At 62.2% G+C, this 115,343-nt stretch carries 81 protein-coding genes and 1 tRNA gene (2 of these 82 running past the window's edge); 49 read left to right on the top strand and 33 right to left on the bottom strand.

Features of this window, described 5'->3' with window-relative positions; all coding sequences use genetic code 11:
• Both PG881_RS08210 and PG881_RS08205 read left to right on the top strand, forming a co-directional pair.
• On the top strand, nucleotides 1-410 hold the 3' portion of the coding sequence (locus tag PG881_RS08210) for a CoA pyrophosphatase (RefSeq protein ID WP_011706269.1). Its footprint begins 157 nt before the window's first position; the window shows 410 of its 567 coding nt (coding positions 158-567); its start codon lies off the left edge, out of view; it ends in the stop codon at nucleotides 408-410.
• A 215-nt stretch (nucleotides 411-625) separates the two neighbouring features.
• Nucleotides 626-1,924 (top strand): serine/threonine transporter, encoded by a 1,299-nt coding sequence (locus tag PG881_RS08205; RefSeq protein ID WP_270799200.1) that lies wholly within the window; start codon nucleotides 626-628, stop codon nucleotides 1,922-1,924.
• A 408-nt stretch (nucleotides 1,925-2,332) separates the two neighbouring features.
• On the opposite strand, the gene sstT is transcribed toward PG881_RS08205, so the two are convergent.
• Nucleotides 2,333-3,583, bottom strand: a complete 1,251-nt coding sequence (sstT, locus tag PG881_RS08200; protein WP_029303148.1) for a serine/threonine transporter SstT — start codon at nucleotides 3,581-3,583, stop codon at nucleotides 2,333-2,335.
• Nucleotides 3,584-3,920: 337 nt separating this feature from the next.
• Between sstT and PG881_RS08195 the strand changes: the two genes are divergently transcribed.
• From PG881_RS08195 to PG881_RS08180, 4 genes are all read left to right on the top strand, one after another.
• Nucleotides 3,921-5,870, top strand: a complete 1,950-nt coding sequence (locus PG881_RS08195) for a RecQ family ATP-dependent DNA helicase (RefSeq protein ID WP_270799197.1) — start codon at nucleotides 3,921-3,923, stop codon at nucleotides 5,868-5,870.
• 545 nt (nucleotides 5,871-6,415) lie between these two features.
• Nucleotides 6,416-8,338, top strand: coding sequence for a PrkA family serine protein kinase (locus PG881_RS08190; RefSeq protein ID WP_011706273.1), 1,923 nt, complete (start codon nucleotides 6,416-6,418; stop codon nucleotides 8,336-8,338).
• Nucleotides 8,339-8,361: 23 nt separating this feature from the next.
• Nucleotides 8,362-9,633: a YeaH/YhbH family protein gene (locus tag PG881_RS08185; RefSeq protein WP_016350566.1), complete on the top strand. Its 1,272-nt coding sequence runs from the start codon at nucleotides 8,362-8,364 to the stop codon at nucleotides 9,631-9,633.
• Nucleotides 9,634-9,643: 10 nt separating this feature from the next.
• Nucleotides 9,644-11,161: a SpoVR family protein gene (locus tag PG881_RS08180; RefSeq protein WP_011706275.1), complete on the top strand. Its 1,518-nt coding sequence runs from the start codon at nucleotides 9,644-9,646 to the stop codon at nucleotides 11,159-11,161.
• A 64-nt stretch (nucleotides 11,162-11,225) separates the two neighbouring features.
• On the opposite strand, the gene fadR is transcribed toward PG881_RS08180, so the two are convergent.
• Nucleotides 11,226-11,939 (bottom strand): fatty acid metabolism transcriptional regulator FadR, encoded by a 714-nt coding sequence (fadR, locus tag PG881_RS08175; protein ID WP_016350565.1) that lies wholly within the window; start codon nucleotides 11,937-11,939, stop codon nucleotides 11,226-11,228.
• A gap of 333 nt (nucleotides 11,940-12,272) precedes the next feature.
• On the opposite strand from fadR, the gene nhaB reads away from it, so the two are divergent.
• A complete protein-coding gene (gene nhaB / locus PG881_RS08170; RefSeq protein WP_270799195.1) occupies nucleotides 12,273-13,853 on the top strand; it encodes a Na(+)/H(+) antiporter NhaB in 1,581 nt (526 codons plus the stop codon).
• Nucleotides 13,854-13,958: 105 nt separating this feature from the next.
• A complete protein-coding gene (gene dsbB / locus PG881_RS08165; RefSeq protein ID WP_016350563.1) occupies nucleotides 13,959-14,480 on the top strand; it encodes a disulfide bond formation protein DsbB in 522 nt (173 codons plus the stop codon).
• 85 nt (nucleotides 14,481-14,565) lie between these two features.
• On the opposite strand, the gene PG881_RS08160 is transcribed toward dsbB, so the two are convergent.
• The 3 genes from PG881_RS08160 to uvrB form a co-directional block, all read right to left on the bottom strand.
• Nucleotides 14,566-15,219: a DedA family protein gene (locus tag PG881_RS08160; RefSeq protein WP_011706279.1), complete on the bottom strand. Its 654-nt coding sequence runs from the start codon at nucleotides 15,217-15,219 to the stop codon at nucleotides 14,566-14,568.
• A gap of 156 nt (nucleotides 15,220-15,375) precedes the next feature.
• Nucleotides 15,376-15,645, bottom strand: coding sequence for a YkvA family protein (locus PG881_RS08155; RefSeq protein WP_011706280.1), 270 nt, complete (start codon nucleotides 15,643-15,645; stop codon nucleotides 15,376-15,378).
• A complete protein-coding gene (gene uvrB, locus PG881_RS08150; RefSeq protein ID WP_270799192.1) occupies nucleotides 15,642-17,654 on the bottom strand; it encodes an excinuclease ABC subunit UvrB in 2,013 nt (670 codons plus the stop codon). Before uvrB ends, PG881_RS08155 begins: the two co-directional genes overlap by 4 nt.
• A 135-nt stretch (nucleotides 17,655-17,789) precedes the next feature.
• On the opposite strand from uvrB, the gene PG881_RS08145 reads away from it, so the two are divergent.
• The 6 genes from PG881_RS08145 to PG881_RS08120 all read left to right on the top strand — a co-directional run bounded on the left by PG881_RS08145 (nucleotide 17,790) and on the right by PG881_RS08120 (nucleotide 25,317).
• Nucleotides 17,790-17,865: transfer RNA gene (locus PG881_RS08145), tRNA-Asn, on the top strand.
• A gap of 775 nt (nucleotides 17,866-18,640) precedes the next feature.
• On the top strand, nucleotides 18,641-20,326 hold the full coding sequence (locus PG881_RS08140; protein ID WP_011706282.1) for an aspartate:alanine antiporter: 1,686 nt from the start codon (nucleotides 18,641-18,643) through the stop codon (nucleotides 20,324-20,326).
• 217 nt (nucleotides 20,327-20,543) lie between these two features.
• A complete protein-coding gene (locus PG881_RS08135; protein WP_270799190.1) occupies nucleotides 20,544-22,076 on the top strand; it encodes a lytic transglycosylase F in 1,533 nt (510 codons plus the stop codon).
• Between the two features lie 229 nt (nucleotides 22,077-22,305).
• Nucleotides 22,306-23,271: a tripartite tricarboxylate transporter substrate binding protein gene (locus tag PG881_RS08130; protein ID WP_270799187.1), complete on the top strand. Its 966-nt coding sequence runs from the start codon at nucleotides 22,306-22,308 to the stop codon at nucleotides 23,269-23,271.
• Nucleotides 23,272-23,313: 42 nt separating this feature from the next.
• Nucleotides 23,314-23,775 carry a tripartite tricarboxylate transporter TctB family protein gene (locus PG881_RS08125; protein ID WP_270799186.1) on the top strand — a complete coding sequence of 154 codons (462 nt, stop codon included), beginning with the start codon at nucleotides 23,314-23,316 and terminating at the stop codon, nucleotides 23,773-23,775.
• Between the two features lie 9 nt (nucleotides 23,776-23,784).
• Nucleotides 23,785-25,317, top strand: a complete 1,533-nt coding sequence (locus PG881_RS08120) for a tripartite tricarboxylate transporter permease (protein WP_042067466.1) — start codon at nucleotides 23,785-23,787, stop codon at nucleotides 25,315-25,317.
• Between the two features lie 78 nt (nucleotides 25,318-25,395).
• Here PG881_RS08120 and PG881_RS08115 read toward each other — a convergent pair whose 3' ends face one another.
• The 4 genes from PG881_RS08115 to PG881_RS08100 all read right to left on the bottom strand — a co-directional run bounded on the left by PG881_RS08115 (nucleotide 25,396) and on the right by PG881_RS08100 (nucleotide 30,652).
• Nucleotides 25,396-26,061, bottom strand: coding sequence for a response regulator (locus tag PG881_RS08115; RefSeq protein WP_270799182.1), 666 nt, complete (start codon nucleotides 26,059-26,061; stop codon nucleotides 25,396-25,398).
• A complete protein-coding gene (locus PG881_RS08110) occupies nucleotides 26,062-27,645 on the bottom strand; it encodes an ATP-binding protein (RefSeq protein ID WP_270799180.1) in 1,584 nt (527 codons plus the stop codon).
• Nucleotides 27,642-28,853, bottom strand: a complete 1,212-nt coding sequence (locus PG881_RS08105; RefSeq protein WP_270799178.1) for an ROK family transcriptional regulator — start codon at nucleotides 28,851-28,853, stop codon at nucleotides 27,642-27,644. Before PG881_RS08105 ends, PG881_RS08110 begins: the two co-directional genes overlap by 4 nt.
• A 131-nt stretch (nucleotides 28,854-28,984) precedes the next feature.
• Nucleotides 28,985-30,652 carry a methyl-accepting chemotaxis protein gene (locus PG881_RS08100; protein ID WP_270799177.1) on the bottom strand — a complete coding sequence of 556 codons (1,668 nt, stop codon included), beginning with the start codon at nucleotides 30,650-30,652 and terminating at the stop codon, nucleotides 28,985-28,987.
• A gap of 119 nt (nucleotides 30,653-30,771) precedes the next feature.
• Between PG881_RS08100 and PG881_RS08095 the strand changes: the two genes are divergently transcribed.
• From PG881_RS08095 to glpC, 4 genes are all read left to right on the top strand, one after another.
• Nucleotides 30,772-31,239, top strand: a complete 468-nt coding sequence (locus PG881_RS08095; protein ID WP_333563421.1) for a YchJ family protein — start codon at nucleotides 30,772-30,774, stop codon at nucleotides 31,237-31,239.
• A gap of 193 nt (nucleotides 31,240-31,432) precedes the next feature.
• A complete protein-coding gene (glpA, locus tag PG881_RS08090) occupies nucleotides 31,433-33,112 on the top strand; it encodes an anaerobic glycerol-3-phosphate dehydrogenase subunit A (RefSeq protein WP_270799175.1) in 1,680 nt (559 codons plus the stop codon).
• Nucleotides 33,102-34,382, top strand: coding sequence for a glycerol-3-phosphate dehydrogenase subunit GlpB (gene glpB / locus PG881_RS08085; protein ID WP_270799174.1), 1,281 nt, complete (start codon nucleotides 33,102-33,104; stop codon nucleotides 34,380-34,382). The genes glpA and glpB overlap by 11 nt, the downstream gene beginning before the upstream one ends.
• A 51-nt stretch (nucleotides 34,383-34,433) precedes the next feature.
• Nucleotides 34,434-35,636 (top strand): anaerobic glycerol-3-phosphate dehydrogenase subunit GlpC, encoded by a 1,203-nt coding sequence (gene glpC, locus PG881_RS08080; RefSeq protein WP_270799172.1) that lies wholly within the window; start codon nucleotides 34,434-34,436, stop codon nucleotides 35,634-35,636.
• Nucleotides 35,637-35,723: 87 nt separating this feature from the next.
• Here glpC and PG881_RS08075 read toward each other — a convergent pair whose 3' ends face one another.
• The gene (locus PG881_RS08075; RefSeq protein ID WP_270799170.1) at nucleotides 35,724-46,400 is read right to left on the bottom strand and encodes a retention module-containing protein; all 10,677 of its coding nucleotides are present in this window, start codon (nucleotides 46,398-46,400) and stop codon (nucleotides 35,724-35,726) included.
• A gap of 716 nt (nucleotides 46,401-47,116) precedes the next feature.
• On the opposite strand from PG881_RS08075, the gene nrfA reads away from it, so the two are divergent.
• The 9 genes from nrfA to pbpG all read left to right on the top strand — a co-directional run bounded on the left by nrfA (nucleotide 47,117) and on the right by pbpG (nucleotide 56,732).
• On the top strand, nucleotides 47,117-48,562 hold the full coding sequence (nrfA, locus tag PG881_RS08070) for an ammonia-forming nitrite reductase cytochrome c552 subunit (RefSeq protein WP_045789973.1): 1,446 nt from the start codon (nucleotides 47,117-47,119) through the stop codon (nucleotides 48,560-48,562).
• Nucleotides 48,563-48,613: 51 nt separating this feature from the next.
• Nucleotides 48,614-49,249, top strand: a complete 636-nt coding sequence (nrfB, locus tag PG881_RS08065) for a cytochrome c nitrite reductase pentaheme subunit (RefSeq protein WP_270799165.1) — start codon at nucleotides 48,614-48,616, stop codon at nucleotides 49,247-49,249.
• Entirely contained in the window at nucleotides 49,246-49,938 is a 693-nt protein-coding gene (gene nrfC, locus PG881_RS08060; protein WP_270799163.1) for a cytochrome c nitrite reductase Fe-S protein, read from the top strand. The genes nrfB and nrfC overlap by 4 nt, the downstream gene beginning before the upstream one ends.
• Before the next feature lie 87 nt (nucleotides 49,939-50,025).
• Nucleotides 50,026-50,979 (top strand): cytochrome c nitrite reductase subunit NrfD, encoded by a 954-nt coding sequence (nrfD, locus tag PG881_RS08055; RefSeq protein WP_270799160.1) that lies wholly within the window; start codon nucleotides 50,026-50,028, stop codon nucleotides 50,977-50,979.
• A gap of 149 nt (nucleotides 50,980-51,128) precedes the next feature.
• Complete coding sequence (nrfE, locus tag PG881_RS08050; RefSeq protein ID WP_270799158.1) at nucleotides 51,129-53,093, top strand: heme lyase NrfEFG subunit NrfE; 1,965 nt, start codon at nucleotides 51,129-51,131, stop codon at nucleotides 53,091-53,093.
• The gene (locus tag PG881_RS08045) at nucleotides 53,090-53,626 is read left to right on the top strand and encodes a DsbE family thiol:disulfide interchange protein (RefSeq protein WP_270799156.1); all 537 of its coding nucleotides are present in this window, start codon (nucleotides 53,090-53,092) and stop codon (nucleotides 53,624-53,626) included. The genes nrfE and PG881_RS08045 overlap by 4 nt, the downstream gene beginning before the upstream one ends.
• The gene (nrfF, locus tag PG881_RS08040) at nucleotides 53,623-54,816 is read left to right on the top strand and encodes a heme lyase NrfEFG subunit NrfF (RefSeq protein ID WP_270799154.1); all 1,194 of its coding nucleotides are present in this window, start codon (nucleotides 53,623-53,625) and stop codon (nucleotides 54,814-54,816) included. Before PG881_RS08045 ends, nrfF begins: the two co-directional genes overlap by 4 nt.
• A gap of 137 nt (nucleotides 54,817-54,953) precedes the next feature.
• Complete coding sequence (locus PG881_RS08035) at nucleotides 54,954-55,409, top strand: NUDIX hydrolase (protein ID WP_270799151.1); 456 nt, start codon at nucleotides 54,954-54,956, stop codon at nucleotides 55,407-55,409.
• A gap of 402 nt (nucleotides 55,410-55,811) precedes the next feature.
• Nucleotides 55,812-56,732, top strand: a complete 921-nt coding sequence (gene pbpG, locus PG881_RS08030) for a D-alanyl-D-alanine endopeptidase (RefSeq protein WP_005300287.1) — start codon at nucleotides 55,812-55,814, stop codon at nucleotides 56,730-56,732.
• A gap of 107 nt (nucleotides 56,733-56,839) precedes the next feature.
• Here the strand turns inward: pbpG and PG881_RS08025 are convergent, their stop codons facing one another.
• Nucleotides 56,840-58,225 (bottom strand): tryptophanase, encoded by a 1,386-nt coding sequence (locus tag PG881_RS08025; protein ID WP_270799149.1) that lies wholly within the window; start codon nucleotides 58,223-58,225, stop codon nucleotides 56,840-56,842.
• A 472-nt stretch (nucleotides 58,226-58,697) separates the two neighbouring features.
• Here PG881_RS08025 and PG881_RS08020 point away from each other — a divergent pair, with 472 nt between their 5' ends.
• The 3 genes from PG881_RS08020 to PG881_RS08010 all read left to right on the top strand — a co-directional run bounded on the left by PG881_RS08020 (nucleotide 58,698) and on the right by PG881_RS08010 (nucleotide 61,787).
• Complete coding sequence (locus PG881_RS08020; RefSeq protein WP_124252454.1) at nucleotides 58,698-58,862, top strand: DUF2256 domain-containing protein; 165 nt, start codon at nucleotides 58,698-58,700, stop codon at nucleotides 58,860-58,862.
• Nucleotides 58,862-60,382 (top strand): cryptochrome/photolyase family protein, encoded by a 1,521-nt coding sequence (locus tag PG881_RS08015; RefSeq protein WP_270799144.1) that lies wholly within the window; start codon nucleotides 58,862-58,864, stop codon nucleotides 60,380-60,382. The genes PG881_RS08020 and PG881_RS08015 overlap by 1 nt, the downstream gene beginning before the upstream one ends.
• A 151-nt stretch (nucleotides 60,383-60,533) precedes the next feature.
• A complete protein-coding gene (locus PG881_RS08010; RefSeq protein WP_011705831.1) occupies nucleotides 60,534-61,787 on the top strand; it encodes a D-amino acid dehydrogenase in 1,254 nt (417 codons plus the stop codon).
• A 159-nt stretch (nucleotides 61,788-61,946) separates the two neighbouring features.
• Here PG881_RS08010 and PG881_RS08005 read toward each other — a convergent pair whose 3' ends face one another.
• Nucleotides 61,947-62,639, bottom strand: coding sequence for a TetR/AcrR family transcriptional regulator (locus PG881_RS08005; protein ID WP_270799141.1), 693 nt, complete (start codon nucleotides 62,637-62,639; stop codon nucleotides 61,947-61,949).
• 166 nt (nucleotides 62,640-62,805) lie between these two features.
• On the opposite strand from PG881_RS08005, the gene PG881_RS08000 reads away from it, so the two are divergent.
• Complete coding sequence (locus PG881_RS08000) at nucleotides 62,806-64,740, top strand: amidohydrolase (protein ID WP_270799139.1); 1,935 nt, start codon at nucleotides 62,806-62,808, stop codon at nucleotides 64,738-64,740.
• Between the two features lie 42 nt (nucleotides 64,741-64,782).
• Here PG881_RS08000 and PG881_RS07995 read toward each other — a convergent pair whose 3' ends face one another.
• Complete coding sequence (locus PG881_RS07995; protein ID WP_270799137.1) at nucleotides 64,783-65,910, bottom strand: HPP family protein; 1,128 nt, start codon at nucleotides 65,908-65,910, stop codon at nucleotides 64,783-64,785.
• Nucleotides 65,911-66,195: 285 nt separating this feature from the next.
• On the opposite strand from PG881_RS07995, the gene PG881_RS07990 reads away from it, so the two are divergent.
• Complete coding sequence (locus tag PG881_RS07990; RefSeq protein ID WP_252411212.1) at nucleotides 66,196-67,317, top strand: glycosyltransferase family 9 protein; 1,122 nt, start codon at nucleotides 66,196-66,198, stop codon at nucleotides 67,315-67,317.
• A gap of 89 nt (nucleotides 67,318-67,406) precedes the next feature.
• Here the strand turns inward: PG881_RS07990 and metE are convergent, their stop codons facing one another.
• The gene (metE, locus tag PG881_RS07985; RefSeq protein WP_270799132.1) at nucleotides 67,407-69,671 is read right to left on the bottom strand and encodes a 5-methyltetrahydropteroyltriglutamate--homocysteine S-methyltransferase; all 2,265 of its coding nucleotides are present in this window, start codon (nucleotides 69,669-69,671) and stop codon (nucleotides 67,407-67,409) included.
• Between the two features lie 182 nt (nucleotides 69,672-69,853).
• On the opposite strand from metE, the gene PG881_RS07980 reads away from it, so the two are divergent.
• Nucleotides 69,854-70,774 (top strand): LysR substrate-binding domain-containing protein, encoded by a 921-nt coding sequence (locus tag PG881_RS07980; protein WP_270799130.1) that lies wholly within the window; start codon nucleotides 69,854-69,856, stop codon nucleotides 70,772-70,774.
• 44 nt (nucleotides 70,775-70,818) lie between these two features.
• On the opposite strand, the gene PG881_RS07975 is transcribed toward PG881_RS07980, so the two are convergent.
• From PG881_RS07975 to PG881_RS07965, 3 genes are all read right to left on the bottom strand, one after another.
• Nucleotides 70,819-71,625, bottom strand: coding sequence for a siderophore ferric iron reductase (locus tag PG881_RS07975; RefSeq protein WP_270799127.1), 807 nt, complete (start codon nucleotides 71,623-71,625; stop codon nucleotides 70,819-70,821).
• A 38-nt stretch (nucleotides 71,626-71,663) separates the two neighbouring features.
• Nucleotides 71,664-73,808: a TonB-dependent siderophore receptor gene (locus PG881_RS07970; RefSeq protein ID WP_270799125.1), complete on the bottom strand. Its 2,145-nt coding sequence runs from the start codon at nucleotides 73,806-73,808 to the stop codon at nucleotides 71,664-71,666.
• 253 nt (nucleotides 73,809-74,061) lie between these two features.
• Nucleotides 74,062-74,961 carry an AraC family transcriptional regulator gene (locus PG881_RS07965; RefSeq protein WP_270799123.1) on the bottom strand — a complete coding sequence of 300 codons (900 nt, stop codon included), beginning with the start codon at nucleotides 74,959-74,961 and terminating at the stop codon, nucleotides 74,062-74,064.
• A 273-nt stretch (nucleotides 74,962-75,234) separates the two neighbouring features.
• Here PG881_RS07965 and PG881_RS07960 point away from each other — a divergent pair, with 273 nt between their 5' ends.
• A complete protein-coding gene (locus tag PG881_RS07960; RefSeq protein ID WP_011705821.1) occupies nucleotides 75,235-75,975 on the top strand; it encodes an SDR family oxidoreductase in 741 nt (246 codons plus the stop codon).
• A 102-nt stretch (nucleotides 75,976-76,077) separates the two neighbouring features.
• On the opposite strand, the gene PG881_RS07955 is transcribed toward PG881_RS07960, so the two are convergent.
• A complete protein-coding gene (locus PG881_RS07955) occupies nucleotides 76,078-76,983 on the bottom strand; it encodes a LysR family transcriptional regulator (RefSeq protein ID WP_252377075.1) in 906 nt (301 codons plus the stop codon).
• A gap of 101 nt (nucleotides 76,984-77,084) precedes the next feature.
• On the opposite strand from PG881_RS07955, the gene PG881_RS07950 reads away from it, so the two are divergent.
• The 3 genes from PG881_RS07950 (at nucleotide 77,085) to PG881_RS07940 (ending at nucleotide 80,519) form a co-directional block, all read left to right on the top strand.
• A complete protein-coding gene (locus PG881_RS07950) occupies nucleotides 77,085-77,723 on the top strand; it encodes an NAD(P)-dependent oxidoreductase (RefSeq protein WP_270799119.1) in 639 nt (212 codons plus the stop codon).
• A 469-nt stretch (nucleotides 77,724-78,192) separates the two neighbouring features.
• The gene (locus tag PG881_RS07945; RefSeq protein WP_270799117.1) at nucleotides 78,193-79,263 is read left to right on the top strand and encodes an isopenicillin N synthase family dioxygenase; all 1,071 of its coding nucleotides are present in this window, start codon (nucleotides 78,193-78,195) and stop codon (nucleotides 79,261-79,263) included.
• 92 nt (nucleotides 79,264-79,355) lie between these two features.
• Nucleotides 79,356-80,519, top strand: coding sequence for a trans-sulfuration enzyme family protein (locus PG881_RS07940; RefSeq protein ID WP_010634163.1), 1,164 nt, complete (start codon nucleotides 79,356-79,358; stop codon nucleotides 80,517-80,519).
• 92 nt (nucleotides 80,520-80,611) lie between these two features.
• On the opposite strand, the gene PG881_RS07935 is transcribed toward PG881_RS07940, so the two are convergent.
• Both PG881_RS07935 and asd read right to left on the bottom strand, forming a co-directional pair.
• Nucleotides 80,612-83,389, bottom strand: a complete 2,778-nt coding sequence (locus PG881_RS07935; protein WP_270799113.1) for a M16 family metallopeptidase — start codon at nucleotides 83,387-83,389, stop codon at nucleotides 80,612-80,614.
• A gap of 593 nt (nucleotides 83,390-83,982) precedes the next feature.
• Nucleotides 83,983-85,098, bottom strand: coding sequence for an aspartate-semialdehyde dehydrogenase (gene asd, locus PG881_RS07930; protein WP_270799111.1), 1,116 nt, complete (start codon nucleotides 85,096-85,098; stop codon nucleotides 83,983-83,985).
• A 339-nt stretch (nucleotides 85,099-85,437) separates the two neighbouring features.
• On the opposite strand from asd, the gene sugE reads away from it, so the two are divergent.
• The 4 genes from sugE to pflB all read left to right on the top strand — a co-directional run bounded on the left by sugE (nucleotide 85,438) and on the right by pflB (nucleotide 91,197).
• Nucleotides 85,438-85,752 carry a quaternary ammonium compound efflux SMR transporter SugE gene (gene sugE / locus PG881_RS07925; protein ID WP_011705814.1) on the top strand — a complete coding sequence of 105 codons (315 nt, stop codon included), beginning with the start codon at nucleotides 85,438-85,440 and terminating at the stop codon, nucleotides 85,750-85,752.
• Nucleotides 85,753-85,879: 127 nt separating this feature from the next.
• On the top strand, nucleotides 85,880-87,640 hold the full coding sequence (gene ycaO / locus PG881_RS07920; RefSeq protein WP_270799109.1) for a 30S ribosomal protein S12 methylthiotransferase accessory factor YcaO: 1,761 nt from the start codon (nucleotides 85,880-85,882) through the stop codon (nucleotides 87,638-87,640).
• 380 nt (nucleotides 87,641-88,020) lie between these two features.
• Nucleotides 88,021-88,869 (top strand): formate transporter FocA, encoded by an 849-nt coding sequence (focA, locus tag PG881_RS07915; RefSeq protein WP_011705812.1) that lies wholly within the window; start codon nucleotides 88,021-88,023, stop codon nucleotides 88,867-88,869.
• Nucleotides 88,870-88,914: 45 nt separating this feature from the next.
• Nucleotides 88,915-91,197, top strand: coding sequence for a formate C-acetyltransferase (gene pflB / locus PG881_RS07910; protein WP_016350517.1), 2,283 nt, complete (start codon nucleotides 88,915-88,917; stop codon nucleotides 91,195-91,197).
• A 123-nt stretch (nucleotides 91,198-91,320) separates the two neighbouring features.
• On the opposite strand, the gene phnX is transcribed toward pflB, so the two are convergent.
• Genes phnX through phnW form a run of 3 tightly spaced genes read right to left on the bottom strand, consistent with a single transcriptional unit; the run spans nucleotide 91,321 to nucleotide 94,731 of the window.
• Nucleotides 91,321-92,160 carry a phosphonoacetaldehyde hydrolase gene (gene phnX, locus PG881_RS07905; RefSeq protein ID WP_270799107.1) on the bottom strand — a complete coding sequence of 280 codons (840 nt, stop codon included), beginning with the start codon at nucleotides 92,158-92,160 and terminating at the stop codon, nucleotides 91,321-91,323.
• Complete coding sequence (locus PG881_RS07900; protein WP_270799105.1) at nucleotides 92,153-93,592, bottom strand: aspartate aminotransferase family protein; 1,440 nt, start codon at nucleotides 93,590-93,592, stop codon at nucleotides 92,153-92,155. The genes phnX and PG881_RS07900 overlap by 8 nt, the downstream gene beginning before the upstream one ends.
• On the bottom strand, nucleotides 93,589-94,731 hold the full coding sequence (gene phnW, locus PG881_RS07895; RefSeq protein WP_270799103.1) for a 2-aminoethylphosphonate--pyruvate transaminase: 1,143 nt from the start codon (nucleotides 94,729-94,731) through the stop codon (nucleotides 93,589-93,591). Before phnW ends, PG881_RS07900 begins: the two co-directional genes overlap by 4 nt.
• A gap of 264 nt (nucleotides 94,732-94,995) precedes the next feature.
• Between phnW and phnR the strand changes: the two genes are divergently transcribed.
• From phnR to PG881_RS07870, 5 genes are all read left to right on the top strand, one after another.
• Nucleotides 94,996-95,703, top strand: coding sequence for a phosphonate utilization transcriptional regulator PhnR (gene phnR, locus PG881_RS07890; RefSeq protein WP_270799101.1), 708 nt, complete (start codon nucleotides 94,996-94,998; stop codon nucleotides 95,701-95,703).
• A 119-nt stretch (nucleotides 95,704-95,822) separates the two neighbouring features.
• Complete coding sequence (locus tag PG881_RS07885; protein ID WP_270799099.1) at nucleotides 95,823-96,842, top strand: putative 2-aminoethylphosphonate ABC transporter substrate-binding protein; 1,020 nt, start codon at nucleotides 95,823-95,825, stop codon at nucleotides 96,840-96,842.
• Between the two features lie 271 nt (nucleotides 96,843-97,113).
• Nucleotides 97,114-98,208: a putative 2-aminoethylphosphonate ABC transporter ATP-binding protein gene (locus PG881_RS07880; protein ID WP_270799097.1), complete on the top strand. Its 1,095-nt coding sequence runs from the start codon at nucleotides 97,114-97,116 to the stop codon at nucleotides 98,206-98,208.
• Nucleotides 98,205-99,890 (top strand): putative 2-aminoethylphosphonate ABC transporter permease subunit, encoded by a 1,686-nt coding sequence (locus tag PG881_RS07875; protein WP_270799095.1) that lies wholly within the window; start codon nucleotides 98,205-98,207, stop codon nucleotides 99,888-99,890. The genes PG881_RS07880 and PG881_RS07875 overlap by 4 nt, the downstream gene beginning before the upstream one ends.
• Before the next feature lie 18 nt (nucleotides 99,891-99,908).
• Nucleotides 99,909-101,315 carry an FAD-dependent oxidoreductase gene (locus PG881_RS07870; protein ID WP_270799093.1) on the top strand — a complete coding sequence of 469 codons (1,407 nt, stop codon included), beginning with the start codon at nucleotides 99,909-99,911 and terminating at the stop codon, nucleotides 101,313-101,315.
• A gap of 116 nt (nucleotides 101,316-101,431) precedes the next feature.
• On the opposite strand, the gene PG881_RS07865 is transcribed toward PG881_RS07870, so the two are convergent.
• Nucleotides 101,432-101,887, bottom strand: a complete 456-nt coding sequence (locus PG881_RS07865; RefSeq protein ID WP_045525058.1) for a YcgN family cysteine cluster protein — start codon at nucleotides 101,885-101,887, stop codon at nucleotides 101,432-101,434.
• Between the two features lie 295 nt (nucleotides 101,888-102,182).
• Here PG881_RS07865 and PG881_RS07860 point away from each other — a divergent pair, with 295 nt between their 5' ends.
• On the top strand, nucleotides 102,183-102,881 hold the full coding sequence (locus PG881_RS07860; RefSeq protein WP_197918148.1) for an SDR family NAD(P)-dependent oxidoreductase: 699 nt from the start codon (nucleotides 102,183-102,185) through the stop codon (nucleotides 102,879-102,881).
• Nucleotides 102,882-103,026: 145 nt separating this feature from the next.
• Here PG881_RS07860 and PG881_RS07855 read toward each other — a convergent pair whose 3' ends face one another.
• The 9 genes from PG881_RS07855 to sdhC all read right to left on the bottom strand — a co-directional run bounded on the left by PG881_RS07855 (nucleotide 103,027) and on the right by sdhC (nucleotide 113,325).
• Complete coding sequence (locus tag PG881_RS07855; protein ID WP_135354320.1) at nucleotides 103,027-103,494, bottom strand: GNAT family N-acetyltransferase; 468 nt, start codon at nucleotides 103,492-103,494, stop codon at nucleotides 103,027-103,029.
• A gap of 128 nt (nucleotides 103,495-103,622) precedes the next feature.
• A complete protein-coding gene (gene sucD / locus PG881_RS07850) occupies nucleotides 103,623-104,495 on the bottom strand; it encodes a succinate--CoA ligase subunit alpha (protein ID WP_005300222.1) in 873 nt (290 codons plus the stop codon).
• A complete protein-coding gene (sucC, locus tag PG881_RS07845) occupies nucleotides 104,495-105,661 on the bottom strand; it encodes an ADP-forming succinate--CoA ligase subunit beta (protein ID WP_016350506.1) in 1,167 nt (388 codons plus the stop codon). The genes sucD and sucC overlap by 1 nt, the downstream gene beginning before the upstream one ends.
• A gap of 222 nt (nucleotides 105,662-105,883) precedes the next feature.
• Nucleotides 105,884-107,071 carry a 2-oxoglutarate dehydrogenase complex dihydrolipoyllysine-residue succinyltransferase gene (odhB, locus tag PG881_RS07840; RefSeq protein ID WP_146061808.1) on the bottom strand — a complete coding sequence of 396 codons (1,188 nt, stop codon included), beginning with the start codon at nucleotides 107,069-107,071 and terminating at the stop codon, nucleotides 105,884-105,886.
• Between the two features lie 92 nt (nucleotides 107,072-107,163).
• Nucleotides 107,164-109,974 (bottom strand): 2-oxoglutarate dehydrogenase E1 component, encoded by a 2,811-nt coding sequence (gene sucA, locus PG881_RS07835; protein WP_270799082.1) that lies wholly within the window; start codon nucleotides 109,972-109,974, stop codon nucleotides 107,164-107,166.
• Between the two features lie 122 nt (nucleotides 109,975-110,096).
• Nucleotides 110,097-110,813, bottom strand: coding sequence for a succinate dehydrogenase iron-sulfur subunit (locus PG881_RS07830; protein WP_011705798.1), 717 nt, complete (start codon nucleotides 110,811-110,813; stop codon nucleotides 110,097-110,099).
• Nucleotides 110,814-110,829: 16 nt separating this feature from the next.
• Nucleotides 110,830-112,596, bottom strand: coding sequence for a succinate dehydrogenase flavoprotein subunit (gene sdhA / locus PG881_RS07825; protein WP_011705797.1), 1,767 nt, complete (start codon nucleotides 112,594-112,596; stop codon nucleotides 110,830-110,832).
• A 1-nt stretch (nucleotide 112,597) separates the two neighbouring features.
• Nucleotides 112,598-112,942 (bottom strand): succinate dehydrogenase, hydrophobic membrane anchor protein, encoded by a 345-nt coding sequence (gene sdhD, locus PG881_RS07820; RefSeq protein WP_011705796.1) that lies wholly within the window; start codon nucleotides 112,940-112,942, stop codon nucleotides 112,598-112,600.
• Nucleotides 112,936-113,325, bottom strand: coding sequence for a succinate dehydrogenase cytochrome b556 subunit (gene sdhC, locus PG881_RS07815; protein WP_011705795.1), 390 nt, complete (start codon nucleotides 113,323-113,325; stop codon nucleotides 112,936-112,938). The genes sdhD and sdhC overlap by 7 nt, the downstream gene beginning before the upstream one ends.
• A 424-nt stretch (nucleotides 113,326-113,749) precedes the next feature.
• Here sdhC and PG881_RS07810 point away from each other — a divergent pair, with 424 nt between their 5' ends.
• Both PG881_RS07810 and PG881_RS07805 read left to right on the top strand, forming a co-directional pair.
• Complete coding sequence (locus PG881_RS07810) at nucleotides 113,750-115,036, top strand: citrate synthase (protein WP_005300205.1); 1,287 nt, start codon at nucleotides 113,750-113,752, stop codon at nucleotides 115,034-115,036.
• A 94-nt stretch (nucleotides 115,037-115,130) separates the two neighbouring features.
• On the top strand, nucleotides 115,131-115,343 hold the 5' portion of the coding sequence (locus tag PG881_RS07805) for a DUF4377 domain-containing protein (protein WP_270799079.1). It continues 114 nt past the right edge of the window; only the first 213 of its 327 coding nucleotides appear in the window; its start codon is at nucleotides 115,131-115,133; its stop codon lies beyond the right edge, outside the window.

The following is a 115,343-nucleotide window of genomic DNA, read 5'->3' as shown; positions in this document are numbered from 1 at the left end:
TGCGCCACCACGCAGGGCAGATAAGCTTCCCCGGCGGCAGGCAGGATCCGGACGACCGGGACTTGATCCACACGGCGCTGCGGGAAACCCAGGAAGAGCTCGGCATAGTCCCTGCCCAGATAGAGGTGCTGGGCACCCTCACGCCCCTCAACACCGTCTCCCAATACGACGTGCTGCCGGTGCTGGGGCTGGTCACGGCCGACTATCAGCTCACCCTGAGCCGGGACGAGGTCGACCAGGCTTTTGAGGTGCCGCTCAACCACCTGCTGGATCCACGCCACCACATCGCGCTCACCATTCCCAGAGCCGATCACCTGCACACCATCTACTGGATCCCTTGGCAGCACCACTTCATCTGGGGTGCCACCGCCAGCATGATCCGCCAACTATCTCGGCAACTTGCCATATAACATTTTGCCTACAAAATATTGTGCAACATTCGCGCATTAACATTAAACTAACGTAGGTTTTTATAAAAAATAATTGATTAATTCTTCTTTCGATCACATTTCCACAAAAGAATGCGGGTTTGAGCCCCATAAAGGTGAATTTGATCAACATTTTTGATTAAAAAAACCGTATCCTTGCGCCGATTCAATAAAAACCACAATTCGGGGTGAGACACATGTCTAATACTGTCACCGGCGCACAGGACGTTGCGACCTCACAGGAGCAAGGAACCCGCTCTATCCAATCGCGTGGTTGGACCAAGCAAGACACCAGCTGGGTGATCAGCCTGTTCGGCACCGCCGTTGGTGCCGGCATTCTGTTTTTGCCCATCAACGCCGGCATGGGTGGCTTCTGGCCACTGGTGGTGATGGCGCTGCTGGTCGGCCCCATGACCTACCTGGCACACCGCGGCCTCGCCCGCTTCGTACTCTCCTCCAGCAGACCCGATGCCGACATCACGGAAGTGGTGGAAGAGCACTTCGGCGTGGGTGCCGGCAAATTGATCACCCTGCTCTACTTCTTCGCCATCTACCCCATCGTGCTGATCTACGGGGTGGGCATCACCAACACGGTTGAGAGCTTCATGGTCAACCAGTTGCAGATGACGGCGCCCCCGCGCTGGATCCTCTCCATCGTGCTGATCATGGGCATGATGTCGGTGATGCTGGCCGGTGAAAAACTGATGCTGAAGGTGACCGAGTTTCTGGTCTACCCGCTCATCGCCATCCTGGTGGGGATCTCCTTCTACCTGATCCCGGACTGGACCGGCGCGGCCCTCTCCCAGATGCCGTCCGGCAAGGACTTTGCCATCACCCTGTGGCTGACCATTCCAGTGCTGGTGTTCTCCTTCAACCACAGCCCGGCCATCTCCAGCTTCTCGCTGGCCCAGCGCCGCGATCACGGCGAGCACGCGGTCGAGAAGTCTGACGCCATTCTCAAGCGCACCGCCACCATCCTGCTCGGCTTCGTGATGTTCTTCGTCTTCTCCTGCGTGATGAGCCTGACCCCGGCACAGCTGGCAGAAGCCAAGTCCCAGAACATCGCCGTGCTCTCCTACCTGGCCAACCAGCACGCGAGCCCCATCATCTCCTACTTCGGCCCGCTGGTGGCATTCGTGGCCATCGTCTCCTCCTTCTTCGGCCACTACCTGGGTGCCCGTGAAGGCCTGAAGGGGATGATCGTCCAGAACCTGCGCAAGTCCGGCAAGGAGCCGAACCACAAGAAGGTCGAGATGTTCATCATCGCCTTCTTCATCCTGACCCTGTGGGGTACTGCGGTGATCAACCCCTCCATCCTCGGCATGATCGAGTCGATGGGTGGCCCCATCATCGCCACCATCCTGTTCATCATGCCGATGTACGCCATCAAGCGCGTGCCGGCCATGGCGAAGTATCAGGGCCATATCAGCAACGGCTTCGTGGCTGTGATGGGGATGACGGCCATCTCCGCCATCCTCTACCAACTGCTCGGCTGACACTCGGCCATGCCAGTAAACATGCCAGCCGGGTAACCGGCTGGCATTTTTTATGATGCCAACAGCAGCGGATGATGGCTCTCCAGCAGGCGAGCATGCACAGGCATGTTGGCCGACGCGCCACTCGCAAAACACCGGCCCTGCTCCCCCTCCCGACGATTCCCCCCTTTTCTCTCGTCATCCCCCTCAAACGGCAACCGACAATGGCTGGCCCATAGCCCATGCAGCCTTATCAAGCCGGTGTCACGCAGCCTGCCTGGCAAGGCGTTCCTCCGGGCTCTTGATGTGCCTGCGGTATCCACTTCAGCCTGCTCCCCTCAGCCCCTGTAGATGCGGGCCGGACCAGCCGCCAGACAATAAAAAACGCCCTCGAATGAGGGCGTTTTCAGTGCGGTGAAGGCGGTACTATCAGGCTTCGCTGTTGGGCACCGGCGAAGCATCCAGCAGGGTTTCATCTTCGGCCATGCAGGCCGCAGCGGTGAACAGCACGTCGGTGGAGCTGTTCAGGGCAGTCTCTGCAGAATCCTGCAGTACCCCGATGATGAAGCCCACGGCGACCACCTGCATGGCGATGTCGTTGCTGATGCCAAACAGGCTGCACGCCAGCGGGATCAGCAGCAGGGAGCCGCCAGCCACGCCGGACGCGCCGCAGGCGCTGATGGTGGCAACCACGGAGAGCAGAATGGCGGTCGCCAGATCCACTTCCATCCCCAGGGTGTGTACCGCCGCCATGGTGAGCACGGTAATGGTGATGGCGGCACCGGCCATGTTGATGGTGGCACCCAGCGGGATGGAGACCGCATAGGTGTCTTCCGGCAGGCGCAGCTTCTCGGCCAGCGCCATGTTGACCGGGATGTTGGCGGCGGAGCTGCGGGTAAAGAAGGCGGTCACCCCACTCTCTTTGAGGCAGGTCAGCACCAGCGGATAGGGGTTGCGCTTGATCTTCCAGAACACGATCAGCGGGTTGACCACGAAGGCGATGAACAGCATGCAGCCGATCAGCACCACCAGCAGCTGGGCATAGCCGAACAGGGCGTCAAAACCGGTTTCCGCCAGGGTGGAGGCAACCAGACCCAGAATGCCGAGCGGCGCGCAGCGGATCACCGCTTTCACGATGGTGGAGACGCCGTGGGACAGGTCGGTGATCACCGCCTTGGTCCCCTCGCTGGCGTGGCGCATGGCGATGCCAAGGCCGATGGCCCAGGCCAGAATGCCGATGTAGTTGGCATCCAGCAGCGCCTTGACCGGGTTGGTCACCACGTTGAACAGCAGGGTCTGCAGTACCTCGGTGATGCCGCCCGGCGGGGTGATCTCGGCACTGTTGGCCACCAGATGCAGGTTGGAGGGGAACAGGAAGCTGGCCACGACGGCGACCGCAGCAGCCAGGAAGGTACCCAGCAGATAGAGCAGCAGGATCGGTTTCATGTTGGTCTTCTGGCCCTGCTTGTGGCCGATGATCGCCGCCATGACCAGTACAAAGACCAGCAGCGGGGCGACCGCCTTCAGGGCGCCAACGAACAGGCTGCCGAGCAGACCCGCCGTTTTGGCCCATTCCGGCATGAACATGGCAAGGAGGATACCGAAGACCAGACCGACCAGGATCTGGCTAACCAGGCTGGTACTGTTGACCAGTCTTACGAGGGGGTGTTGTTGTGTCATCAAATAGTCCCTGAGCACCGAAGTGCGTGAATCATTAGTCCTGTTGGCAACCGCTACGCCAGGCGACACCCATGTCACGGCTGGCGTCATCTGCCCCGGCAAGCCTTCTGTTGAGCCTGTCCGGTAACACACGGGGTTGCGGACAAGGAATATCCCATCTGCAACCGCTTTTTTCCATATAATCACTGAAAAATATCCGGTTTACCTCACAAAAAAACCACAACAATGCGATAACACAATATCAACAGCATTCAAATGGATGCCGTTTTCCCTCGCTTGGCCATCCAGACACTCCACGGCGGTGGTATCATGACGGTTTTTGCGCTGGAGCCCTGCCATGATCTCATCCCTGTTGACCCGTCACTTCGGCTTCGATCGGTTAAGACCGGGACAGGAGGCGGTGATCAGCCGATTACTGGCCGGCCAGAGTGCCGCCGCCATCTTCCCCACCGGCTCCGGCAAGTCCCTCTGTTATCAGTTGCCGGCGCTTGCCCTGCCCCATCTGACCCTGGTGATCTCGCCGCTGATCGCGCTGATGCACGATCAGCTCGCCTTCCTTCGCAGCAAAGGGATCGCCGCCGCCACCCTCGACTCGAGCCTGACACCGGAAGAGAGCCGCCGGGTGATGCAGCAGGCCAGCGATGACCAGCTCAAGATCCTGATGATCTCGGTGGAGCGGCTCAAAAACGAACGCTTTCGCCGTTTCATCCAGCAGGTGCCGCTGTCGATGCTGGTGGTGGACGAGGCCCACTGCATTTCGGAGTGGGGCCACAACTTTCGCCCCGACTACCTCAAGCTGCCGGATTACCGCCGTGAATTGCAGATCCCGCAGGTGTTGCTGTTGACGGCCACCGCCACCCCGGCGGTCATGGCCGACATGCAGGCCAAATTCGAGATCGAGGATGAGGGGCTCATCGTCACCGGCTTTTATCGCGCCAACCTGGACTTGGCCGTGGTACCGCTGCCTGACGAGGCTCGCGATAGCTGGCTGCATGCCGAGCTGGCTCGTGACCCCGCCGCACCGACCATCATCTATGTCACCCTGCAACACACCGCAGAGCAGTGCGCCGCCCGCTTGCAACAAGCCGGGATCAGAGCGCGCGCCTATCACGCAGGGCTCGATGCCACCCTGCGCAGCCAGATCCAGCAAGACTTCATGGCCGGCAAGCTGGACTGCATCGTGGCGACCATCGCCTTCGGCATGGGGATCGACAAGGCCGATATTCGCCGGGTGATCCATTACGATCTGCCCAAATCCATCGAAAACTACAGTCAGGAGATAGGCCGCGCCGGCCGGGATGGTCTGCCTTCCCGCTGCATGGTACTGGCCAATCGCAGCCAGTTGCCGGTGCTGGAAAACTTCGTCTATGGCGACACCCCGGACAGAGCAGCCATCGTCACCTTGCTCGAGATCCTGCAGCAAAGCGGCAGCGAGTGGGAATTTGGCTTGCTGCGCCTCTCCAACGACACCAATATCCGCCAACTGCCGCTCAAGACCCTGCTGGTCTACCTGGAGATGGCGGGCATCATAGCGCCGGCCTACAGCTATTTTGCCGAGTATCGCTTCAAGTTCGTGCTGGACAAGGCCGACATACTGGCCCGTTTCAATCCAGCGCGACGCCAGTTTCTGGAGCAAGTGTTCGCCAGTGCCCCGCAGGCGCGCAGCTGGTGCACCATGGACTTCGAGGCGCTCTGGCAGGGTTATCAGGGGGAGCGGTCGCGGGCCGCTGCCGCGCTGGATTACCTGCAGCAGCAAGGCTGGATCGAGCTGGAGAGCAAGCAGATGACCGAGGTTTATCGGGTGCTGCAACAAGATCTGGACATAGCAACGCTGGCCGATCAGCTGCACGGACTGTTTGAAAAGAAAGAACAAAGCGAGCTGGCGCGTCTGCAGGCATTGCTGGGTTTCTTTACCTCCAGCAGTTGCCTGAGCCAGGAGCTGGCCCGCTACTTTGCCGATCAGGCCGCACCCACCCATTGCGGGCACTGCTCGGTCTGTCGGGGAGAGGTGGCGCAGCTTCCCTCCTTACCCAGCCGGACACTCCCCAATGAACAGGGGCTCAGAGCCTGGTGCGATCCGCTGGTAGTCCTGTGTCACAGTCGGGATCCCCGCATCCTGACGCGTTTCCTGTGCGGCATCACCACCCCGCTCACCACCCGACTCAAGGCCAGAAGCCTGGCTGGATTCGGCCAGCTGGCGTCCCACCCCTTTGCCGATGTGCTGGCGGCTGTATCCAACATTTATGCCGCTCACCAACAGGTGATAAACGACTTAAACATCGGGTAGACCCCAAAAAAATAAGACCCTCGCATCTGCGAGGGTCAAGCCAACGGAAACGTGCTTAAACAGAGCTTTGTATCAGCAACCAGCCACTCTCTTGCTAAAGCGCTGACTGCCTGACACAGGGCCAATCTAGAGCAGTCGCAATGTAGCGTCAATGTAAAAATTAGAGCTAAAACACCAAACAAAACACTTTCCGCTCACGTAAACGTAATGCCAGTTCATCTCGTCTACGCCCTGCCCCTTGCCCCGTCTGTGCTGCAGCCAGTCTCCCAAATAAACGCGATGTCATTTCCATTTTCCGACAAACATTTATTTTTTATGTCTTTGACATTTACCTCACTATCGTGGCAAAAATAATTTAACAGTCAGTAACATAGGTGTGTCACTGATTGCGCCTTCCCGCATTGGGTCGGGAAGTACCCTTGCAAATTTAAACCAATAGTTGGTGATGGATTACTGGGGGCTGTTGACTAGGCTTAATGAGGTAAACAGAACAAAAGTAGTGATCCACTCTTTTCAGGGTAAGCGACTATAACGAGGGCAAAGTTATGGGCATCTTCGAGCATTATCAACAGCGATATGAGAAAGCCAGGGAAGAGGAATACACCATCCAGGAATTTCTGGATATGTGTAAGCAGGACAAATCCTGCTACGCCTCCGCCGCCGAGCGTTTGCTGGTCGCCATCGGCGAACCGGAAATGATCGACACCTCGGTCAACCCCAGACTCAGTCGCCTTTTCTCCAACCGCGTCGTGGCACGCTATCCCGCCTTCAAAGATTTCTACGGCATGGAAGAGGCCATCGAACAGATTGTCTCCTATCTCAAGCACTCGGCTCAGGGCCTGGAAGAGAAGAAGCAGATCCTCTATCTGCTGGGGCCGGTTGGCGGTGGTAAATCCTCGCTGGCAGAGAAACTCAAATCCCTGATGCAAAAGGTGCCTGTCTATCGCATCAAGGGCTCACCGGTCAACGACCACCCCTTCTGCCTCTTTGACATCGAAGAAGATGGTGAGATTCTGGAGAAGGAGTACGGCATTCCGCGCCGTTATCTGCGCCCCATCATGTCCCCCTGGGTCGCCAAACGACTGCACGAGTTTGGTGGCGACATCACCAAGTTCAAGGTGGAGAAGGTCAATCCCTCCATCCTCGACCAGATCGCCATCGCCAAGACCGAACCGGGCGATGACAACAACCAGGACATATCCTCGCTGGTCGGCAAGGTGGATATCCGCATGCTGGAGCACTTTGCCCAGGATGATGCCGACGCTTACTCCTACTCGGGCGCGCTGTGCAAGGCGAACCAGGGGATCATGGAGTTTGTCGAAATGTTCAAAGCGCCCATCAAGGTGCTGCACCCGCTGCTGACCGCCACCCAGGAGGGTAACTACAACGGGACCGAGGGGCTCTCCGCCCTGCCCTTTGACGGCATCCTGCTGGCCCACTCCAACGAATCCGAGTGGCAGCAGTTCCGCAACAACAAGAACAACGAGGCTTTCCTCGACCGGGTCTACATCGTCAAGGTGCCTTACTGCCTGCGCGTGTCGGAAGAGGTGAAGATCTACGAGAAGCTGCTGGTCAACAGCGAGCTGACCGATGCCAAGTGCGCCCCGGGCACCCTTGAACTGCTGGGCCAGTTCTCCGTGCTGTCGCGCCTCAAGGAGCCGGAAAACTCGAGCCTCTACTCCAAGATGCGGGTCTATGATGGTGAAAGCCTCAAAGACACGGATCCCAAGGCGAAGAGCTATCAGGAGTATCGCGACTACGCCGGCGTGGATGAAGGGATGAATGGCCTGTCGACCCGCTTCGCGTTCAAGATCCTCTCCCGGGTGTTCAACTTCGATCACGCGGAAGTGGCAGCCAACCCGGTGCACCTCTTCTATGTGCTGGAGCAGCAGATCGAGCGCGAGCAGTTCCCGCAAGAGCTGCATGATCGCTACCTCGAGTTCATCAAGGGCTATCTGACCCCGCGCTATGTGGAGTTCATCGGCAAAGAGATCCAGACCGCCTACCTTGAGTCCTACTCCGAGTACGGTCAGAACATCTTCGACCGCTACGTCACCTACGCTGATTTCTGGATCCAGGATCAGGAGTACCGTGACCCCGAGACCGGCCAGCTATTTGACCGCGCGTCGCTCAACAGCGAGCTGGAGAAGATTGAGAAACCCGCCGGGATCAGCAACCCGAAAGATTTCCGCAACGAAATCGTCAACTTCGTGCTGCGTGCCCGGGCCAACAATGCAGGCCGTAACCCCAACTGGACCAGTTACGAGAAGCTGCGCACCGTGATCGAGAAGAAGATGTTCTCCAACACGGAAGAGCTGCTGCCAGTTATCTCCTTCAACAGCAAAACCTCAGCCGAGGAGCAGAAGAAGCACGATAACTTTGTCGAACGGATGATGGAGAAAGGCTACACCCGCAAACAGGTGCGACTGCTCTCCGAATGGTATCTCAGGGTACGCAAGTCATCCTGACCCTGACTGTTCAAGGGGGAGTTATGGCGCATTTTATCGACCGCAGGCTCAACGGCAAAAACAAAAGCGCTGTCAATCGGCAGCGCTTCATCCGCCGCTACAAGAAGCAGATCAAACAAGCGGTCTCTGATGCTGTCTCCAAGCGCAGCATCCAGGACGTAGACACAGGCGAGAGCATCAGCATCCCGACCAAGGATATCGGCGAGCCCCATTTCCATCAGGGGCAAGGCGGCAAACGGGAGATGGTGCATCCCGGCAATGACCAGTTCGTCTCCGGCGACAAGATTGACCGCCCCAAGGGAGGAGGTGGCGGTCAAGGCTCTGGCGAAGGGCAGGCTTCCAACCAGGGAGAAGGGGCGGATGACTTCGTTTTCCAGATCTCCAAGGATGAGTACCTCGATCTGCTGTTTGAAGATCTTGAGCTGCCGCGGCTGCAGAAGACCCAGCTCAACCAGCTGATGGAAGTCAAAACCTACCGGGCGGGCTACACCTCCAACGGGGTGCCCGCCAACATCAACGTGGTGCGTTCACTGCAAAATTCGCTGGCCCGTCGGATGGCGCTGCAGGCCGGCAAGAAACGCCAGCTGCATGAGCTGGAAGATAGGCTGGCCCTGCTGGCGGCAGATCCCAACGAACATTTTGCCGAAATAGCCCAGCTCGAGAAGGAGATCAGGGAGCTGAAAAGACGGATCGACGCGGTGCCGTTTATCGACACCTTCGATCTCAAATTCAACAACTTCGTCAAGCGGCCCGTCCCCTCCAGCCAGGCGGTGATGTTCTGCCTGATGGACGTGTCGGGTTCCATGGATCAGGCCACCAAGGAGATGGCCAAGCGCTTCTACATCCTGCTCTATCTATTCCTTAGCCGGACCTACAAAAACGTCGAAGTGGTCTATATCCGCCACCATACCCAGGCCAAGGAGGTGGACGAGCATGAGTTCTTCTACTCCCAGGAAACCGGCGGCACCATCGTCTCCAGCGCCCTCAAGATGATGAACGACATCATCAACGAGCGTTATCCTGCCCACCAGTGGAACATCTATGCGGCGCAAGCCTCGGATGGCGATAACTGGGCCGACGACTCGCCACAGTGCCGGGAAATCCTGGCGCGGGACATCATGCCGCGAGTGCGGTACTACTCCTATATCGAGATCACCACCCGTGCCCACCAGACGTTGTGGCACGAATATGAATCGGTCGCCAGCGAGTTCCCCCACTTCGCGATGGAACACATTCGCAAGGTAGAGGATATCTATCCGGTATTCCGGGAGCTGTTCAAGAAGCAAGCGGCGTGAGGGAGGTCATATGGTAGAAACCGCAAGAAAAGTCGCACCGCTGGACGATGGCCCGGACTGGAACTTCGACCTGCTGGACATTTACCATCAGGAGATAGCCCGGGTCGCCAAGTTCTATCGACTGGATACCTACCCCAACCAGATCGAGGTGATCACGGCAGAGCAGATGATGGATGCCTACTCCAGTGTCGGCATGCCCATCGGTTATCAGCACTGGTCATTCGGCAAGCGCTTCATTCACACCGAGCGAAACTACAAACGTGGCCAGATGGGGCTGGCCTACGAGATCGTCATCAACTCGGATCCCTGCATCGCCTATCTAATGGAGGAGAACACCATGCCGATGCAGGCACTGGTGATGGCCCACGCCTGCTACGGCCACAACTCCTTCTTCAAGAACAACTACCTGTTCAAGACCTGGACCGATGCCTCCTCCATCATCGACTATCTGCTGTTCGCCAAGAACTACATCACCGAATGTGAAGAGAAACACGGCATCGATGCGGTGGAAAAGCTGCTCGACTCCTGCCATGCCTTGATGAACTTCGGGGTGGATCGCTACAAGCGGCCCCAGAAGATCTCGCTGGCCGAAGAGAAGCGGCGCCAGAAGGCACGGGAAGACTATCTGCAGACCCAGGTCAACGAGCTGTGGCGAACCCTGCCCAAGCAGCACAAAGCCTCCGGGGTGGAGGACAGACGCTACCCGGCTGAACCACAGGAGAACATTCTCTACTTCATCGAGAAGAATGCCCCTCTGCTGGAACCCTGGCAGCGCGAGATAGTGCGCATTGTGCGCAAGATCAGCCAGTACTTCTATCCGCAAAAGCAGACTCAGGTGATGAACGAAGGGTGGGCCACCTTCTGGCACTACACCATCCTCAACCACCTGTATGACGAGGGAAAGATCAGCGATCGCTTCATGATTGAGGTGCTGCACAGCCACACCAACGTGGTCTACCAGCCCCCCTACAACAGCCGCTACTACTCGGGGATCAACCCCTACGCCCTCGGCTTTGCCATGTTTACCGACCTGCGCCGCATCTGCGAGAACCCGACCGAGGAGGACAGATACTGGTTCCCCGATTACGCCGGCAGCAACTGGGTCGATACCCTGCATTTCGCCATGCAGAACTTCAAGGATGAGAGCTTCATCAGCCAGTTCCTCAGCCCCAAGGTGATGCGCGACATGAAGCTGTTCGCCATTGATGACGACGATCTGAAGAACTATCTCAAGGTCTCCGCCATCCACAATGACGAGGGTTACCGCCAGGTGCGCAATACCTTGTCGGCCCAATACAACCTGAGCAACCTGGAGCCCAACATCCAGGTATTCAACGTGGCGGTGAAGGGAGATCGCTCGCTGACGCTGCGCTACGTACCGCACAACCGGATCCCGCTGGGGGACTCCCGTCACGAGGTGCTCAAGCATCTGCACCAGTTGTGGGGATTCGATGTGGTGCTGGAACAGGATAATGGTGAACTGCCTGCCGATATCATCGGGCGTTGCCCGGAGAAAAAACCGGCTTGAGCAAGCAGCCATCCACCATAAAAAAACGCGCCATTCGGCGCGTTTTTCTTGCATCAGAATACCATCAGTTGTCGCACAGATTGCTCGGCATGTCCTGACGCAGACGGGTCCACAACTTGCCTGACTCGATGCCGTACTGACGTACCGTCATGAACACGGCTTCGTGATTCTTGGTCTCGGCCAGGTTCAGCAAGGTCTTGTAGTAGGCATCGGCTGCTTCACGGGCCTGCTTGTCGGAGAAGTAGTAACGACCAACCCGGCTGTACAGCCCCTTGAAACCGTTGAGGATCAGGGCATAAATCGGATTGCCGGAGGCAAAGGAGAGCTGATGGTGCAGGCGATAATCAAACTCGGCATACGCTTCCGGGGAGTTCTCTACCGCGTCGGCACCGCGCAGGATCTCGGCGGCTTGCTCCGGATTGTTGCGGATCGCGCCACGAATGAAGATGGTGCAGATGTTGGTGCGCGCCGACAGCAGCTGAGCCACCAGATCCGGCACCTTGTCCTGATCCAGCCTGGCCAGGGTCTCCAGAATGTTGAGGCCCGAGGTTTCCCAGAAGTTGTTCACCTTGGTCGGTTTGCCATGCTGAATGGTGAGCCAGCCATCACGGGCCAGACGCTGCAGCACTTCACGCAAGGTGGTTCGAGTCACGCCAATCAGCTCGGACAGCTCACGCTCGGCCGGCAAGATGGATCCTGGAGGAAAGCGATTGTTCCAGATGGACTCGATGATATATTCCTCGGCAAACCCTGCAGGGCTCTGCGCTTTTATGACCATGTAGTGACTCTGTTGTAGTACGTAAAAAGGCTCACGAATAATAGCAAAGCAGGGAGGGCTGGCAAGCAGAAGGTCGGTCCTCTGCTCACATAAGCAGAGCATTTTGTTAAAAATATGTATTAATTCCTGCTATGGGTGCCAGCCAACCCCATCGATTGGCGATAAAACGGCCAATCTCGTGGGCAAGGCCGACTATGTTATTTATAGTTAATGCTCTTTTTGATTAAAATCATGAGGAATCAATCTGATAAGGGACAACATCCGGATGTTCTGGTCGAGCCTGTCTTGACTGCATAGACGCAGATACCAACCACAACACAGAGACCCACTATTATGCCAATCAGCTTAGGGCAAGCCTTTGCCAGAAACTTTCTGGGCAATGCGCCCCAGTGGTACAAGGCCGCTATTCTTCTATTCCTGCTGATCAACCCGATCGCCTTTTACCTCGATCCCTTCATCGCCGGCTGGCTGCTGGTCGTCGAGTTCATCTTCACGCTGGCCATGGCGCTCAAGTGCTACCCGCTGCAACCCGGCGGTCTGCTGGCCATTGAGGCGGTGCTGATCGGCATGACCTCGGCCGAGCAGGTAAAACATGAGCTGGTGGCCAATATCGAGGTACTGCTGCTGCTGGTCTTCATGGTGGCCGGCATCTATTTCATAAAGCAGCTGCTGCTCTATGTGTTTACCAAGCTGCTGATCCGGATCCACTCCAAGACCCTGCTTTCATTGGCATTTTGTCTAGTCTCCGCCTTCCTGTCAGCCTTCCTCGACGCCCTCACCGTGATCGCCGTGGTGATCAGCGTCGCCACCGGTTTCTACGCCATCTATCACAAGGTCTCTTCCGGCAAGGAGTTCGGCAACCCGCACGATCACACCGATGATGACGCCGTCAATGAACTCAATCGCCAACATCTGGACGACTTTCGCGCCTTCCTGCGCAGCCTGATGATGCATGCCGCCATCGGTACCGCCCTCGGCGGTGTCTGCACCCTGGTAGGAGAACCACAGAACCTGATCATCGGCGAGCAGGCGGGCTGGAACTTCGGCGAGTTTGCCATTCGCATGTCTCCGGTCACGGTGCCGGTGTTCATCTGCGGCCTGCTCACCTGTGTTCTGGTCGAAAAGTGCCGCTGGTTCGGCTACGGCGCCAAGCTGCCGGACGCAGTACGCCGCATCATGGAGGATTACAACCGCTATGAAGAGGCCGGACGTACCGCCCAGGACAAGGCCAAGCTCATAGTGCAAGCAGCGATCGCCCTCTGGCTGATCCTGGGGCTGGCCATGCACCTGGCGGCGGTGGGCCTCATCGGCCTGTCGGTCATCGTGCTGGCCACCTCGCTCACCGGCATCACCGAGGAGCACTCCCTCGGCAAGGCATTCCAAGAGGCGCTGCCCTTTACCGCCCTGCTGGCCGTCTTCTTCAGCGTGGTCGCCGTCATCATCGATCAGCAGCTGTTCAAGCCGGTGATCCAGTGGGTGTTGGCCGCCGAGCCGGACGCCCAGCTCGCGCTCTTCTATCTGGCCAACGGCCTGCTCTCCATGGTCAGTGACAACGTCTTCGTCGGCACCGTCTACATCAACGAGGTGAAGACGGCGCTGCTCAACAATGCCATCAGCCGCGAACAGTTCGAACTGCTGGCCGTGGCCATCAACACCGGGACCAACCTGCCGTCGGTGGCCACTCCCAACGGCCAGGCCGCCTTCCTGTTCATGCTGACCTCGGCGCTGGCACCGCTGCTTCGCCTCTCCTACGGGCGCATGGTGTGGATGGCACTGCCCTATACCCTGGTGCTGGGACTGGTGGGTTTCTTCTCGGTGGAGATACTGCTCGGGCCGCTCACCGACTGGTTCTATCAGGCTGGCTGGCTGGTGCTCGACAATGTCACGCCGGCGGCGCTGCCCGCCCTGCATTGATGCCATAAGGGCCCATGCGGGCCCATGCGGGCCCATGCGGGCCCTTTCCTTTTGGCCCCTGCTCTGCTCTAATTCAGCCACTGTTTTTTCTGTGAGATCAACCAGATGATAGAGTTTCTGCGCCGTATTGCCGCCCATCGCCTGGCCTGGAGTCTGCTTGCAGCCTCTGCCCTGTTCCTCGAGTTGAGCGCCCTCTTCTTCCAGCATGTGCTGGGCCTGCATCCCTGCGTCATGTGCGTCTATGAGCGGATCGCCACGCTGGGAGTCCTCACCGCAGGGCTGCTCGGCATGGTGGCGCCGCAGAAATGGTACGTGCGCTGGAGCGCTCTGCTGTTGTGGGGATCCAGTGCCTTCTGGGGCCTGAAACTGGCGCTCAAGCATGTGGATTATCAGGTCAATCCCTCCCCCTTCAACGTCTGCGAAGGCTTTGTCGACTTCCCGAGCTGGGCGCCGCTGGATCAGTGGATCCCCTGGATGTTCTACCCGGATGGCGATTGCAGCGAGGTCACCTGGCAGTTCCTGAGCTTCTCCATGCCTCAGTGGCTGGTGGCCATCTTCGCCGCCTACCTGCTGGTGTTCGTTGTGGTGGCCATCGGCAATCTGGTCAAGGGTCGCTGCTGCAGCTAAGCCCGATAGCAGTACAAAAAAGAAGGGAGCCAGTGGCTCCCTTCTTTTTTATATCATTCGGCTTCATCAGCCAGGCGCAGGGTGCTCAGGAAGCCGCCTTGCTGGCGTTCATTCTGGCCTTCACCATGCCGATCACCATGGGCAGCAGCGAAATGCCGATGATGCCGAAGATGAGCAGGGTAAAGTTCTGACGCACCACCGGCAGATTGCCAAAGAAGTGGCCCGCATAGACGAATGAAAGGACCCACAACAGACCGCCCACCAGATTGAACGCCAGGAAGCGCGGGTAGGTCATGGCACCCATGCCCGCCACGAAGGGCGCGAAGGTGCGCACGATGGGCAGGAAGCGGGTGATGATGATGGTCTTGCCGCCATGCTTGGCGTAGAAAGCATGGGTCTTGTCCAGATAATCCCGCCGAAAGATCTTGGAGTCCGGATTGCGAAACAGCTGCTCGCCGAAGAAGTGACCTATGGTGTAGTTCACCACGTTGCCGAGTACCGCGGCGATGATCAGCACGGCGGCCAGAGTATGCACATCCAGCACACTGCCCACGGTGAGCGCACCGGCGGCGAACAACAGGGAGTCGCCCGGCAGGAAGGGGGTCACCACCAGTCCGGTCTCGCAGAAGATGATCAGAAACAGGATGGCGTAAACCCAGATCCCATAGTTTTCAAACAGCTCTTTCAAGTGCACGTCGACGTGCAGGATAAAATCAATCGCAAACAGGATCAGATCCATTTTCTCATACCCATAAAGTGAACGGCGTGGAGTCTACGCCAATGCATTGAACGCCACAATCTCCCCCACCATGCTCTTTCTTATCACGCCCAAACACAACCGGCATGACACTTTTCATCAAATAGATGGCGATACACCGAGCACGGCCCAGGCGGCCTACTCCCGCTCGGCGAGCGCCGCCCTCACAGCACCGGGCAGGCATAACTCCCAACCCCACAACAAGAGCAGCAACAGGGTCGCATCGTCGAGCCAGCCAACAAATGGCACCACATCGGGGATGAGATCCAGCGGGCTGATGCCGTAGAGCAGGACCAGGATCACCAGCCCCCTGGCCCACCAGGGGGTATCGGGGTGACGAAAACCCCGATAGAGGCGGCGCAAACGCCGCCAGATCAGCCAGCGTCGGGCGCCCGGCAAGGCACTCAACTCTCGATCAACTCGTTGCGCAGCCGCTGGATCTGGTCCCGCAGCGCTGCCGCCTGCTCGAACTCCAGATCCCGTGCATGCTGGAACATCTGCTCTTCCATCCGCTTGATCTCCTTGCTGATCTCGCTGACGGAACGAGCATGGTACTCCCCTTGCGGCTCGGCGGCCTTGCGACTGCCCCGCCCGCTCTTGCCCGCACTGCGACTGCCTCCCATGTCCATCACATCTCCCACCGACTTGTTGAGCCCCGTCGGGGTGATGCCGTGTTCCTGGTTGTGGGCATGCTGCAGGGCGCGGCGCCGCTCGGTCTCTTCGATCGCCACCTGCATGGAGTTGGTGATGGTATCCCCGTAGAGAATGACCTTGCCGTTGAGGTTGCGCGCCGCCCGGCCGATGGTCTGGATGAGGGAGCGGGTGGAGCGCAGGAAACCCTCTTTATCCGCATCCAGGATCGCCACCAGCGAGACCTCCGGCATATCGAGCCCCTCCCGCAACAGGTTGATCCCCACCAACACGTCGAACTTGCCGAGGCGCAGATCGCGAATGATCTCCACCCGCTCGACGGTGTCGATGTCCGAGTGCAGATAACGCACCCGCACCTCGTGATCCGCCAGGTATTCGGTCAGATCCTCCGCCATCCGCTTGGTGAGGGTGGTGACCAGCACCCGCTCCTCCACCGCCACCCGTTTGCGGATCTCGGAGAGCAGGTCGTCCACCTGGGTGGTGACCGGACGCACCTCGATCTCGGGGTCCAGCAGGCCGGTGGGGCGCACCACCTGCTGCACCACATCGCCGCCGGACTTCTCCAGCTCGTAGGGGCCGGGGGTGGCCGAGACAAACACCGTCTGCGGCATCAGCGCCTCGAACTCGTCGAACTTGAGCGGCCGGTTGTCGAGCGCCGAGGGGAGTCGGAAGCCGTACTCCACCAGGGTCTCCTTGCGGGATCTGTCCCCTTTGAACATGGCGCCGATCTGCGGCACCGTGACGTGCGATTCGTCGATGATGAGCAGGCCATCCCCCGGCAGATAGTCAAACAGGGTGGGCGGCGGCTCGCCGGGCGCGCGACCGGAGAGGTAACGACTGTAGTTTTCGATGCCCGAGCAGTAGCCGAGCTCCTGCATCATCTCGATGTCGAACTGGGTGCGCTGGCTGATGCGTTGTTCCTCCACCAGCTTGCCCAGCGACAACAGCTGCTCACGGCGGCTCTTGAGCTCCTCCTTGATGTGCTCGATGGCCCCCAGGATGGTCTCGCGCGGGGTGGCATAGTGGGTCTTGGGATAGATGGTGTAGCGCACCACCGTCTGCTCGATGGCGCCGGTCAGCGGATCGAACAGGGAGAGGCGCTCCACCTCCTCGTCAAACAGCTCCACCCGCAGGGCCAGCTTGTCCGATTCGGCGGGGTAGATGTCGATCACCTCCCCCCGCACCCGGAAGGTGCCACGCTGGAAGGCCATGTCGTTGCGGGTGTACTGCAGCTCAGCGAGGCGACGCAGGATATCCCGCTGATTGATCAGATCCCCCACTTTCAGGTGCAGCATCATGCTGAGGTAGGCTTGCGGATCCCCCAGACCGTAGATGGCCGACACCGAGGCGACGATCACCACATCGCGGCGCTCCAGCAGTGCCTTGGTGGCCGACAGCCGCATCTGCTCGATGTGATCGTTGATGGAGGCATCCTTCTCGATGAAGGTGTCGGTGGTCGGCACATAGGCTTCCGGCTGGTAGTAGTCGTAGTAGGAGACGAAATACTCCACCGAGTTGTCGGGGAAGAACTCCTTCATCTCGCCATAGAGCTGGGCCGCCAGGGTCTTGTTGGGAGCCAGGATCATGGTAGGGCGATTGAGGGTGGCGATGACGTTGGCCATGGTGAAGGTCTTGCCCGAGCCGGTCACCCCGAGCAGGGTCTGATGGGCAAGGCCGGATTCGATGCCATCGAGCAGCTGGGCGATGGCCCTTGGCTGATCCCCGGCGGGTTGAAACTGGCTGGCCAGCTGGAATAACTTGCTCATGACGACTCCCGGCAAAAAAACGCAAGAGCAGAAGTGTACTCCGAGATGGGGTGGGCTGGGTATCCACTCTGCCGGAAGAAGCGGCTATTGACCTCGAAATACGACCTCTGTATGATGCTCCTCCTTGCCTGATGTTCCCCCGTAGTTCAGTCGGTAGAACGGCGGACTGTTAATCCGTATGTCACTGGTTCAAGTCCAGTCGGGGGAGCCAATCTCCTCACCATCTCGGTGCAAGTTATCCACTTTAGTGCTTTCCTCTGCCAATTTTAATGCACAAGCCGTATCCCGCGGTGACGCCTCCCTTTTGATTCCGCATCCGCCCCGGCAGCGTTTTGTTCTGCTGCACCTAACTATTTGATTTTTATAGAAACAATTTATCTCAGGTATTTTTTGAACAGTCCTTGCAACCCAGTATTGGCGCGGGATACAGCCTGATCACCAAGTTTCATGAACAGGGTTATCCACAGATTCTGTGGGTAAGTAGAGCAAAGCCAATGACGGCCTAGGCTGGCAGGCCATTGCCAGCGACGGGCGATGTTTTTCCCTGACGACCTGATTTTCTGCTGTTTTTGGTCACCCCCCTGAATGGGTTGCCATCGCCGCCGACAGATGCCTTTTGCAGATATCTTTTCGCCATCCCGCACAACATGGGTCACTCCCTTGCGACACCCACCGATCGGCTCCCGGACTCATGCCTACCCCTTCAGTCAGATGTGCTGAAAAACCAGGAAAGCGCCCTGTCAAACAGCAGAGAATAAATTTTCAAGCAGAGCGGAAAGACGAGGATCACAGATAGCAGGAATCACTAATTGACAGCGGGGCTGGCAGAGGGAAATAGAGGTCATCACCAGACCCGCCCCGCAGTTTCCCTCACACAGGCGGGCAGCGTGGCGGGTTAGTGCCGATTAATCCTCCTTTGACGCTTCTTTATTGGTGAGGGATCCGGCACAATATCGGCCCCACTTTTTTCCTCGGTTTTTCCGGGCATGACCATAGATTTTGTGACACTGCTACATCAAAGCGACTCCCTGCTGCTGTTCGTGGTACTGGCCTTCGGCCTGCTGCTCGGTAAAGTCAGGTTCGGCAACTTCCAGATCGGCAACACCATCGGCGTGCTCTTCACCGCCCTGCTGTTCGGCCAGATGGGTTTTGAATTCACCGCCACCACGGAGAACGTCGGCTTCATGCTGTTCATCTTCTGCGTGGGGATCGAAGCGGGGCCGCACTTCTTCAGCGTCTTCCTGCGTGACGGCATCCACTACATCACCCTCACTCTGGTGATCCTGCTGACCGCCCTCTTCCTCACCGTCGGGCTGGCCAAGTTCTTCAACCTGGGGCCGGGCATGGCCGCCGGCATCCTGGCCGGCTCGCTCACCTCGACCCCGGCGCTGGTGGGCGCCCAGGATGCCCTGCGCAGCGGCCTGCTCAACCTGCCCCATCAGACCGACATGCAGTCGGTGCTCGACAACATGGGCATCGGCTATGCACTGACCTATCTGGTGGGGCTGGTCGGCCTGATGCTGGTGGTGCGCTACCTGCCTTCGCTGGCACGGCTCGACCTCAACACCGAGGCGCAGAAGATCGCCCGCGAGCGCGGCCTCTCCGACAACGAGAGCCGCAAGACCTACCTGCCCATCATCCGTGCCTACCGGGTCGGCCCGGAGCTGGCGGCCTGGATCGGTGGCCGTACCCTGCGCGAGACCGGCATCTACCCCCACACCGGCTGCTACGTGGAACGGATCCGCCGCAACGGCATCCTGGCGAGCCCGGATGGCGACGCCGTCATTCAGGAAGGGGACGAGATCGCCCTGGTGGGCTACCCCGAGAGCCACGAGAAGCTCGACGTCAACTACCGCAACGGCAAGGAGGTGTTCGACCGCAACCTGCTTGACCTGCAGATCGTCACCGAAGAGATAGTGGTGAAAAACGATGCGGTGGTGGGTCGCCATCTGGTGGAGCTCAACCTCACCGAGAAGGGCTGCTTCCTCAACCGGGTGGTGCGTTCCCAGATCGAGATGCCGTTCGATCGCAACATCATGCTGCAAAAGGGCGACGTGCTGCAGATCAGCGGCGAGAAGCAGCGGGTCAAGCTGCTGGCCAACAAGATTGGCTTCATCAGCATCCACAGCCAGACCACGGATCTGGTGGCCTTCACCACCTTCTTCGTGCTGGGGCTGCTGATAGGCTCCGTCTCCCTGGTATTCGGCCAGCTCGAATTTGGGCTGGGTAACGCCGTCGGCCTGCTGCTGGCGGGGATCCTGATGGGCTACCTGCGCGCCAACCACCCCACGGTCGGCTATGTGCCACCGGGCGCCCTGCGTCTGGCCAAGGATCTCGGCCTGGCGGTGTTCATGGTGAGCACCGGCCTCAAAGCAGGTGGCGGCATTCTGGATCACCTGAGCCAGGTCGGTGCCGTGGTGCTCTTCTCCGGCATGCTGGTGACCACCCTGCCGGTGCTGGTGGGCTACCTGTTCGGGGTCTGGGTGCTGAAGATGAACCCGGCCCTGCTGCTCGGCGCCATCACGGGGGCCCGCACCTGTGCCCCGGCCATGGACGTGGTGAACGAGGCGGCCAACAGCTCCATCCCGGCGCTCGGCTATGCCGGCACCTATGCAGTGGCCAACGTCATGCTGACCCTGGCGGGCTCCTTCATCATCGGCTTCTGGTTCTAGCGCCGACGGCCTGCACAGCACCAAGTACACCAACTCAAGGGGAGCAGCTATGGCTCCCCTTTTCGTTTATGCCGCTCTCCTTTTTGCCTAAGCCCCACCACCTCGCCCCCGCAGGATAGGGCCTATCGTGCTATGTGCCCCTCACCGACCAAACCCAATGAGCTAAAGCGCCCGCCCCATGCCGCTTACACTCAATGAAACACACGAGGGCATCGTCATGATACGGTTATGGATCCTTCTGGGCTGGCTGCTGTGTGGCCCGTTGCAGGCCGCCACGCCAGCGCAAACTTCCCCCGCAGAGGAAGCCAACCCCGAGCCGGCTGCCCTGGCCTTCAGCAGCGACCAGCTGGCCCAGCCCCTGCTTGGCGATCTGGATGCCATGCTGGCACGGCGCACCATCCGGGTGCTCACCACCTACAACAAGACCGGCTATTTCATCTACAAGGGGGTGCAGCGGGGCGTCACCTACGACGCCTTCATCGAGGTGGAGAAGCGGCTCAACGAGCAGCTGCGCAAGCAAAAGAGCCTCAAGCGCCATCTCAAGCTGCACCTGGCCTTCATCCCGGTCGCGCGCGAGGCCCTGCTGGAAGCCCTCATCGCGGGCAAGGGCGACATCGCCGCCGCCAACCTCACCATCACCGAGCGGCGCAAACTGCAGGGGGTGCTCTTTACCGACCCTCTGCTGGAGAACGTGCGGGAACTGCTCATCTCAGGACCTGCCTCTCCCAAGGTAGAGAGCGCCGCCGATCTCGCCGGCCAACGGGTCTATGTGCGCCCCTCCTCCAGCTACTTCGAGAGCCTCACGGCCTACAACCAGGCGCGCAAGGCGGCGGGAGAGCCGCTTGTCGACATCCAGCCGGCCCCGGAGGCGCTGGAGGATGAAGATCTGGTGGAGATGGTCAATGCCGGCCTGCTGCCCTTCATCGTCATGGATGAGCACAAGGCCCGGTTCTGGCAGAAGATCTTCCCCGCCATCCGCATCCATGAGCAGCCAGTGTTCCGCCAAGGGGGGGTCATCGCCTGGGCGGTGCGCAAGGAGAGTCCGCAGTTGCTGGCCATGCTCAATGAACAGATAGCCGCCCTGCGCGGCAAACACAGCGGTGACGCCATCCTGGCCCGCTATCTCAAGCAGAACAAGTTCGTCAAGAGCGCCGCCGCCGACGCCGAGCGCCAGAAGTTTCTGCAGGTGGTGGATCTGTTTCGCGAATATGGCGAGAAATACGAGGTGGACTGGTTGCTGATGGCGGCCCAGGGCTATCAGGAGTCGGCCCTCAATCACAAGGCGCGCAGCCACGTCGGCGCCATCGGCATCATGCAGATCATGCCCGCCACCGGCAAGGGGCTCAAAGTGGGCGACATCCGCCAGCTCGAGCCCAACATCCACGGCGGCGTCAAATACATGCGCTGGATGATCGACCACTACTATGCAGACGAGCCCATGACGGCCCTCGACAAGGCGCTCTTCTCATTCGCCTCCTACAACGCCGGCCCCGCCAGGGTGGCACGGCTGCGCACCGAGGCCAAGAAACGGGGGCTGGATCCCAACGTCTGGTTTCACAACGTCGAGTACGTGGCGGCGGAGAAGATTGGGCCGGAAACCGTGACCTACGTGGGCAACATCTACAAATACTACATCGCCTACAAGCTGGTGATGGAGCAGTTGCAGCGCAGGCAGCAGGCGACCGAGGCCATCAAGCAGCAGGGCACCGGCGGCGACCAGGTCTCCGCCGCACCCGCATCACAGGGATAAGCCAGATCGTCATCCGCGAGGCTCCCGTCAGATGGGGAGCCGCGCGCCTTTTCAGCCGTCACCGCAGTACCATTCTGACGACCTTCAGCCCCGTCATGACCCTGCCTCACCCTGCCGTGACCAGAATGAACACAATGACCACAACAGCCTTAATAGCCATTACGGTCAGATTGTTTGCCGACCAATCGCGATTAATTAACCTTCCTGCAACAATCACAAGGAGTACACCATGTTGCAAGGAACCCTCAAACGCACGTTGCTCTGCTGCCTGCTGGGCGCCAGCCTCGGCGCCCAGGCCAAGATCGACGAAATCCACTTCCTCATTCCGGGCGGTGCCGGCGGCGGCTGGGACAACACCGCCCGCGGCACCGGCGAGGCGCTGACCAAATCCGGCCTCATCACCACCGCCTCCTACCAGAACATCTCGGCCGGTGGCGGTGCCAAGGCCATCGCTCACCTCATCGAGACCTCGGCCCAGTCCGACAAGACCCTGATGGTCAACTCCACCCCCATCATCGTCAAATCCCTCTCCAAGGAGCTGCCGCAATCGTTCCGGGATCTCACCCCGGTGGCCGCCATCATCGCCGACTACCAGGCGCTGGCCGTGCCGCTGGACTCCCCCTATCAGAGCTGGCCCCAGCTGCTGGCCGCCTATCAGGAGAACCCCGCCAAGGTGAAGATTGCCGGCGGTTCCGCCCGTGGCAGCCTGGATCATCTGGTGGCGGCCATGACCTTCAAGAATGCCGGGGCCGATGCCGGCAAGCTGCGCTACGTGGCCTATGACGCCGGTGGCAGCGCCATGGCGGCGGTGCTGGCAGGAGAAACCCAGGTGCTCTCCACCGGCTTTGGCGAGGCGATGGAGGCGGTCAAGTCGGGCCAGATGCGGATCCTCGGCATGACGGCCCCGACCCGGATGCCGGATGCGAGCGAGGTGCCCACCTTCAGCGAGCAGGGCAACCCCACGGTATTTGCCAACTGGCGCGGCTATTTCGCCTCCCCCGCCGTCAGCGCCGACAAGTCGGCCGAATTCGCCGCCCTGCTCAAGCAGATGTATGACAAACCGGAGTGGGAGACGGTGCGGGCGCGCAACAGCTGGATCAACCAGTATCAATCCGGCCCCGAGTTCACGGCTTTTCTCAACAGCCAGGAGCAACAAATTGGCGGCCTGATGCGCGAGCTCGGCTTCATCAAGTAACCCTCAGCCTGTGGCGGGTTCGCCCCGCCCATCGGAGTCATCATGCGACTGACCAAGGAACGGTTCGGGGGGCTGCTGTTTTTGCTGCTCTCCCTCGCCTACGGCTATCACGCCACCCAGATCCCCGGCTACCCGGGGGACGAATATGAACCCTTTACCGCCAGCACCCTGCCCTATGCCCTGGCCGGAGCCGGGGTCCTGCTCTCCCTGTTGCTGATCTGCTCAGCGGGGGGAGAACCACTGGGCAAGGAGTCCGGCAACTGGCGGCTGGTGTTCGCCCTGTTGCTGCTGATGCTGGCCTACGGCCTGGCCCTTGGCTGGCTCGGCTTTCTGGTCGCCACCACCCTGTTTCTCATCGGCGGGATCCGGCTGATGGGCGAGCAGAGCCTCGCCTTCGCCTGCAAGGTGAGCCTACCGTTCACCCTCATCTTCTGGGCCCTGCTCACCAAGGGGCTCAACGTCTACCTCGAGCCGGGCCGGCTGTTCACCCAGTTGCTGGGATAAGGAGAACCCATGTTAGACGGCATTCTGCAAGGACTGGGCACCGCCATGATGCCCATCAACATCTTCATGGTGATCGTCGGCTGTTTCGTCGGCACCTTCATCGGCATGCTGCCGGGCCTTGGGCCCGTCACCGCCATCGCCCTGATGATCCCCATCACCTACGGGCTGGATCCCGCCTCCGGCATCATTTTGATGGCCGGGGTCTATTACGGCTCCATGTTCGGCGGCTCCACCTCCTCCATCCTGATCAACACCCCGGGCTGCTCCGCCAGCATGATCACCGCCATCGATGGCTATCCGCTGGCCTGCAAGGGGCAGGCGGGCAAGGCGCTGGCCATCGCCGCCTACGCCTCCTTCACCGGCGGCACTCTATCGGCCATCTTCCTGATGGTGGCGGCACCGCTGCTGGCCAAGGTCTCCCTCTCGTTCCAGTCGGCAGACTACTTCGCCCTCATGGTACTGGGGCTCTCAGCGGTGGCGGCCTTTGCCGGCAAGGGCCAGGTGCTCAAGGCGCTGATCATGGCGCTGTTCGGCATCATGCTCTCCACCGTCGGCATCGACCGCAGCGTCGGGGTGGACAGGTTCACCTTCGGTCTACCGGACTTGCGCGACGGCTTCTCCTTCCTGCTGCTGGCCATGGCCACCTTCGCCCTGGCGGAGATCCTGATGACGGTGCTGCGCCCGGGCAAGGACACCAGCAAGGAGGAGGCGCGCAAGATCCAGCAGCTCGGCTCCCTCAAGTTGAGCAGGGACGAGGTCAAAGAGATAGCGCCCCCCATCGCCCGCTCCTCGGTGATGGGTTTCCTCATCGGCGTGCTGCCGGGGGCCGGTGCCACCATCGCCTCCTTCATGGCCTATGGCGCCGAGCGCAACTTCGCCAGCAAGCGCAGGCAGGAGGAGTTCGGCAAGGGCAGCCTGACCGGCATCGCCGCGCCGGAGGCGGCCAACAACGCCGCCTCCAGCGGGGCCTTCGTGCCGCTGCTGACCCTGGGGATCCCGGGCTCCGGCACCACGGCGCTGATGCTGGGGGCCCTCATCGCCTACGGCATCCAGCCGGGCCCGCGCCTGTTCATGGAGCATCCGGATGTGTTCTGGTCGGTGATCATCTCCATGTACCTGGGCAACGTGGTGCTGTTGATCCTCAACCTGCCGCTCATCCCTTATCTGGCCAAGATCCTGCAGGTGCCGCGCCCCGTGCTCATTCCCATGGTGCTGCTGTTCTCGCTGATCGGGGTCTATCTGGTCTCCTTCAACACCATGGACATCTATGTGATGGCGCTGGTGGCGCTGATCGCCATCGGCCTGCGCCTGCTGGACTTCCCCATGGCGCCCATGCTGCTCGGCTTCATTCTGGGGGGCATGCTGGAGGACAACCTGCGCCGGGCCCTGGTGATCAACGACGGCTCCCTGAGCTTCCTGTGGGAGCGCCCCATCACCCTCGCCTTCACGCTGATCACCCTGGTGATGCTGCTGTTGCCGGTGTGGCAGTGGTGGCAGGCGCGCCGCGCACCGGCCGCCACACTGCAATCCGAGCCGAGCTGAGTTGGCGGATCCCACACAGCAAAAGAGCGCCGACAGGCGCTCTTTTTATTGGCAAGACGAGATGGGGGGCTATCTCGCTCAGGGCTGGCGATAACGCCGCTCCGGCCGGCCCACGGTGCCGTACTCCAGCTCCGGGCTCGCCAGCTGCTGCCCCACCAAAAACTCCAGATAGCGGCGCGCCGTGGTGCGGCTCACCCCGACCCGGTTGCCTATCTCCTCGGCGCTGGCCCCCTGCGATCCCAGCGCCGCCAGCACCCGCTGCAGGGTGAGCCCGTCGATCCCCTTGGGCAGGCCGCCCGCCGCCACCTGCTGCAACGGCGTCCCCAGCAGGGCGTCCACCGCCTGCTGATCGATGTCGGCCAGCGCCGCCAGGGCAGCGCGGTTCTGGCAATATTTGTCGAGGGTGTCGCGCAGCCGCTCGAACACCACGGGCTTGAGGATGAAATCCACCACCCCGAGCCGCATTGCCTCCTGCAGGGCGCCGGCCTCCCGCGCCGCGGTGAGCAGTATCACGTCGAGGGAAGCTCCCGCCTGGCGCAGCTCCCGCAGCAGGGCAAAGCCCTCGCCATCGGGCAGCCAGACGTCCAGCAGCACCAGCTCGGGCTTGAGGATCTCTATCTGCTCCCTGGCATCGAACAGAGTGAGCGCCACCCCCAGCACCTCGAAACCCGCCAGCCGCTGCACGAAGCGGCGGTGGATCTCGGCAATGGCCGGGTCATCCTCGACGATCAGGATCTTGATCACTCACACCTCCTTGGGAATGTAACAGACGACGCAACTCCCCTGCGCCGTGGCTTCGATGGTGATCTGCCCCTGCAGGGCATCCAGGGTCTTGCGCACCAGCGCGAGGCCGATGCCATGATCCGGCTCCGCCTTGCTGCTGACGCCCCGCTCGAACAGGCGATCCGCCAGCGCGGGATCGATCCCCCCCGCCCCGTCTTCCACCTCCAGAATGAGATCCTGGCCGAGATCGCTCAGCGCCACCCGCACCGGCCGGTAGGGGGCACCGTGGCGACGGGTCGCCTCGAAGGCATTGTCGATGAGGTTGCCCAGTACCGTCACCAGCTGGGAGCCGCTGACGCGAAGGGGAATGTCGTGCAGGCGCGAATCCGGGTCCACCTCCAACACCAGCCCCAGCTCGTGAGCCCTGTGGTATTTGCCGAGCAGCAGGCCGGCCACCTTGGGCTTGGCGATGGCGCGCAGCAGGAAGCTGAGCAGGCTCTGCTCGGTGGCCGCCTCCCGCCCGATGAAGGCGAGCGCCTCGCGGGTGGCCCCGAGCTCGATGAGCCCGGCGATGGTGCCGAGCTGGTTGTGGTGTTCGTGGGTCTGCACCCGTAGCAGATCGCTGTAGGCCTGCACCTGAGAGAGCTGGGCGCTCAGTTCGGCCAGCTCGTCCTTGCGCCGAAAGCTCGATACCGCGCCGATCAGCTTGCCATCGCGCACCAGCGGCAGCCGGTTGACGATGAGGGACTGGCCGTTGAGCACTATCTCCTCGTCAAACTGGGGGCGCGGATCCTGAATGAGGGAGAGCATACGGCTCTCCGGCAGCAGCCGGGTGACGGGTTGGCCGATGGCGGCCCGGGCCGTCTGCTCGTCAAGGCGCAGCAAGCGGATGCCATTGGGATTGAGGGAGGTGAGCCGGCCCTGCTCGTCGATGGTGAGGATCCCCTCGCGCACGGTGCGCAGGGTGCAGTCGAGTTCAGCATAGAGGCGGCCGATCTGCTCGGGCTCGAAGCCAAGGATGGCACGTTTGTAACGGCGGGCCAGCCAGGCGGCGGCCAGGCTGTTGAGCAGCACGATGAGCAGGGTCATGGCGAGGCCGAAACGCAGGAACCCCTGCAGATCCGCCTCGATATCCCGCACCAGATAACCGACCGAGACCACCCCGATGATCTGACCGAGCTCATCGCGGATGGGGCTCTTGCCGCGCACCGAGACCCCGAGGGACCCTTGCGCACGGGAGATGTAGGCCTCCCCCTGCAGCGCCCGCTTCGGATCATCCCCCATCATGGGTTGGCCGATGCGATCCGCATTGGGGTGCACCAGCCGGCGCGCGTCTTTGTCGCCGATGACGATGTAGCTGGCGCCGACTTCGGTGCGGATCCGCTCCACCAGCACGTTGAGACGGGCGGTGTCGGCCCGCTTCACCCCGGCCAGCACGCCCTGCTCGCGGGCCACCAGCCGCGCCACGTCGAGGGCCTGATCCCCCACCTCGCGGTAGCGCTGCTCGGACACATAGTAGTAACTGGCCCCGCTCAGCAGCACCAGCTGCAGCAGACTGACCAGACAGAGCATGAGGAGGATGCGTCCTTGCAACCCCAACTTCATGCCTCCTTGTCGCCTCGCAACAAGTCGAGCAGCAGGCTGCCGTCGCGCAGAGCCTTGTGCACCTGCACCGAGGTGGGTTTGGTGGGATCTTCGTAGAAGTGGGTGGATTCAATCTGCAGCCGCACCAGGTATTCGGCCGGCAATTGGCTTGCCAGCGACTGGTGCAGCATGGGGAACAGCAGCCGATCGGCGCGGGTGATTTCCCCCCCCAGCAGCAGCTTGCCCGGATTGAGCAGGCAGATGAGGTTGGAGAGCACCCGGGAGAGCCGCCCCGCCGCCTGATGGAGGATGTCCTGGCAGAGGCTGTTGCCCGCCAGCGCCAGCTCGCACAGCTCACGAATGGTAACGCTCTCCGGCAGATCGTACTCCTGCATCCGCTCGCGCAGATCCCGGTACTGGGCTTCGAGCGCCTGATTGGTCACTAGCGTGCAGGCACAGCCAAAGCCGCCGCAATAGCAGCGCTGACCGTAGGGCTCAAGCTGCAGGTGGCTGAGATCGCCGAGCAGGGCCGACTCGCTCTCGATGAGCTGGCCGTTGACCACCATGCCGACCCCGATGTCGTTGTGCACGAACACCAGTACCGCATCGGCGCAGTTCTTGGCGGCCCCCCACTCACGCTCGGCCTGGATCCAGGTGCGCACGTCGCCACTCACCAGCACGGGCACCGCGAAGGCCTCCTGCAGGGTGGGGCCGAGCGGCCAGTTGCGCAGATCGTAGAAGGGGAAGTGTTTGACCATGCCGGAGTGGCGCTCCACCTGGCCCGGCAGGCAGAGGGCGATGCAGGCGAGGCGCAGCGCCTTCTTGGGCAAGAAGCCCTCAATGGCCCGCACCAGGCTGGCCAGCAGGTCGGCGCGCTCCCCTTCGCTGAAGACATGGCGATGACGGGCGAGCGAGCGACCGGCCAGATCGAACAGCGCCATGTCCACATAGCCGCGGCCAAGGCGCATGGAGAGAAACTGGAAGCGGCGCTCATTGATGCGCAGCAGGATCTGGCGGCGACCGCGCCCCACCGAGCTCTCGCCACAGGTGACCACCAGACCGCCGTCGAGCAGCTCGCGGGTGATCTTGGTGATGCTGGCAGGCGAAAGGCCGGTCAAGCGGGAGAGATCGGTACGGGACAGCTCCTTGTGCTCCTCCAGGCTGGCGTAGACCAGGCCATAGTTGAGCTGACGGATCAAATCGATACTGCCTTTCACGATCTCATTCATAGGGTACGGGGCAAGGGCTGACACAGAGGGGGCCAATTTTCACATATTATTGGTCAATCCCCAAATAAAGTGCGGCCTGAACCGGGGTTCAGGCCGCATCTTGTGAGGGACATCCCCCTCTTGTCACCCCATCAGTAGCGGAACTGGGAGACCAGCTTGCGCAGTTTGTCGCCGGTGCTGGCGAGATCGCGGGTGGTGCTGTTGGACTCGACCGCCGCGTCGGTCAGCTCGCTGACGATCTGCTGAATGGCCACCAGGTTCTTGTTGATCTCCTCGGAGACCGCATGCTGCTCCTCGGCGGCAGTGGCTATCTGGATGTTCATGTCGTTGATGGTGCTGACCGCCATCACCATGCTGTCGAGGGAGGTGGCGATGTGGCTCGCCTCCTGCACCGTCTCCTGGCTGCGCTCCTCGCTCGCCTGCATCACGTCCACCGCCTGCTTCACCCCGCCCTGCAGGCGCTGCAGCATCTCGTTGATCTCCTTGGTGCTCTGCTGGGTGCGACCGGCGAGCGATCGGACTTCGTCCGCCACCACCGCAAAGCCGCGCCCCTGCTCGCCGGCCCGGGCCGCCTCGATGGCGGCGTTGAGCGCCAGCAGGTTGGTCTGCTCGGCAATGCCGCGAATGACCTCCACCACGGATCCTATCTTGGCGGTCTCCTGCGCCAGCTGCTCGATGACGCCGGAGGCGGTGTGCACCTCGCCCACCAGCCGGTTGATGCTGTTGATGGCGGTGCCCACCACGCCGCGAGCCGCATCGGATTCACGCGCCGCGTCGCTGGTGGCGGTGGCCGCGTTGGAGGCGCTGGCCGCCACTTCCTGGGCAGTGGAGCTCATCTCGGTCACTGCGGTGACCACCTGATCGGTCTCCCGGCTGTGGCCGTGCATCTGATGGTCATAGTGCTCGCTCAGGTGGTGCAGTTTCTCCACCGCGCTGAACAGATGATTGCTGGTCTCACCCACCTGGCTCACCACCGACTGGATCCGCGTCACGAAGCGGTTGAAGGCGGTGGCCAGCTGACCAATCTCGTCATGGCTCTGCACCTTGAGGCGCTGGGTCAGATCCCCCTCCCCGTCGGCGATGTCGTTGAGGGCCGAGACCGCATCCGCCAGCGGCCGGGTGACCCGGTTGCCGATCACCACGGTGGCGGCCAGGGTCACCCCCAGGATCACCAGGATCAACAGCACGCTACTCTGCAGCGAGTCACGCATGTTGCTCTCGCGCTCGGTGCGCAGCACCGCCAGCTCGTTGTCGATGTCATCGATGTAAAAGCCGGTGCCGATGACCCACTGGTACTTGTCGAGCACCAGGTTGAAGGAGAGCTTGGGCGCATCCCGGCCGATGGAGGGCTTGGCGGTCCAGTATTCGGAGAAGCCATCCCCCTGGCGCGCCGCCTTGACGATCTCCTGGATCAGCAGCTTGCCCTTGGCATCCTTGTCCTGCCAGCGGTTCTTGCCTTCCATCTCGGGGCGGGTGGGCAGCAGTATGGTGTTGCCCTGAAAGTCGTAGACGAAGAAGTAGCCGTCACTGCTGTAGCGCAGCGGCCGCAGCAGCTCGGTCACCTGCTTGCGCACCGCCGGGCTGTCTGGCTGGTTGTAGACGGCATCGATGGCGGTCTTGGCCAGCATCAGGTAGCTGCTGAGCAACGCCTTGCGATCCTTGATGGCATTTTCTCGCGCCACCACCAGATCGGCTTCCAGGTCACTCTTTGAAATCATGTAGTTGCTGAAATTGACCACCAGGGCCATCAGGAGCACGGGGACGGCTCCCAACAACAGAATTTTCTGCTTTAGCGTCATCTTTCACATCCTTGCAGCTATTTTTATGGGCGTTCCGTTCCTACCAGACCAGTATAGGATGCTGGTCGACGGGGACCCGCTTTCGCTACAATCCCCGCCCTCTATATCTATCGACTCTGATGGCCAGACACATGAACAAATGTCCTTGCGGTTCAACTCTTTCTCTCGAATTGTGCTGTGGATCACTGCATCGGGGCGCCGCCGCCCAGACCCCGGAGCAGCTGATGCGCTCGCGCTACAGCGCCTTCGTGCTGGGATTGGGGGAGTACTTGGTGCACAGCTGGCACCCTGACTATCTAGGGGATCTGACTGCGGAGCAGCTCTCCCAGACCGACACTCAATGGGACGGGCTCGAGATCATCGCCAGCCAGGGCGGCCCCGATGACACCCTCGGCATGGTGGAGTTCAAGGCCTGGTTCATGGAAGGTGAAGCGCGCCACTGCCTGCATGAGCGCTCCCGCTTCGTGCGCCATCAGGGACGCTGGGTCTACACGGATGGCGAGCAGGATCCGGCACCGCTGCAGGCGGGGCGCAACGACCCCTGCCCCTGCGGCAGCGGCAAGAAGTTCAAGAAGTGCTGCGGTTGAGTGCCGCGACTCGTGTCGACAGAGGGGGCCCAGCGGCCCCCTCTGCTGTTGCTGGAGTGTGACAACAATCACGATTTGCTCATTAACACCCCTTAACTTGAGCGTTTGCGAACATTAACTTGGCCCATATCAAACATTTTCGCCCAGAGACAGGCCACACTGGCACCATCTGGAAGAGATGAGACGGGCAAGAATGAAAAGAATAACCACACAAGTCGTCATCATAGGGGGTGGCGCCACCGGAGCCGGCATCATGCGCGATTGCGCACTGCGCGGCATCGACTGCATCCTGCTTGAGCGGGACGACATCGCCGCCGGCACCACGGGTCGCAACCACGGCCTGCTCCACTCCGGCGCCCGCTACGCGGTGACGGATCAGGAGTCCGCCCGCGAGTGCATTCAGGAGAACCGCATCCTCAAGCGGATCGCCAGCCACTGTGTCGAGGACACCGGCGGCCTCTTCATTACCCTGCCGGAAGATGACATCAATTTTCAAACTACCTTCATGGACGCCTGCGCCCTGGCGGGCATCGACGCCCGCCAGCTGGATCCCGCCGATGCGCTGCGCCTCGAACCCAACGTCAACCCGGCGCTGATCGGCGCCATCCAGGTGCCGGACGGCACGGTCGATCCCTTCCGCCTGGCCGCCGCCAACGTGCTGGATGCCAAGGAGCACGGCGCCCGCATCTTCACCCACAGCAAGGTGCTGGGGCTTTTGCGCACCCAGGATCGGGTGCACGGGGTCAAGGCCATCAACACCCGCACCGGTGAAGCGTTCGAGGTGGAGTGCCAGGAGGTGATCAACGCCGCCGGCATCTGGGGCCAGCAGATCTGCGAGTACGCCGATCTCGGCATCCGCATGTTCCCGGCCAAGGGTTCCCTGCTCATCATGGATTACCGCATCAACCAGCTGGTGCTCAACCGCGCCCGCAAACCGGCGGACGCGGACATCCTGGTACCGGGCGATACCATCTCCCTCATCGGCACCACCTCGAGCCGCATCGATTACCACAAGATTGACCAGCTCACCGTCGAGCCTGAAGAGGTGGAGGTGCTGCTGCGCGAGGGGATCAAGCTCGCCCCCATCATGGCCCGCACCCGTCTGCTGCGCGCCTATGCCGGGGTGCGCCCACTGGTGGCGGTGGATGGTGACGAGTCCGGCCGCAACATCAGCCGTGGCATAGTGCTGCTGGATCACGCCGAACGTGATGGCCTCAAGGGGTTCAATACCATCACCGGCGGCAAGCTGATGACCTACCGGCTGATGGCCGAATGGGCTACCGATCTGCTGGCCAAGAAGCTGGGCAACAGCAAGCCCTGCCGCACCGCCGAACTGAGCCTGCCCGGCTCGCGGGATCCGGAGAAGGTCTCCGCCCCCGGCCTCTCGGTGCCTGCCGAAGGCTCGGCCCAATACCGCCACGGCGAGCGGGTCATCGCCTTCTTCCGCGACAACCCCAAGGCCAACGCCCTCATCTGCGAGTGCGAAATGGTCACCGCCGGTGAAATCGAATATGCCCTGCGCGAGCTGGATGTGGACAACCTGGTGGATCTGCGCCGCCGCACCCGCCTGGGCATGGGCCCCTGTCAGGGGGAGCTGTGCGCCTATCGCGCCGCCGGCCTGATGCAGGAGTATGGCAAGGCCGATGGCCGTCAGGCTTGCGTCATGCTGCGCCAGTTCCTGGAGGAGCGTTACAAGGGCACCCGCCCCGTGCTGTGGGGCGATGCCCTGCGCGAAGCCGAATTTACCTACTGGATCTACGAGGGGCTGTTCGGCCTTGGCGAGTGGACGGCCCCCCACCTGGTGGCCGAGCAGCCCTTCCCGCAAGACGCCAGCACCGCCAATCCCACCAAGGAGCGCAGCCATGAAATTTGACAGCATCGTTATCGGCGGCGGCATGGCGGGCCTCTCCGCGGCCCTGCGTCTGGCCGAGGCCGGCCAGAAGACCCTGCTGATGGCCTCTGGCCAGAGCGCCCTGCACTTCTCCTCCGGCTCGGTGGATCTACTGGAGAGCGAGGGCGATCCCCGCGCCGCCCTGCCCGCCTTCATGGCCGCCAACCCCGAGCATCCCTACAGCAAGGTAGGGCTGACCCATATCGCGGCGAGCCTCGATGATCTGCAGCGCCACTGCGCCGCGCAGGGATTGCCGCTGTTTCGCCAGGAGCGCAACCACCAGCGGCTGACCCCCATCGGCACCCTCAAAGCCACCTGGCTCTCCCCCGACACCTGCGCCTGTGTGACCGATGCGCCGGCCCCCGACGCCATCCTGCTGGCCACCCTGGAGGGATTTCGCGACTTTCACCCAGAGCTCGCGGCCGCCAACCTGGCGACCCACACGCGCTTCGCCCACTGCCGCATCCTGACCGGTGAGCTCCGCCTGCCCCAGCTGGCCGAGTTCAGCCGCAATCCCCACGAGTTTCGCTCCGCCGACATCGCCCGCCTGTTCGACAAGCAGGGCAATGGCCAGCGTGACCTGCTGACGGATCTGGCCCGCGAGATCAGCCGCCTGGTGCAAGAGAGCGGTGAGCCGCGCTGCCATCACCTGGTGCTGCCCGCCTGCCTGTCACTCGGGCTGGTCGGCCCGCGCCTGGCAGAGCTGGAGCAGCGCACCGGCTGCATCATCAAGGAGGTGGCCACCATGCCGCCGTCACTGATCGGCATGCGGATGCAGGAGGCGCTCAAGCGCCGCTTCATGGCCCTTGGCGGCACCTTCCTCACCAGCGAGCGGGTGCTCGGAGCCCGTTACGAGGGCGATCGGGTGATCGGCGTGCACAGCCAGAATGGCGACGATCAGCTGTTCGAGGCGGACCACTTCGTGCTCGCCTCCGGCAGCTTCTTCAGCCGCGGGCTGGAGTCGCGCCTGCGCGGCATTCGCGAGCCGATCTTCAACGCCGACGTGCTGAGCTTGCCCGAGCGGGACGCCTGGGCCGGTCGCCGCCTGTTCGACCACCACCCCTTCATGGGCTTCGGGGTCAAGACCGACGACAAGCTCAGAGTGCTGCGTGGCGGCAAGCCGCTCACCAACCTCTACGGCGCCGGCAGCGTGCTGGCGCACTACGATCCGATCAAGGAAGGTTCCGGCTCCGGCGTGGCCGTTGCCACCGGCTGGCAGGCTGCCGGTCACATTTTGAGTTCAGCCCAATGATGATTTTGTCCCACATCCCGTGCCTTCACACCCAACGGGAGGAGAACTGACATGTTACTGGATCATGCCAACCAAACTTTCGATCAGTGCATCAAATGCACCGTCTGTACCGCCTACTGCCCGGTGGCCAAGGCCAATCCGGCCTACCCCGGCCCCAAGCAGGCGGGCCCGGATGGGGAGCGGCTGCGCATCAAAAGCCCGGAGCTCTTTGACAGCGCCCTCAAGTACTGCACCAACTGCAAGCGCTGCGAAGTGGCCTGTCCGAGCGGGGTGCGCATTGGCGACATCATCGCCAAGGCCAAGCACCAGTACAGCGGCTTCAAGCCCGGGATCCGCGAATTCGTGCTCTCCCACACCGATCTGATGGGCAGCATGTCCACCCTGATGGCCCCGGTGGTCAACTTCACCACCGGCCTCAAGCCGATGAAGCTGGTACTGGACAAGGCGCTGGGGGTCTCCTCCCACCGCGATCTGCCCAAATACTCCCAGGGCACCTTCCGTGGCTGGTACAAGAAGCAGAAAGCGAGTCAGGCCCGTTTCGAGCGCCAAATCGCCTACTTCCACGGCTGCTACGTCAACTACAACCACCCGCAGCTCGGCAAGGAGCTGATGCAGGTGCTCAACGCCATGAACATCGGCGTCCAGCTGCTGGAGCGGGAGAAGTGCTGCGGCGTGCCGCTGATTGCCAACGGCTTCATGGACAAGGCCAAGCAGCAGGCTGCCTTCAACATCAAGCAGCTAGAAAACACCCTGCTTGGCAACGAGATGCCACTGCTGGCCACCTCCTCCACCTGCGGCTTCACCCTGCGCGACGAATATCCCCACCTGCTGGAGCAGGACAACCACAAGGTGCGCGATCGCATCTCGCTGGTGACCCGCTTCCTGTGGAACGAGTTCTACAAGGGCAACAAGCCGGCGATGAAGCCGCTCAATCTGCACATCGCCTACCACACCCCCTGCCACATGGAGAAGATGGGGGGCGTCATCTATACCCTCGAGCTGCTGCGCGCCATCCCAGGGGTCAAGGTGACGGTACTGGACTCCCAGTGCTGCGGCATCGCCGGCACCTACGGCTTCAAGTCGGAGAACTACCAGACCAGCCAGGCCATCGGCGAGGGGCTGTTTGATCAGATAAACCGGCTCAAGCCCGATATGGTCATCACCGACTGCGAAACCTGCAAATGGCAGATCGAGATGAGCACACCGTTCCCTTGTGAACACCCCATCCACCTGCTGGCCAAAGCCTTGGCGTGAGACGGGCACCGCCATATCCGCTTGCGAGCAAGCATCAGATAGAAAAAGAGCCGGCTATTGCCGGCTCTTTTCATTCACATCCTCCCATCAGGGGTGCTGGATGATCAGGCTGTGCTGATCCAGCATGCTCTGCAGGATGTCGTGGGACGAGGTGCCACCAAGCTGCCAACTGCTCAAGTCCACCCCTTTCAGGGTGATCTGCTGGGTCACCTGGCCATCCCCTGCCGGCGACACCGAGAGGCTCACGTCGCTCAGGCCGTTGCTCACGCTGGTCACCGACGCCTGCAAGTGGCCCAGCAAGCCATCCACGCTGCTGTCGGTCACCCCCTTGAGCAGGTCCGCCAGATCGATCCTGTCCCCCTCTTCCGGGTGGAAGTCGGTGATGGTGTCGATGGCGGGCTGGCCTGTGCTCCCCGCATCCCCCTGCTGCCAGACGAAGAGATCGCTGCCGGCGCCGCCGGTGAGGATGTCGTCACCCTTGCCACCCAGCAGGCGATCATCCCCCGCGCTGCCAAACAGCCAATCTCCCTGATCCGAACCCAGCAGGGTATGACCGGCCTGGGTATGGATGGTCACGGTATCGAGGGGGGAGCTGATGGTGGCCCCCCCTGCGCTCGACTCGGCACTCAGCCCCAGCACATGGTCTCCCGCCGTCAGACCGTCCAGGTAGAGCGGCAGCGAGTGGCCACCCGGAATGAGCCAGTCACCGTTGCCGTCGGCATGGCCGACCGGCAGCCCCTGTTCATCCAGCACCTGGGCCCCCGCCAGGCCGCTGATGCGCAGCGACAGCTCGCCCGGTGCCGGGTTCACCACGCTGGCGGTCAGATTGAGGGGCACCATGGCGCCCTGCAGCGCATGGATCTCGTGCATCCCCACCGTCAGGCTCGGCAGATCCGGTTCAGCCGTCACCGTGATGGTCACCTGGTCGGTGTCACTCAAGGGTCCGCCCACGCCGCTGTTGCCCTGATCCGAGGTGGTGATGGTGAGGTTGTCCTCGCCCCAGAAATCCCTGGCCGGTTCATAGTGCAGGTTGCCGGCCAGCAGCTGGTTTAGGTCGGCCAGCGATCCCACCAGGGTCATCTCGTTGCTGCCCGCCCCCTGTACCGAGACCGCGCCCGCCGCCCCCAGCAGGGTCAGCACCCCGTGCTCGACCCGCAGCACCATGGCCATGGGCGCACTGCCGGCATCCACATCCTTCACGCTGATGCCGGATAGCGACAGAGAGCCATCCTCTTTCACCGTCATGCTGCCGGGCAGCTGATTGACCGGCGCATCGTTGACCGGCAGCACCTCGATGGGCACCACGTCGGTGTCGCTCAAGGGGCCGCCGCTGCCGGTATTGCCGCGATCATTGGTCACCATGGTGAGCTGATCCTGGCCGTTGAAGTCCTGCTCACCCAGATAGGTCACGCCGCCCGCCAGCAATGCATTGATGGCATCGAGCGACCCACTCAGCACCAGCGCGCCCGTACCGTTGCCGGTCAGGGTCACCCCGCTGCCATCCACCAGAGTGAGGGTGCCGTGCGCTACCGAGAGGCGCACCTCGATGGTGCTGTTGCCCGCATCCACATCCTTGACCTGCAGGCCATCAATGCGATAAGGCACATCCTCTTCGGCCACCAGCGGCGCCGTGGGCAGAATGTTCTCGGGCGCGTCGTTGACCGCCGCTATGGTGACATCGATGTAGCCCTTCACCTGTGGCCCCAGCGCGCCGTTGTCCAGGCTCTGGGCGATCACCTCGAGTGTGAGGGTGCCATTGACGTCGTTGGTCACCAGCAGCAGGTTTGCCAGGTTGCCGCCCACCGTGGTCACCTGCCAGTCGCCGCTCGGCAGTCTGATGGCCTCACCGGCCACCCCGTCAGGCAGGGCGATGGAGGCCCCTTCCGGCACGTTGCGGAGGATCACCCGCACCTGCTCGGCGCCATTTTCATGCACGTTGCTCGCGCTCCCGCCGGTGGCGTGGGTATCGCGGGTCTCCAGCCCCAGATTGAGCAGGATCCTGTCCCCCTCCACCCCGCTGGCGGTGGGCAGCAGATCGCTGATGAGCGCATCCCCCACCGGATTGACGGTCACGGTGAAGCTGCCGCTGGTTTCAAGGGGAATGGTGAGTCCCTTATCGAGGGTAAAGGCGCTGAGTGACAGATCCACGCTGCCGCTGAAATCGGCCGGTGGGATCAGGGTCAGCTTGGCAAAATCGGTGCCCACGGGGACCTGCCAGACACCGCCGCCATTGTTGACCGCCGGAGCCGAGAGGGTGAAACCATCCGGTACCCCCTTGATCTGCAGCGCCACTATCTGCTCGGAGCCATCCTTGTCGATGAGGGCGGCACCAAAGCCAGCCAGGCTGATGGCGCCATCCTCGTCGCCCGTCACGTCGTGCAGCGTGAGCACAGCCGGGTCGTTGACCGGTCTCACCTCAAAGCCGACCTGCCCGCTCCAGCTGCCGCTGTCGGTCACCAGCTGGCCGCCGACCAACGCGGTATCGAGGATATCGACCTGGATGTCGAGCGGCACCTGACCGCTGAAGTGCGCCTTGGGCACAAACACCAGATCCTTGAGGGCCGCCATGTCGTTCACGATCAGGGTATTGACCGGCTGGCCGCTGTCATCAAGGAAATACCCATATTTGGCATCCACCGTGATGGTGACCCGCTCCACGGTTTCGAGGCCGCCACCCGCGATGGAGGGGCTGATGTCCGCCAGTTTCACCGAGAGATCGAGGTGGATCTCGCTGTCTTCCAGATTGTCCGGCTGCCCGTCATGGTTGGTGTCCTGCACGGTCAGCGTCAGCTCCGGGTGGCCGTCAGCGCCACCATTCACATCGACCACGGGGGCCACATCGACCCGTACCGTCGTGCTGTCGACCTTGATATCACCACTGGCGGTATCCGTGTTGACCACCTTCACCTCGATATTGAGCGAGCCGGCAAAATCTTGCGGCAAGCCGAGGGTCAGCCCTTCCAGACCAGCCAGTGACGGCGGTACCTTGATCACATACTCACCGGTCGAGATGTTGTACTCGGCCCCGCTGATGGTGACGCCCGCCGGCAACCCCTTGAGGACGATGGTCACCTCGTCGCTGGCCTGATCGGTGGCACCGATATGGATCACACCTTTGAGCTGCTGACCAAAGTCAACCCGGATATCCTCCTTGCCCACCAGCACCGCGTTGTCGTCGATATCGACGGTCGCCGCAGCTTCCTTGTTGGTCGTCGGCGTCGCCTCGAAGGTCGCGTCCGTGTTCAGACTCACCTTGACATGGGCACTGGCATCGCCATCGTCACCCCGGTCGATCACCATGGCATCGATACGGATCGGTTCGACCTTGCCGACAAACCCGTCCGGCGCATGCAGCTTGAAGCTGCCGAGGTTGCCCGCCGGTACGATCCAGCTGCCGTTACCGTTGTTGATGCCGCCAATCACCACGAACTGATCGCCTGCGCCGCCGTTCAGCACCGGCAGGTTAATCACCAGATAGTCGATCTCCTCCACGCTGGAGGGATCGAGGTCGGTAAAGAGGAAACGCCCCGCCAGATCGATATCGGCACCGCCCTGCCCCACGAGTGCGCCGCCGGTCTGGGTCAGCACGCCATCGGGCTCCACCACCGCCTGAATATCGACATGCAGATTGCCGTCGATCACCTTCTCGGCCACCGCGCCCGAATCCACATCATACTGGGTCACGGTGACGTGGCTCTGGAGAGTGGTATCCCGATCGCTGTCCTCCGGCGCCTTCACCAGCAATTGACCCCCTGTGAGCAGGCTGTCGAGCTGGGCGGCGGTCAGGGTGAGCTTGCCATCCAGCACGGTCAGCTGGCTCTCCACGCCGCCGGCACGCAGCCAGATCTGGTAGCCATCCTCCACCCCGGAGAGACTCAGCGCCGTCACCTTTTCGGCGCCATCGGTGAGGGTCGGCTGCCAGTCCAGCACGGTAAACTCATCTTCCAGACCCTGGCTGGTCTTGGCGTAGTCGGTGGCATCGATAGCCGGCTCCACCTTGATGGTGAGCGGCACGTCGAAGCGCTTGCTGTCGCCGTCGTTTTCGGTCACCACCACGTGGCCGATGAGGTGAATATCGGCGGTGCTGTTGGCCGGCGGCTGGATCTGCAGGTTGCCAAGGCTGGACACGTCCACCTGATAGAGGGGGTTGCCCTTGCCGTCGAGCCCGGCAAACGTGAGGGTCAACGCCTTGCCGCTGGCATCAAATACCTGGGCCCCTTCCGGCAACCCTTCCAGCACCAGGTTCAAGGTTTCCGAATGATCCAGCGGGGTGTCGGTCCACTCCCCGGAAGTCAGCTTGAAGTCCAGCGGGGCCCGGCCATCCTCCTGAACCGTGGTGGTGTAGCCATTGCCATCGGCGGTCCAGCCGGAGGTATTGAGGTCGAAGTGGGGCTGGTCCACCACCCCCACCAGATCCACATGCAGGGTCTGGGAGCCGGTCTCCTTCTCGTTCACCACGGTATGGGTCTGGCCATTGGCATCGGTCAGGGTGGCGCTGTCTTTGACCACTCCCTTGATGGTCAGATCGAAATCGACGTTGCTGTTTTTGGGCGGCTGCAGCTTGAGTTCGTTGATGCGCTCAAAGGGCACCTCGTAATAGCCGGCAGCATGCTGGCTGACCGCAATGCCGCCCAACAGCAGCGTCGCCCCGGCGGGCAGGCCGCTGATGCGCACAAAGAGCTGCTCGGAGCCATCGCTGGTGTCACCCAGGTGGGCCAGGCCAATCTTGCTGCCCAGATCCAGCAGGGAGTCCTCTTTGCCCTGAATGTCGCGCACGGTGAGTTTGGCGTCATCCGCCTGCGGGTTGACGTTGATCACCAGCTCAATCTTCTCTCCCTGCGCCGTCCCCTGACCCGGAGCGATCGGGTTCTGCTCCGTGCTGATCGGGGTCACCGACAGCTTGATGTCGCCGCTGAAATCCTTGGCCGGAACCACGCTCACCTTGTTGATGTTGGCGGCCGAGACGCTGTAGAGCCCGCTGCCGTTTGGCTTGAGTTCAGCCCCGTTGAGCATCAGCGTACCCTTGCCCGCCTCCCACTTGATCTGGTAGGTCAAGGTCTCGGAGCCATCCGTATCGGTGAGGCCCGCTTTCACATTGAGCTTGATGCCGCTGCTGTCCTCGCTGGTGTCGTAGTGCTGGCTGGTGTGACCGCCATCCCACACCGGCTTGTCGGCCACGCCGCGTACCGTGATGGCAAGATCGCCGGTGACCGCCGCCGGGGCATCCCCCTCGGTCACCCCCACCTGCAACTGCACCTGGAAGTGCAGCGGCTGGCCCTGGTTGCTCCAGCTAGACCAGTTGGCATCCGGCACAAAAGTCACCCCCTGGGCGGCGTAGTGCACGCTATCGCTGGTGACCATGGCCGCTGGCGGGACGATAAACCAGTTGCCATCCGCGGTGGTGGCAAGGGCAACCCCGTTGTAATAGAAGGTGCCATGGGCATTGGCTGGCGCCTGGACAAGGAGCTGCTCCACATGCTCGCCCCGGTCGAAATCGCCGATATCGAGCTGCATGTTGATGAGGATGCCGGCGGCCGGATCCTGCGCCCCCTGATCTTCATTGCCGGTAGCCGCAGTGACGGTGAAGCTCACCGGCTCATCCCGCAGATGAAGGGTCAGCGTGCTGTCGGCGCGATCACCGTCGCCATCCACCAGATGGGCGGTGATGATCTGACTCAACTCGACATTGTCGTGATCAAAGCCGGGTGCCGGCGTGAAACGGTAGCTGCCATCGGCCGAGATAGTGAGAGAGCCCATCACCTGCTTACCATCCGGGCTCATCACGTCCTGGATGAGGGAACCATTGACGGCATGGGTCTGGCCATTGATGGTGATCGACTCGACCCGGGCACCATCGGCCCCTTCGTTGGCGGCCGGCAACAGATCGCCGCTGACGGTGGCGCTCCCCTCGTTCAGGGTATGCGCCAGCACGGTGCCAATGGGCATGTCATCTTGCACCGTCACGGTCACGCTGACATTGGGGCTGCGATCGCCATCGTGATCGGTGACAAAGAGCGGCACCTCGATGGCAAGATCATCTCTACCCTGCGCACCGTGATCGAGCTGCCCCACCAGATAGACGCTGTAGCTGCCGCTGGCATCGAGGTGGATCCAGAATACTGCCTTGCCACCCTCTGCCGTGGCCAGATACCAGTCCGGGCTGTGGGCGGCCAGCGTCACCGCCTGACCGTTGGAGGTCAGCTGATTGGCCTGATTGAAGGCGGCCACGTCGAGCTCAAGAGAGGCAACCCGATCCGAACCGGCGCTGATGGTCACCTTGCCGCTGGCGGTTTCACCCCGATCGGAGGGCATGGTGCCCGGATGCTGGCCGGCAGAGCCATCGAGGGCAGACTCCTTCACCGCAACCGCGTCGATGGCAGAGATGACGGGATCCACGCCATCCGTCACCCTGATGGTGGTGGCGCCCTGACTCTGGCTGCCGTCGCTGTCGGTGACCTGCACCGGCAGTGTCAGCTCAAGCTGGTCATCGGCGCCGTGATCCAGGTTGGTGTGCACCGTCACCTGATAGTCGATGGTCGCGCTGGTATGAGCGCCTATGGTCGCCGGCACCTGCCCCAGAGTCACCGTCATCACCACCAGGCCGCCGGCCGTGACCGCCTGGAAGCTGTGGCCATCCGTGCCAACTGCTTTCCAGGTCAATGCTTCGCCATTGTGGGTGATGGCCTTGCCATCTGCATCCATCACCTGACCCGCAAAGGCCAGACGCACATCGACCACGGGGTCGGAATCGGCGGTGATGGTGATCGTGCCGGTATCACCACTGCTGCCGACGCCATCGAAGCGCCCTTCGCCGAGGGTCACGCCGGTCAGCGTCAGCGTCGGTTTCTCTCCTTCGCCAATCTGGATAGCGAGGGTGCCGCTGGTGCTGTCGTTGTTGCCGCCCGCCTTGTCGTAGTCGTTGACGATCACCTTGATGGGCAGCTCGGTCACGGCGTTGGCGCCCTGATGGATCCCCTGATAGAGGGCCACCTGATAGTCAAAACCGTTCTTGCCCGCCTGATCCAGCGTGCCGACCAGCCGCACCTCAAACACCTCGACCCGTTGGCCATCCACCATCACAAAGCCCTTGAGCAGCTGGCTGCCCAGGATCTGCGGATCCCCATCCACCAACTGATACTGCAGCGGCTGACCGAGGGCGGTGAGCGCCGGCTGCTGGCTGGCATCGGCAAAGGCCACTTCCACCACCCGATCCGACCCGGCCTGCACGTCGAAGTGACCGGTTTGACTCAGACTGTTGCTGCCGGTGAGGTCACCCTCATCCAGGGTCACGCCAGTGCCCGGGATAAAGCTTGGCGCCTTACCATCCGCGATGGTGAGCGGCAGCGTGGTACCGATGCGATCGCCATCCTTGTCGGCCAGGGTGACCGCCAGTGGCAGGTTGAGGGATTCGCTCCCTTGATGATCCAGCTCGCCCGTCAGGGTCACCCTAGCGCTCACGCTCCAGTTGCCGCTTTGCTCGATCAGGCTCAGCTCGGCGCGCAGGATCTCGCGGCCATCCGCCGTGGTGCCGACCAGCTGGCCGTTGCCATCGAGGGAGAAGCTGAGCAGGCTGCCGTGGCTGGTGAGTCCGGTCAGGGTGCTCTGGATGGTGGCGATGTCAAAACCGAGGGAGGCAGGGTCGAGGGCGTCGCTGCCGTGGGTCACCGCGAAGCTCATGGTGCTGACCGCGGCCACCTCCCCTTGCGCCATCTCGGTGATGGCGGTGCCGGTGACGGCGGAGATGGTCGGGTTGGCGCCATCACCTACCGCCACGGTAATGGTGGAGGAGACCTTGTCGCCATCGCTGTCGAGCAGGGTAAAGCCCGCCTTGAGCAGGCTGTCGGCACTGCCCTGATCCAGCGGTTGATACAGGGTAAAGCCGTACTTGCCATCGTTGCCGAGGGTCAGCTCAAACACCAGCTTGCCATCGGGGGTGCGCCCCTCGATACGATGATCGGCCACCATCACCGTCACGCTCTGCTGGCCCGAGCTGAGCCCCTGCAGGCCCGGCTGGCTGGCATCGAAGGTGATGCTCACCAGCGGGTCGCTGCCTGTTGTGATGGCGAGCTCGCCGCCAAGGGTCTGGCCAAGCTGCCAGTCGCTGTCTTCGGTGAGGGTCAGGGAAACAGGGTCAACCTGCGGCAAGGCGCCGTCGGTGATGGTGATGTTGAGGGTGCCGAGGTTGCTCTGGTCCCTGTCAAAATCGCGGCCCACCACCTGCAGGCCCAGCTTGATGCTGTCGGTGGCCACCGGCTGATCCAGCACGCCGTTGAGCTCAAGATGGTACTTGCCATCGAGAGCCAGGGTGACAGTCAGGATGCCCTTGCCCTCTGCGTCCAGCAGGGTAAGGAGATTGCCGTTCACCTGATAGCTGGTCGGCTTGCCGCCGCTGGTGAGGCCTGCCAGCGCCGGCTGGCTTGCCTCAAAGGTGAGAGAGACCAGACAATCGCTGCCCACCGTGACCGGCAACTGACCATCGATGCTCTGGTTGCCCCCCTCTTGCAGCGAGACCCCCTTGTCCAGACCGAGCGAAGGATCCCTGCCGTCGTCGATGGTCAAAACCAGGTTGGCACTGGTGGCGTCGCCATCAATCTCGTTGGCGCTCACCTGCAACCCCAGCGAGAGGCTGTCGCTGCTCTGATGATCGAGCGGGCCGGTGAGGGTGACTACCACCCGACCGCCCACATCGCCCCCCTGCTGTTCGGCCAGCAGCTGGGCGCGCAACACTTCAACCCGCTGACCATTGTTGTCGAAGTAATAGCCCAGCAGGGTGCGATCATCGGCAAATTCGAAGGCAAGCGGATGGCCATTGCTGGCCAGACCCGAACCATTGAGGGTCGCCAGGGTGTCGCTCTGATTGCTGAACACCAGCGAGTCGGCCAGCAGGGGATCGGCGGTGTGGCCAACCACGAAGCGACTCTCCCCGATCACGGCGGCGCCGTTGGTAAAGGCATCCTCGATGAGGGTAATGGCCGGAATCTCGAAGCTCGGCGGATTGCTGTCCAGCAGATTGATCACCAGCGGCGCTGTCACCAGATCACCGTCGCTGTCGCGGTATTCGAGGTTGAACGGCAGACGCAGGGTATCCTGGCCGTGATCCAAGCTCTGGTGCCAGACGATGCGATAGTTGCCGTCATTGCCAAGGGTCAGGGTGAAGACAGTCGCCCCACCGGCAGTGGCGGTCAGGGTCTGGCCATTCACTGAGTAGCCAAGCGGCGCGCCCTGGCTGGCCAGCCCTAGCCCTGCCAATGCACTCTGGTCAGCGGCGAAGGTAACCTGCAGATTGCCATCGATGCCGGCACCGGTATTGAGGCTGCCAGTCGCCGTGACCGGGCCATCGGCCAGTCCGGCTTCGGACAGCGTGAGCGTCTCGCTCTGGCCGATCAGCGGCGCCCCGTCCAAGGCCGAGTTGCCCGCCAGATCGGTGACGCTGGCGCGCACCTCAAAAGATTGCGTGATGCCAGAGAGATCAAGACCTGATACCTGCCAGCGGCCATCGGCCCCCACCAGGGCGGAGGTAGTGAGCAGCGCCTGCCCGTTGCTGCCAACCAGGGTGATGGTGACGCTCTGACCCGCTTCCACATTGGCGGTGGTGCCGCTCAGGGTGGCATTGCCGTTGCCAAAAAGAGCTGCCGCGTCGAGATCATCGATGTCGATGGCGGCCTGGGTATCGACCTCAATGGTGAGGATGTCGCTGGCCCGGTTGCCGGCGATATCCACCGAATCGACCCGAAAATCATGGGCCCCGTCTGCCAGCGTATCGGGCAGCTGATATTGCCAGTTGCCGTTGCCATCGACGGTGAGAGTGGCGAGCACGCTGCCGGCAAGAGACAGGGTAACGGTGGCGCCGGGCTCCCCTTTGCCCTGCAGCAGCGGGGTATTGTCGCGGGTCAGATCATCGCTCTGGCTGGCACCGGTGTCGCTCTCATCGGCGAGATCGAGGGTGATGGTGGTGATGGTATCGAGCAGGGTCTGACCCAGATCGCTGGCCCGGTTGCCGGCGGCATCTTGGGTATCGGCCTGAATGATGAGGGGGCCGTCCACCAGATTGCCAGTGAGGTCGCCAAAGTTGGCCTCCCAGATCAGGCCAGGCAGCACCACAGTAGTGACGGTAAGCAGGTTGCCATCCTGATCCAGCAGGGTGACGGTGACCGACTGGCCGACTTCCACATCCTCCACGGTACCGCGGATGATGACGCCGGTCGCCTCGTCGGCGTTGATGATGTTGTCGCTGGTCTGCGGCTCGGTGATGGTGATGGCGGCAAACAGATCCCGCTCGCCTTCCAGCAGCGGCTCGTCGCCCCGGGGCATGTCGGCGTGATCCGTATCGAAGCCAGCCTCGGCCAGGGTGGCGTCATTAGTGCGATCGACCACCACGAAGCCCCCCGAGCTGGAACCGGCCACGCCACCGATCGTGCCGCCCGCCGCCGGATTGCCGGCGGCGCTCGCCTCGAACTGGGCAGTGGGGTCGGTGCCTGCGCGGATCGCTGCCTGCAGGGCAGCCAGCTCGCTGTCGCCACCGCTTGTCGGCTCGACTGGCTGCGCGATGGACGACGCCACCTCGACCGCAGCCTCCTCCTGATGAGCGAGCTCGACGGTGTCGGCCAGCTGGTAGCTGCCCCCCTCGCCACTCAGGATCCGGTCGCCCGGTTGCAACAAGACGCCGGCCCTGGCGCGCACTACGGTGCCATCGTCATGAATGACGAAGACGGTTCCCTCCAGTTGAGTCATGACGGTGGTTTTTTCGATACGCAGCTCGGCCATACAACCTCCAGCAAATATTGAGCGGGCCCGGTGCCAAATCGGGTCATTTTGTGAGCGCTTATTTTATCGACATATCACTGGTGGATCCCCCCATAATTTCGACAGAAAATGTGCCATCCAAGCCATTCCATACGCTTTTTTGCACGTAAAACGTTTCTCTTGCGAGACAAGATTCCATATGAAGATGATATGGCAGGATCCCTTCCTGCGCGGACGGATCCAGTATGGCAAAAGGTGACGCAGCCGCCGCAGTCCCCCTGATTGAATCCGGCAATCAGGGGATCATCATGACTCCCTTTCTCGATCTTAATAATGCATATCTATTCACATAAAATTTTCTATCCCTAAATGAATAAAGCTCGCGCCATTTGACGCACATTCCCTTGCGGGACGCGGGCTGGCGGGCCATGGCCGCCAGGGTGCGTGGTGCACCGCGTTAACAATGATGCAATAAGTTGAGTTTCCTCATAATTTAACCGGGATCTCATTTCCGCTTGTTGCCTGCTCCGACAATTGATCTAGCGCAATCCCGCTCCCGATAAATCATCATTCGTTTTACCCATTTGGTAATATCCAGCTCGAGCAATCGCATAAATACATGGGTTTTATTCACTAATAACAATTAATCGGCCTGCCTGCTCCTGCCTAGTGCGGGGGCTGATGCCCACATCCAGGATGGAACGGTCAGGCTTGGCAATGAGATCGATTTGGGAGTGATGATCGTGAGTTCACACAACAGACAGACCAGGCTGGGCCTCGCTGCCCTGCTGCTTACCACCTGCCTTGGCACCAGCGGCTGGGCACAGGCGGCCGACGAGGCTCAGCCCAAGGGCAAGATCGAGGCGCGCAGCGAGCTGTTCGCCAAGGATCACGCCGATCAGTTCACCAGCTGGAAAGGCACCAGCGAGAGCCGCGAGCGCACCGACGCCCTGGCGGAAGATCCGCAGATGGTGGTGCTCTGGGCCGGCTACCCCTTCTCCAAGGATTACAACAAGCCGCGCGGCCACTTCTATGCGCTGACCGACGTGCGGGAAACCCTGCGCACCGGCGCCCCCAAGACCGCCGAAGACGGTCCGCTGCCCATGGCCTGCTGGAGCTGCAAAGGCCCGGACGTGGCCCGCGTCATCGACGAGAAGGGTGAGGATGGCTACTTCAAGGGGATGTGGGCAAAAGGCGGACCCGAGATCGTCAACACCATCGGCTGCGCCGACTGCCACGACACCGCCTCGAAAGAGTTCAAAGAGGGCAAACCCGCCCTGCACCTCTCCCGTCCCTATGCCGACCGGGCCATGACCGCTATCGGCAAGCCGTTCAAGGAGCAGGGGCGCTTCGATCAGCAGTCCCAGGTATGCGGCCAGTGCCACGTGGAGTACTACTTCAGCGGCCCCACCAAGGCGGTGAAATTCCCCTGGGACAAGGGCACCACAGTGGAGCAGATGGAGCAGTATTACGATGAAATAGGCTTTGCCGACTGGACCCATGCCCTCTCCAAGACCCCCATGCTCAAAGCCCAGCACCCCGAGTACGAGACCTGGCGCGCCGGCATTCACGGCCAGAACAATGTCGCCTGCGTCGACTGCCACATGCCCAAGGTGCAGAACGAACAGGGCAAGGTCTACACCGATCACAAGGTAGGCAACCCCTTCGATCGCTTCGACCAGACCTGCCGCAACTGCCACACCCAGAGCAAGGAGATGCTGCAAGGGGTGGTCAAGCAGCGCAAGGATGCCGTCACCGAGATCAAGCTCAAGGTCGAGAAGCAGCTGGTGCACGCCCACTTTGAAGCCAAGGCCGCCTGGGATGCCGGCGCCACCGAGGCCGAGATGAAGGACATTCTGCAGGACATCCGTCACGCCCAATGGCGCTGGGACTTCTCCATCGCCTCCCACGGGGTGCAGATGCACGCCCCGGAAGTGGCGCTGCGCATGCTGGGAACCGCCCTGGACAAGGCCGCCGATGCCCGCACCAAGCTGGCACGCCTGCTGGCCGCCAAGGGGATCAGCCACGAGATCGCCATTCCCGACATCTCCAGCAAGGAGAAGGCCCAGGCCGCTCTTGGCATGGACATGAAGCAGATGAACAGCGACAAGGCCCAGTTCCTCAAGACCACAGTCCCCGCCTGGGATGCCGAGGCCAAAGCGGCCGGACGGCTCGCACAATGACGAGGCATGCGGGCCCGCAGTGTCGGGCCCGCAGCCGGATGGAGGCTTCCTATGGGTGATTTAACAATGGATTTCTTACGACTGATGCTGATGGCAGCCATGCTGCTGACCAGCCTGCAGGGTCAGGCCGCCGATGCGGCGAACGCCCCTGCGGCCCTCTCTGCCACACCTGTCTCTGCTACACATGAGGTGGAGTTTTTGCGCAATCCCGATGCCGCCTGTACCGACTGCCACAAGGAGCAGGCATACGGCATGCACGGCAAGCACGGCCAGGCGACCAACCCCAACAACCTGGCGCCGGTCACCTGCACCAACTGCCACGGTCAGCCCTCCCCCAAACACCGGGAAGGGGTCAAGGATGTGATGCGCTTTAGCGACAGCTTCAATGACAAGCAAAGCGCATTGGAAGACAAGCAGAGCACCGAGAGCTACCCCATCGCCGAACAGAACGGGGTCTGCATGAGCTGTCACGAGCCCAAACCGCTGCGCGAGGCGCTCTGGGCCCACGACGTGCACGCCACCAAGCTCACCTGCACCAGCTGCCACCAGCTGCACCCGGCCAAGGAGCCCATGGTGGCGATTCCGGAGAAGTCCCGCATCAAGCTCTGCGTCGACTGCCACAGCAAGCAGCATGAGGCCGTCAAGGCGGCCAAGACGAACACCACCTCGGGCAAGGAGGCACAATGAGCTGCTCTCGCCGTCACTTCATGGCGGGGATGAGCGCGGGGGCCCTCATCATGATGACGGGGGCTGCTCGTGCCAACACCCTCTCCCTTGCCACCACCCTCGCCCACAGTCAGACCATCGACGGGGTACGCTTTGGCATGCTCCACGACGAGACGGCCTGCATCGGCTGTACCGCCTGCATGGATGCCTGCCGGGAGGTGAATCAGGTGCCAGAGGGAGTCTCGCGCCTCGAGATCATCCGCTCCGGCCCCATCGGCACCTTCCCTGATGCCGAGTACCACTTCTTTCGCAAGTCCTGCCAGCACTGCGACAACGCCCCCTGCGTGCACGTCTGCCCGACCGGCGCCTCCCATATCCGCAAGGAGGATGGCATCGTCGACGTCAACCCGGATCTCTGCGTCGGCTGCATGTACTGTCTGGCCGCCTGCCCCTATCAGGTGCGCTTTATCAACCCTGTGACCAAGGTGGCCGACAAGTGCGACTTTTGCCGCAAGACCAACCTGGCGGCGGGCAAGGAGCCGGCCTGCGTGGAATCCTGCCCCACCAAGGCGCTGGTGTTCGGCAATCTGGATGACCCGGACAGCCCCATCGCCAAACGGCTGGTAAAGGAGACCACCTATCGCTACAAGCAGGCACTCGGCACTTCGCCCAAGATGTACCGCGTGCCTAAAGGGGAGATAAAGTCATGACGATGCAAGAGGCATTTCACTTCCCTTCCCTTGTGTGGGGATTTGTCCGATCGCCATCTACCGCAGTAACAGAAGGAGGAATGGATCATGTTGCATGACGCATTTCACTTCTCCTCGCTGGTGTGGGACTGGCCCATCGCCATCTATCTCTTTCTGCTCGGCATCTCCGCCGGGGCCACCACCCTCTCGGTGCTGCTGCGCCGCAAGGGGGCCGGCAGCGAGAGCGGCATCATCAAGGCGACCGCCATTCTGGCGCCGGTGAGCGTGGTGCTGGGGTTACTGATCCTCATCTTCCACCTGGCCCGCCCCTGGACCTTCTGGAAGCTGATGTTCCACTACCAGTTCGACTCCGTGATGTCGATGGGGGTCATGCTGTTCCAGGTCTACATGGCGGTGCTGTTCGCCTGGCTGGCGGTGGTGTTTCGGACCGAGATCGAGACCTTGCGCCGTCACCTGCTGCAAGAGAAGTTCGCCTTTGTGGATGATCTCATCGCTTGGCTTGCCCGCATCGAGCGGCTGCTGGCGCCGATCTTGCTGCTGCTTGCCGTGCTCTTGGGGGCCTACACCGGCTTTCTGCTGTCGGCGCTCAAGACCTATCCGCTGTTGAACAACCCGGTGCTGCCGGTGCTGTTCCTCATCTCCGGCGTCAGCTCCGGCATCGCTTCCACCATCTTGCTGGCGGTCACCCTGTTCAAGGAGAACCATCACAGCCAGGGAGTGAGCTTCGTCCACCGCTTCGAGCGGCCGGTACTGGCGGTGGAGGTGTTGCTGCTGGTCTGCTTCTTTACCGGCCTCTACTTCGGTGGCGGCCAGAAGGAGGCCGCCATGTGGGCCGCCATCGGCAGCGGCTTCTGGGCTCAGGTGTTCTGGCTCGGGGTGGTGGGCATCGGCATGCTGCTGCCCCAGTTGCTGGCCCTGCTGGCCCCCGCACCGCTGCGGGCCAAAAACGGCTACCTGGTACTGGTCTGCAGCCTGACCCTGGTGGGGATCCTGCTGCTGCGCTACTTCGTGCTCTACGCCGGCCAGATGACGGTAGTTTAAAGGTATGATCACCAGCGCCAGCCACCTTCGGGTGACTGGCGCTTATTTGTTGCGATAAGTTGTTGCCAGAAATGTGGATGTTATCCCCCAGCGCCGGTACGGTGCAGACGCTGCGGCATAACATAGACGAATGATTGACTGGAGGTTGTGTGCTGGCGGAGCTCGGCTATCTCTCACTGTTGCTGGCGACCGGGCTCGCCCTGCTGCAAGGCACCTTGCCCTGGCTGGGGCTGCGGCTCGCCTCACGCCCGCTGCTCGGCTGCGCAACACCGCTGGCCCTCCTGGTCGCGCTCCTGCTGTTGGCCGCCCTGCTGCTGCTCGCCGGCTGTTTTGGCCAGGATGATTTCACCCTAGTCTATGTGGCCCAGCACGCCAACAGCGCCCTGCCCCTTGGCTTCAAGCTGGCGGCCGTGTGGGGCGGCCACGAAGGCTCCATGCTGTTCTTCGTCTTTGCGCTGGGGCTGTGGGGCGCGCTGGTGGCTCTTTGCTCCAGGCGGGTCGATCCGCTGATCACAACCAGGGTATTGGCCATCATGGGGCTGATCGTCGGGCTGTTCGGCCTCTATACCCTGATCTTCTCCAGCCCGTTTGACCGCCAGTTCCCGGGGCCGCTGGAGGGGCGCGATCTCAACCCCATGCTGCAAGACATTGGCCTCATCATCCACCCGCCCCTGCTCTATCTCGGCTATGTCGGTTTTGCAGTCAACTTCGCCTTCGCCATGGCGGCGCTGCACTCGGGCAGGCTCGATGGCGCCGTGGCCCACTGGAGCCGCCCTTGGGCACTCGGCTCCTGGGTCTTTCTCACCGCCGGTATCGTGCTGGGTTCCTGGTGGGCCTATTACGAGCTCGGCTGGGGCGGCTGGTGGTTCTGGGATCCGGTGGAAAACGCCTCCCTGCTGCCCTGGCTGCTGGGCACGGCCCTGCTCCACGCCCTGATCGTCTGCGAGCGGCGCGGCGCCTACGGCCACGGCGTGTTACTGCTCTCCATCTTCACCTTCTCGTTAAGCCTGCTCGGCACCTTTGTGGTGCGCTCCGGCGTGCTCACCTCGGTGCACGCCTTCGCGGTAGATCCCAACCGCGGCCTCACCCTGTTGCTGCTGCTCGGTCTTCTGCTCACCACGGCGCTCACCCTGTTCGCACTGCGGGCCGATACCCGCGCCCCCTACGCCCGCTTCGGCTTACTGTCAAAAGAGGGGCTGCTGGGCGCCGCCATACTGCTGCTGTCGGTAGCCTGCGCCTGCGTGCTGCTCGGCACCTTCTACCCCATGGTGTTCCAGTCGCTGCATCTGGGGTCGCTCTCGGTGGGTGCCCCCTATTTCAATACCATCTTCGTGCCGCTGGCCCTCTGCATGATGGCGCTGATGACCCAGCTGCCGCGCCTGCGCTGGCAACATCTGGCAGCCCAACGCCGCATCAAGGTGCTGCTCCCATGCCTGTTCGGCCTGCTGGGGGGCACCTTGCTAAGCCTCGCCTACCCCGAGCCGCTGCGGGCCGGCTGGCTGGGGCTTGCGGCCAACGTGCTGAGCCTCTGGCTGATTGCCAGCCTGCTGCTCCCTCTCTTGCAACCAACGTCGCTGCGCGAGCTCACCCTTAACCGGCTCGGCAGCCTGCTGGCCCACCTCGGGGTGGCGGTGTGCGCCCTCGGCATCGCCCAGGTGAGCCACCATTCGCTCGAGGGGGGCACAGTGCTCAGTCCGGATACGCCCTACCGGCTCGGCGCCCATGAATTTCGCTATGAGGGGAGCGAGCCGGTGATCGGCCCCAACTATACCGCCGAGCGCATCACGCTTAGCGTGCATAAGGACGGTAAAGAGGTGGCGCGGCTGACGCCGGAGCGGCGCCACTACAGCGTGCGCACCATGAACATGAACGAACCGGGCATCGCGTGGGGGCTGTTGGGCGATCTCTATGTGGTGCTCGGCGAGAAGATGGGGCCAGATGCCTATGCCATGCGGCTGCACTACAAGCCGCTGGTGCGCTGGATCTGGCTCGGCGGCCTGCTGATGATGGCGGGCGGCGCCCTGCGTTTGCTGGGGCGCAAGCCATTGCTGGCAGCCCAACCGCAGACCGCTGCACATCAAGTCGCGGGCTTGCTCCCCAAGGAGGCACCATGAGAGCCCGCCTGCGCCTCTTCATGCCGCTGCTGCTGACCCTGTGCCTCGGCGTCCTGCTCTGGCTGGGGCTTGGCAACAACCCCTACAGTCAGGATGAGGCGACCCTGGGCCGCAGTTTGCCGGCCTGGCAAAGCGAGAGTTTGTTTGGCGGCGACCCCATCCATACCGAGGCGCTCAAGGGGGAGCCCTTCGTGCTCAACGTCTGGGCCAGCTGGTGCCCCAACTGCCGCGCCGAGCACCCGCTGCTCGCCGAGCTGGCCAAGACAGTGCCCCTTTATGGCCTCAACTACAGAGACAAGGGCGATGCTGCCCGCGCCTGGCTTGAGGAGGCAGGCAACCCCTATCGCGCCGTGCTGGCGGATCTGGACGGCAAGTTGGCGCTGGAGCTCGGCGTCTACGGCACGCCCGAAACCTATCTGTTTGCCGCCGATGGCACCCTGCTCACCCGCCATACGGGTCTCTTGAGCACGGATATCTGGCAGCGCCAGTTTGTGCCAAAGCTCAAGGCCGCCCGCCAGGAGGGCAAACTATGAAGGGCTTCATCATCCTCTGCGCCCTGCTGGTACTCGGCGTGCCCCTGAGCCAGGGCGCCCTGGCCAGCGGCGTCGACACCTATCAGTTCCAGCACCCCGAGTTGCAGAGCCACGCCCAGGATCTCGCCCGCGCCCTGCGTTGCCCCCAGTGCCAGAACCAGAACCTGGTGGAGTCCAACTCCCCCATCGCCCGGGATCTGAGGCTCGAGGTCTACCGCTGGGTGGATGAGGGGCAGAGCGACGAACAGGTGATCGCCCGCATGACCAGCCGCTTTGGCGACTTCGTGCGCTACGATCCCCCCTTCAAGGCCAGCACGGCGCTGCTGTGGGGGGGGCCAGCCCTCTTGCTGTTGCTGGCGCTCAATCGCCTGCGCAGGAGCCTGCATCGCCGGCAACCGGCGCGGGTGCCGCTTGTCGGCTACAGAGCCGAGAGGGTGCTCGCCCACGACCCCAGAGCCGAGCTGAACCGGCTGATCATGGCCGAGCAGCAGGCGGGGCTTGCCCCCCACAGCCGCCTCTACCGGGAGCTGGAGCTGGCCCGCCTCGCCAACGCCACCCCACCTGCCGAACAGGCCCTGCGCGAGCGGCTGGTCAGGGACCGCACCGCCCGTCCGCTGCCCTGGCTGCGCTCATGGATACTGCTTGGGGCCCTGCTGCTGGCGCTGATGGCCGGCATTTATGCCGGCACCGGCCGCTATCAGGCGTGGCTGGCTTATCAGTCGCGCCCCGATCCGCTGGCGGGATTGAGCCCGCGGGATCTGCAGGACAAGGAGCTGGGCGCCCTGCACCAGCGTCTGCAAACCAACCCCGCCGATCTCGACGGCTGGGCGGCGCTCGGCCAGCTCTATCTCTATCGGGACGAGTACGCCAACGCCCTGCTCGCCTACCAGCGCCTCGCCCTGCAAGAGGGGGGCGCCAGCGCGGCGACCCAGGCCGCCCAGGCTACCGTGCTCTACTACCAGGCAGGCCAGCAGCTCACCCCGGAGGCGCTACGTCTGCTTGATAGCGCGCTCAAGCAGGACAAGGGCGAGGTGAGCGCCCTGATGCTGCTCGCCTCCGATCACTTCCTGCACGGCCGCTACTCCCAGGCCATCGCCCTCTGGCAGCAGTTGCTGGACGAGGAACGCCCCCGCATCAATCGGGCCGCGCTGATCGAGGCGATCCAGACCGCCCGCATGATGGGAGGCTGACCGGACGTGTGACTGGGGCTGAATGCCCCTGTCACGTTGGGCCCGCACAAGCGCCGCCGGCAGGGAAATCACTTGCCAAGATCCCGTCTGCGGCCGAACAATAGGCGTCTATTGAACCTTTTTATGGAGCCTATCCCATGATCCCCATTCGCTGTCACACCGTCTCCGGCGTTGCGCTCTCCACCATCCGGGGCGAGACCCGGTTGCTGATGATGAAACGGGTCAAGGGCGGCTTCTGGTGTCATGTGGCGGGCACGGTCGAGGCGGGGGAAACCGGTTGGCAGACCATAGTGCGCGAATTTCGCGAGGAGACCGGCATCGCCGTGCACGAACTCTACAACGGCCAGTATCTGGAGCAGTTTTACGACCACGCCACCAACACCGTCGGTCTGGTGCCGGTGTTCGTGGTCTACTGCCCGCCAACGCAGGCGGTGACCCTCAATCACGAGCACACCGAGTACCGCTGGTGCAGCCTGGCCGAGGCCAAGGCACTGGCGGGCTTCCCCGGCCAGCAGGCACTCTATGATCACCTCTGGCACTACTTTGTCGAAAATAGCCCCTCGGCGCTGATGCGGGTGGCCATGACACCATAGCGGGGGCATGCCAAGAGCCCTACCCTTATCCCCTTGATCCTGTGATGATCCACATCCGGCCATGGCGGCCATCAGCACATGTTGCCGCCCCTGATCAGGCCGTTTTCAGCAAAGATGATCACCCAGAATGAGCGAGAGGAAGGAAACAAGCAGCAGAGAGAGGTAAAAAAGTCACTATCTGGCGGCCAGGGGGCGCCGCCAGCCGCGCGCCGCGACCAGGTTCCCCACTCCTGCCCACCCCATCATTACTCGTATGAAGCCACCCATAGCCGCCATTACCGTTACTTCAAGGTGCGCCATCCCATAAAATTGAAATATCGGGCCATTAGACGTTGTGAAGCGTCAATTACCGTCATATAACTTAGCCAAATATCCCTGTCAGCCGTACGGTAGCGTCAAATCATGATTACTCGCCCTTTTCTTACCCTGTTGCTCGGTGCCTTCCTTGTTCCCGTCAGCATGGAGAGCGCCCAGGCCAATCCGTTTTCAGCCCAGTCTCACTCCCCCAACAGCTTTCTGGAGCAGCGCAACGATCTGGCGCTGAGCTCAGCCGCCTTCGTGGTGGCCAACCCGCGCACCGGTGAAGTGCTGTCGGAGCGCAACGCCAACCGGGTGATGCCGATAGCCTCCATCACCAAGTTGATGACGGCGCTGGTGGTGCTCGATGCCAATCAGCGGCTCTCCGAGATGCTGACCGTTACCATGGCCGACGTGGACAGACTCAAGGGCACCGGGTCGCGGCTGGCGGTGGGCTCGCGCCTGAGCCGGGCCGACATGCTGCATATCGCCCTGATGTCGTCGGAAAACCGCGCCGCGTCGGCGCTGGCCAGAAACTACCCCGGTGGCCAGCGTGCCTTCATCGAGGCGATGAACGCCAAGGCCCGCATGCTCGGCATGTGGAGCACCCAGTTCTCCGACAGTACCGGGCTCACCCCTCGCAACGTCTCCAGCGCCCACGATCTCGCCAAGCTGGTGGCGGCGGCATCCACCTATCCGCTTATTCGCCAGTACTCCTCCACCGAGGAGCGCATGGTGCGCAACGGCAAGCGCCAGCTGCACTACCTCAACTCCAACCGGCTGGTGCGCGAAGGGAGCTGGCCCATCTCCCTCTCCAAGACCGGCTATATCCGCGAGGCGGGTCGCTGCCTGGTGATGGCCACCCAGATCAACCGCGAGCCGGTGATCATGGTGCTGCTCAATGCCGACACTCCCAACGCCCGGGTGGCCGATGCCAAACGGATCAAATCCTGGCTGGAGACTTCCGGTCGCATGAGCCTGACCGCCCAGTCCAGCCCCCAGACCAAGCTGTTCAGCAGCCAGTAACGCGCCCGGCGATCATCGTCAAAAAAGCCCCCGCACCTAGGTGCGGGGGCTTTTGTTGTTGAGCCTTGTGAACAAATCCGCTGGCTACGACGCCAAAGTGCTGGCAATCAGACCGGCTTGAGCCGCGCGGTGAAGTGACGCAGCAGCGGCGGCTCGTAGTCAAAGGTGAGCCCGCGAATGTCGCTAGCCCGCGCTTTCACCGCGATCAAGCAGTCGGCCACATAGTCCATGTGATCCCGGGTGTAGACCCGGCGCGGAATGGTGAGACGCAACAGCTCGAAGTCCGCCGCCTCCTGCTTGCCAGTGGCGGGATCGCGCCCCAGCAACAGGGAGCCTATCTCCACTCCGCGCACGCCCCCTTCCAGATAGAGTTCGCAAGCAAGCGCATGGGCGGGGAACTGCTCGGCCGGAATATGGGGCAGCAGCTTCTTGGCATCGACAAACACCGCATGACCGCCGGTGGGGGTCTGGATCGGGATGCCCGCCTCGGCCAGCCGCTCGCCGAGATAGGCCACCTGACTGATGCGGTAGGTCAGATACTCCTCATCCATCCCCTCGCGTAGGCCGATGGCGAGCGCCGCCATGTCCCGCCCGGCAAGGCCGCCATAGGTGACAAACCCCTCCATCGCCACGCAGCGCACCTGCACCGCGCGAAACAGCTCGAGATCCTCTTTAAAGCAACAGAGCCCGCCGATATTGACCAGCCCGTCTTTTTTGGCGGACATGGTGAAGATGTCCCCCAGCGCAAACATCTGGCGCACGATCTCCTTGATGCTGTGCTTGGCATAGGCCGGATCCCGCTCCTTGATAAACCAGGCGTTCTCGGCGAAGCGGGCGGCGTCGATCACCACCGGAATATGGTGGCGACGGGCCAGCTCGGAGACCGCCTCCATATTGGCCATGGAGACCGGCTGACCGCCGGCGCTGTTGCAGGTGACCGTGATGATGATGCCGGCCACGTTGTCGGCCCCCAGGGTCTCGATGGTGTCACTCAGACGAGGAAGATCAAAATCCCCCTTCCAGGCATACGAGGCCGTGGTGTCGAGGGCTTTCGGGGTGAGCAGGTTGATGGCCCGCGCGCCGGCCAACTCCACGTGGGCCTTGGTGGTGTCGAAGTGGTAGTTGGAGATGAAGACCGGCGCCTTGCCCTGGCAGCGCTTGACCAGCTCGGGGAAGAGGATCTGCTCGGCCCCGCGCCCCTGGTGGGTGGGCATCACATGCTGGTAGCCAAAAATCTCGCGCACCGCGCGCTCCAGCTCGACGAAGTTGCGGCTGCCCGCATAGGCTTCGTCCCCCATCATGATGCCGGCCCACTGACGATCGGACATGGCACCGGTGCCACTGTCGGTCAGCAGATCGATATAGACATCCTCGGCCAGCAGCAGGAAGGGGTTCCAGCCAGCGGCCTCGAGGGCGGCGCGGCGCTCGGCGCCCGTGGTCTGTTTGATGGGCTCGACCATCTTGATACGAAACGGCTCGGGTATACGACGCATAAAAGACTCCTCACCGGCGCAAGGCCAGTGTGTTTGAAATTGGAATTGGCAAAGAGGCCGGGGCGATCAGGGTCGTCCGGCTGACAAATTCAAACGGCGGGTGCCGCCAATCAGCGGTGAGGAAAGTCGAGGGTCAGAATGGGATCCCGGGTGTACCAGTGGGCGAGCAGGCAAGCTGCCCGGGGCGTAGCTGTCACGATTGGCATCACTCCCCTCCATGTCGGTTGTAACCAGTCGGTGGCCAATTAAGATCCATTGATGAGTGCTGCCAGCGGGCAGCCTCGTCACGTTAACGGTAGGTTAATTGGCAGACAAGAGGCGCACCGCCGGGCTGTGCGCCTGCTCACAAAGCGTCCATTCATCCGACTCGATACCGGCAACGGTGATCCCACCCGCGCCCCGCTTCGTTAAGCTGTTATCCCGTTGACTTGACCCTGTTCACGCCGCCCTCTTGCCAACCATCGGAAGTCCCATGCATCGCAAAGCCCATCTGCCCGAGAAGATCTGCCCCGTCTGCCAACGCCCCTTCAGCTGGCGGCGCAAGTGGGCAAATTGCTGGGAGGAGGTTCGCTACTGCAGCGAGCGCTGTCGCCGCGCTCGTCACCGCAGTCATCCACATAATGGGGAGCATGCCTGATGGAGCTGCGCCTCGTGCTCGGCGATCAGCTGAACGCCGGTCACAGCTGGTTTCGCACGCCGGATCCGGCGGTCTGCTATCTGATGGCGGAGCTGCGCCAGGAGACCGACTACTGCCGCCACCATCGCCAGAAGGTGCTGGCCTTCTTTGCCGCCATGCGCGCCTTCGCGGCGGCCCTTGGCAAGGCGGGCCACCGCGTCTGTTACCTGACCCTCGATGAGAGCGCCCGCTGGCCCGACTTGCCCACCCTGCTGGCAGCTCAGATCGCGGCGCATCAGGCCGACAGCGTTGCCTGGCAGAGCCCGGACGAGTGGCGCCTCGCCAGCCAGTTGAAAAGCTGGGCGGCGGGCCTCGCCATCCCTGCCACCGAGGTGGATAGCGAACATTTTCTCACCCCCCGCGATGGCTGGCAGCGCTACCCCCACAGCAGAATGGAGTTCTTCTACCGCACCCTGCGAAAGCAATACAGGGTGCTGCTCGATGAGCACGGCCAGCCCCTTGGCGGGCGCTGGAACTTTGATGATGAGAACCGCGCCAAATTGTCGGCAAGCCAACCCATCCCGGCGCCCCTCACCTTTGCCAACGAGGTGAGCGACATCGATGCCATGCTGACCCGCCACGGGGTCAGCACCATCGGCGAGGCGGATGCCAGCAAACTGCCCTGGCCCATCAGCCGGCGCCAGAGTCGCGAGTTGCTGACCCATTTTCTGGCGCACTGCCTGCCGCACTTTGGCCGCTATCAGGATGCCCTGAGCGAGCGGGGCTGGAGCCTGTTTCACAGCCGCCTGTCGTTTTCTCTCAACAGCAAGATGCTCCGCCCCCTCGAGGTGATCCGCGCAGCCGAAGCCCACTGGCAGGCCAATCAGGACACCATCACCCTGGCGCAGGTGGAAGGCTTTATCCGCCAGATCCTCGGCTGGCGCGAATTTGTGCGCGCCCTCTACTGGGAAAAGATGCCCGACTACCAGCAGACCAATTTTCTGGGGGCCAAGCGGCCGCTCCCCGGTTTTGTCTGGAGTGGCGAAACCAGGATGGCCTGCGTGCGTCACGCCATTGGCCAGTCTCTGGAGCACGCCTACGCCCACCATATCCAGCGGCTGATGGTGATCGGCAACTTTGCCTTGCTGGCGGGACTTGATCCTGACGAGGTGGATGCCTGGTATCTCGGCATCTATGTGGATGCCATCGAGTGGGTGGAGCTGCCCAACACCCGTGGCATGAGCCAGTTTGCCGATGGCGGCCTGATGGGCAGCAAGCCCTACGCCAGCAGCGGCGCCTATCTCGAGCGAATGGGCCACTACTGCAAGGGATGCCACTATCAAGTCAAAGCCCGCAGCGGCGACGGGAGTTGCCCGTTCAACAGCCTCTACTGGCACTTTTTATGGCGCAACCGGGAGAAGCTTGGCAACAATCCTCGCCTCGCCCAGCCCTATGCCAACTGGGATGGCCAGGCCGCCGAACAGCAGCACGCCATCCTGGCGACGGCGGAGCAGTACCTGATCCGGCTGGAGCAGTTCTGACTGCCACAGCTAATGCCAACAAGTCCACACTTTTCAACATTGAAAACCAGTTAAATAAATGTAAATAGATATATATCCCAATTATATCTACACCAGTTGAATATCCTGTGGCGGCTGATTAAGGTGAGGGCCCCAGTCAAGGAGAGACAAGATGGACATAGTGGTACTCGGTGGTGGCGTGGTCGGCGTGACCAGCGCCTGGTATCTGGCCAAGGCGGGTCACAAGGTGACGCTGCTGGAACGGCGTGACGGAGTGGCCCTTGAAACCAGCCACGCCAATGCCGGCCAGATCTCCCCCGGTTACGCGGCCCCCTGGGCGGCCCCCGGCATTCCCCTCAAGGCCGCCAAGTGGCTGCTGCAAAAGCATGCCCCCTTCACGGTGCGACCGACCTCGGATCCCTTCCAGCTGCGCTGGATGCTGAAGATGTTTGCCAACTGCACCCCGGCGGCCTATGCGGTCAACAAGGGGCGCATGGTGCGGCTGGCCGAATACAGCCGCGACTGCATGAAGCTGCTGCGCGACGAGCTGAGCATCGATTATGAAGGGCGCCAGCTCGGCACCCTGCAGCTGTTTCGCAGCCAGGCCCAGCTCGATGCCAGCAAGCGCGACATCGAGGTGCTGGAAGAATACGGCGTGCCCTACCAGTCCCTCGATGCCGCTGGCTGTGAAGGGGCAGAGCCGGCGCTGGCCCGGGTACGCGGCAAGATAGTGGGCGGCCTGCGCCTGCCGGGCGATGAGACCGGCGACTGCTTCCGCTTCACCAAGGCCATGGCAGCGGAAGCACAGCGACTGGGAGTCAAGTTCGTGTTCAACTGCGCCATCGACGAGATCGAGCTGGCGCAGGGACGCGCCGTGGCGGTGCGGGCCGGCGAGCAGCGCTTCAAGGCCGACGCCATCGTCTGTGCCCTCGGCAGCTATGCCACCGGGTTCCTGCGCCCGCTCGGGCTCGATCTGCCCGTCTACCCGGTCAAGGGCTACTCCCTCACCCTGCCGATGATCAACGCCGAGGCCTCGCCGCGCAGTACCGTGCTGGACGAAACCTACAAGGTGGCCATCACCCGTTTCGACGAGCGGATCCGGGTCGGCGGCATGGCGGAGCTGTCAGGTTACAACCTGGCCCTCAACCCGAAACGGCACGACACCCTGGCCATGGTGGTCGGCGATCTCTTCCCCGAGGGGGGCGACATCAGCCGCGCCGACTTCTGGACCGGGCTGCGCCCCATGACGCCGGACGGCACCCCGCTGGTGGGCCCAAGCCCCATCCCCGGGCTCTGGCTCAACACCGGCCACGGCACCCTGGGCTGGACCATGGCGGCGGGCTCGGGCCAGCTGCTGTGCGATCTCATCAGCGGCAGCGACACCGCCATCAGCGACGAAGGGCTCACCCTAGCCCGCTACGGCTGAGCCTTCTCCTGCGTCTCTTCCCGTTTTATCCCAAAGAGGGAGTGCCTGGCACTCCCTCTTGTTTTGACCCCAGTTTGTTTTGACCCCAGTTTGTTTTGACCGCAGTTTGTTTTGACCCCAGTTTGTTTTGACCGCAGTTTGTTTTGACCCCAGCGCGGTTTATTCAGCCTCTGCCGCCGCGTCGCCCGGCATCAGGGCGGGCTGCGCCTGCCACACTCTGGCGGGATCCGGCTCGGCGATGGCGCTCGCCACCAGTTGCTGCAGCCAATGGCGATGGAGCAGCCAGATGGGATCCCCCAGGCGTCCCTGCTCCTTGGCGCACTGCTTGACCACATCCGCCGTCCGGTAGAAGTAGCGGATCAGGGTGGTGAGCTCGGGGTCGGGCCAGCGGCAGCCAAAATGGCGCAGCCGTTCGTGCCAGAATGCCAGCTGACCGCGCTCGTGCTCCTGCTCGAGCCCGTGCAGGGCCGGGATGAGATCCATCGCCTGCCACAGGGCCCCGTAGCCGACGAAGCGCTCATCCAATGCATCCAGCGCCTGATCCAGCATGGCCAGGGTCTGCGGCCAGTTGTCGGCCTGCTGGCGGATCGTCGCCTGCGCCTCGCACACCGCCGCCAGCCAGTCCATCGCCAGCCGGCAGATGATCGCCTCCTTGTTGGGATAGAGGTGATAGAGCGACTTGATACCCACCCCGGCGCGGGCGGCAATGGCATTGGTGTTGAGCGCCGCAAACCCCTGCTCCCGCAGCAGCGCCAGGGTGGCCTGCTCGATGCGGGTCGCCACCTCCTGACTGCGCTGCTGCCGCGGCTGACGCCGCATGCTGAGTCCCTCTGGCAATGCGTGTTCCGCCATTGCGTCTCTCCCTCCATGGTCACCGAGTCTCATCACTACATGATGAGACAGACTCAACACAAGTAAAAAAAAGTGCAGCAATAACTGGCATTTTCCGGCACAGCTGCAATAAACAACTGTGCTCATATTTGCAGTAATCACTGCAATCATACAAGGAGAGCACGCAATGGATGGCAAACAACACAACCACCGCCGGGGGCTGGTCGCCCTGCTGATGACGATCCTGCTCGGCGGCTGCCAGCAAGACAACCGCTCGCAGGAACCGACCAGTACCCTCTACTTCAACGGCAAAATTTACACCCAGGATGGCCAGCGCAGCCTGGTCGAGGCCATGGTGGTCGAGGATGGCAAGTTCCGCTACGTCGGCTCGCGCCAGGGGGCCGGATCCTTCATGACCAACGCCACCCGCCAGGTGGATCTGCAGGGGCGCATGGTGCTGCCGGGGCTGCACGACAACCACATCCACCTGCTCGGCACCGTGGCCCTGCCCATGTGCGATCTGGATGGCCAGGCCGTCGATCTCGATCAGCTGGCTGCCAAGGTCAAGGCGTGCCTGCCCCGCTACGCCGGGCAGCCGGGCGAGTGGCTGGTGGTCAATCAGTGGTCCCCTTATGATGGCAATACCCCGACCGCGAGCCATGCCACCCTGCTGGCCGCCCTGGATGCCGTGGCGCCGGACAACCCGGTGGTGCTGCTCGGGGCGGACGGTCACGCCAGTGCCTACAACTCGCAGGCACTGGCCAGCGCCGAAGATCAGGATGGCAATCAGGTGGGCTTCAACCCCGGCACATTGGCGCCGGGCGGGGTGTTCGAGCGGTTCATCCCCTATGTGGACTTGACCAGCGGCGTCATCCGGGAGGGAGCCCGCAGCGCCATCCCGGTGCCGGACAGCGGGGTGCTGAGCGCCAGCGACGAGCGGGCCGCCGCCCAGTACGAGCAGATCCTGCCGGCCATCGCTACCCTGATGGCCTCGCGCGGCATCACCGGCGTGCAGGACGCCTGCGCCACCGACTTCATCCGCCAGCGCCTGCTCAGCATGCAGGCACGAGGGCTGCTGCAGATGCGCATCACCGCCGCCACCTGTTTTCACGAGGATGACTACAGCGGCAAGCTGGACATCGAGGGGCACCTGGCCAAGGCCACTCAGGTCAGAAGCGCCTTTGCCGGCAACCCGCTGATCAAGGCCGATGCGGTCAAGATCTTCCTCGACGGAGTGCTGGAGGGGGATCCCTTCACCGCGCCGCCTTTCCTGCCCAACGCCGGCATGCTGGAAAACTACCAGAACCCCCATCTGGCGCTGGATCCGGACAGCGGCCGGGTCACCATCACCGCCGACAGCGAAGACGCCGGCAGCAACGGCATTGTCAACTACCGGGAGGCGGATCTGAAGCGCTACGTCACCGCGCTGGACGGGGCGGGTTTTGGCATTCACATGCACAGCATCGGTGATCGCAGCACCCGGGTCGGGCTCGATGCGCTGGCTGCCGCCCGCGCCAGCAACGGCGATCGGGGCATCCCCCACACCCTGGCCCACCTGCAGGTGGTGCACCCGGACGATCAGCGCCGCCTTGGCGAGCTCGGGCTCTACCTCACCTTCACCTACGCCTGGACCACGCCCCAGCTTGCCTACGACATGCTGGTCACCCCCTTCATCCAGCCAACCAGGGCCGGCCAGTCCCTGAGCGAGGCGCTCTACGATCAGCTGGGTTATCTGCAGCAGGCCCTCTATCCGGTCGAGAGCAGCCGCAAGGCGGGTGCCATCCTGGTGGCAGGCAGCGACGCGCCGGTCGACAGCCGGGATCCCCGTCCGTTTGAGAACATGGCCGCCGGCATCGTACGGGCGGCCGGCAGCGACGATGCATTTCGCGCCAGCCAGCGCATCTCGCTGACCGAGATGCTGGCCGCCTACACCATCAACGGTGCCAGGGCGGTGCGCCAGGGGGAGATCACCGGCTCCATCGAGGCGGGCAAATCCGCCGACTTCATCGTGCTCGACCGGGATCTATTCGCCCTGGTCGAAGCCGGCACCCCAGAGCAGATTGCCGACACCCGGGTCGAGCAGACCGTGTTTCAGGGCAACACCATCTACCCGGCCCCCTGAGCCAAGACGCAGACAACAAAAAGGCCCCGTGAGGGGCCTTTTTTATGGACTGGCCGGCGCGCCGGTTTCGCCCTGTGCCGGGTGCAGCGCCAGGTTGAACAGCGCCGCCACCATGTCCGACTGGGTCAGGATCCCCACCAGCTGCTCGCCATCCACCACCGGCATGTGGTGCAGGCCGCCATCGGAGAAGGCGCCCACCAGATCGTAGAGCGGCTGATAGCGGCGGGCGGTCGACACGTTGCGGGTCATCAGATCCGCGACCCGCAGCTCGGCCAGCTCCGCGGCGCCTCGCGGCTGTTGCAGCGCCCGGTCGATCATCAGGTCGTGCAGGGTGATGATGCCGGTCAGCCGGCCGGCCTCGTCCACCACCGGCAGCGCCTTGACCTGATGGTGGGAGAGCAGTTGCCAGGCCGCCATGGCCGGCTGCTGCGCCGCTATCAGGATCAGATCCCGCGACATCACGTCCTGCACCCGCACCGTGCCCACCCTGGCCCGCAGGGCGTGCAGCTGGGCCTCCTGCAATAGCGCCTGCAGATCCTGGCGGCTGATGTCGAGCAGCTCGCCGTGCTTTTCCAGCGCAAAGTCGATGTCCGCCGCCTGGGTCGCCACCCGCTCGCTCGGCTGGGGATCGGCGGTCTGGTGGCGATTGGGCTGGGCCTGACCGCTGTTGGGATAACGGCGCCCCAGCAGCCGGTTGTAGCAGAGCGCCAGTAGCAGCAACAGCAGCGAATTGAGCAGCACCGGCAGCAGCACATAGCCCACCCCGAGCTGGCGGATCCCCTCGCCACCGATGACTGCGGTCAAGGCCACGGCGCCGCCGGGCGGATGCAGGCTGCGAGTGAGAAACATGGCGGCGATGGCCAGCATCACGGCAAGGGCCGCAGCCAGCGCCGGATCCGCCACCAGACTGGTACTCAGCACCCCCATCAGCGCCGAGACCCCGTTGCCCACCACGATGGACCAGGGCTGGGCCAGCGGGCTGGCGGGCGCGGCAAACAGCAGCACGGCGGAGGCCCCCATGGGGGCGATCAGCCAATGGACCTCAAGCCCCAGCCCCCAGCGACACAAGAGGGCAGTACCCAACAGCCCGGCGAAGGCGCCCAAGGCGCCGTAACAACTCTCTTTGATACTGGTATTGGTGGATACCGGAAAAAAATCCCTGAACTGCATGGGGCTCCTGCGCGGATAACATTCATTTCAAATGCGCAATTTTAACGGCATCCCCTCGCCCAATACCACCGCCAGATGCAGCCAGGCCCCTCTTATTTGGTGATGACCGGCCTCATGGGAGTCACACCACCATCCCTCGTCTCCTCGCACTCGTCACAAAACTGTGATGCAGCAACAAATTCTTACAAAAAAGCTGCTGACGGCCTCCTTTCCCGCTTCTCTTAACACGCCCTTAAGAATCGCAGTGTCATCTTGAGCTCATCTTCATGCACGGAGCCACTACTTATGAGCACCATCAGAGATGCCCTTCGCCGCTTCGACGGCCAGCGCCGCTGCTGGACCGCCGGGCTGGAGCGGGCCGCCCTCGCCTGGCTCGCGCGTCAAGGCCGACTGCCGGCAAGCAGCCAGCCTCCCCAGCGGATCCTGGTCATTCGCAGTACCTGCCGCATCGGCAACAACCTGTTTCTGCTGCCCTTCTTGCAAAAGGTGCGCAGCGCCCACCCCCATGCCGAGATAGAGCTGGTGTGCAGCGGCGGTCAGCTGCTCCCCTTCCTGGCCGATCTGCAACTGCAGCGCATTCATCCGGTCAAGCTGCAGGGCAAACGGCTGCTGGCCTCCCTGTCGGTGCTGTGGCGGCTGCGCCGTCAGCACTACGATCGGGTCTACGTGCCCTTTGCCTCCAGCACCGATCACCTGATCGCCGGCTGGGTGAAGGCGCGCGAGAAGCTGGGCTTTGACGATGCCAAGGGCGACGCCCTGTTCCCCCAGCCCCTCACTCCCAACCAGCACTGCCATTACGCCCACCAACCGCTGCAACTGCTCGGCATGCACGGTCATCTCGCCGATCAGATTGAGCTCGGCAGCTTGCTGCACAGCGCCAGCCCACGGCTGCTGGCACTCAGGCAGGACTACCCGGCGCGGCCGCTCATCGGCTTTTTCACCGGCGCCCGCAAGGGCAAGGGGCTCTCTCTGCCCCAGTGGCAACGACTGCTCGGGGATCTGCGCCGCCACTACCCCAGTGCCCTGCTGATCCAGCTCGAGGATCCCGCCGATCCCCAGCCCCGGCTCGGGGACGTTCAGGTGTCCCTGTCCAGCCTGAGCGAGCTGGCCCGCTTTGCCGGTGGCCTCTCCCTCTTCGTCAGCGGTGACACCGGGCCGCTGCACCTGGCCGCCGCCAGCGGCGTACCCTGCCTCGGTCTCTTTACCCAGACCGATCCCGCCCGCTACGGCTGCCTCGGCGCCCAGCACCTCAATCTGGTGATCGGTGATCGCAATGCCATCCCCCTCGATCACCATTGGCTGGCCGAAGCACTGGCGAGGGAGCCCCAGCCGCAGCAGCTGCCGAGCGCCCCCTCGCCCGTCCCAAGCCCGGGGCTTGCCAGCGGCGCCTTTGTCGTCACCCTCTGAGGGGCTTCAACCAACAAAAAAAGAGGGAAGGCTTGCGCCTTCCCTCGTTCGTTATGCCCGTACTCTCTTGTTGTTTGCGGATAGCCTTATCAGGCCAGCTCGGCGCGCAGCGCCTTGGTGGCATCGACCATCACCTTGAGGGCGGCTTCGGTCTCTTCCCAGCCGCGGGTCTTGAGGCCGCAATCCGGGTTGACCCACAGCCGCTCGGCCGAGATCTTCTTGGCCGCCTTGCGCAGCAGGCCTTCAATCCAGCTCTGGCTCGGCACGTTCGGCGAGTGGATGTCGTAGACGCCCGGGCCGATTTCGTTGGGGTAGTTGAAGCGCTCGAACGCTTCGAGCAGCTGCATCTGGCTGCGGCTGGTCTCGATGGTGATCACGTCCGCATCCAGGGCCGCCACCGCCTCGATGATGAGGTTGAAGTCGCTGTAACACATGTGGGTGTGGATCTGGGTGCAGTCTGCCACCGGGCTGGCGCTCAGACGGAAGGCCCGCACCGCCCAGTCGAGATAAGCCTGATGATCCTGTTTGCGCAGGGGCAGCCCTTCACGGATCGCCGGCTCGTCGATCTGGATGATCTTGATACCAGCGGCTTCGAGATCTGCCACCTCGTCACGAATGGCCAGGCCAATCTGCAAGGCAGACTGCTCGCGGCTCACGTCTTCGCGCGGGAAGGACCAGCAGAGGATGGTCACCGGGCCGGTCAGCATGCCCTTGACCGGCTTGTCGGTCAGGCTCTGGGCAAACTTCGTCCACTCAAGGGTCATGGGTGTGGGTCGGTCGATGTCACGGGTGATCACCGGCGGCTTGACGCAGCGCGAGCCATAGCTCTGTACCCAGCCGAAGCGGGTGATGGCAAAGCCATCCAGCAGCTCACCGAAATACTCCACCATGTCGTTGCGCTCGGCTTCGCCGTGCACCAGCACGTCCAGCCCGATGGCCTCCTGGCGCAGAATGGCATCCTTGATCTGGGCCTTAATACCCGCCTCATAGGCCTGGTCATCGATGCGACCGGCGCGCCAATCCTGGCGCAGCACCCGAATTTCCGAGGTCTGCGGGAAGGAGCCGATGGTAGTGGTCGGCAACAGCGGCAGCTTGAGATCCGAGCGCTGCGCCTCGGCCCGCACCGGGTAGGCGCTGTGGCGATCAAAATCGCTGTTGGTGAGGCTGGCGAGCCGTGACTGCACCGCCTTCTTGTGCACCCGGCTGTCGGACTCCCGATCCACGATGGGCTGGCTGTAGGCAGTGATCTTGTCCAGCTCCCCGCCATTGAGATGGTCAGCCAGCAGCCCCAGCTCGTAGCATTTTTGCAGGGCGAAGGCGAACCAGCTGCGGGTCTGGGCATCCAGCTCCAATTCGAGAGTCAAGTCCACCGGGCTGTGCAGCAAGGAGCAGGAGGAGCCGACCCAGAGCCGCTCGCCGAGCTTATCCTTCAGCGATTTTAGAGTCGGTACCAGCTTGGCCAGGTTGGCACGCCAGACGTTGCGACCGTTGATGACCCCGGCCGAGATGACCCACTGGGCCGGCAGGTGCGGGACTAGCGTCTCCAGCTGCTCGGGGGCCGCCACCAGATCCAGGTGCAGGCCGTCCACCTTCAGGCTGGTGATGATGTCGCGCTGATGGGCAACAGAGCCGAAATAAGTGGTGAGCAGCAGCTTGCAGGGACCGGCCAGACGCTCGTAAGCGTTGAGATAAGCCAGCCGCCACTCGTCCGGCAGGTCCAGCGCCAGCGCCGGCTCGTCGATCTGCACCCACTCCACCCCCTGGGCGGCCAGTTTCGCCAGGATCTCCTGATAGACGATGAGCAAGCGGTCGAGCAGTTCGAGGCGGGAGAAGCCGCTCTCTTTCTCCTTGCCAAGCCAGAGGTAGGAGACAGGGCCCAGCAGCACCGCCTTAACCGGCAGCCCCAGCGCCTTGGCCTCTTCCACTTCGTCAAACAGCTGGCTCCAGCCCAGTTTGAAGCGCTGGTCGCGGCTGAACTCGGGCACCAGGTAGTGATAGTTGGTGTTGAACCACTTGGTCATCTCGGCGGCGGCAGCGGCCGGGCCGGTCGGCGCACGGCCACGGGCGACCCGGAACAGGGTATCGAGATCGGTGTCGCCATGACGATGGCGGGCGGGGATGGCATCCACCAGCAGGCTGGTGCCGAGCACCTGATCGTACCAGGCGAAGTCACCCACCGGCAGCAGGGTCACACCGGCCTGTTGCTGGGCCTGCCAGTGACGCTCACGCAGGCTCTTGCCGGTGGCGATGAGTTCGGCCTGGCTGGTTTCGCCGCGCCAGTAAGATTCGAGGGCAAATTTCAGCTCGCGCTTGGCGCCGATACGGGGAAAGCCCAGGGTGTGTGCGCAGGTCATAGGTTCCATTCCTTATGCTCATTCATCTGATGGTGAACTGGATGATTTAGCCATCCAGATGTTTACACATCCAAAATGACAAGATAAGGTGGCGTTGGCTATTGAATCCTTTTCAACTGGCTCTCAAGAAATTCTCAAGGCGGGCAACAAGCCGCCGCCCAGGCACAACAAGGAGGGATACCATGGCGGTGTCAAGCAACCCGGGGATCGACATCAAGCACCTGAAGACGGTGAGCGCGCTGGCCGAGCAGGGCTCGCTGGCCGGTGCGGCGCTGACCCTCAACCTCACCCAGTCCGCCCTCTCCCACCAGCTAAAAGAGCTGGAGACCCGCCTCAATCTGGAGCTCTATCTGCGCAAGAGCCGGCCGCTGGTGCTGACCGCGGCCGGCAACCAGCTGCTGGGGCTGGCCCGCCAGGTGCTGCCGGCGCTGGCACAGACCGAGAAACAGCTGCAGGCCCTGCACAGCGGCGATGCCGGTCGCCTTCACCTGGCACTCGATTGCCACAGCTGCATTCAATGGTTGCTGCCGCTGTTGCCCGATTTTCGCCGCCAGTGGCCGGGGGTGGATCTGGAGGTGGAGTCGGTGCCGGGCTTTGATGCCATCAGCGCCCTGCTCGGCGGCCAGCTCGACTTGCTGCTCACCTCGGACGTGCAGGCGCGCGGCGATCTCCACTTCGAGCCGCTGTTCGCCTTCGAGCTGGTGCTGGTGATGGCGCCGGACCACCCCCTCTGTGGGCAGCGGACCATCAAGCCTGAGGATCTGCGCCCCGAGGTGCTGCTGGTCTATCCGGTGGAGCGGGCGCGGATGGACGTGTTCAGCCGCTTCCTGCAACCAGCCGGCATCGAGCCCGCCCGCTGCAAGCCGGTGGACAACACCTCCGTGATGCTGCAAATGGCCGCCGCTGGCCTTGGCGTCGCCGCCCTGCCGCGCTGGGCCTGCGAGGAGTTTGTCCGCCAGGGGCTGCTTGAAGCGCGCCCGCTCGCCGAGGGGGTGCGCCGCCACATGTATGGCGCCGTGCGCGCCGCCGACCGGGATCAAACCTGTCTGCAGAGCCTGTTTGAGCGCATTCGCAGCAAGATGGGCGACGTAAAAGCGCAGTAAAAAGCCGCCTGAGGGCGGCTTGTCATCATGCAGGGCTTCTCTGTTCAAGCCCCCTCTTCACCGCTCGCCGCCCCCTGCCGCCGCGGACAGTTGGCGCAGAGCTCGCCATCGCGGCGCTTATAGTGCAGGCAGCAGCGCTGGCGCACATAACCGACCAAGCCGGCCGCTGGCGGCCAGGGCGCCGGCTGCCAGCCCGTCAGATGTTCGGCCGGCAGGCCGCAGGCGGCAAGCCAGTGCGGCGCATGGGCCGCCACCTCGGCGGGGCTTATCTCGTCAAAGAACGCGGGCACCCGCACCAGCGCCGCCAGCAGATCGTCCGCCAAGAGCGGCCGCACGAAGCCCGGCTGCAGCCGCTGCACCTGCCCCAGCACTGCGAACAGTGCCTGCCAATGGGCCTGCAGCCGCTCACCCGCCGTCTTGATCAAGAGCTCCAGCTCCCCCTTGATCATGGGTTCGGCCGGCAGAGTAAAGCCCGATACCAACCCATCCTGATAGCCCTGGCCCAGCCTCTCCAGTGCCGGCACGGCTCGCAGCCGATAGACGGCCACCATGGCAAGATAGATGGACTGCCAGCAGAGCATGCCCCAGCTGCGGGTGAGCCAGTAGGCGGGACCCGCCTCCGGATGGGCCTGCCGCCAATACTCGTGCAGCGCGGCCGCCACCTCGGCCGGCGTGGCCTGCTTGCTCGCCGTCAACAGCGCCGCGCTCTCGCCGGCAGCCACCAGCCGCCCCTTGAGGGACGGGATAAGCCCGGCGGCGGCCGCGAACAGGGCGCCGTGATCCGCCAGCGCCTGCAGATCCGGCTCGCGCCGTGCGCCCGGAGTGCGGGCACGGCGACCGGCGCCGGTCATGGGGTGAGAGAGTCCCGGGCTCGGCCCGGGACGCAGGGTCAGAATACGTATTTGAGTCGCGCCTCCACGCTGCGCTCTGCCCCGAACCAGCAGTTGTTCTGGTCGTAGCAGGAGTAGTAGGTCTTGTTGAACAGGTTGCTGGCACTCAAAGAGGCCTCCACCCCTTGCAGACGCTGGCTGAGCTGGGCCAGATCGTAGGAGGCAGCCATGTCCATCAGCAGGTAATCCGGCACCGTATCGGTGTTGGCGGCATCAAGCTGGGCCTCCCCCACGTAGCGCAAGCCAGCCCCCAGGCGCACCCCTTCCAGCGGGCCGGCCGGCAGGTAGTTGCTCCACAGCGATGCCATTTGCTTGGGCACCCAGACCGGGGTCTTGCCCTGCAGGCTGGTGGTGTCGCGGGTGATCTCCATCTCTTGGCGGGTATAGCTCAGCGCCAGATCCCAGCGGCTGGTGAGATCGAGTCGCCCCTCCAGCTCGACCCCCTTGGAGACCATCTCGCCGGTCTGCAGCTTGGGTCCGTAGACGTTGTCCGGATCCGTCACCAGGGCATTTTGTTTGGTGATGTGGAACGCCGAGAGAGTGGCCGTCTTGCTCATGTCCTCGGAGAGGAACTTGAGCCCCCCCTCCCACTGCCGGCCGGTGGCCGGTTTGAACGCCTGGCCCTGCTTGTCCGCTCCCGCCACCGGCTCGAAACTCTCGGCATAACTCACATAGGGCGAGAGGCCGTGATCCAGCTCGTAGAGGGCGCCGAGGCGCAACGAGAGGTTGTCCTGATCAATCTGGGCCAGGGTGCGGCTCGCCGCCCCCTGATAGAGGGTCCGACTGTCGGTGTCCATCCGGTAGCGGTCGTAGCGGGCGCCGCCGATGGCCACCAGCCGATCGAGGCGCACCTGATCCTGCAGGTAGAGGCCGCTCTGATACTGGCGGATGGTGCGGTTGTCCTGATAGTTGAAGACCAGGTCTGCCGGTACTATCTGCTGGTGGTTCGGGTTGAAGATGTCGATGGCCGGGGCAGAGTAGTCGAGGGTATCCCGATAGAGAATGCGCGCATCCAGATACTGGTAATCGACCCCCAGCAGCAGGTTGTGCTGGGCCTTGCCGGTCTGCACCTTGCCCGCTAGCTGGTTGTCGATGACAAAGCCGCGAGAGTCTTCATCGGTCAGGTAGGCGTTGCGGGCCAGGGTGCGGTGGTCGGCCGCCAGCGCCGCGTTGTAGGTGTTCTGCTGGTTGGCCGAAGCATCCATGTAGCGGGCGTTTTGCAGCAGCTGCCAGTTGGCGTTGAAGTCGTGGCTCAGCTTGTAGCCGAACAGGGTCACCTCCCGGCTGTAGTGGTTCCAGTTTTCATCGCCAAGGAAGGTATCGCTGCCAAGCTGGCCCAGCGGGTTGGATTTGACCGAGCCGCTGGCCGGCACCGTGGTGTAGATGCCGGCTTGCGGGTCTTTCTGGTAATAGAGGTTGAGGTTTAGCAGGGTGCGATCACTCAACTGCCAGTCGAGAGAGGGCGCCAGCACGTAGCGCTCCTCCTCTGAGGTCACCGCCTGGCCCTCTTTCTGGCGAGCCAGCCCCACCAGCCGATAGGCAAACTGATCGTTGAGGGCACCGGTGCTGTCGAGGGTCAGCTCCTTGAGGGTGCCCGTCCCGCTCGCCACGCTGACGCTGTGCCTGCTCTCCCGCTGGGGGCGTTTGGCGATGAGGTTGACCATGCCGCCGGGGGGCATGCTGCCGTAGAGCACGGAGGTGGGCCCCTTGAACACTTCCAGCTGCTCGATGGCCACCGGATCGATCTGGGGCTGCAGGTTCCAGTCGTTGTACTGCAGCAGCAGGCCGTCGTAGAAGTTCTGGTAGTTGTCAAAGCCGCGGATGTTGAACAGATCCAGCCGGTTGACAGCCCCGCCCCGCAGCTCGGTGTTGACGCCGGGCACGTAGCGCAGCGCCTCGCTCACCGAGCTGACGCCGCGCTGTTCCAGGGTGTCACCCTCCACCACCGAAATGGCCTGGGGTGTCTCCAGGGGGTCGAGCCGGGTCTTGGTCGCGGTGTTGCGATAGGTCTCCCCGAGCACGGTCAGGGTCTCGTCGGCCCGGGTCTGTGTCGGGCGCTCGGCAGCGGCTGCCTGCACGGGGCCAGCCAACAGGGCGGAGATAGTCGCGGCGACCAGGGTCAAAGGGGGGTGAGTGGCGTACATCTGATCCTCGAATGCAATGAGTGAATAGTAACAAATCTCATTTGCATTTTATTGGGTCATTTTGCCCTTGAATTAACAATTTGGGGCATGTTGGCGCGAAAGAGGGAGAAAATGTGGTCAGTTTGGCCCCATCCGGCAACCTAAACTGACGGTAGCAACGCAGGCGATGTCGAATGGATAGCAAAGCCTGGCGCAGTCAAAAGGGAAAGAGGGATAGCAGCGCCCGGCATCCACCGGGCAAGAGGTGGCCAGCTCAGAGAGGGGCGACGGGCAGCCAGTACTCCATGCGGGCATCCGGCTGGTTGCCGTCAAAATCGGGGGCGTAACGCTCCAGCTCGAAACCGTCCACCCCCCGATAACCGGAGCTCGGCAGCCAGTGCAGGATAAACCAGTTGAGGGTCTGCCCCAGCTGGCTGACCGGGCCCACGTGACTCAGCACCGCGTAGGTCTGGGCCGGCACCGGGAGGTGCGCCAGACCGGCGGGCAAGCTGGCCCCCGCCTCCATCACGCTGCCCGCCCAGTAGGGGAGCGACTCGCCGGCACCAGAAACATCCACTACCCCCACCCGCTCCTGCCCGGGTGGCAAACCGCCCGCCGTACGCAGGGCGCGCCAGATGGCGGGCACCGTCTGCTGAAAGTCGGGAGCGGCGGCAAACAGCCCGCGGATCTGCCCCTTCACCCCTTGCAGGATAAAGCCAGGCTGGCTCTCGATCCGCACCTGTACCAGCCTGGCAGGCATGGGTTGCGGCAGCGTAGCCCGCACCAGGGGGGTACGCAGCCCCAGCCACAGGCCGCGCTTGCGATAGGCCAGCGGTGAGCAGCCGAACTGCTGCTTGAAGGCGCGGCTGAAGCTCACCTCGGAGCCAAAACCGTAACAGAGCGCCAGATCCAGCACCCGCTGGCGGCCAGAGAGCAGCGCCTCTGCCGCCTGGCTCAGCTTGAGCTCGCGCACATAATGGGCCACCGTCAGCCCCGTCTCGTGGAGGAACACCCGCTGCAGCTGCCAGCGCGACCAGCAGCTCTGCTCCGCCAGCTCGGCCAGCGCCAGCGGCTGATCCAGGTTGGCGTGGATGTAGTCGAGCACCCGCTCGATGCGGGTCAGCTGGCTGTGCGGCTGGGGCATGGCGTCGGGAGTGGTGGGCAAGATGGTCATGACGAGATCGGATCTGGCTGTCGGCAAGGCGCTGCGCGCAAGGGCCCCATTAAACATGGCCGCGACCTTGGCGGCAAGTACTGGCCGCAGCGCTCACCCCGGCCCCCTTGTCCAGGGCCTTGCCTGCCCCTTAGGCCAGCGCGTCAAGCCAGCTTGGCAGACTGTCACAAAAGTGACGCGTTTGCCTGTCAGATTGTTTGAAAACAAATATATCAATTACCTCAAAAAGCCCATAAAGTCCTCGTTCGAATCTTTTATGCAGGGAGAGCCAAGATGAAGAAAGTTGCCTTGATCACCGGAGCCCGTGGCGGCATCGGATCCGCCATCACCACCGCCTTGCTGGCCCAGGGGTATCGCATCATCGCCACCCACTCCAGCCCCAACGGGGCGGCGGCGCACGACTGGTACGGGGAGCAGGGTTTTCGGCCGGATCAGGTGCGGCTGCTGGCGCTGGACGTCGCCGACACCGCCATGTGCCGCGACACTCTGGGCCGATTGCTGCAGGATGAAGGGCGGGTGGACGTGCTAGTCAACAATGCCGGCATCACCCGGGACGGGGCTTTCAAGCGGATGACCCCGGAGCAGTGGTTCGAGGTGATCCACACCAACCTGTGCAGCCTCTACAACGTGACCCAGCCGCTGTTCGATGCCATGTGCGAACAGCGCGATGCCCGCATCATCAACATCTCCTCGGTCAATGGCCAGAAGGGGCAGTTCGGCCAGGTCAACTACTCGGCCGCCAAGGCGGGCATGCTGGGCTTCACCAAGGCGCTGGCAGCGGAAGGAGCCCGCTTCGGGGTGACGGTCAACGCCATCGCCCCCGGCTACACCGCCACCCCCATGGTGGAGGCGATCCGCACCGACATCCTCGACAGCATCAAGGCCGACATCCCCATGCGCCGGCTGGCCAAGCCGGAAGAGATCGCCGCCGCCGTGGTGTTTCTTGCCAGCGAGGCGGGTGCCTATATCACCGGCGAGACCCTGGCCATCAACGGCGGCCTCTACATGAAGTGAGGCCGTGCCTTGTCTCACCGGCATGGCATCGACAGAGGGCAGCCCGCGGGCTGCCCTCTTTTTTAATCCGGCCAACCGGAACGGCCTTCTTCCTTGCCCGGACTACGGACGTGTCGCCGCGGCCCCCACCGGCTCGGCGAAGTGGCTGCGCAGGGCGGCGATCACCCGGCGCACCTTCTCCGGGATCTCCCGCTGCGGGGTGATGGCGTGGATCTCCATGGGTGGCACCCGAAAGCCCGGCAGCAATTCCAGCAGGCGACCCGAGGCGAGATCTTCGGCGATCTCCCCCTCCGGCTGCAGCGACACCCCCTGCCCCGCCAGGGTGAACTGGCGCAGCGGCAACACGTTGTTGCAGACCACCCGCGGCTTGGGTTTGACCCTGTGCCCCTGCCCTTTCTCGTCGAAGAAGGTCAGGCCGCCGTTCAGCATATCGGCGGCCAGCCAGTCGTGATCCAGCAGCGCCTCCGGGCTGCGCGGGGTGCCCTTGCGCGCCAGGTAGGCGGGTGAGGCGCACAGCAACATCCGGGTCTGGCCCAGCTTGCGCGCCACCAAGGTGGAGTCCGAGAGCGTGCCGACCCGCAGTGCCACGTCGATGCGCTCGGCGATGAGATCCCGCTTTTCGTCGTCGGCGATGATCTGGATGCACAGGCCGGGGTGGGCCTGCAGCAGCGGCGAGAGCGCCCGCGCCAGCGGCTGGCCGGCCATCCCCACCGGGGCGGTGATCCGCACCTCCCCCAGCAGGCTGTCGCGTACCTCAGAGAGGCGCAGCTCGGTCTGGTTGAGGGTCTGCTGCAAAGACTGGCACCCCTGCCACACCACCTCTCCCGCCTCGGTCAGGTTGAGGCGGCGGGTGGAGCGGTGCAGCAGGGTTAGGCCGAGCAGGCTCTCCAGCTGGCTGATATGCTGACTGACGGCGGAGGGTGTCATGCCGAGGGCCTTGGCGGCGCCGGTCATGCTGCCCGCCTCGACCACGGCGGCGAAGATGGCGTAACGCTTGAGCTGTTCCATTGTTAAATCCAGCTTATAAGTGAATGCAATTTACAACGGATTATTAAATCACATTCGGGGGCGTAGGATAGCCCCATTCCAACAGTGAAGGAGAATCTCCCATGAAAATTGCCCTGATCGGTGCCAGCGGTTTTGTCGGTACAGCCATCCTCAATGAAGCCGTCAGCCGCGGCCATCACGTCACCGCCATCGTCCGCGATGTCAGCAAGGTCGCCGCTCACCCGCAGGTCACCGCCGTGGCGGTGGATGCCCAGGACAGCCAGGCGCTGGCCAAGGTGCTCAAGGGGCACGATCGGGTGATCAGCGCCTACAACCCGGGCTGGACCGTCCCGGACATCTACGATCAGTACCTCAAGGGGGCCAGCGCCATCGTAGCCGCCGCCGTCGCGGCCAACAGCTGGCTGCTGGTGGTCGGCGGTGCCGGCAGTCTGGAAATTGCCCCCGGCGTGCAACTGGTGGATACCCCGGAATTCCCAGCCGAGTGGAAACAGGGGGCCCTGGCCGCCCGCGACGGCCTCACCGCCCTGCGCCGTGAAACCACCCTCGACTGGCGTTTCGTCTCCCCGCCCGTGTTCCTGGAACCCGGCGAGAAGCGCGGCGGCTATCACCTCGGTGGCGATCAGGTGCTGTTCAGCGGTGAACAACCGGCCGGGATCACGGTCGGCGATCTGGCCGACGGCGTGCTCAACGAAGCGGAAAAACCGGCCCACCTGCGCCAGCGCTTCACCCTGGGTTACTGAGCCTGACCTCGGCACCACACAGGGCCCCAGCGCCCGTTACACAAAGGGAGGCATCAGCCTCCCTTTTTGCATCTCTGTATTTGGGCATCTCTGCATTTTGCGCATCTCTGTGCTGGCAGCGATGCTCGCCTCTCTATTTGCCCAACTTGCCCAACTCGCGCTCACATTGCGCTCAAGCCGGCACATGCCGGGTCAGGCCAACATGGGTGCCAAGTGCGCCGGTATATTGCCATTATCGCCGCTCAATCGGCAGCCACCCGGATGGGTGGCGAATTCTATTTCGATTTTTGTATATAACTAAGAATAATTTGTTGTTTCCGTCTTATAACACCGAACAGTAGCATCTCCCTCAATCCAAATGGCGCCATCCCTGGCAACAGGGCGTTGGCCGGTTCATCGGTCAGGGCGTCGTCGTTTTCATGTCAGGTGTGCGGGTAGCATCCCGCCCCTGGCCAGTGAGGAGGTGCACATGGAACATTCACCACTGCCGATCATCGATCTCGCCGCGCTCGACGGCGCCCCCGAGACCCGTCGCCAGATGCTGGCCACCCTTGGCCGGGCGGCCCGTGAGGTGGGCTTTTTCTATCTGATCGGCCATGGCCTGAGCGAGCAAGAACAGCAGGAAACCCTGGCGCTGGCGGCCCGCTTCTTCGCCCTGCCACAGCAGGAGAAGCTGGCAGTGCAGATGGTGCACTCCCCCCACTTTCGCGGCTACAACCAGGTGGGGGCCGAGCTCACCCGGGCGCGGCCGGATCTGCGCGAGCAGTTCGACATCATGAACGAAGAGGCCGCCCTCGATGCCGCCAGCCTGCAGCATCCCTGGCAGCGGCTCATCGGCCCCAACCAGTGGCCGACCGCCCTGCCCGAGATGAAATCTCACCTGCTGGCGTGGCAGGAGCGGCTGAGCGCCATCACCCTCACCCTGCTGGCCGCCTTCGCCGAGGTGCTGGCGCAGCCGGCCGGGGTGTTTGACGACAGCATTCGCGGGGCGCCCCATCAGCACATGAAGCTGATCCACTACCCGGGGCAAGCCGCAGGGGGCAGCGGTCAGGGGGTGGGCGCCCACAAGGATCCCGGCTACCTGACCCTGGTGATGCAGGACCATCACTCCGGGCTCGAGGTGGAGACGGCCGACGGCTGGATCTCGGCGCCGCCCCTGCCGGGCGCCCTGGTGGTCAACATCGGCGAGCTGCTGGAGCTCGCCTCCAACGGCTACCTCAAGGCCACCCTGCACCGGGTGCAGAGCCCGCCGCCCGGGGTATCGCGCCTCTCCTGCGCCTTCTTCATGGCGGCGCGGCTGGATGCGACCGTGCCGCTGCTCAGCCTCTCCCCCGCGCTGGCGGCGCAGGCACAGGGGCCCGAGAGCGACCCGACCAACCCGCTCTTTTATCAGGTGGGGGAGAACGTGCTCAAAGGGAGGCTGCGCTCCCACCCGGATGTGGCGACCCGCCACTATGGCGTCGCCCCGGCGTCGACCAATGCGCAGACAAGCAGCGAACAGATGGCAAAGCGCGAACGGCGCGAGCCACAACTCGCCTGACGCTGCCATACCTAATAGACGGGGGGCGCCACGGTGCCCCTTCAGATGACACAAGCAGTTGGGCCACAGCCTGGCAATGACGGAGCAATACAATGAAATTCAAAACCATGAGCGTGCACAGCGGCCAGCGGATCGATCCCCAGACCGGCGCCCTCACCACCCCGCTCTACCAGAGCAGCACCTTCAGCTACTTCAACGCCCAGGCGGGCAAGGAGCGCTTCGCCGGTCAGGCTCCCGGCTTCATCTACAGCCGCTTTGGCAACCCCACCACCGCCGAGCTGGAGCAGAAGCTGGCGGCGCTGGAAGGGGCCGACGAAGCGCTGGTGGTGGCGAGCGGCATGGCGGCGGTGAGCGCCATCATGTATGCGCTGGCCGACAGCGGCGATGAAGTGGCCTATATCGGTCCGCTCTACGGCGGCACCGATGCGTTTCTCAAGCAGACTTTCAGCCGCGCCGGCATCAAGGTCACCGCCTACGAGAGCGATCAGGATCTGCTGGCCAACATCCGCCCCGCCACCAAGGTGGTACTGTTCGAAACCCTGACCAACCCCACCCTCAAGGTGGTGGATCCGCGGGTGGTAGTGGAAGCGGCCCGCAAGGTGGGCGCCATTACGGTGTGTGACAACACCTTCCTCACCCCCTATCTGCTGCGCCCGCTCGAGCTTGGCATCGACATCGTCATGCACAGCGGCACCAAATACCTGGGCGGCCACGGCGACATCATCGCCGGGGTGGTGGCGGGCTCGCACGCGCTGATGAAGTCGATTCGCACCGTGGCCCTCAAGCACATCGGCTCCCCCATCGGCCCGCAGGAGGCCTACCTGTTGCAGCGCGGGGTCAAGACCCTGCCCCTGCGCATGGATGCCCACCTGCACAACGCCCAGAAGGTGGCCGACTTCCTGGCCGCCCATCCGGCGGTGAAGAAGGTGATCTACCCGGGGCTGGCCAGTCATCCGGGCCACGATGCCCTCGGCGCCTTCGCCAGCGGCTTTGGCGGCATGGTGAGCATCGAGCTGGAAGGCGGGTTTGAGCGCTGTGCCACCCTGCTCGACAATCTGCAACTCTTCGTGCAGGCGGTGAGCCTGGGGGATCTCGAGAGTCTTGCCTGCCATCCGGCCAGCACCACCCACGCTGCCATGGACGAGGCGAGCCGCCTCGCCGCCGGGGTCAATGACGATCTCATCCGCTTCAGCATCGGGGTGGAAGACGCCGACGATCTGATTGCCGATCTGGCCGCCGCCCTGGCCCTGATCTGACCGTTTGCCTCTTTTGAGCGCAAAAAAACAGCCCGCCCCCTGCCAGGGGGCGGGCTGTTTTGCTTGCGGCCGTTGCCCGATAGGGCAACCCGCTAGGGTGTGGCAGAGAGGCGCTGCACCGGCCAGCCCAACGCGGCCAGCTCGGGAGCCAGCGTCTTGGCATCCCCCACCACCAGGATCACCATGTCGTCGGGATCGAGCCAGCGGCGGGCCAGCTCACGCAGGGTAAAGGGAGAGAGCCGGCTCACCTGCTGCACCCGCTGCTCCACATAATCCTCCGGCCACCCCTTGAGCAGGATGGGCAGCATGTACTCCATTTCCTGCGGCAACGTTTCGTAATCGAGCGCCTGACCATTGAGCACCCGATCCCGCAGGGTGCGCACCTCCAGCCGGGTCGGCCCCAGCCGCTGATACTTGTCGAGCTCCTGCAGGATCTGCCGCAGGGCTGCCCCGGTCACGCTGCTGCGCACGCTGCTTTGCAGCAGGAAGTGGCCCGCATCGGAGTTGCCGTCGAAGGCGGCGTCGATAAAGTAGGTGTAACCCAGCTCCTCGCGCAGCCGGATGTGCAGCCGCTCGGCGAGGGACACATTCATCAGCCGGGTCAGGTAGTGCTCGCCGAAGGCATCCTCCGCCATGGCGCGCCGCCCCACCCGGATCTGGCTGAGCGCCGCCCCGGGATTGTCCAGCAGATAGATGGCCCGCTTCGCCTGCTGGCCGCGCCAGCCGAGGGAGTGCAGGGCCGGCGGCTGACCGGCAGGCTCGACCAGAAAGCCGAGGGCCTTCATCACCCGCTCCTGGGCCAGATCCCCGCTCACCACCACCTGGGCTTCCCCACTGCGATAGACCGACTGATAAAAGTTGCGCACATCGTCCAGCGTCAGCGCGCGCACGCTGGCCAGCAGATCCGGCCGCTTGCGCCCCTCGAGCAGGGCGCCGAACTGCCAGTCCGCCTGCCACTGGGGATCTTGCATCAGCTGTTGCAGCCACTGGGCATGATCAAACCGGCTGCGCTCAAAATCGGCCTGGCGCATGGCGGGCTGCTGCACCAGCTCCCGCACCAGTGCCAGCGTCTCGTCAAAATGGGAGGTGAGCCCCTCGATCTCGACGTAGCTGCGCCCCTCCCCATGATTGAAGCGAATACTGGCCCCCAGCTGGCGGGCCCGCTCCTCGATGCTGGCCGCCTGCAGTTGCTCGCTGCCAAGGAAGAGCATGGCGTCGGCCAGGGTGGCGACCCCGCCCTTGCCCTCGGGTTCGGCCCGCTCACCGCCCGGCCAGCTGATGCTCATGGCAAAGGCCGGCACCTCGTCGCTGTAGTGGCCGAGCAGAGAGAGCCGCTCACCCAGCTTGGCCTGCCACAGGGTCGGCATGGGCACCGGCAAGGCGCCACCGCTGGCCGGCTCCTGGCGCCGGTCCAGGGTCTCCTTGATGACATGAGGCAGCAAAGAGGGGGTTGGCCGGGCCAGCGGCAAGGGGGGCGGCTCGACAAAGTTGGGGCTGCCCGCCTGCCATTCAGGGTGCTCGGCCGGCACCACGCTCAGCACCACCCTGGGCTTGTTCAGCACATAGCGCGTCAACACCCGTTGCAGATCGGCCGGCGTCACCCGGGCGATACGCTGGAGGTTGCGGTACTGGAAGTTGGGGTCAGCAAACAGGGTGTGGCCAGTGGCCAGCTGCTCCACCTTGCCGGCCACGCTGTCCAGCGGCCAGATCCGCAGGGCCCGCTGGGCATTGACCGAGTGGGCCAGCTGCTCGCGGGAGACACCCTTGCTGGCGAGCTGGCCGACGATCCGGTCGATCTCCCCCTTGATGGGGCCAAGCTCGCCCCCTTTGGCCAGATTGGGCACCGCCTCAATCACCAGCATGCAGGCCAGCACGCCGCACTCCTGTCTGGCCGTCACCGAGACCAGCCGGCCGCTTTGCTGCAGTTGTCGCTGTAACAGGCCGCTGGCCGAGCCCCCCAACTGATCCGCCAGCAGATCGAGGGCTTCAAAGTCGGGCTCGCGGGCGGAGACGGTCGGATAGGCCAGCACCAGCATGGGCTCGCTGACCCGATCGACCAGGGTGCGGTAGCGGCTCTTCTTCAGCGTCACCGGACGTACCACCGGGCTTGTCTGGATTGGTGACGGAGGCAGCGCGGCAAAATAGCGCTCGACCCAGGCCAGGGTCTGGGCCGGCTGAATGTCGCCACCGATCACCAGGGTAGCGTTGTTGGGCCCGTACCAGCGCAGGAAGAACTGGCGCACGTCCTCCAGAGTGAGGCGATCCAGGTCAGCCACCCGACCAAACGGCGTATTGAAATAGGGATGATTGGGAGGATAGAGAGTGCGGTTGAGTACTTCCAGCACCCGGCCGTAAGGGGCTGCATCCACCAGGGTGGCACGCTCGTTCTTGGCGATGTCGCGCTTGGCCTCCAATTTCTGCTGGAAAAGGGTATCGAGCAGAAACCCCATGCGATCCGCCTCCAGCCAGAGCACCTTCTCCAGCTGATTGGCTGGCAGCGTCTGGTAATAGCGGGTCTGATCCCGGGAGGTCAGGCCGTTGATATTGCGCCCGCCCACCTGTTGCAGCAGCCGGATATAGCCCTCCTCCCCCACGTGGGCCGAGCCCTGAAACATCATGTGTTCGAACAGATGGGCCAGCCCGGACTGGCCGGGGGCCTCTTCCGGCAGCCCAACCCGATAGTGGACCGCCACATGCACCAGGGGATCGGAGTGATCCTGGGTCAGGATCACCGTCAGGCCATTGTCGAGCCGATATTGCTGATAGGGGACGATCAGCGGATCGGCTACTTTTTTCTGCTCCTTGACCAGCACCGGGCCGGCCAAGGCCAAGACACTGAAGAAATAGAGCAAACTCCACACGACTCTCATGTTATTTCCCAATTTTCAAACCTGAACATTATTATTGGCGGTCGCTGCGCGTCGTTCATATCCAGCGCGCAACAACGGAAAAATGGCGATAGCCCTCTGCAGATGCCTCGCATTATTGATGACATGAATAATATTTTTGCCGGCAGCAATGTCTGCCCCGAGCCAGTCAATGCAGCTGCCAAAGGCTGGCAGCCTGCACCCCGGCTGTGGTCGTCAGTGTAATCAATCAAGCTCCGAAGGGATATCAGCAACAGACGTGCTTTTGTAACAAGGTATATATCTGGCCCATCCGTCAGCGCCCTTGAATAGCCTGGACGGCGCTATTTAACCTTGCCGGTTAACAGTGCCGAAAAATATCGTCGGCATGGTGTTTCGCCCGCCGCTGGGAAATAAACCTGCCGTTATTGAGTCACGAAAAAATAAGCCCAGCGGGTAGTCAATATTGATGCCATTAATAACAGGCGGATGGCAGGCACCTTGCTGGTTCTACTCGCCAGCCCACCCTTTTTGCACTCGCTGCCGGCCGGCCAAGGTGGCAAAGGCACAAAAAAACAGGGGGCCGCAGCCCCCTGTTCATGCTGGGTGCAACCGGATCAACCGCGATCCAGCAGGATGTTGAGCATGCGGCGCAGTGGCTCGGCGGCGCCCCACAGCAGCTGGTCACCCACGGTAAAGGCGGCCAGGTACTCCGGACCCATATTGAGCTTGCGCAGACGACCGACCGGGATGCTGAGGGTGCCGGTGACGGCGGCCGGAGTCAGCTCGCGAGCGGTGATGTCGCGATCGTTGGGGATCACCTTGACCCAGTCGTTGTGGGCGGCCAGCAGGGCTTCGATTTCCGCCAGCGGCACGTCTTTTTTCAGCTTGATGGTGAAGGCCTGGCTGTGGCAGCGCAGGGCGCCGATGCGCACGCACAGACCATCCACCGGAATGGCGGCGTGTTCGATGCCGAGGATCTTGTTGGTCTCGGCCTGGCCCTTCCACTCTTCGCGGCTCTGGCCGTTGTCGAGCTTGGTGTCGATCCAGGGGATGAGGCCACCGGCCAGCGGCACGCCGAAGTTGTCCACCGGCAGGGTGCCGGAGCGGGTCTTCTCGGTGATCTTGCGCTCGATGTCGAGGATGGCGGAGGTAGGGTCGGCCAGCTCCACCGCCACTTCATCGCGCAGCAGGCCCATCTGGGTGACCAGCTCGCGCATGTGGCGCGCACCGCCACCGGAGGCGGCCTGATAGGTGGCCACGCTCACCCACTCCACCAGGTCGGCCTTGAACAGGCCACCCAGGGCCAGCAGCATCAGACTGACGGTGCAGTTGCCGCCGACGAAGGTCTTGATGCCGTTGTTCAGGGCATGTTCGATGACGTCGCCGTTGACCGGATCCAGGATGATGACCGCGTCCTTCTCCATGCGCAGGGAGGAGGCGGCATCAATCCAGTAGCCCTGCCAGCCCGTGGCTTTCAGGCGCGGATAGACATCCTTGGTGTAGTCGCCGCCCTGAGCGGTGATGATGACGTCCTGTGCGGCCAGCGCTTCGATGTCGAAGGCATCCTGCAGGGTGCCGGCATCGACGCCGAAATTGGGGGCGGCCTCACCGGCCTGGGAGGTGGTGAAGAAGGTGGGCTGAATGCGGGAAAAATCCTTCTCTTCCTGCATCCGGCTCATCAACACCGAACCCACCATGCCACGCCAACCGACCAAACCTACTTTTTTCATAATGTCCTACCCTGGATAGCTGCTTATAGAAACCGAGTGTGATACCCGTGATCCCTTGTCCGGCGCGGGCCGTTTACAAGCGGTTCACAAAATATGGGTTGCGAAAAATGCGTCTGTCCACATTACGGATTGTGACGGCGGGCGCAAGTCGAATTGCGCAATATTCTGTGCCGTTCGCTGCAATATCCGTCAGCCTGGCCGACCTGAGGGCAGCCGGTTGGCATCCCACCCCCACTTGGGGCATCATTGAGACCGACCGGCAGCCCCGCTGCCCCTCGGGGACGACCTCGAGGCCTCCTGATACGCAGGGACGACCCTGCTTCCTGCGGAATCTGCCTTATGTCCTGGTTGCTCCTGCTGTTGGCCGGCCTGTTCGAGGTCGCCTGGGCCATCGGCCTCAAATACACCGACGGTTTCAGCCGTCCCCTGCCCACCCTGCTGACCCTGATCGCCATGGGGGTGAGCGTGCTGCTGCTCGCCATGGCGGTCAAACAGTTGCCCCTTGGCACCGCCTACGCGGTCTGGACCGGCATCGGCGCGGTCGGCACCGTGCTGATGGGGATCTGGCTGTTCAACGAACCGGCCACCCTCGCCCGGGTGCTCTGCCTGCTGCTGATCATCGGCGGGATCCTGGGTCTGAAATTCATCGGCTGAGCGGTGACCGACCTCGGTTGAATGGAGAGCAAAACGGGGCATGGGCCCCGTTTTTTGCCTGCCAAACGCGCCGACCCCTGCTATTATCTGCGGCCAAACATGAGCCAATAAAAATCAGGATATCGTGATGACCGACCACACTTTTATTCCCGGCAAGGACGCGGCGCTGGAAGACTCCATCGAACGCTTCCAGACCAAGCTGCAAGCCCTGGGGTTTGATATCGAAGAGGCCTCCTGGCTCAACCCCGTGCCCAATGTCTGGTCCGTGCACATCCGGGACAAGGAGTGCTCCCTCTGTTTCACCAACGGCAAGGGTGCCAGCAAGAAGGCGGCGCTCGCCTCCGCCCTTGGCGAATATTTCGAGCGTCTCTCCACCAACTACTTCTTCGCCGACTTCTATCTGGGCGAGCAGGTCGCCAATGGCGACTTCGTGCACTACCCGAACGAGAAGTGGTTCCCCATCGAAGGGGATCAGCTGCCCGCCGGTCTGCTCGACAGCTTCACCCGCAAGTTCTACAACCCGGACGGTGAAGTGACCGCCGACATGCTGGTGGATCTGCAATCCGGCAACGAAGAGCGCGGCATCGTCGCCCTGCCCTTCGAGCGTCAGTCTGATCACCAGACCGTCTACATCCCGATGAACATCATCGGCAACCTGTATGTCTCCAACGGCATGAGCGCCGGCAACACCCGCACCGAGGCCCGCACCCAGGGGCTGTCGGAGGTGTTCGAGCGCCACGTGAAGAACAAGATCATCGCCGAGGCCCTCAGCCTGCCGCTGATCCCGAATGAGGTGATCGCCCGTTACCCCGGCATCAAGGCCTCCATCGATGCGCTGGAAGCCGAAGGCTTCCCCATCTACAGCTTCGATGCGTCGCTCGGCGGTCGCTACCCGGTCATCTGCGTGGTGCTGCTCAACCCGAGCAACGGCACCTGCTTTGCCTCCTTCGGCGCCCACCCGCGCTTCGAAGTGGCGTTCGAGCGCACCGTCACCGAGCTGCTGCAGGGCCGCAGCCTCAAGGATCTGGACGTGTTCGTGCCGCCCTCGTTCGACAACGAGCAGGTGGCGGATCACCACAACCTGGAGACTCACTTCATCGACTCCTCCGGCCTCATCAGCTGGGATCTGTTCAAGCAGGATGCGGACTTCGAGTTTGCCGACTGGGACTTCCGCGGCACCTCGCAGGAGGAGTTCGACCACCTGATCGGCATCTTCCACGAGCTGGAGCAGCCGGTCTACATCGCCGACTACGAGCACCTGGGCGTCTACGCCTGCCGCATCCTGGTGCCCGGCATGTCCGACATCTATCCGGCCGAAGACCTGCTGCTGGCCAACAACACCATGGGTGCCCACCTGCGGGAAACCATCCTGGCGCTGCCGGTGCTGGAGTGGGACGCTGAGCAGTACATGGCGCTGTTCGACCAGCTGGATGAAGAGGGTCACGACGAGCGCACCCGGGTGCGCGAGCTGCTCGGCATCGCCGCCGCCAAGGGCACCGCCCTGCACACCCTGCGGGTGGGCGAGCTCAAAGCCATGCTGGCACTGGCCGCCGGCGAGCTCGACACGGCGCTCGATCTCATCGACTGGACCATGGAGTTCAACCAGTCGGTGTTCCCGGCCGATCGCGCCAACTACTACCGCGCCCTGCGCGCCTGCGTCGAGCTGTTCCTGGATGAGGATCGCGACCCCGAGCAGTACCGCGCCGTGTTCACCCGCATGTATGGCGAGCAGACGCTGGCACAGGCCTGGGCCCACGCCAGTGGTGAAGCGCGCTTCCACGGGTTGGAAGCTGCCGACCTGTCCCTCAGCCAGTTCCCACTGCATCAGAAGCTGCTGGCAGCCTATGAGAAGCTGCAGAAGGCCAAACGAGCCCACTCATGGGGCTGATGTGGTAGTATGTGAAGGGGCCCTGATGGCCCCTTTTGCTTTATGGTCGCCAGAGAGGCAGTTTGTTATTCAAAGATGAAATAAAAAACAAAAAATACCTCTTAGGGGGTTGCCAAACCGGGGCAGAGAATGCTGGGGAGATGCAAAGATGCCTTGCCAGTACCATTTTTAGGCGATGAAAAATAAATTGTTTAAAATCATTGCATTAAAAAATCAGCATTTATGTTTCAGCTGAAACCTGGTGTAAAGCAACGCTGCCGGAGGACTCAAATTTTTGTAGTAAAATTACATTCACAATCTGCAATTCTTGATCGGAGTCAATTTTGACGATCTGGCCCTTTGTTATGATTTCCACAGGCAAAACATCAGGTACATGAGAATTGAAAGCAGAATCTCCCTTTGATTGTCTCAAGCCAGAAGCCATCGCTGCACTGGCAGAAGATATCACCTATGCCAAGGCCACCAAGCCTGCATACAAGGTCATCCCCCTGGCCATCACCGCAGGCGCTTTCATCGCCATTGCTTTCGTCTTCTTCATCACGGTGACTACCGGTGCCGGCAATGTGGCCTGGGGCCTCAGCAAGCTGGTCGGCGGTCTCTGTTTCGCACTGGGTCTGATCCTCTGCGTGCTGCTCGGTGCCGAGCTGTTCACCTCCACCACCCTGACCCTGGTGGCCAAGGCGGCCAACCGCATCACCTGGGCCCAGCTGTTCAAGAACTGGGGACTGGTCTACTTCGGCAACCTCATCGGCGGCCTCATCATCGTCGGCCTAATCATCATGTCGGCCGAATACATGGCGGCAGATGGTCAGTGGGGTCTGAATGCCCTCAAGGTAGCCCAGCACAAGATCCACCATACCTTCTTCGAGGCCCTTGCCCTCGGTATCCTCTGCAACCTCATGGTGTGTCTCGCCGTGTGGATGGCGTTCGGCGCCCGCAGTGCGACCGACAAGGTGATGGTCATGCTGCTCCCCGTCGCCATGTTCGTGGCCTCCGGTTTTGAGCACAGCATCGCAAACATGTTTATGATCCCGGTCGGTATCGCTATCCATGCGGTAGCAGGCCCGGAATTTTGGCAGGCCATCGGCCAGGACCCGGCGACCTTTGCCGACCTGACCGTATCCAACTTCGTCCTACACAACCTCATTCCCGTCACCATAGGTAATATCATTGGTGGTGGCGTCATGGTTGGTCTGACTTACTGGTTTATCTTCCGTCGTCATCATTAAGGATGATTGCGGGATACTACATCAATACCGTGTGAGGTAATGAAAATGGCAGAACTTAACGAACAGTTCCAAAAAGCATGGGAAGGCTTCGCGGCCGGTGAATGGCAGACCTCTGTCAACACCCGTGACTTCATCCAGAAGAACTACACCCCGTATGAAGGTGACGAGTCCTTCCTGGCTGGCGCGACCGAAGCTACCACCAAGCTGTGGGACAAGGTCATGGAAGGCATCAAGATCGAGAACCGCACCCACGCGCCGGTCGATTTTGATACCGACCTGCCCTCCACCATTACCGCTCACGATGCCGGCTATATCGATCAGAGCCTGGAGCAAATCGTTGGTCTGCAGACCGACAAGCCGCTCAAGCGCGCCATCATCGCCAACGGCGGTATCAAGATGGTCAAGACCTCTTGCGAAGTGTACGGTCGTCAGCTGGACCCGATGGTCGAGAAGATCTTCACCGAGTACCGCAAGACTCACAACCAGGGCGTGTTTGACGTTTACACCAAAGACATCCTGAACTGCCGCAAGTCCGGCGTCATCACCGGTCTGCCGGATGCCTACGGCCGTGGCCGTATCATCGGTGACTACCGTCGTGTTGCCCTGTACGGTATCGACTTCCTGATGGCCGACAAACTGGCCCAGTTCAAGTCCCTGCAGGCTGACCTGGAAAACGGTGTCAACCTGGAAGCCACCATCCGTCTGCGCGAAGAGATCTCCGAGCAGCACCGTGCCCTGGCACAGATGAAGGTGATGGCTGCCAAGTACGGTTGCGATATCTCCGTACCGGCCAAGAACGCCAAAGAAGCCGTCCAGTGGACCTACTTCGCCTACCTGGCGGCAGTCAAGTCCCAGAACGGTGCTGCCATGTCCTTCGGTCGTACTTCCAGCTTCCTGGACGTGTACATCGAGCGTGACCTGAAGAAAGGCCTGATCACCGAGCAAGAAGCCCAGGAGCTGATGGACCACATGGTCATGAAGCTGCGTATGGTTCGCTTCCTGCGTACCCCGGAATACGATTCACTGTTCTCCGGCGACCCGATGTGGGCGACCGAGACCCTGGCTGGTATGGGCGTTGATGGCCGTACCCTGGTCACCAAGAACAGCTTCCGTATGCTGAACACCCTGTACACCATGGGCCCGTCCCCTGAGCCGAACCTGACCATCCTGTGGTCCGAGAAGCTGCCGGTCGGTTTCAAGAAGTACTGCGCCAAGGTATCCATCGAGACCTCTTCTGTTCAGTACGAGAACGACGACCTGATGCGTCCGGACTTCAACAACGATGACTACGCCATCGCTTGCTGTGTGTCCCCGATGATCGTCGGCAAACAGATGCAGTTCTTCGGTGCCCGTGCCAACCTGGCCAAGACCATGCTGTATGCAATTAACGGCGGTATGGACGAGAAGCTCAAGATCCAGGTCGGTCCGAAGACCGAAATGGTCAAGTCCGAGTACCTCGACTACAACGACGTGATGGATCGTCTGGATCACTTCATGGACTGGCTGGCCAAGCAATACGTTGCCGCGCTGAACATCATCCACTACATGCACGACAAGTACAGCTACGAAGCCTCTCTGATGGCGCTGCACGACCGTGACGTATATCGCACCATGGCGTGTGGTATCGCCGGTCTGTCCGTAGCCGCTGACTCCCTGTCTGCCATCAAGTTCGCCAAGGTCAAGCCGGTTCGTGACGAAGATGGCGTTGCCATCGACTTCGAAATCGAAGGCGAGTACCCGCAGTTCGGTAACAACGACGCTCGCGTCGATGATATCGCCTGTGACCTGGTTGAGCGCTTCATGAAGAAGATTCAGAAGCTGAACACCTACCGTGGTGCCGTGGCTACCCAGTCCGTGCTGACCATCACCTCCAACGTGGTGTACGGCAAGAAGACCGGTAACACCCCGGATGGCCGTCGCGCTGGTGCGCCGTTCGGCCCGGGTGCCAACCCGATGCACGGTCGTGACCAGAAAGGTGCCGTTGCTTCCCTGACTTCCGTTGCCAAGCTGCCGTTCGCTTACGCCAAAGATGGTATCTCCTATACCTTCTCCATCGTGCCGAACGCGCTGGGTAAAGACATGGAAGCCCAGAAAGCCAACCTGGCCGGTCTGATGGATGGTTACTTCCACCACGAGTCCAACCTGGAAGGCGGTCAGCACCTGAACGTCAACGTGATGAACCGTGAAATGCTGCTGGACGCCATGGAAAACCCGGAAAAATATCCGCAGTTGACCATCCGCGTATCCGGTTATGCCGTTCGCTTCAACTCTTTGACCAAAGAGCAACAGCAAGACGTCATCACCCGTACCTTCACCGCTTCTCTGTAATAGAGTCTCGGTGAGCAAAAACCGGCGCCAAGGCGCCGGTTTTTTTATGCCTGATAGTCAGGGAGCATCGGCCTGCAAACCTGCCGGCAAGGCCGGCACTCCTCTCCTCTTATCCCGCCTTGTTCAGGGCCGCTCTCCTGCCGCTAGGCGGCGGTTGATATCGGCGATAACCGGGGCGATATCCGCCAGAGTGTCGATAACGTAGTGCGCCCCCACCGCCCGCAGTTTGGCCTCGGCCGGTGCACGTCGGGCTGCGATCTCGGCTTCGCCCATGGCGGAAAACGCTTCCCAGGTGGCACCAAATTCGTTGCCGGAGACCGACAATCCCACTGTCCACATGCCCGCGTTCAACCCTTCGCTGATACCCGGCACGGCGTCATCCACCTTGATACAGCGATGCACCGCGCTCACTCCCAGCTCAATCACGTTGGCCAACGCCATCCAGGGGCCGGGGCGACCACCGGCTTTGAGGTCATCGGTGGCGACCCAGTGATCCGGGCGATAGCCGTGAGCGGCCGCAGCAGGTACCAGCGCCTCCATCACCGGACGGGGGTAACCGGAGCAGGAGCCGATCCGCAGCCCTTGTGCTCGCAGCCCATCCAGCACCGGCAGCACACCGGGGATGGGGGCAGCAAAGCGGGTCACGGCGGCAATCTGCAGCGGCATAAAGGTGTGATAAAGGTGGTCCACCTCGGCCTGGCTCATGGGGTGGCCGAAGCGGGCCTGCCAACGCGCATCCACCGAAGGCAGGCGGCCCAGCGCGGCGATATGATCCCACTTGCCCAGCCCCATGGGCTGGCGCGCCTCATCCAGAGTCACAGCAAAGTCATAGGCGCGGGCGAAGGCCTCGACGAAGATGGAGGTGGGGGCGAAGGAGCCGAAATCGACAACCGTACCAGCCCAATCGAGGATCAGCGCCTCTACGTCGGTGGCCGGCTGGATGGCAATTTGCAAGTCAGTCATGGTGATGTTCCTGTTTCGGTGAAAGTGCGATCTCGCCAAGGGCACGATCGAGAATGGTGATAGCGCGCACCAGATCGGCGCGGGCGATATTGAGCGGCGGCGAGAGCTGGATGACATTGCCCTGGGAAACCTTAAAGCTGAGCCCCAGCTCCAGACAGCGGTAGAGCAGCCGCTCGGCGGCCTGGCTATTACGGGTGCGACTCTGGTGATCGACTACCAGATCGAGCGCCCACAAAAGACCAATGCCGCGCACCTGCCCGATCAGCGGGTGACGCTCGGCAAGCACCGCGAGCTCGCGCGCCATAAAGCGGCCATCCTCCTGCGCTTTTGCCAACAATCCCGCTTCGCGGATTGTCTCTATAGTGGCGAGAGCCGCCGCGCAGCCGATGGGGCTCTTCTCGTGGGTGTAGTGACCGAGCGAGATGGCTGCCGCCTGATTGAAACGGTCGCGGGTGATGAGCGCGGCAAACGGCACCACCCCGCCCCCCAGCCCCTTGCCAAGGCAGATGATGTCGGGCTCGATGCCGAACTCCTCGAAGCTGAACCAGTGGCCGGTGCGCCCCAGGGCGTTGGGGATCTCGTCGACGATCAGCAGCACCTTGTGGCGATCGCAGATCTCCCGCACCCGCTGCCAGTAGGCCTTCGAGGGCACCTGCACGTCGGTGTTGCGGATGGGCTCGGCGATAAAGGCGCCGATCCCCCCCTCCTTCTCGATGACGTACTCCAGATAATCGGCGTAGTGCAGATCATCCCCCTCGCCTCGATACCAGACACCGCGATAGCGGGTGGGGGGCGGGATGCGCTCCACTCCGGCCATCAGCGGGCCCATGCCGGCGCGAAAACAGGCTTCGCCGCCAACCGAGATGGCATCGAGGGAGGCGCCGTGAAAGGCATCCCACAGCGACACCACCTTGCTGTTGCCGGTAATAAAGCGGGCAAGCTTCAGGGCAATCCCCACCACCTCGCTGCCACCGGGGGCAAACAGCACCCGGTTAAGATCGCCGGGGGCCAGCTCGGCCAAGATGCGGGCACAGTCGATGGCAACCTGATGGGTGTAGCGGCGTGGCGCAAACGGCAGATCGGCGAGTTGCTGCTGCACCGCGGCCACCACCCTGGGGTGACCGTGGCCCAGCTGATGAACGCTGTTGCCGTGAAAATCGAGGTAACGCTTGCCCGATACGCTGGTCAGCCAGCTCCCCTGCGCCCCCTCAAGCAGATCCAGACAGGGGGTGGAGAGCGCCTGATGGAGAAAGTAGCGGCTATCCTCCGCCAATCCGGCCTGTACATCTTCGTTTTGACCCGCCCACCAGCGTGAGCGCCCCTCGCCGAGGTTGATATCCCCTTCGCTGTCGGCGCGACCGCTGCCGTGCAGCTTATGGTCATGCAAATCGCAGCTACGCAGATCGCAACCGTGAGCCAGCATACTGGTCATCGCGCGTCCCCTTGCCAGTAGCAGGCGCTGGCCATGGCGGCGAGCAAGCAGCGCACCCGCGCTGGCGTCACGTCACCGATATTGCCGATGCGAAAGCAGTCGGCCTGAGAGACCTTGCCCGGATAGATGACAAAGCCCTGCGCCTTGAGCCGCTGGTAGAAGTCGGCAAAACGGTAGTCCGGGTGGGCCGGAGAGTAGAAGGCGGTGATGATGGGAGACTGCCATTTTTCTGGCAGCAGCGGCGCAAAGCCAAGGGCGGCCATGCCATCCACTAGGGTGCGCTGATTGTCGCAGTAGCGCCGATGACGGGCGGCAATGCCCCCCTCTTCGTCCAGCTCGCGCAGGGCCTGGGCAAAGGCGAGCACGGTATGGGTGGGCGAGGTAAAGCGCCACTTGCCCCCCTGCAGCTCCATGGTCTGCCACTGGGCGTGCAGGTCGAGGGAGACCGAGCGGGCGCGACCGGCGCTGGCCGTGAGCGCCACGCGGCGGGCGATGACGAAGCCAAAGCCCGGTACCCCCTGAATGCACTTGTTGGCCGAGCTGATGAGAAACTCGATGCCAAGGCGCCCCATGTCGATGGGGATACCGCCAAAGCTGCTCATGGCATCGACGATAAGGCGAATGCCGCGGCGCTGGCAGAGCGCAGCCACCTCCTCAAGGGGGTTGAGCATGCCGGTGGTGGTCTCGCAGTGCACCATGGCCAAGTGGGTGATCTCGGGGTGGCGTGCCAACATCGCCTCGATGGCGGCGGGTTCGGGGCGGGTTGTCTCGCCGCAGTCGAACTCATGGTGGCGCAGGTCAAGGCAGCGGGCCATCTCCCCCATGCGGGCACCGTAGGCGCCGTTGTTGATGATCAGCAGACACTCATCGACACCTATCGCCGAGCCCAGCACGCTCTCCACCACATAGCTGCCGCTCCCCTGCAGCAGCACGGCGCTGTAGTCGCTCTCATATTCCGGGCCAGTGGCGAGGCGCACCAGCTCGCGGCGGATGGGCTCTACCACACCCAGGTTGTAGTCCGCATCCCAGGTGCAGCTGTCTTGCAGCATGGCGGCGCGCACCGTGGCGGTGGTCGAGAGAGGGCCCGGGGTCAGCAGCAGGTAATCGACGGCGGCAGGGGCCGCAGGAATATGGGTCATGACTTCGCTCCTTTTGGTATATACCAGAATGAGCGCATTGTGGGTAACTGCCCCGCCAAGGTCAAAGGGGTGGCGTTACGTGCAACAAAAAATTCATTTTCAGCGGCGGGATCGCGATAATCTAGGAAGCCTGAACAACAGGGGCCACACTGGTATCTACCAGTGCATTTTGATGTCGCCGTTTAACCACCGGGCAAATGACCAGCCCTGTGCCCAGCCCATTGCCCAACTCATTGCACACTCATTGCATAACTAAGGATTTTCATGAGCAAACCGCAATACCTGCAGATCAAGGATGCCCTCGCCAACCAGATCCTGGCGGGGGGTCTGGCCCCCAACGACAAGCTCCCCTCCGAGCGGTTGCTGGGGGAACTCTATGGCACCACAAGGGTCACCATTCGCGAGGCACTGGTGCAACTGGAGGCAAACGGCCTTATCTATCGGGAGGATCGCCGTGGCTGGTTCGTCACCCCGCCGCGCTTTCGCTTGAACCCCAGACGCACCTCCAACTTTCACCAGATAGTGAGGGAGCAAGGGGGCGAGCCGCGCACCGAGTTGCTGGAGAAAAGCCGTCAGGCGGTGCCGCCCGCGCTGATGGCACAGTTGCAGCTCAAGCCGTTCGACAGCCTGTTTCTGCTCAAGCGGCTGCGCTACGCCAACGGGCGTGCCATCTGCTACTGCGAGAACCACTGCCTGCCCGAGCGGGTACCCGGCCTGCTGGAGCTGGCTCTCAACGGCAGTCTGACCGAAATCTACCAGGCCCATTACGATCTCCACTACGCCCGCATGCAGGTGCGCTTCTTCCCCACCGCCCTGCCGGACGAAGTGGCCAAGGCGCTGGGGGCCACCGCCGGTCTGCCCGCCCTGCGCCTCGAGCGACTCAACTTCGATCAGCACGGTCGGGTGCTCGACTTCGATCTGGAGTACTGGCGCCACGACAGTCTGGAGATCGAGGTGGATACCCAGGATTAGTCACGGACAAATCAGGACGGCAAAACGTCACGGGGCCGTCACGGTCACGTCATAAAGATCCCCTAGCCTCTCTCTCGACCAATCTGGTTTATACCAAGCCAACTTATATGGAGAAGAGGATGAAACAGGGAACCCATCTGCTGGCCGCCGCCGTGCTGGCCACCACGACAGCCCCGGCACTGGCCGCCACCGATCTCACCGTCTACACCGCCTTCGAACCGGAGCAGCTCGGCGAGCTGAAAACCGCGTTCGAGCGCCAGCATCCGGATATCAACATCAAGTGGGTGCGTGACTCCACCGGCGTGGTCACCGCCCGCTTGCTGGCAGAAAAGGCCCAGCCCAAGGCGGATGTGGTATGGGGACTGGCGGCCACCAGCCTGATGCAGCTCGATCAGCAGCAGATGCTCAATGCCTATGCACCGAAAGGACTGGAGAAGCTCGACAGCCGCTTTCGCGACAGCAAGGCCGAGCCGCACTGGATCGGTCTGGACGCCTTTTTCAGCGCCATCTGCTTCAACAAGGTAGAGGCCGAGAAACAGGGGATCCCGGCTCCTACCAGCTGGGCCGACCTCACCAAGCCCATCTACAAGGGCAAGGTGATCATGCCCAACCCCAGCTCCTCCGGCACCGGTTACCTGAGCGTTGCGGGCTGGCTGCAGACCATGGGCGAACAGCAGGGCTGGCAATTTATGAACGGCCTGCACCAAAACATCGACCGTTACACACACTCGGGCTCCGCCCCCTGCAAGCTGGCCGCCAGCGGCGAGACGGTGATCGGTATCTCCTTCGATTTCCCGGCCACCAGCCTCAAGGCCAAGGGGGCCCCCATCGAGGTGGTGTTCCCGAAAGAGGGTTCGGGCTGGGATATGGAAGCCGCCGCCATCATCAAGGGCACCCCCAAGCTGGAGGCCGCCAAACAGCTGCTCGACTTTGCCGCCACCGAACAGGCCAACGCCCTCTACAACAAGTCCTTCGCAGTGGTTGCCATCCCGGATGTGGCCAAGCCCAGAGCCGGTTATCCTGCCAACATCAAGGGCCAGATGATCGACAACGACTTTGGCTGGGCTGCCCGCGAGCGCAACGCCATCCTGGCCCAGTGGAGCGCCAGCTTCGACGGCAAGACCGAAGCCAAGCAGTAATCCCGCTGAGGGCTGGTTTGTGCGATGGCAGCACGTCGCCATCGACCCATTCATTGCCGAAGGCCAACTCAAGTTGGCCTTCGCTTTTTGGCATCTCCTCCCCTGTTTGTGTCGTTCTCAATGGGTGGCACCTAACCCATCTACAAGCGACCAAGCCACTTGCTGGCGACCCGATGTCATCTGACGGTCATCAAGCTGTCATCCCCCGATCACCTGACCGTCACATTTTGCCCGTAAACTGGTATATACCAAATCAGTAGCGAGTCGAACCATGACCCAGCCCTATCTGGACATTCAACATCTCAACAAGCAGTTCGGTGCTTTTCAGGCCCTCAAGGGGATCTCTCTGACCATTGAGCCGGGGGAGTTTATCTGCTTTCTCGGCCCCTCAGGCTGCGGAAAGACCACCTTGCTCAGAGCCATCGCCGGGCTGGATCTGCCGGACAGTGGCGAGATCTGGCAAGGAGGGCGCAATATCTCCCAGCTGCCGCCCCAGCAGCGCGACTTTGGCATCGTGTTTCAGTCCTATGCCCTCTTTCCCAACCTGACGGTGGCCCAGAACATCGCCTTCGGCCTTGAGAATCAAAGGCTGGCACGGGATCTCATCAAGGAGCGGGTCGATCACTGGCTGGGACTGGTGGATCTCACGGCCCAGTCCCACAAATACCCAAGCCAGATCTCCGGCGGCCAGCAGCAGCGGGTGGCGTTGGCCCGGGCACTGGCCCTATCCCCTGGCCTCTTGCTGTTGGACGAACCGCTCAGTGCGCTGGATGCGCTGGTGCGCACCCACCTTCGCAGCGAGATTCGCGCCCTGCAGCAGCGCCTTGGCATCACCACCATCATGGTGACCCACGATCAGGAAGAGGCGCTGACCATGGCCGATCGCATCGTGGTGATGGAGGGCGGCCGCATCGTGCAGGTGGGCACCCCGCAGGCGATCTACCACCAGCCTGCCAGCCGCTTCGTGGCAAGCTTTGTCGGCACCATGAACTTCCTCGAGACCCTGGTGCTGAGTCCCACTCAGGTGCGCCTTAACGAGCAGCCGCTGACACTTGCCAACCGGGCCGCGGCCGGCAGCAAATTGCAGGTGGCGATCCGCCCCGAGGCGATCACCCTGAGTGCGCCGAGCGAGCTGTCTCTTGGGCAGCACGGCATCGACGCACAGATTGATCAGGTGGAGTTTCTCGGCGCAGCCCAGCGCCTTATCTGCACCGCCGACACCTATCTGGGCCCGCAGCAGATCCTGGTGGAGCGCCCGACCCACGAGCTGCCCCGCCACGAACAGGGTGGCTGGCGCAGCGGCATGCGCTGCTCGCTGCACTGGCCCGCCGGGGCGATGCAGCTGTTTGAAGGAGATCGCCCATGACAGCCCCCCTCACGACCTCCTCCCTGTTGCCGCCAGCGCCAGCCCGGCAAGACGCCCGCTGGCAGCGGCTTTGTCGCGGCTGGAGCCGGGATCAGCTGCTGCAACTGATCCTGCTTCTGCTCGGCATCGCTCTACTGGTGGGGGGCCTCTTGCTGCCACTGCTCACCATGCTGCAAAAGAGCCTGCAGGATGAGAACGGCCTCTGGGTGGGGCTTGCCAATTTCAGCGCCTATTTCGACTCCCCTCATCTGGGGCGCACCATCGGCAACACCCTCTGGCTCGGGGTGCTGATCACCGCGCTGGTGGTAACCATCGCCTTTGGCTACGCCTATGCCCTCACCCGCACCTGCATGCCGGGCAAGCCCCTGTTTCGCCTCATCGGTCTTATTCCGCTGTTGATGCCCTCCCTGCTGCCCGCCATCAGTCTGGTCTACTGGTTTGGCAATCAGGGAGTTGCCAAGGGGCTGCTCGGCGGCGAGAGCATCTACGGCCCCATCGGCATCGTCATCGGTCTGGGCTTCTGGTGCTTCCCCCACGCCCTGATGATCCTTATCACGGCGCTGGGCCAGAGCGATGCTCGCCTCTATGAAGCCTCCCGGGTGCTCGGCAGCCGCGGCTGGCGCACCTTTGTCACCGTCACCCTGCCCACCGCCCGCTATGGCCTGCTCAGCGCCGCCATCGCCGTCTTCACCCTCACCATCTGCGACTTCGGGGTGGCCAAGGTGATTGGCGGCCAGTACAGCGTGCTGGCCACCGACATCTACCGACAGGTGATCGGGATGCAGAACTTCTCGCTGGGCGCCGTTGCCAGCGTCACCCTGCTGCTGCCGGCGCTCTTGAGCTTTGCGCTGGAGCACAGGGTGCGCAGCAAGATGCAGGAGCAGAGCAGCACCAAGGCGGTGCCCTATCGCCCCACGCCCCATCGGCTGCGGGATCTGCTGGCGCTCGGCTGGTGCACGCTCTGGGCACTGCTGTTTCTGGCGCTGGTGGGTATGGCCGTTTACGGCTCCCTAGTGCAGTTCTGGCCCTACAACCTCGGGCTGACGCTGGATCACTACGCCTTTGACAGCAACAGTGTCTATGGCTGGCAGCCCTTTACCAACACCTTGCAGCTGGGCCTCTATACCGCGCTTATCGGTACCGTGCTGGTGATGGTGCTGGCCTGGGCACAGGAGAAGGGGCGCCACTTCGCGCCGCTGCGCCAGTTGCTGCATCTGCTCGCCATGCTGTCGCTGGCGGTACCCGGCATGGTGCTGGGGCTGGGTTACATCTTCTTTTTCAACGGCAATCCGCTCTTTGGCACTCTCTATGGCACTCTGCCGCTGATGGTGCTCTCCTGCGTCATCCACTACTACACGGTGGGCCATATGACGGCGCTGACCAGCCTCAAGCAGTTGCCCAAGGAGCTGGAGCTGGTGGCCATCTCATTGCGCATTCCGCTCTGGAAGGCGTTCTGGCGGGTCACCCTGCCCGCCTCCCTGCCAGCGCTCTTGGAAATCTTCATCTATCTGTTCGTCAACGCCATGACCACCACCTCGGCGGTGATCTTCCTCTATTCGAGCGACAGCGTGCTCGCCTCCATGGCCACCCTGATCCTGCTGGCCGCCGCCACCGTCAAGCTGCTCCAGCTCTTTTTGAGCCGCACCCTGCTGGATCGCACCCAGCGCTGGCGCCACCCATAACCTTGTCGAGGAGTCATCATGTCCACTCTCCCCTTCTGGCTGGCCGAAGCGCTCGCCGCCGAACAGCCCGTGCCGCCCACGCCCCTCGTCGGCCACCACGAGGTCGATGTCTGCATCGTCGGTGGCGGCTTTACCGGGCTGTGGAGCGCCATCGCCCTTAAACAGGTCGAGCCACACTTGCGCATCATGGTGCTGGAGAAAGATCGCTGCGGCAGCGGTGCCTCCGGGCGCAACGGCGGCTGCCTGCTCACCTGGTCGGCCAAATACCTGACCTTAAAGCGCCTCTTTGGCGAGCAGCAGGCCGCCTGGCTGGTGCAAGGATCCGAGCAGGCGGTACACGAGATTGCACGCTTCTGCGAAACGCACAACATAGAGGCACAGCTGAGGGTCGAGGGCACCTGTTACACCGCCACCAGCGAGGCGCAGCGCGGCCTGATGGAGCCGGTATTACGGGAGCTACAGCGAGCCGACCTTAACCAGTGGCAGGCGATTGAAGAGGATGAACTGGCGAGTCAGAGCGGCTCCCACGTTCATCTGGAGGGGCTCTACAGTCCCCACGCGGGTTCGGTGCAACCGGCACTGTTGGTGCGCGGCCTGCTGCGGGTGGCGCGGGAGCTGGGGGTCGAGGTCTATGAGCACTCCCCCATGCAGCGGCTTGAGGCAGGCCAGCCTGCACGGGTGCAAACGCCGCAAGGTGAGGTATGTGCCCGCAAGGTGGTGCTGGCCCTCAACAGCGCCATGGTGCAGCACTTTCGCGAGTTTCGCCGCAGTATCGTGCTGGTCTCCTCCGACATGGTGATAACCGACCCCGCGCCGGATGCACTGGCTGCCCAGCAGCTTGCGCACGGCCGCTCCGTGGTGGATGGCCGCACCTTTGTCCACTACTACCGCTCCACCCCGCAAGGGCGGCTGATGCTGGGCAAGGGGGGCAACACCTTCGCCTTTGCCAACCGCCATCTGGCCGAGTTCGATGCGCCGAGCCGTTATCTTGCCCCCCTCACCCGCACCCTGCGCCGCTTCTTTCCGGCGCTCAAAGAGGTGCCCATCGCCGCCAGCTGGTGCGGCGCCTCCGACCGCTCGGTAGATGGCCTCCCCTTCTTCGGCCACTGGCGAGGGCAGCCCAATATCGTCTATGGCCTCGGCTATTCCGGCAACGGGGTGGCACAGAGCTGGATCGGCGGCCAGATCCTGGCGGCCTTGGTGCGCGATGAAGTGCGGGAGGAGGACAAGCCGTGGCGCGACTGCGCGCTGGTCAGCGGCCCGCGCGGCTACTTCCCGCCCGAGCCGTTTCGCTGGCTGGGGGCCATGGCGGTGCGCAATGCCATCCGGCGCAAGGAGCGGGCGGAAGATGAAAACCGCTCGGTGGCCTGGTATGAAAAACAGCTGGCCAAACTTGCCGATGCGGCGGGCAAGGCCGATAAATAGGCGCCTTCACAGCGCTTTGTAAGGAGCCAGAAAGCCGAAGGGGCAAGAGAGTGATGACTCCCCTGCCCCTTCGCAGTTGGTACGGCTTGCGACTGGCCCGATAGACAGGCCTGGCGTTAGCTGGCCCAGGTAATGATGTGATCGATCCAGTCGCCGGCATCCACTTCGTGCACCACCTTGCCGCGCACCGACTGACCGGCCTGGTGCATGGCGCTGCGGCTGCCGGTGATAAGCGGATGCCACTCTGGCAGACTCTGCCCCTCCGCCAGCAGGCGATAGGCACAGGTAGAAGGCAGCCAGTCATATTCGGCAATCTTGTCGTGGGTGATCTGCAGGCAGTCCGGCTCTTTTTTAAAGCGGTTGCCGTAGTCGGAGCACTGGCAGGTCTTGGTATTGAGCAGGTTGCAGGCCACGTTGGTGAACACCAGCTCCTCGGTGTCCTCGTCGATCAGCTTGTTCAGGCAGCACTTGCCGCAGCCGTCGCACAGGGACTCCCACTCCATCATGGTCATCTGTTGCAGGCTTTTTACCTGCCAAAAGGGGGCGTTCTGCACGGGTTCACTCTGCTGCATAAAAGTTGGCTCACTCAATACACTGACAAGCGCGTGGTTATACGCCCTATGGCCCGATTTTTCAAGGTTGGTGGAGGTTTTGCCTATCGTATGAGGTCGATGCGATTACCGACGATTCATGTGATCCCATCCAGATAATCAGGTTGTTAGATCTCCATCTAACGGCTGTCATTTCTACCCACTGATGGGCGGAAATAGCTGTGGCATACTAGCCTCCCCCGCAGATCCGAATATGCTCTGCTATTCGAACCTGCGGATGAACATAAACTGGCCATATGGATTAATGGATGGTGTGATGAAGGCAGTATTGATAACGGGGGCAAGCAGAGGATTAGGGCTGGCACTCGTCCAAACTTTTTATGAGTACAAGTATCAGGTTTATGCGGTTGTCAGAACTGTCAATGCCTATGACATGCTGACGGCTACATACCCTGGAGTCTCTGTGCTTGTTGCTGATGTAACTCATAAAAACTATGAGGCACAGCTTTCCGAATTTATAGAGAACACGGAGATAAATATTGTCATAAATAATGCTGGCTCCGCTGGCACTCCGGGTATAGATACCAAACGCAGCACAGGCGACCAACTCATTTATGAATTTAAAACGCACTGTGTCGGTGCTCTTTCTACCGTCAACGCCCTGCTGAGCCATGCAAATAGAATGCAACCATCCTTGATCGTCAATATAAGTTCAAGGAGAGGATCATTGAACATGCAAGCAGCAGGCGCAACCAAGGGAATTAAGTGCTCTTTCTCTTATCGCATTGCGAAGGCGGCCCAGAATATGTTGTCACTCTGCATGGCGGATGATTTGGAAAGCATGGGTATTAAAGTGATCTCGGTCCACCCCGGGGCACTGCTCACCGAAATGGCCCCTGCCGATGCGACGCTGACACCGGAGCAATCCGCAAGCAGACTGGTTGACATGATCGAGCGTGATGATGTTAATTCACGGGATTTTATTTGCTTGGAAACAGGCAAACTTCCGTGGTAAATCGCAACGTTGACTCGAACAATACGGTCTCAAACACAGGCTTGTAGTTTACGAGCCATTCAATACGAATGGCCAATTACAGCAAACTCTCACAATCAGGTAGGCCAAATGTAACCAATCTTGCGACCTCCCCTATAAACCATTTTTATACAGCCGCGTGCCATACCATGATAGTCGTTTCCCAGTGACCATGATTTGATTCATGTATTGCGTTGAAGCCTTGTTCACGATAGAAGTCAACGTTATGTGTTTCGCACTGCAAGTAGAGTGTCGCAACACCACGGGAAACGGCCATGTCCCTGGCGACATTAATCATTTTTTTGGCAATGCCTTTTCTACGGTGTGCAGCAGGAACATAGACACCACCAATCCAGAACTCATATTCAGGGTGGTTTTTATTTTCCTGAATTTTCAGCTCCAATGTTCCAACCAGTTCTCTATCGTCATGTGCAACCAAGCTAAATGGAAAGTTTCTATTTAGAGCTATGCTTTCAACCTTTCTACGTACCATCTCTTTCGTAACACCGGGCACATGAGAGGCCCATTCATCGAAATACCAGTCGACGATTGTCGATACTTCATGCGGACTATCCGCAAGCAATGAAATTTCCATATATCCTCTTTACCAAAATAGAAAAGCATTCTTAAATTCACGAGAACAGATAATAATGTCAAATCATTAGAAATAAAAATGCCGCCCATTGGGCGGCATTTTAATCAGAGATAACGGACCGGAAGAAATTACCAGCCGGTCACTTCACGCAGGGCTTTGCCGATATCGGCCAGGGAGCGCACGGTTTTCACGCCGGCATCTTCCAGGGCGGCAAATTTCTCGGCCGCGGTGCCTTTACCACCGGCGATGATGGCGCCCGCATGACCCATGCGCTTACCTGCCGGGGCGGTGACGCCCGCGATGTAGGAGACCACCGGCTTGGTGACGTGGGCCTTGATGTAGGCCGCCGCGTCTTCCTCGGCATTGCCGCCGATCTCGCCGATCATCACGATGGCTTCGGTCTGCGGGTCATTCTGGAACATCTCCAGGATGTCGATGAAGTTGGAACCCGGGATGGGGTCGCCACCGATGCCGACGCAGGTGGACTGGCCGAAGCCCTCGTCCGTGGTCTGCTTGACCGCTTCATAGGTCAGGGTGCCGGAGCGGGAGACGATGCCCACCTTGCCCGGCTTGTGGATGTGGCCTGGCATGATGCCGATCTTGCATTCACCCGGGGTGATGACGCCCGGGCAGTTGGGGCCGATCATCCGTACGCCGGTTTCCTGCAGCTTCACCTTGACGTCCAGCATGTCCAGAGTCGGGATGCCTTCGGTGATGGTGACGATGAGCTTGATGCCGGCATCGATGGCTTCCAGGATCGCGTCCTTGCAGAACGGGGCCGGCACATAGATGACGGAGGCAGTGGCGCCGGTGGCTTCCACGGCGTCACGGACTGTGTTGAACACCGGCAGGCCCAGGTGGGTAGTGCCACCCTTGCCCGGGGAGACGCCGCCGACCATCTGGGTACCGTAGGCAATCGCCTGTTCGGAGTGGAAAGTGCCCTGACCGCCGGTAAAGCCCTGGCAGATCACCTTGGTGTCTTTGTTGATCAGAACGCTCATTATTTGGCCTCCGCTGCTTTTACCACTTGCTGAGCTGCGTCAGTCAGACTCGTTGCGGCGATGATATTGAGGCCGCTGTCGGCCAGTTTACGGGCACCCAGTTCGGCATTGTTGCCTTCCAGACGCACCACCACGGGCACTTTCACCCCCACTTCCTTGACGGCGCCGATGATGCCTTCCGCGATCATGTCGCAGCGCACGATGCCACCGAAGATGTTGACCAGCACGGCTTGTACCTTGCTGTCGGAGAGGATGATCTTGAACGCCTCGGTCACCCGCTCCTTGGTGGCGCCGCCGCCGACGTCCAGGAAGTTGGCCGGTGAACCGCCGTGCAGGTTGACGATGTCCATGGTGCCCATGGCCAGACCTGCGCCGTTGACCATGCAACCGATGTTGCCATCGAGCGCCACATAGTTCAGCTCCCACTGGGCGGCGTGCGCTTCGCGGGGGTCATCCTGGGATGGATCGTGCATCTGGCGCAGCTTGGGCTGACGGTACAGGGCGTTGGCATCGATGTTGATCTTGCCGTCCAGGCAGTGCAGGTTGCCCTGAGCGGTGATCACCAGCGGGTTGATTTCCAGCAGGGCGAAGTCGCAGTCCAGGAACATCTGGCCCAGACCCATGAAGATCTTGGTGAACTGCTTGATCTGCTCGCCAACCAGACCCAGTTTGAAGGCCAGCTCGCGGGCCTGATAAGGCTGCGGACCAACCAGCGGATCGATGGCGGCTTTGTGAATCAGTTCCGGGGTTTCGTGGGCGACTTTCTCAATCTCCACGCCACCTTCGGTAGAGGCCATGAAGACCACGCGGCGAGAGCCACGGTCAACCACGGCGCCCAGATAGAGCTCCTTGGCGATGTCGGTGCAAGATTCCACCAGGATCTTGGTAACCGGCTGACCGTTGGCGTCAGTCTGATAGGTCACCAGGTTCTTGCCGAGCCAGTTCTGGGCGAAGGCACGGATCTCGTCCTTGCTCTTGGCCAGCTTGACGCCGCCCGCTTTACCGCGGCCACCGGCGTGGACCTGGCACTTGACGACCCAGGTGTTGCCGCCAATCTTGTCGGCCGCTTCGGCCGCTTCCTGCGGGGTGGCACAGGCATAACCTTCGGAGACCGGCAGGCCATACTCGGCAAACAGCTGTTTTGCCTGATATTCATGCAGATTCATAGATGCTCTATCCGTGTTGTAGGTATTTCCGTCCGGGGCTCGTGTTTCTCAATCCCCTGTGAAAGGGGCCAAGGCGGCCCCTCGTTATCTTTCTAATTTCACTTTCACTCAGACGTTCCGTCGAGGCCGGCTTGGCCCCCGCTTGCCGCCGAACGGGAAGTCCGGCAGCAAGCTTGTGGCGCGAGCCGTCAAGCCGAAGGCTTGCCGGTCCGGCCGATGTCTTTAGACGTCCAGCAGCAGACGGGTCGGATCTTCCAAGAGCTCCTTGATGGAGACCAGGAAGCCCACCGACTCGCGGCCGTCGATGATGCGGTGATCGTAGGAGAGCGCCAGGTACATCATCGGCAGGATCTCGACCTTGCCGTCGACGGCCATGGGGCGGTCCTGGATTTTGTGCATGCCCAGAATGGCGCTCTGGGGCGGGTTGATGATCGGGGTGGACATCAGGGAGCCAAACACGCCACCGTTGGTGATGGTGAAGTTGCCGCCGGTCAGTTCATCCACGGTCAGCTTGCCGTCACGGCCCTTGCCGGCCAGGTCTTTGATGGCCTTCTCGATGTCGGCCAGGCTCATGTTGTCGCAGTCACGCAGCACCGGGGTCACCAGACCACGGGGGGTGGAGACGGCGATGCTGACGTCGAAGTAGTTGTGGTAGACGATGTCGTCACCGTCCAGCGCCGCGTTCACTTCCGGGTAGCGCTTGAGGGATTCCACCACCGCCTTCACGTAGAAGGACATGAAGCCGAGCTTGATGCCGTGCTTCTTCTCGAAGATCTCGCCGTACTGCTTGCGCAGCTTCATGATGGGCGCCATGTTGATCTCGTTGAAGGTGGTCAGCATGGCGGTGGTGTTCTTGGCCTCCAGCAGACGCTCGGCGATGCGCTTGCGCAGACGGGTCATGGGCACGCGTTTCTCGGTGCGACCGGCCAGCGGGGCGACCGGTGCAGCCGGGGCTGCAGCGGCAACCGGGGCGGCGGCAGGCTTGTTGCCACCCTTGATGAAGGCTTCCACGTCTTCCTTGGTGACGCGACCGCCCTTGCCGGTACCGGTCAGCTTGGCGACGTCGATGTCATGCTCGGCCACCAGGCGGCGCACGGAGGGGCTCAGACCATCGGCAGCGTCATCGGCCACCACTTCAACCGGCTTCTCCTTGGTCTCTTCACCGGCCACCGGGGCAGGCTTGAGCATGGCGATCAGCTGGCGGGAGAGCACGGTCGCGCCTTCGCTTTGCAGGATGTCGCCCAGCACGCCGGCTTCCGGCGCCGGCACTTCCAGCACGACCTTGTCGGTCTCGATGTCGACCAGCACTTCATCACGGGCAACCAGATCACCCGGTTTCTTGTGCCAGGTGGCGATGGTGGCATCCGCCACTGATTCCGGCAGGTCCGGTACTTTGATCTCGATAGTCATCTAATCAGTTCCTTGTTACTTCTTGGCCAGCAGGCTTGTTCCAGAGTCGGAGAGGGTCGGCGCAACGACGTGCCCTCTCCTTCGCAACGGGTTTATTCCAGGGTCAGCGCGTCTTCCACCAGGGCTTTTTGCTGCTTGGCGTGGACTGACATGTAACCGACGGCCGGTGAAGCCGACGCCGGGCGACCGGCATAACGCAGACGGGCATGGCTTGGCAGCACGCTGTCGTAGTGATGACGGGTGCAGTACCAGGCGCCCTGGTTCTGCGGCTCTTCCTGACACCAGACAAAGTCGGTGACGTGGGCATAGTCTGCCAGGATGGCGCGCACTTCCTCTTCCGGGAAGGGGTAGAGCTGCTCAATTCGCACCAGCGCCACATCTTGCTGCTCGGCCTTGCGACGGGCATCGAGCAGGTCGTAGTAGACCTTGCCGGAGCAGAACACCACGCGCTTGACGCCCTTCGGATCCAGCGCATCGATCTCGCCGATGGCGTTCTGGAAGGTGCCTTCGGCCAGCTCTTCGAGCTTGCTCACCGCCAGCGGGTGGCGCAGCAGGGATTTGGGCGTCATCACAATGAGCGGACGGCGCATCGGGCGCACCACCTGGCGACGCAGCATGTGGAACACCTGCGCCGGGGTAGAGGGCACGCACACCTGCATGTTGTGCTGGGCACACATTTGCAGATAGCGCTCCAGACGGGCGGAGGAGTGCTCCGGGCCCTGCCCTTCGTAGCCGTGCGGCAGCAGCATGGTCAGGCCGCACATCCGGCCCCACTTCTGCTCGCCGGAAGAGAGGAACTGATCCACCACCACCTGGGCACAGTTGGCGAAGTCACCGAACTGGGCTTCCCAGATGGTGAGGCCGGCCGGCTCGGCGCTGGCGTAGCCATATTCAAACGCCAGTACCGCGTTCTCGGTCAGCACCGAGTCGTACACCTCGAACGGGCCCTGTTCGTCGTGCAGGTTGCACAGCGGGGTGTAGGTGCTGGCATCGGTCTGGCTGTGCAGCACGGCGTGGCGGTGGAAGAAGGTGCCACGGCCGGAGTCTTCACCGGTGAAGCGGATGCGCGAGCCTTTGTCCACCAGGGTGGCGTAGGCCAGGGTCTCGGCAAAGCCCCAGTCCAGCAGCTTCTCGCCGGCGGCCATCAGGCGACGGTCTTCGTAGATCTTCTCGACCTGGCGCTGCAGCACGTGGGTGGCCGGGTACTGGCTGATCCGCTCGCCGAGGGACTTCAGATGATCCATCGGCACTGTGCTGTCATAAGCCATGGCCCAGTCGTGACCGAGATAAGGGGTCCAGTCGACGGAGTGCAGCTCCATCGGACGCCACTCCTTGCTCACCCGTTCACCGCGATCCAGGGTCTCGCGATATTCGTTGACCAGGGTAGTGGCCAGCTCCTGACTGATGCAGCCTTCCGCCACCAGCTGGTCGGCGTAGATCTTGCGCGGGGTCGGGTGCTGTTTGATCTTCTGGTACATCAGCGGCTGGGTCGCACTCGGCTCGTCGGCCTCGTTGTGACCGTGACGACGGTAGCAGACCAGCTCGATCACCACGTCGCGCTTGAAGGTGTTGCGGTAATCCAGCGCAATCTGGGTCACCAGCACCACGGCTTCCGGGTCATCACCGTTGACGTGCAGCACGGGGGCCTGCACCGCCTTGGCGATGTCGGTGCAATATTCGGTAGAGCGCAGGTCACGGATGTAAGAGGTGGTGAAACCCACCTGGTTGTTGATGACGATGCGCACCGTCCCGCCCACGCCATAGGCACGGGTCTGGGACATGTTGAAGGTCTCGGCCACCACGCCCTGACCGGCCATGGCCGAGTCGCCGTGGATGGTGATAGGCAGTACGGTCGAGCCGTCCTTGTCACCACGGCGGTCCATACGGGCACGGACCGAGCCGATGACCACAGGGTTGACGATCTCGAGGTGAGACGGGTTGAAGGCGAGCGCCAGGTGGACGTTGCCGCCCGGGGTGGCGAAGTCGGACGAGAAGCCCATGTGGTACTTCACGTCACCCGTGCCCCAGGATTCGCCGTGTTTGCCGGCAAACTCGTCGAACAGGTCCTGGGCGCGCTTGCCCAGCACGTTGATCAGCACGTTGAGACGGCCACGGTGGGCCATGCCGATAACGGCCTCTTTGCAGCCCTGCTCACCGGCGCGACGGATCAGCTCTTTGAGCATGGGCACCATGGCATCGCCCCCTTCCAGGGAGAAACGCTTGGCTCCCGGGAATTTGGCGCCCAGGTATTTTTCCAGCCCTTCGGCGGCGGTCAGGCTCTCGAGGAAGCGGGTCTTCTCTTCCAGGGTGTAGCTCCCCGTCCCTTCGATGGATTCGAGACGCTGTTGCAGCCAGCGCTTCTCCTCGGTGGAGGTGAGGTGCATGTAGTCGGCGCCGATGCTGCCGCAGTAGGTTTTCTTCAGCGAGGCATACAAATCGGAAAGCACCATGGTCTCGCGACCGATGGCGTAGGAGCCCACGTTGAAGGTGGCCTCCATGTCTGCGCCCTGCAGGTTGTGAAACGCGGGATCCAGTTCGGCAACGGTTTCACGCGCCCAGAGGCCGAGCGGATCCAGATTGGCGTTTTGATGGCCACGGAAGCGGAAGGCGTTGATCAGCTGCAATACCCGCACCTGCTTGGCATCCACTTGCGGATCGGAGACGGGGGCACTGTAGCGGGAGGGATCCTTGGCCAGGCGACGGAAATAATCGCGGACTCGGGAGTGAGGTTGTTCTATCGCATGGCCATTGACCTGGGGCAGCGAGCTAAACAGGCTGCGCCACTCTTCGGCTACGGACTCGGGGTCTTCCAGGAAGGATTCGTACAAATCCTCAATATAGCTTGCATTCGCACCAGCCAGGTGAGATGACTCCAACCAGGCCTTCATCACGCCGTTATGCATTTCTATCCCTTGTACATCTTGTTCACTGCAGCGCAGCTTGTAGGGTTTAAATAGCCATCCAGCCATGGTGACGGATGGCTATCCAGAGGTCGGGCCTGGCGCGTGACGCCCTGGCCCTGATACTAAACAGCCCGATTGAGCAGCATCGACTTGATCTGACCGATGGCCTTGGTCGGGTTCAAGCCCTTGGGACAGACGTTCACGCAGTTCATGATGCCGTGGCAACGGAACACGCTGAAGGCGTCATCCAGATTACCCAGTCGATCGGTAGCAGCGGTATCGCGGCTGTCCGCCAGCCAGCGATAGGCGGCGAGCAGACCGGCCGGGCCGATGAACTTGTCCGGGTTCCACCAGAAGGAGGGGCAAGAGGTGGAGCAGCAGGCACAGAGAATACACTCGTACAGGCCATCCAGCTTGGCGCGCTCTTCGGGGGATTGCAGGTGCTCACGCACGGGCGGCAATTTTTCGTCGTTGATGAGGAAGGGTTTGACCTTCTCCCACTGGGTGTAGAACTGGGTCATGTCGATCACCAGATCACGGATCACCGGCAGGCCTGGCAAGGGGCGGATAACGACGTTATTGCCCTTCTTCAGCAGATCGGAGAGCGGGGTGATGCAGGCAAGACCGTTCTTGCCATTCATGTTGAGACCGTCAGATCCACAGACCCCTTCGCGGCAAGAGCGGCGGAAGGCGAGCGTGGGATCCAGCTCTTTGAGCTGGATCAGTGCGTCGAGCACCATCATGTCGGAACCTTCAGGAATATCAAGACGATATTCCTTCATATGGGGGACGTTATCAACATCCGGATTGTATCTGTAGACAGAGAATGTGACGTTCATAGGGCTAGCTCCGCAATCAGTAAGTCCGGACCTTGGGCGGGAACGCCTCACGGGTCTTGGGTGACATGTTGACAGCGCGACGGGTCATGGACTCGGTGTCCGGATGATAGAGGCTGTGGCACAGCCAGCTTTCATCGTCACGCTCCGGGAAATCGAAGCGGCTGTGGGCGCCCCGGCTCTCGGTACGGAAGTTGGCAGCCACCGCGGTGGCATAGGCCGTCTCCATCAGGTTGTCCAGCTCCAGGCACTCGATGCGCTGGGTGTTGAACTCCTTGGAGGTGTCGTCCAGACGGGCGTTCTTGAGGCGCTCGCGGATGAGTTTCAGCTCGGCCAGCCCTTCGGCCATGGCATCGCCTTCCCGGAATACGGAGAAGTTGTTCTGCATGCAGCGCTGCAGGTCCTTGCGGATCTGCACCGGATCTTCACCGTCACGGCAATTTTCCCAACGATTGAAGCGGGACAGCGCGGCGTCGATATCAGCGTCGGAGGCGGCGCGGCCGTGCTCCATCTCGCTCAGGGTGTTGACCAGGTGCATGCCGGCGGCGCGGCCAAATACCACCAGGTCCAGCAGCGAGTTGCCGCCCAGACGGTTGGCACCGTGCACGGAGACGCAGGCGATTTCGCCCACCGCAAACAGACCGACTACCGGCACGTCGTTGCCGTCCTTGTCCTGGGTCAGGCACTGGCCGTTCACGTTGGTCGGCACGCCGCCCATCATGTAGTGGCAGGTCGGAATGATGGGGATGGGCTCTTTGACCGGATCCACGTGGGCGAAGGTGCGAGAGAGCTCGCAGATGCCCGGCAGACGGGATTCCAGCACCTCTTTGCCGAGGTGATCCAGCTTGAGCTTGATGTGCGGGCCCCAGGGACCGTCGCAGCCGCGACCTTCGCGGATCTCGATCATGATGGAACGGGCCACCACGTCGCGACCGGCCAGATCCTTGGCGTTCGGCGCATAACGCTCCATGAAGCGCTCGCCGTCTTTATTGAGCAGGTAGCCGCCTTCACCGCGGCACCCTTCGGTCACCAGCACCCCTGCCCCGGCGATGCCGGTCGGGTGGAACTGCCAGAACTCCATGTCCTGCACGCCGACCCCGGCGCGCAGCGCCATGCCGACGCCATCACCGGTGTTGATATGGGCGTTGGTGGTGGACTGGTAGATGCGCCCGGCGCCGCCGGTGGCGAGCACCGTGGCCTTGGCCTTGAAGTAGACGACTTCACCGCTCTCCATGTCGATGGCGGTACAGCCGACGATGTGGCCGTCCTGGTTCTTCACCAGATCCAGCGCATACCACTCGGAGAAGACGGTGGTCTTGTTCTTGACGTTTTGCTGATAGAGGGTGTGCAGCAGGGCGTGACCGGTACGGTCGGCTGCCGCCGCGGTACGGGCCGCCTGCTCGCCACCGAAATTCTTGGACTGGCCGCCAAACGGACGCTGATAGACGGTGCCGTTGTCGAAGCGGGAGAAGGGCAGGCCCATGTTCTCCAGTTCATAAACGGCCTCGGGGCCGGTCTTGCACATGTATTCAATGGCTTCCTGATCACCGATGTAATCGGAGCCCTTGACGGTGTCGTACATGTGCCACTGCCAGTTGTCGTCGTGGGCATTGCCCAGCGCAACCGTGATCCCGCCCTGGGCAGAAACCGTGTGAGAACGGGTCGGGAATACCTTGGATAACAGAGCGCAGCTCTTGCCGGATTGGGCAATCTGCAGCGCGGCGCGCATGCCGGCGCCACCGGCACCGATCACCACCGCATCAAATTCACGAGTTGGAATAGTCACCTTACACCCCCCACAGTACAACGAAGCCGGTCATCAGGTAGACGAACAGCACCACTACCAGGGCAAATTGCAGCGCACCGCGCAACCCCACCGGCTTGATATAGTCGGTCAGCACCTGCCACAGACCGATCCAGGCGTGGATCAGTACGCACAGCAGCGCCAACAGGGTGAACACCTTGGTGAAGGTTTTGGCGAAGAAGCCGGTCCACACCTCGTAGCTGATGTCGTTGAACGCGACAAAGCCCACCAGGTAGAGGACATAACAGGTCATGATGAGGGCGGTGGCGCGGATCAGGATGTAATCGTGAACGCCGCTGCGCCCGAAGGTTGCAGAATTGGTTACCATACCAGTACCCCCGCCAATACCGCCAAAACCGCGGTGATCACGAAGGCCACGCGGGCACTCTGATTACCGGATTCCAGCTCTTCCCAATAGCCCATGTCCATGACCAGGTGACGCAGTCCGCCCACAATGTGGTAAGCCAGCGCAGTCAGGATCCCCCACAGCACGAATTTGACCAGGAAGTTGTCCATGATGGACACCACGGTCTCAAATCCTTCGGGAGAGGCGAGTGAAGTACCAAGCATCCACAGCAAGATTGAGAGCGCCACAAAGGTGATGACCCCTGAGACACGATGCAAGATGGAAGCGATGGCGGTGACAGGAAAGCTGATCGTCTGTAGGTCGAGGTTTACAGGTCTCTGTTTATTTTTCACGGCTTTGCCCACTCAGCTCCATTGAGCACGTTAGTTATTGTTTTTACACGCTTATGAGGGCATGGAGTGGCATTTGTTAGGTTTTTGTTACCAAAACAACTCAGGAAAGCCAAAAATAACATTTTCAATATCACATCTAGCTTTGCGAAAGCGTTTCAAACACCGACAGCCATCACCCACGAGGCGCAGTATATCGGCGGGCTTAACCAATGACAATCAATTAGCTACAAAGAAAACCCAAAACCGTAAACCAGATCTCACAACTCATTTAACAAATCATTAATGATCATCCAGCAAAATTGACAACAGCCCTGAACTCTGTTTCAAATAAGGCGCTCCAGCCGCCCTGGTACGGGTCAGAACCTTTGCCAGCGTCATCAAACTCGTAATAAAGTAGAGCTGGAATCAAATTATAAAAGAGCAAAGGAGACGTGCTATGGCTGATAAGATAGCCACCCTACATCTACCCGGTAAAGACCCGGTAGAACTCCCGATCCTGTCAGGAACTGTCGGACCCGACGTGATCGATGTCAGAAAACTGGGCGCGCAAGGGTACTTCACCTTCGACCCCGGTTTTATGGCAACCGGTTCTTGCAAATCATCCATTACGTACATAGATGGCGATCAGGGTGTCTTGCTGCACCGTGGTTACCCCATCGCCCAGTTGGCCACCCAGGCCAGCTATCTGGAAGTCTGCTACATCCTGCTGTACGGCGAGGCGCCCACCAAGGCGCAGTACACGGAATTCGAACGTCTGGTCACCCGCCACACCATGGTGCACGAGCAGATTGCCTTCTTCTTCCGCGGCTTCCGTCGTGATGCCCACCCCATGGCCGTCATGTGCGGCGTGGTCAGTGCGCTCTCCGCCTTCTATCACGATGCCCTCGACATCAACAACGAAGAGCACCGCGAGATCTGCGCCTTCCGTCTGCTCTCCAAGATGCCGACCCTGGCCGCCATGTGCTACAAGTACTCCATCGGTCAGCCGTTCATGCAGCCGCGTAACGCCCTCTCCTATGCCGGCAACTTCCTGCACATGATGTTTGGCGTGCCGACCGAAGAGTACAAGGTCAACCCCATCGTCGAACGCGCCATGGACCGCATCTTCACCCTGCATGCGGACCACGAGCAGAACGCCTCCACCTCCACCGTGCGTCTGGCCGGCTCCTCCGGCGCCAACCCGTTTGCCTGTATCGCCGCGGGGATCGCCTCCCTGTGGGGACCGGCCCACGGCGGTGCCAACGAAGCCTGCCTCAAGATGCTCGAGGAGATCGGCTCCGTTGACCGCATTCCCGAGTACATCGCCAAGGCCAAGGACAAGAACGATCCGTTCCGTCTGATGGGCTTCGGTCACCGGGTCTACAAGAACCACGATCCCCGTGCCACCGTGATGCGCGAAACCTGTCACGAGGTACTGACCGAGCTGCAGATCAAGGATCCGCTGCTGGACGTGGCCATGGAGCTGGAACGCATCGCGCTCTCCGACCCCTACTTCATCGAGAAGAAGCTCTACCCGAACGTGGACTTCTACTCCGGCATCATCATGAAGGCCATCGGCATCCCCATGTCCATGTTCACCGTGATCTTCGCCATCTCCCGTACCATCGGCTGGATTGCCCACTGGAACGAAATGCACTCGGATCCGGATCAGAAGATCGGCCGTCCGCGTCAGCTCTATACCGGTCAGCCGCAACGCGAGTTCACCCCGCTCGACCAGCGTTGAGTCACGGGTTTCGGATTTTTTGTTACAAAGGCGGTCATTGACCGCCTTTTTATTTGCCGCTCTAATGCCCCCCTTTCCATCGAAGGAGTTCATCATGAGACCACAGTTCCTCAGCGCCGCTGCCGCCCTGCTGCTCAGCGCCTGTCAAAGCGCCCCCACGCCAACTGCAGGCGAGACCCTCTACGTCAACAGCCAGCTGGTACACTGCGTCGGTGTCGGTCCCATGCAGTGCATGCAGGTGCGCAGTGACGAGCAGCAGCCCTGGACCCTGTTCTATCAGCAGATTGAAGGCTTTCAGTTTGAAGCC

It is taken from the genome of Aeromonas sp. QDB54 (assembly GCF_027707385.1).
Classification (GTDB): domain Bacteria; phylum Pseudomonadota; class Gammaproteobacteria; order Enterobacterales; family Aeromonadaceae; genus Aeromonas; species Aeromonas hydrophila.
Note: the sequence above shows the minus strand (reverse complement) of the source record. Positions and strands in the feature narration are given on the sequence as shown.

Bases quoted from the DNA above. Each gene is read 5' to 3' on its own strand.
- PG881_RS08100 (WP_270799177.1), bottom strand. From the start codon at position 30,652: ATGACGCTAAAGCAGAAAATTCTGTTGTTGGGAGCCGTCCCCGTGCTC.
- PG881_RS07950 (WP_270799119.1), top strand. From the start codon at position 77,085: ATGAAAATTGCCCTGATCGGTGCCAGCGGTTTTGTCGGTACAGCCATC.
- metE (WP_270799132.1), bottom strand. From the start codon at position 69,671: ATGACCTGCGCACACACCCTGGGCTTTCCCCGTATCGGCGCCAAGCGC.
- nhaB (WP_270799195.1), top strand. From the start codon at position 12,273: ATGCCAATCAGCTTAGGGCAAGCCTTTGCCAGAAACTTTCTGGGCAAT.
- PG881_RS07880 (WP_270799097.1), top strand. From the start codon at position 97,114: ATGACCCAGCCCTATCTGGACATTCAACATCTCAACAAGCAGTTCGGT.
- uvrB (WP_270799192.1), bottom strand. From the start codon at position 17,654: ATGAGCAAGTTATTCCAGCTGGCCAGCCAGTTTCAACCCGCCGGGGAT.
- PG881_RS08095 (WP_333563421.1), top strand. From the start codon at position 30,772: ATGGCCAGACACATGAACAAATGTCCTTGCGGTTCAACTCTTTCTCTC.
- sstT (WP_029303148.1), bottom strand. From the start codon at position 3,583: ATGACACAACAACACCCCCTCGTAAGACTGGTCAACAGTACCAGCCTG.
- PG881_RS08075 (WP_270799170.1), bottom strand. From the start codon at position 46,400: ATGGCCGAGCTGCGTATCGAAAAAACCACCGTCATGACTCAACTGGAG.
- PG881_RS07875 (WP_270799095.1), top strand. From the start codon at position 98,205: ATGACAGCCCCCCTCACGACCTCCTCCCTGTTGCCGCCAGCGCCAGCC.
- PG881_RS08045 (WP_270799156.1), top strand. From the start codon at position 53,090: ATGAGAGCCCGCCTGCGCCTCTTCATGCCGCTGCTGCTGACCCTGTGC.
- PG881_RS07990 (WP_252411212.1), top strand. From the start codon at position 66,196: ATGAGCACCATCAGAGATGCCCTTCGCCGCTTCGACGGCCAGCGCCGC.
- sugE (WP_011705814.1), top strand. From the start codon at position 85,438: ATGTCCTGGTTGCTCCTGCTGTTGGCCGGCCTGTTCGAGGTCGCCTGG.
- PG881_RS08130 (WP_270799187.1), top strand. From the start codon at position 22,306: ATGTTGCAAGGAACCCTCAAACGCACGTTGCTCTGCTGCCTGCTGGGC.
- PG881_RS07870 (WP_270799093.1), top strand. From the start codon at position 99,909: ATGTCCACTCTCCCCTTCTGGCTGGCCGAAGCGCTCGCCGCCGAACAG.
- PG881_RS08020 (WP_124252454.1), top strand. From the start codon at position 58,698: ATGCATCGCAAAGCCCATCTGCCCGAGAAGATCTGCCCCGTCTGCCAA.
- PG881_RS08105 (WP_270799178.1), bottom strand. From the start codon at position 28,853: ATGAATGAGATCGTGAAAGGCAGTATCGATTTGATCCGTCAGCTCAAC.
- ycaO (WP_270799109.1), top strand. From the start codon at position 85,880: ATGACCGACCACACTTTTATTCCCGGCAAGGACGCGGCGCTGGAAGAC.
- PG881_RS08195 (WP_270799197.1), top strand. From the start codon at position 3,921: ATGATCTCATCCCTGTTGACCCGTCACTTCGGCTTCGATCGGTTAAGA.
- pflB (WP_016350517.1), top strand. From the start codon at position 88,915: ATGGCAGAACTTAACGAACAGTTCCAAAAAGCATGGGAAGGCTTCGCG.
- PG881_RS07810 (WP_005300205.1), top strand. From the start codon at position 113,750: ATGGCTGATAAGATAGCCACCCTACATCTACCCGGTAAAGACCCGGTA.
- PG881_RS07860 (WP_197918148.1), top strand. From the start codon at position 102,183: ATGAAGGCAGTATTGATAACGGGGGCAAGCAGAGGATTAGGGCTGGCA.
- PG881_RS08110 (WP_270799180.1), bottom strand. From the start codon at position 27,645: ATGAAGTTGGGGTTGCAAGGACGCATCCTCCTCATGCTCTGTCTGGTC.
- PG881_RS08205 (WP_270799200.1), top strand. From the start codon at position 626: ATGTCTAATACTGTCACCGGCGCACAGGACGTTGCGACCTCACAGGAG.
- PG881_RS07865 (WP_045525058.1), bottom strand. From the start codon at position 101,887: ATGCAGCAGAGTGAACCCGTGCAGAACGCCCCCTTTTGGCAGGTAAAA.
- odhB (WP_146061808.1), bottom strand. From the start codon at position 107,071: ATGACTATCGAGATCAAAGTACCGGACCTGCCGGAATCAGTGGCGGAT.
- PG881_RS07940 (WP_010634163.1), top strand. From the start codon at position 79,356: ATGAAATTCAAAACCATGAGCGTGCACAGCGGCCAGCGGATCGATCCC.
- PG881_RS08120 (WP_042067466.1), top strand. From the start codon at position 23,785: ATGTTAGACGGCATTCTGCAAGGACTGGGCACCGCCATGATGCCCATC.
- sucC (WP_016350506.1), bottom strand. From the start codon at position 105,661: ATGAATCTGCATGAATATCAGGCAAAACAGCTGTTTGCCGAGTATGGC.
- asd (WP_270799111.1), bottom strand. From the start codon at position 85,098: ATGAAAAAAGTAGGTTTGGTCGGTTGGCGTGGCATGGTGGGTTCGGTG.
- PG881_RS08125 (WP_270799186.1), top strand. From the start codon at position 23,314: ATGCGACTGACCAAGGAACGGTTCGGGGGGCTGCTGTTTTTGCTGCTC.
- sdhD (WP_011705796.1), bottom strand. From the start codon at position 112,942: ATGGTAACCAATTCTGCAACCTTCGGGCGCAGCGGCGTTCACGATTAC.
- pbpG (WP_005300287.1), top strand. From the start codon at position 55,812: ATGATTACTCGCCCTTTTCTTACCCTGTTGCTCGGTGCCTTCCTTGTT.
- PG881_RS08010 (WP_011705831.1), top strand. From the start codon at position 60,534: ATGGACATAGTGGTACTCGGTGGTGGCGTGGTCGGCGTGACCAGCGCC.
- PG881_RS07955 (WP_252377075.1), bottom strand. From the start codon at position 76,983: ATGGAACAGCTCAAGCGTTACGCCATCTTCGCCGCCGTGGTCGAGGCG.
- nrfC (WP_270799163.1), top strand. From the start codon at position 49,246: ATGAGCTGCTCTCGCCGTCACTTCATGGCGGGGATGAGCGCGGGGGCC.
- PG881_RS07960 (WP_011705821.1), top strand. From the start codon at position 75,235: ATGAAGAAAGTTGCCTTGATCACCGGAGCCCGTGGCGGCATCGGATCC.
- sucD (WP_005300222.1), bottom strand. From the start codon at position 104,495: ATGAGCGTTCTGATCAACAAAGACACCAAGGTGATCTGCCAGGGCTTT.
- PG881_RS07970 (WP_270799125.1), bottom strand. From the start codon at position 73,808: ATGTACGCCACTCACCCCCCTTTGACCCTGGTCGCCGCGACTATCTCC.
- PG881_RS08185 (WP_016350566.1), top strand. From the start codon at position 8,362: ATGGCGCATTTTATCGACCGCAGGCTCAACGGCAAAAACAAAAGCGCT.
- PG881_RS08160 (WP_011706279.1), bottom strand. From the start codon at position 15,219: ATGGATCTGATCCTGTTTGCGATTGATTTTATCCTGCACGTCGACGTG.
- nrfF (WP_270799154.1), top strand. From the start codon at position 53,623: ATGAAGGGCTTCATCATCCTCTGCGCCCTGCTGGTACTCGGCGTGCCC.
- PG881_RS08035 (WP_270799151.1), top strand. From the start codon at position 54,954: ATGATCCCCATTCGCTGTCACACCGTCTCCGGCGTTGCGCTCTCCACC.
- nrfB (WP_270799165.1), top strand. From the start codon at position 48,614: ATGGGTGATTTAACAATGGATTTCTTACGACTGATGCTGATGGCAGCC.
- PG881_RS08135 (WP_270799190.1), top strand. From the start codon at position 20,544: ATGATACGGTTATGGATCCTTCTGGGCTGGCTGCTGTGTGGCCCGTTG.
- PG881_RS07855 (WP_135354320.1), bottom strand. From the start codon at position 103,494: ATGGAAATTTCATTGCTTGCGGATAGTCCGCATGAAGTATCGACAATC.
- PG881_RS08140 (WP_011706282.1), top strand. From the start codon at position 18,641: ATGACCATAGATTTTGTGACACTGCTACATCAAAGCGACTCCCTGCTG.
- glpA (WP_270799175.1), top strand. From the start codon at position 31,433: ATGAAAAGAATAACCACACAAGTCGTCATCATAGGGGGTGGCGCCACC.
- PG881_RS07945 (WP_270799117.1), top strand. From the start codon at position 78,193: ATGGAACATTCACCACTGCCGATCATCGATCTCGCCGCGCTCGACGGC.
- PG881_RS07980 (WP_270799130.1), top strand. From the start codon at position 69,854: ATGGCGGTGTCAAGCAACCCGGGGATCGACATCAAGCACCTGAAGACG.
- PG881_RS07975 (WP_270799127.1), bottom strand. From the start codon at position 71,625: ATGACCGGCGCCGGTCGCCGTGCCCGCACTCCGGGCGCACGGCGCGAG.
- PG881_RS08025 (WP_270799149.1), bottom strand. From the start codon at position 58,225: ATGCGTCGTATACCCGAGCCGTTTCGTATCAAGATGGTCGAGCCCATC.
- PG881_RS08015 (WP_270799144.1), top strand. From the start codon at position 58,862: ATGGAGCTGCGCCTCGTGCTCGGCGATCAGCTGAACGCCGGTCACAGC.
- phnX (WP_270799107.1), bottom strand. From the start codon at position 92,160: ATGACTGACTTGCAAATTGCCATCCAGCCGGCCACCGACGTAGAGGCG.
- PG881_RS07965 (WP_270799123.1), bottom strand. From the start codon at position 74,961: ATGACCATCTTGCCCACCACTCCCGACGCCATGCCCCAGCCGCACAGC.
- PG881_RS08000 (WP_270799139.1), top strand. From the start codon at position 62,806: ATGGATGGCAAACAACACAACCACCGCCGGGGGCTGGTCGCCCTGCTG.
- dsbB (WP_016350563.1), top strand. From the start codon at position 13,959: ATGATAGAGTTTCTGCGCCGTATTGCCGCCCATCGCCTGGCCTGGAGT.
- phnW (WP_270799103.1), bottom strand. From the start codon at position 94,731: ATGACCCATATTCCTGCGGCCCCTGCCGCCGTCGATTACCTGCTGCTG.
- PG881_RS07900 (WP_270799105.1), bottom strand. From the start codon at position 93,592: ATGACCAGTATGCTGGCTCACGGTTGCGATCTGCGTAGCTGCGATTTG.
- PG881_RS07935 (WP_270799113.1), bottom strand. From the start codon at position 83,389: ATGAGAGTCGTGTGGAGTTTGCTCTATTTCTTCAGTGTCTTGGCCTTG.
- PG881_RS08005 (WP_270799141.1), bottom strand. From the start codon at position 62,639: ATGGCGGAACACGCATTGCCAGAGGGACTCAGCATGCGGCGTCAGCCG.
- PG881_RS08190 (WP_011706273.1), top strand. From the start codon at position 6,416: ATGGGCATCTTCGAGCATTATCAACAGCGATATGAGAAAGCCAGGGAA.
- glpB (WP_270799174.1), top strand. From the start codon at position 33,102: ATGAAATTTGACAGCATCGTTATCGGCGGCGGCATGGCGGGCCTCTCC.
- PG881_RS07885 (WP_270799099.1), top strand. From the start codon at position 95,823: ATGAAACAGGGAACCCATCTGCTGGCCGCCGCCGTGCTGGCCACCACG.
- nrfD (WP_270799160.1), top strand. From the start codon at position 50,026: ATGTTGCATGACGCATTTCACTTCTCCTCGCTGGTGTGGGACTGGCCC.
- PG881_RS07995 (WP_270799137.1), bottom strand. From the start codon at position 65,910: ATGCAGTTCAGGGATTTTTTTCCGGTATCCACCAATACCAGTATCAAA.
- PG881_RS07830 (WP_011705798.1), bottom strand. From the start codon at position 110,813: ATGAACGTCACATTCTCTGTCTACAGATACAATCCGGATGTTGATAAC.
- sucA (WP_270799082.1), bottom strand. From the start codon at position 109,974: ATGCATAACGGCGTGATGAAGGCCTGGTTGGAGTCATCTCACCTGGCT.
- glpC (WP_270799172.1), top strand. From the start codon at position 34,434: ATGTTACTGGATCATGCCAACCAAACTTTCGATCAGTGCATCAAATGC.
- PG881_RS08180 (WP_011706275.1), top strand. From the start codon at position 9,644: ATGGTAGAAACCGCAAGAAAAGTCGCACCGCTGGACGATGGCCCGGAC.
- phnR (WP_270799101.1), top strand. From the start codon at position 94,996: ATGAGCAAACCGCAATACCTGCAGATCAAGGATGCCCTCGCCAACCAG.
- nrfA (WP_045789973.1), top strand. From the start codon at position 47,117: ATGATCGTGAGTTCACACAACAGACAGACCAGGCTGGGCCTCGCTGCC.
- fadR (WP_016350565.1), bottom strand. From the start codon at position 11,939: ATGGTCATAAAAGCGCAGAGCCCTGCAGGGTTTGCCGAGGAATATATC.